We start from the raw sequence: 89,981 nt of genomic DNA, 5'->3' as shown, positions 1-89,981 counted from the left end.
CGGCCCGCCTAAACCGACACTGCCAGCCATCCGACGCGCCGTCATAGCAGCACTCTCAAACCACCATCCGCCACAACGATGTCCATACTGCCGTATCCGGTTCCGAATGACCCCAAAATCAATTCTGCCAAAGTAGTGCTAGGGCGTCAGCACTCCAGCGGCCCTGGAGAGCAGCCCCATAGAGCGATGCACTGAGACGTTCTCCAACGTAGGGATCGTTGACGCCATCGAAAAGCTCTAACAACTCGTCTGCCATGGTGGGGAACCTGGTCAAGAGGTTCACGAGACCCATTGTCGCCGTATCTCGCGCGCGCCGGCTTGAGGTCGAAAGAAACCAAGTAAGCGCTATCGCCGCGCGCTGCACAATGCTCGGATCAGCTTCTCCAGCTTGCCTGTCTCTTGCCCATGCAATGAGATCCGCAGCAGCCGAGTTGTCGGGGTTTGAGCTGTCATCGCCGTAGTTTGCGACAAAGATCGACCAATCGGCATCGCGTTCGGGAATTTTCATGACCTTCAGAAGTTCGTGTAGCCAGTACGCATCGAACGCACTTTCAGAATCGATGGTTAGCCGCACGAGTGCATCCCAACGGGCATCTACGCCGTGAGAGTCCTCAAGTAGTTCCAGAGTACGTTCGGTGATGCTCGAAGGTGCCCGCAATCGCACCGTTTCCGGTGTTATGAGGCTCCTGGTCATTACGCCGGGAATGTTTGCCAACGCGTCGGGGAGCTCCACGCCAGTGCGCTCAGGAAGCTGAACTGCCAGCGCTTCGCGCACCCCCCAAGGAAGACCACCTCGCACACAAGCGCGCGCTAGCGGGCTGTCTGGCGATAGCGGAGACGGTAGCTGTGCTTCGACCAGAGTTTCGTCGAGTATTGAACGTGCGACAGTGTGATCGGCGAAACGCTCGAACGTGAACCTGACGTGGTCATGGAGATCGGAATCTGAAGTCTCATCAGCGGGGACGGGTTCGATCGAGATTACGCCCTCTGTTTCTAATTGATGCAAAAGGTCGCTGTCTTGGTCGCCCTTCCCCTCGTGGATCTCGTCAATAATCTCGAACGCTCGGTCGACGGGAATATACGGATCTTGGGTGGATTCAATCTCGTGGGCCAAGGCGTCTATGGCGCGCTCGGTTATCCGTCGCCGACTATTCAGATTCATTCGTCGCTGAATGGCGTCAGATACAGCCTCTCGGTACATTGAGAAGACGGCCGTGACGCCGCGAAGACCTTTCGGGAAGCGAGTCTTGCCTTCCCGCTCTAGCGCGTCGCAGCACGTCTTGAGGAACAGTGGATTTCGGAGTTCGACATCGAGAAATGGATGCTCAGTCAACATGATGCCTCGCAAAGCCAAAAAAGCGCGCGCATCGAAAGTTGAGAAGCCTGTGTGCTCAAGCTCCAAGGGGGATAGCGCACCAAGGTCTGATGGCAAGGTTTGTGAGACGTAGGTTGACCGACAGGAGAAAACGACCGCGACGTGTGCGTACTTGGCAGCGTCGAAGAGAAAGCCGCCGAGACGATCCGGCCATATTTGTCGTCCATGCCGCTCGTTTATGGCATCGATCATAAGCAGGCTTCGGCAACCAGCAGCTTCACCGGCGGCGTCGAGTGCCCCAAGGAATGTATCGCGCGTGTAGTGAGATGGCAGGCCCAATTGTTGGATGAGCTGGGACCAGACGTCCGTGTCGACAAGACTGCTCCCTAAGAACAACAGTGCGGGGCGGGATTTCTGCAGCTGGTAGGCACAGGCGTCTGCGAGTAGGTGTGACTTGCCTGCACCCGCCTCGCCAGTCACCAGGACAGCCGCACCAACGGCCACCAGCCAAGGCTGATCCTCTAGCGTGTCAACAAGAGCGTTGAAAGCCTCTAGGGCTTGCCGGAATGTCGAGTAGTGCGATCGTTCGGGTCGCCCTGAATCTGCAGCCGTCCGGTGTTGGCGTTCTAACTCCGCGTGGTAGAGCGAACGAGCAACCTCAAGGGCCGTATGCGCCTTCCCTTGCCAAGTACTTATTGGCCACTGGTGAGCGCTGAGATCCTCGATGGCATCCAGCGAGCGAGCCCCGGCCTCAATAGTTTCCGCCTGCTCGGCCGTCATGATGCCGGTGCGCTTGAGCCCATCTGTTGCCTCCAGCAACTTACTACGATGGTCTGCAAGTTCCTGCAGAAGCTCAGCATTGCGTGCCAAACCAACCAGAGCGCGCCGAACAGGCAAGGCGACATTGGTTTCCGCGGTATACCGGCGCCCCAGGTTAGACCTTACGCGCCCGAATTGCTCGGCGAACCAGTCGGCCGTCAGATGCTGCGTTCCAAACCAATATAAACGGCGACCAGAGAGCCTCGGATCATCGGAGGTGAGTCGCTCTCCAACGGCATGTGCGTCCCATAGCTTGATTTCCAAGGACCTGCCGTTCGTGGCGGCCTCTGCGAGTCGATTGGCTCGCCAGGTTTCATATGCCGCCCGTTGGGTCACAGCCTTGCCACGGGCATCAGAAAGGTCGAAGGGCAGGCATACCGTTAAGACAGTTAGCTTCGGATGCTTCGCCAGAGCAGCGGCGAGGGACTTGTCGAGGCTGCCAATCAGATTTGCGTCAAAGGACCACGAATACTTGACTTGCCAGCCGATTTCGCTGCCATCGGCGAGCCGGACGAAGCACTCGAGCCCGCCGTCGCGGCCTTTGCCTTTGCGAATAAATTCGCTGCCGGCTGCTCGCTCCTCAATGCCGGCGAGTTGGCAAACCAGTTCCTCGAACCCCTCCGAGCGGCGCCCATTGAGGGCTCGTACTTCGTGGAAATCGATCGATGGGGAGTCGTGCGGCATCAAGTACTCTTGGAATCGGTTGGTTTAGATTTCCGGCGGTTACACTACATGCCTAGCGATCTGCAATTGACGGTTTATTCCCTCATGTTTAATTCAGGCGTTGATATCGCCAGAAGCGGCCGTGATCCACCGCCTGACTACGCCCAACCTCATCCGATTTCGATCCAACCGGCGTTTTGAAGCTACGCTACAAAGCCGTCTTCCTGCGAAACTGGTGGCTACATCAAAGCCGCTCTAGCGGAGAGCCCTCTAGCGGTGCGCAGTCGAGCGAGCACCGGCTGCCCCTTGGCAGCGCAACGCAGAAGCGTCTGATAGAATTCTTTTGTGGGCTGGACGTCGCGATGGATGAGACGGGGGTGTGCGTAGTCGATTTTCTTGGCACGGTACATCTTGAGACAACAGTTGTGACTGGCCCTGACGCGCTGTTTGCCGCGTTGAAGTCGTTTCTGCCGCGCCTGCGGCGTCTGGGCCACGAGGCCGTCGCGTTGTCGCCCCAGCTGCATCCCAAACTTAAGAAACTCGGCCTGCCGGCCGTCCGCCTGGAGACGCAGCACGTGTGCGCCGCGATGTCGGCGTAGCGCAACAAAACCGATAAGGCATCGCTCTGCATCGCGCATATCATGCGCACCGGCTGGTTTCGACAGGCTCATTATCAAGTCGCAAAGCTGCTACCGCGGCGCTGTGGAAGCGGTACTGCCGGCTGCACGATGTCGTCGTGAGGATCGTCGCGCGCAACGAGACTTCGGCGCTTCATGGTCATCCCCGGCGTCGGCCCGGTGACGACGCTTTCGTTCATGATCGCGATCGACGATCCGTCGCGCTTCCGCCGCTCGCGTGACGTCGCCGCCTACTTCGGGCTGATGTCGCGACGCTGGCAATCCGGCTCCACGATCGACGTCCAGGGACGCATCTCGAAGGCCGCCGAGCCGACGTGCGGCGAGCGCTCTATGAGGCGGCTTCCGGTTGATGACGCGCTTCAAAGGCAAGGACAAGGTCAAGAGCTGGGGCCAGCCGATCGCCAAGCGCTCTTGCCATCGCAAGGCCTGTGTCGCGGTGGCGCGCAGGCTGGCGGTGACCATGCATGCGATCTGGAGCGACGGCACGTTCTATGTCGGCGATCCGGCGGCAAGCCAAGCGACGCCGGCCGGCGCGAGCGTGACAAGGCCCGCAAGCTTTTGGGAGCGCATCGATGAGCAGAAGATCATCAGTTGAAACGCATGGCGTCCGCAGTGTCACGGACGCCATCTGAGACGAGGAGATCCGCCCCCGGCGGATGAGGACCGATGCACACCAGGAACGACGGAACGCACGTTATCTTGCCTGCGGCCGCGCCGATCGACAGACGGCCGGACCGCGTCCGATTGCCTGTGACGATGCTCCGTCCGACCGATGGAAAAGTGCGCCACGACGGTTCGAGTGCTGCTTTCGTGCAGCCGAAACACGCCGTCGCAGAGCGCGGAAGATTGCACGGCGCATCGGAACTCGACGGCCAAAGGCGGAATCGCAGTGCAGAGAATAGGAGGAGGAACGACGATGGAGACAAAGTCTCGCAAAGCACAACTGATTAAGATGGCGGGATAAAAGGGGGCACATTGCGCTGCGGTCGGGGCTTTTGTTTTTCAATGGGTTAGACGGCGATTTCGCAATGTGTGCACGTTTACTGCACATTGCAAGAATCGCGAATTCTCAGCTGTTTTTGTGGCTTAGTGCAATGTGCGATGCTCGGCCAGCGCTTGAGGAGGGTGGGGGCGGGAAGGGGGCCGTGGTCAGAGACGACCCGCTGAGATAGCTTCTCGTCGGGAGATAACGAACTGGTGGATGGTCGACGCAGCACCTCGTCGACCTGCCTTGCGGTGACGCGCGTGGGCGGTCGGCACGGCTGCCGCAGCGATCTTTCGCCGCTGCGCCGAGTGCCGACGTCGCCAGCGTCGGCCGTAGGATGGCGGCCGAGCGCAGGCTTGTCGGCTGGCGCCATCCTCCGCACTGCTGATGCATAGGCTTCACGGTCCCGATGGAAAGCGCGCCGGTAGCGACACGTCCGCCAACAAATCCAAGCTTCCACCGGAGGGCTGGTCGGGCCCGGCATCCGCCGGCGCTGCGCACCGCCCAGCCGTGCTACCTGCCGCCGCCAGGGGGCGCTCCATGCTGACACGAATGCGCAAAGTGTCGTGTTACGGTCTGATGGTTTTAGGCCACTGGCCTGATCGCCATCAAAGCAAATGGGAGAGTTCGCCACGTCTAGGATCAACCGCCGCGCCTTGCTCCTCCACTCTGGCAGCGCAGTCGTCGCCTCGACAGTTGCGGCAACGGCGCTCGGTGCTGGGCCGGCAGGTGGAGACCAAGGACCGTCCGATACTTTGCGAGCGCTGATTGAGGCGCACAAGGTAGGTTATGCTGCGTTCGGTGAAGCCCTGCATGACATGGGCGGTGGCAGCAGCGAATCCGACAGAGCCAGCCGGGAGGAGGAGAGGGCGCTGCTCGCCATCTGCGACTACCCTGCGGTGGGGAAGCGGACCGCCTAGCCAAGGCTCGGTATCTATTAGAGACCGAGGCGCGCGGTGAGCTCGACCTGGCAGAGCATATGCAGGCCGTTCCCCACTCTACAATGTGGAGGGGATGAGGCGACCGAGGCGCGGTTTCGGTCAGCTACTGAATGCCTGGTATGCGCCTTATTCCAGACACTCAAATGCGGATCGACATGGCCGCGATCGGCAGTTTTGAACCGATGCCGGAGGTCCTCCCTAACTATCTGGCGCCTACAGTTCGCAATGACGTCAGAATACCGCGTCGTGGGAAGAAACGAGGAGGTTGCAGCGCCCCCGGAGAGATGATGCCCTCAGAGCCGTCGCGCACGGCTTAAAGAATATGATAATGCGGACACCATGCAGTGGCGGGTCGCACTTACCTGATCTGGTCTAGTTGACCTTCGGCACCTAGTGAATGCAACCGATCCAAACCGTTCCGAGTCGCTTTTCAGCTGCCGCTTTTACGGCGTCGGAGCAGCGGTCAGACACGACTAGGCCGAACGGATTCATCAGCGGTTCCGGCAATCCATACTCGTCGATTTCTCCGACAGGCTTTCTGCCCGAGAGCGCGTAGCGGATGCTCGCCCAAAGTGTCCATGCCAGTTCAATCTCGCCCTCCTGGCCGTCGTAAACGCTGCTCGCGGGCACTGTCTTTGAAATGATGCCCAGCTCATCAAGAAGCATCGTCGAAACTAAATGCGCGGCACAATCCGCTAGCTGGATTCCTGCGACCAACTTTGAATCGCAGCCATAGGTAACTGTAGCGCTACGAGGCATCTTGGCGTTTGTTCGCTTCATTCCCTCGTCCAGATAGATCGCCGCGATAGGAGTTTCGGGGGTAACATCGACGCTGGATAGCAGCGTGGAAATATGCGTAGCGAGTATCGCTCGCTCCGAGATCGGGCAAACGGCCAATCCTATCTTGCAGTCGCGTAGGATGGACTGGAGGCGGTGTCGCAATTCCTGTGCCGCCGGGTTACCACGCATCGCCATGCTGCTCTTGAACTCGTCACGAGCGGGATCGAAACCGCAGTCCAACAGGCCTTCAACGACTTGTTCCTGAACGTCAGCTTCACAGTACACGGCAGCCACAACTATGAAGTCCCCACGATCATGGATGCTTTCATCCACGAAGACACTTAAGCCGGAAGGGATTTTGCGTGCCGGGCTCAAAATACGCGGTAGCCGGTGCGGCCACCGCAGCGATAGCCGTCCGGGGACTTGTGTTCATTCAGGGTGAGAGTCTGGGTTTTTCGCGTAAAAACCTTCTGACAGTAGGGGCATTGCACTTTGTAGCTTGATTCAAAACCGCCGAAGCCGCGAAACACCTTCCCTCTTTGAGTTGAGGTGCGCGCCGACGTTGTCACGATGCGAAAACTTTGTCCGGCTATCTCGAATTTCTCGCTGTGCCCGCCTCGCTGGAAGTTCTCGTCGAACACTCTGTTGAGGGACAGTTTGATGCCGCCGTCATGAATCTCGATCTCGGGACATTCCGGCTGCATCAACACGAGAATGAAATGCTGGCCAGTCGTTGCGCCAGTATCTCGATGTCGGCCGGGCATTCCTCGCGATAAGGCGAAAGGAAGCCCCTGAGTTTGACCGTAGTTCCTGATGTCCCGCTATCGATCTGGGTCGCGCTGGCCGCGTCGGGGTCGTAGTCGAGGCCGAACTCGAAATCCCGCAGCCATTGACTTGGCTCGTCATCGCCGTCCTGAGCTTGGAAAGTCGTCCTAACGCGAACCGTCTGGAAGGCCTTGAGCCACATGAACCGGCCGAGGCCTTTCCCGCCTCGTTCGTACTTATGTTCCGAATACGCAGTGTTGAAGGAGTCGAAGTTCTCGTCGGTAAAGCCGATGCCAGTATGGCGGATCTCGAAGCCGACGATAGCGGCGATGTCCTCGCCAAGCAGATCTTCGTCGCGCTCCACGACGATCGTGACACGATGCCGCCTTGCGGACTTCGCGTCCTGAATTGCTTGAAAAGAGTTCATTACCGCCTCGAACAGCGGAAGGAGCGCCTTCCATTTCGGAAGCTGTGTCTGCCGGATCTGCCCCCTGAGGTTGGTTCGAAGCATTCCTGGCTGCAGGGCTGTGATTTGATTCATTGCATCCGGCCTATCTGCAACTTGGTCCGCTAGCGCTCCGCCTGCCTCGAAAGGCGCAATGCTATCACAACTTCAATACAGTTCTAGCTTAGGAAGACGTCTCTTTAACCGGAAAAACCCTGCCATGGATCCGTGATAAAACCAAGGCCGCCAACGCTGATTTGCACGATGTGGTTGAAGCCGTCAGTCCGCTGCCGGCCCCAAATGCTGCCGCCCCGCTATCCGCCGCAAGCACGAACCCGCTTCGCGGGAGGGGCACCTCGGCCTGAGATGGCGCGACTGCCATTTTGACTTGAGCGGGTAGAGGCGTCGATCTGACCATGGAGTTCCCTTCAGCGAGAGGAACTCGCCATGGCTACCCTGTCGACCGATGCACCAATCTCTCCGCTTCGCCAGCGCATGCAGCACGACATGTTCATGCGTGGCCTGGGCTCCCATACCCAGCAGGACTACGTTCGTCACGTCCGGCGCTTCGCTGTGTTCCTTGGCCGCTCGCCCGACACTGCGACGGGCTGAGGACATCCGTCGATTCCAGCTGCATCAGCATGAGAGCGGCGTCGGCCCTGCGACGATCAATGGCGCGGTCTCGGCACTGCGGTTCCTGTTCCTCGTGACGCTGAAGCGTCGGGATCTGGCGCGTGCGCTGGTGATCATGAGGTATCAGCGCAAGCTGCCCGACGTGCTGAGCGTGGAGGAAGCGGCGCGGCTGCTCGAAGCCGCACCCGGCATCAAGTACAAGGCCGCACCTGGCGTCGCCTATGGCGCGGGCCTGCGCGTGTCCGAAGTCGCGCACCTCAAGGTCGACGACATCGACCCTGTTCGACGCGGATCAGCATGCGTGTCGACTGGCTGTTCCCGGGGCGCAGCTTCACCGCGCCGATCTCATCGAGGCAATTGCACCGCGCGGTCCAGGAGGCAGCCGAAGTCGCCGGCATCCGCAAACGCGTCAGCCCGCACACGCTGCGTCACAGCTTCGCCACCCACCTGCTCGAACAGGATGTCGACATCCGCGTTATCCAGGTGCTGCTTGGCCACAGCAAGCTCGATACGACCGTGCTCTACACCCAGGTCTCGACCCGGACGATCCACGCGGTCGCAGGGCCGCTCGACCGGCTGATGGCGCTAATGGAAGGCAAGACGCCGCCCGGCTGAGCCGTGCACACCTCTGTTGAGGTCGCCGACATCTTCCGTGCTGCCGGCCCCGCCTATCGGGCCGCCCATGCAGGTCACCTGAGCCTCATCCAGCTCAAGGTGATGTCGGCGATCGAGCATTGCCGCACCGCGGCGCTCGGCGGTCACGTCGAGGCCTGCGAAGACTGCGGCCAATGGCCGATCGCCTATAATTCCTGCCGCAACCGGCACTGCCCGAAGTGCCAGGGCGCGGTGGCACGGACTTGGCTGGCCGAGCGCGAGGCCGACCTGCTGCCGGTCGGCTACTTCCACGTCGTGTTCACGCTGCCCGCCGAGGTCGCCGACATAGCCTTCCAGAACAAGGCGCTCGTCTACGACCTGCTGTTCAAGGCGGCATCGGAGACGATGCTGACGATCGCGGCGGATCCGAAGCATCTCGGCGCGCGCATCGGCATCACCGCAGTGCTCCATACCTGGGGCTCGGCGATGACGCACCATCCGCACGTGCACATGATCGTGCCGGGCGGCGGCATCGCGCCGGACGGGTCACGCTGGATATCGTCGCGGCCGGCCTTCCTTCTCCCAGTCAGAGTATTGGGCAAGCTGTTCCGCCGTCTGTTCCTGACCCGGCTGGTCGCGCTGCACGACGCCGGTCGGCTCGCCTTCTTCGGATCGACCGCGCACCTGGCCGACCGTCGGGCCTTCCTGCGTCATCTGAAGCCTGTTCGCAGCAAGCGCTGGGTGGTCTATGCCAAGCCGCCCTTCGCCGGACCTCAAGTGGTGCTCGCCTACCTGTCGCGCTACACTCACCGGGTCGCCATCTCGAACCGCCGCCTGATCGCCTTCGACGAGGCTGGAGTCACCTTCCGCTACAAGGATTATCGCCGCGATGGTGCCGAGCGCCAGCGCGCCATGACGCTTGCCGCCGACGAGTTCATCCGCCGCTTCCTGCTCCATCTCCTGCCGCGTGGGTTCCACCGCATCCGTTACTATGGGCTGCTCGCCAGCTCTGCCCGCAAAGCCAGCCTCGCACTCGCGCGCGAACTGCTGAACGTCGCTCCGCCGCCGGGAGATGACACTCCGGAAGAACCGGCTGACGTCCGCCCGCCGTGCCCTTGCTGCGGCGGGCGCATGGTCTTCATCGAGAGGTTCGAACGGTGGTGCCAGCCTCGTGCACCGCCTGCCTCAAGAGCGCCGAACCGGGAGAACGCCCCAAGACCCGGCATGGCCAAGTTGCTCGTACGACCGCGCCACGCCAGCGCCGGTCAACGGGATGTCATGTGCACGTTGCCGTGGCGCCGATCGTCAAGCACATCAATCCCGTCGGAATCAACGCTACAAGCTCTTCGGCCTGGCCCGGAAGCCGCTTCCACGACATCCCCACCGCATCCTATGCGGAAGTTCGCGACAAGCGCTGGCACATCACAAGGCACAAATCCCCATAGGCTATCGTCTGCGGCCCGCGGGTTCCTGCATGAGAGACTTTCGTACGCCTGCCGGCACCCGAAACCCTTATATGGGGATGGTCAACTACAAACGGCATCACGTCGACATTGTCATGTACCTCCGGGCAATCCGCAGATCCATTCGATGTGTCCGTTTGCGTGACGCGGTTCGCGAACGAACCCAGTCCACCTTATATTCGGTCAGGGCGCATGCACCTGTTCCATGATCCCGCTTGCGGCGGATTCGGACCCAAGAGACGAAACCATTCTTCAGCGGCGGCTGTTGAGGCCATGAGTTTCGTCGGTTCGTCTACCGAGGATCTGCCAGGCCTGATCGGCCTGGAGATTGTTATGATCGATTGGCGTCTACGCTGATGGTTTCGTCAGGAGAGCTCCTTCTATAACGACTCCGGCGTTCACGTATTTCCACAGTGCAACAAGCAGTTTCCGAGCGAGGGCGATGATCGCCGTCTTCTTGTACCGGCCACCATTCTGGATGACTCGCGCCCTGAACCACTGGCTGAGTGCGGAATTGGGTTGATGGCGCACCCAGAGCCACGCAACCTGGACAAGCGTCGACCGGAGCCTGGGGTTGCCGGACTTCGAGACTCCCTGCTCGCAATTAATCTGCCCACTTTGCCAGGGCGTTGGCACCAAACCAGCGTAGGCGGCAACCTGTCGTCGATTGTCAAACTTGCGCGATAATCCCTCAGACCACAGGACGGCCGCGAACTCCGGACCTATTCCCTTGAGGCTGAGCAGCAGGGCCGGTGTTGGCTCATCTGCCGCGACGAGCAAGGCGTCGCGTGCCTCTTCAACATCCTTGATCTGCTGGATCAGCAACTCGATGCGATCAAGCTCGCGGCTGATCTGCGCCATGAGCGCTGGCGGCAGTGGACGCCCATCTCCGGTAATGAGCGCATCGAGGCATTTGCGTCGATCGCCTTTTAGTGGTTCGTATCCGGACACGCCTTGGCTGAACAAAAGGCCCTTTATCCTGTTGACGTGCCTGATCCGCTCGTTCGTCAGAGCCTTCCGCTCCCGCACCAACCGGCGACGGTCTTCCTCCTCCGGCGTTGGTCACTCGCAACATCGCGCAAACCCTAGGCTCGCCGGGTTGTGGGCCAACAACGCTCGAACCAGTGCTTCCCCATCAATCCTGTCGGTCTTGGCCCGCCGGCGGCGACGTGATGTGGCAATGGATGCCGGGTCCACGACATAACTCTCGATGCCTTCGCGTTCGAGGACCCGATGTATCCAGAATCCATCCAGACCAGCTTCCTGGATTGATATGACCCGGAAACGCTGCCCTGTCCGCACTTCCGCCTTTCGTTGCAGGTGATGTTTAGCGACTTCACTCTGGCGGAGCGCTGGTCGCCTTCCATCCCCATAGGATCTTCAGCATCCCGGTCGCTCGCGACCATGTGCCAAAATCCTGCAAACCGGACATTCCCGGGTCGTCTCCTACCGGCAGCCATGCCGGCCATATGAACAGCCGCGCAGCGCAAGACGCCGGCCTAACAACTGCTCGAACTCCTTCTTGTAAAGGTGCTTGTAGCGCATTGGCGACATGGGTGCTTACCACAGCGCAACCCCTGTCCTTCCCTGAAGGACAGTCGCAGCCACGAGAAAATGCGTCACCTGTCCGATCGGACAGTTGACCAGGACATTGATGCCACGCGAGAAATTCTGGCAGGTCCTCTGTATTGACTGTGTTGCTGGGTACCGCGGCGAGTTCGCTCTCATTCCGAGATATCAACGCCTTCTCGAGAGCATTCTACCTGCTGACAGATGATCGGGGAACCAGAACTGCGCTCTGGCAAGGAAGCAAACGATGACCAAGAAGCCACGCTCAGCTACCAAGTCGGGTAAGGAAGGCCCGAAGCCAATCAAGGGGGTGACCTCGCCGAAGATCAAAGTGCTGCCTTTGGCCGGAACGCTGCAGCCAAGCTTTGAGGATATTCAGAACCTGCTGGACACTCTCGTGCCTCCCACTGATGCAAACATCAATGGCGCGCCGCACATGCGATTTTGGCGGAAGCCTCCGACCGACACGCGCGATGGCTTTGTCAATTTTGACACATCGAATTGGGGGCAGGATGGCCGGCTTGTCACTCCGGGGCATCCCGAAACCTCGAATTTGTACCTGGCTCTAGCTGGGCAGCCGCCGTTTGACGGTTCATCCCTGAGCCAAATGCCCGATGTTGATTCCGATCCGCTGGCAACGCTGGCGAATAAACAACAACTCACGACCGTAGCGACGTGGATAACGAACGGAGCGCCCGCCTAATTCAAAGTCGAGGCACTCATTCCAAACAGCCGGAATTCGATGGGTCACTGGCGTGGACTCGTCAGAATATTTGAACGCGGGCGGCCGACATAAGCCCGGCATGGTGCACCTGACTGGAGGAGTTTTCTCATGCGACATACCTTACATTTCGTGCCGGCTATCCTTTGCCTGTGTGTTGGGGCGCTCTCGCCGTTGGCTGAAGTCCGGGGGCAGACCCTGCCGACGGATGCGAAGCCCACATGCGTGGTCGATCCACCGATGTTCAAATCATGGTTCGACTCAGGCTCTGTAAGCCTCAACGGTACAATTGGGCCCGCGGACAGCATCAACTTCCCGGACACACCAAACTGCAGCTTTTACCAATGGTCGGAGCGAATGTTTTTGTGGCTCGCCTCGCCGGCCACGTCCCGCTTCGGCGGCAGCGGAAAGGTCTTCGAGTCCCCCGCGTTCTTCGACGTTACCCCCCTCGATGAGAGCAACCACCGAAAGTTCATTCCGCATTCCTCGACGCCATTGAGCATTGCGAGCATCAGAACTCCGCAAAATGGCCCGAACGATCTGCCGGTGGTTATGTCCAACACCGGTCAACTGTTTGAGGTCGTCACACCACCCGCTGGACCAAAAGGTGGACCTTTGGTCCAAGATTTGAGCGGTAAAGTGAGCGAGTTGGCGCGTATGGAAGTCGGTAGCGGACAGACCAAGCCCAACCTGTTCGGCACAGACGGCACGAAAATCGAGGCGTTTCCCGATCTCCCCGCCGCCGCTGCAGGAAGTGCTGTGGGCGGAGCGCAGATCAGCATTGCGCGAAAACTGAGCGTCGGCGGAAAAGACCTGTTGGTTGACGGTGCAGGCGATGTGATCCAGACGGAAGTGGGCCAGGCCAACAGCGACGGGGTCCTAATCTCGCAAAACAATTCGCTGGTCTACTATGTCACCACAGTCAACGACGTCTTCACCTACATGGTGACGGGGGCCGCCAACGGCGGAATCAGTCCCGCACCGACGCAATTTCCTGTGACGCCGAGTGATCTGGACAAGATCGCGGCATTCGCCACAGCAAATCAGAAAATCATTGCCGCTCCGGAGACGTTGGCCATCGAACTTAAGACGTCATGGGTCGACGCGAGTTCAGTCGCTGACGCAAGCAAATACATTACCATGGATGCGACAGTGCCAACTTTTGACATGTCCGATCCCAAGAAGTGGAAACCGAATGGTCAAAAAACCGTGTCGCTTGCCATGGTCGGAATGCACGTTGTCGGCAGCGCAAAGGGCCATCCCGAGATGATCTGGGCGACTTTTCAGCATGTCGACGATGTGCCAACCGGTGCCTACACGTATCTCGACACAGCCGGCAATACAAAGACCGTCGCTCAGCCGAGCTCAGGAACATGGCTGTTCAGTGCCGACAATCCAGCCGGCGTTTTCAACGCCCTGAAGGCGCGATTTGATTCCGGAGATATCATTCCAGGAGATGACCCGTCAGGCATTGCGCCGAGCAACACCATCCGCTGGAAGACTTGGGGGGCGGTGTCTGGCGTGTCTCCGAACCCGATCGACGGGTCCGACACCGCCTCAAACACCGAGATCATCGCCATCAACAATAGCGTGCGGAGCCAATTGGCTGCTGGCGATGTGCGCGCCAACTACGTCTTCGTTGGCGCGACCTGGACGATCGGCGGCGCTTCTCCGACCGCCTCGAACCAGGTGGGTACGAGCATGTTGGCCAACAGCACGATGGAAACCTACCAACAGGGAACGCAAGCTGGAGATAAGGGATCGAACTGCTTCTTGTGCCACAGGAGCAACCAGACCGGCGTAAGCCACGTGTACAAGGTGTTGAATCCCTTATTCTGACACAAGACCGAGCCGCCGCTCGACCCCTTGAACGTTTAAATGTGGGCGCGCACGCTTGCCAGGTGGCCACCGCCGGATATGCCAACTGTCTGCCCGAATGCTGTGCAGTTCGCCGCTGTCGCTACCTCGTGCAAAGAAGGCTGCGCATGTGGCACAGCGTTAGCTTGTCGCCAGCGGAACGTGCGCTCCAGCCGCAATCCAATCTGACAACAGCTGGACGTCCGCCTGCCCGATCACGCCCTGCATGGGCCCGGTTCCAATGATGGCGACCAAAAACATGCTTCTATCCGGCTCGCCCGGAATGATCCAGCCGCCACGGACAAGTGCCGCCATCAGATCCAACGGGGAGTCAAACAGCGTCTTCAGCTTCACGGGTTCGCCGCTTTCGTTGGGAAGCACAAGGTCCTCATGCGCGCGTTTGGCGCGAGACGCGAGACGCCTAATTAGATCCTGAACCTGATTACCCAGGTCGTCGGGGGTTGCACGTGCCGGTCGCACCGCCATGCCGGTCGTGGCTTGGCCATCGATGAAAATGCGGTATATAAAATGACCTGTTCCGGCATCCACACCGTCGTCTGTCTTGAAATTCCAAGCGATCGTTCGTGAGCCTGGCTTTGGTGACTGCTCGTTGGCCACAACCTTCACCAATATCTGGCGCGGATCGAAGACAGTAACAGTGAGCTGCTTCGCACCTTCAGGGATTTGGGCAGCAATATCGAGGCTGTCCCAGGCCAGTGCTATGGGCGGTTCCACGACCACCGGCGCGGCAGCCAAGGCCGCGGCATCCATGTCTAACATATAGATCGTCCCTCCGGACGCGTATGCGACGATCGGTTCAGTCTTGGTGAAACGAAAGCGGTTGATAAACCGACCCACGCCGTCGGCATCGAACCACGTGGCGCCGCCATCGGTCGTTCCGCTAGTCGTCCCGTCAGGACTACCCGACATGAACCCGTGCCCCCAGCCGCCGACCCACCCCACCTGGTCGTTAAGAAAGCCAATACCCTCCAGTTCAACATTCCGCTGCGGATCGTTGATCGGGATGCGCTTCCAAGTCTGTCCACCGTCCGTGGTCTTCAAAATGGCCGCGGCGGTGTCGTTTTCGAGGGACACGAATCCGACTTGCGTATTGAGGAATTGGATCTTCCAACCCCATTCGCCCGTCGGGAAGTCGATCCCAGAATTCAGGAGTTTGTTTTCCCACTTCTTGCCACCGTCGGAGGTGAACATGACCACTGGCTTCAATTGGTCGTAAGTCGTCCCCCCGTTTCCACCGACCACCCAGCCATGCAGATCGTCGACAAAATAGGTATCGATCAGCAGGTTGGCGTGCGCCGCCATCGAGATCGAGTTCCACGTCTGGCCGCCATCGGTCGTATGCATGACCGCTGCCTCACGATTTGGATATTGCGTACCGGAGGCAAAGACCACGCCCTTAGCCGGCGAGGATATCCCACATATCGCGCTAGGCAGCGGCGGCAGCGGATCGGTCATATCGTTCCAGGTCTTGCCATCCTCGGTCTTCCACAGGCGCTGCCGGCGCGTGATTGAGCCCACCCAACCATCGGTCGCGCTGGTGAAGCTCATGCAACGAAGCCACGTGTCGGCGTCGACGGTATGTTGAACCGTCCAAGTCGCACCTGCATCTTCGGTATGCACGATTTGACCCGCACTGTTCACCGCCCAGCCGGTCTCGGGCCCTAGAAACCAAATATCATCGTAGCGTGTCTGGAGCGGAGCGTTCGTTGGACGCCAATTAAAGGCCATCGATCATCCTCCGGGTTGAAAAATCGCAAAATGGCGGATGCAGAAACTGAAAGTTTGCTGCGCACGGCTTGCCAGCTCTGCGCCGCAGGAGAGGAGCCCGGTGAGCATTTACTGTAGCGTCACCGTGGCAGTGTCGGTCCGCGAAGCTTCCACCGCCGAAGCTGGGAGGACGTTGTTTGTTTTGCTCGTTGTCGTGTAAAATGCAGCGTCCTCGATTTCGACCGCATTTTTGACTGCAGCCTTTCCCCTACGAAGGAAATGGCTAGGATAGCGGCATACCGTCGTTCAGCGATGCAATGCTCGACGCCACCCCGGGACCATCGGCGATCGACGCGAAGCCAAGCAGTGGCGCCTTGTGCAGGTCGGTAGAGGTTTGGCATTTTATCCTCTGCCGGATGCAACGTGTTTCCGCCGGATGGACATCGCGTCGTCCTACTGGGTGTTTCCACACCACCTTGCTCTGGTCAGGCTTCCATTCCGCCGCTTTGAGCAGAGTTCCCTGTTGGCACGTATCTGCATCGCCACTCACGCTACCGGTTACGGTGCCATAGGTCCCCACTGCCGGTTTTGGGGCCGGCCCCTGCGCAGCCAGAGGCAGTTACCTGCTGGGCCTCGGCGCTAAACGCAAGGCCAACCAACACTGTCGTGCTCAGAACGAATAGAATGGTTTTCATTTTGTCCTCCCAATTCAAAGGTTACGAGGCCGACATCCGCTGAAGGGTCTTGTCCCTGATCGCGAACGGCAATTGTGGACCCCGCCGGACAAGCAGGGATCTGTCGATACGGAGGATGTTCCGCACATTTCTCAAAGCAGTTTCGTTAACTTCAATGTACGCGACGATGTAGAATTCGCCGTTTTGCTCCCTGGCCATTCCCATCGGGGTTACACGCCATTTGAGTGCCCCGTGATGCGGCATGAAATACGTTTCTTGGACGCCGCCCACAGCAGCGAGCCCTTCGTCGAGCGCATATTCCATAACGGCGCAGCAAAGCTGTGTGAGCGTGCCTCGTAGCCCACCGGTGCGCTTGTCTGGAACCACAAAGGTCCGTGTCCATTCGGCCCAATCCGTGCGCCTGGGAACGCCTCCTATTTCGCACATATCGGAAAAAACCTCCGATACCATGTGCGGCTCGCTTGTTGGGATCAGCCGAGCCGAGGTCACCACGCGGTCATCCTCGATCCCCAGCAAATATGTCGCTGCATCCGTATCGAATTGATCTAGCTCGCGACCATCTGGGCTCGGAGGGCGCCAATGTTTCTGGTGCACAAAAAAATCATGGCGCCGGCGCAAAAACTCGTCGAATTCGTTTTCGTAAAGATGTCTGTTCTGCGCGTTGACGACATGAGCGGCAATCATGCGCAATCCCCCGATCGTTGTCTGGGGATAGTTGCAGCGCGCCTAAAATACGTCACCTGTCCGATCGGACAGTTGACTCAATCGGTACGCGCTAAAGCCCGGTGCCGGGCGATGTCATTGCCTCTCAACCAGGTCACCACAAGCACAAGAATTGGGGTAGGTAGGCTTCTTGGATCCCGTGACGCTAGAGCTGCCACCCAGAATGCAAACAGCTCGATATTTTCATGCAATCACGGCGCAGTGGGTTTCAGGTCAGAACGTCAACGGAAAGGATTTCTATTGCCGAATTGATTGGGGCGGATCTGTCACCTAACAAGACCATCGCGACGATAGCAGCGTTCGGCGGATTGGCAAATCTCCAAGCTGGCAAGGAGAGAAACACTTCCCGCGTTTCACCCACGATCAGTGGTTTATAGAAGGCCGACCCAGATGCATTCGGGGAGACCGCATCCGTTGTAATACGAACATCGGAAACCGGCTTGTCTGTCAGTTGCACCTGGAGCAGCAACTGCTCTTCCGGATCGACCCTAAGTGGCCGGAAGCTGACCTTTATCGTGATTACCCCCGACGTCAGGACTTTTGCCTCAACCCCCTTCAAAGGGAATACAACTGCACGCCGATCGGTTGCGATGTTCGGTCCCAAGAAATCAACGCCATCCACAGTTGACTCGGAGACCTGCTGGCAAGCGGCCAAGTTTGTCGGAGCCCCCACAAGGACGGCTGCAGACGATATCAACGCCATCATTCCAATGGCTCGACCATTGATCCAAGAACTCAAGAGGCATCTTGGCATTTCGACCGCAGCTCCATAGCCCTTTACGCCCCATAATTTGGGCTGAAATCAGGCCGATAGGATCGTAACACCCTTGAAGGGGATACGGGCGTCTGCGGGAACACCCTCAGCAATAGGAACAGCCATCAATTGGACTTTGAAGCCATCCTCGGCCAGACGGCCTTGCGAGGCGACACCCCGCAAGGCGTCGGTCAAGTCGATGTAGACATTTCTTCCGCCGCCGTGATGCGCATGCGCTCCGCCGGGCCCGAAAAAGCTGAACACACCTGCGCAAAGCTTGTCGTCAGTTGGCGTTTCAGGTGAGAGATAGGGACAATTCACGAACACCCCTACGGTCATATCGGTGTTTTGAGGAACTTCAACGCCTTCTATGCGTGCAATGATGCGGCTCGGCTCGATTGCTTTAAGGGACGTTTCGGGTGCGTAGAAGACTCGCACATCTGATAGAACTTTGACCAAATCGTTTACCTTCACATCGACTGCTCTTTCGATGTTTGGCAGCGCGGGACCTGAAGAGGCAGCTGACCCTATGGACATGGGAATGGTCACATTAAGCTTCGAGAGCAACGAGTCTCCACCCACGTCGAACTTCTGTAGATCGAGTTTCGCGGAAATTTGTTCGATCACCGCCGGCTCTATCGTATCATAAATGTAGTCAAACGATCCCAGCGACAGCGCGCCCTTCGACGTGGTATTACTGACTGCCTTGCCATCCGCATCATAAAAGCTGTCGGGATACGTGTTGTTCGGGTCCCCAGAAGTATTTCCGACAGCCTGCCATTCGGCCCAAATGCGATCGATATTGCAATGGTGGAGCCAGAATATGGGGTCAAGAGAAGACATTCCGCTGCCCATGTGGCCCTTTGCACCGTGGAGAGATCCCACAGCCACATGAGTGTTGTTGTGCGGTTGCCCCTCGAGCAGGCCGGTGAATATCTCGAAGTCGGGCTGACTGCGAATACCGTCCAAAGTGGATTTCAGGAACGAATTGGCGAACTGCGGGATCGACGTCATAGTCTGCCCCCTGGCAATCCCGCGTGCACCGACAGTGGTTACTTCACCTGGTCCCCAATTGTCGGATTGCTCGTTTGATTGATCGCTCCAGTGGACCACATTGAGTTGCGAAATGTCGAAGAAGGTATCTGGAACTTTGCTATTGCTCTCCTCCCAATCCCAATACGCCAGCGCAAAATCCGGCTTGCCAATCAGCTTTGCACAAATCTGCTCAAAGAATGAAAGATACCATCGATGCCAGTGCGTAAAATCAGTAACGCCGTGGGTGCAGTGGCGTATGTGGATCAGTGCCTGATTTCGCCAGTTGCGTTGGTCGCTCACGGGTAACTCGTGCATGGCCTGGATGGCTTGCGCATAATCAGAAAAGAAGGGATCGGTAGGCGCCATGGTAGAGGCATTGCGGCGAACGCGAGACGCTGCTGACCAAGCTGGTCGATAGCGGAGAATTGCCGGCGCCGCTACACCAACTGCCGTGGCCGCCAGGAAACTGCGACGAGTGAGCATTTGTGACCCCTTCCCTTGATTGCTGCGGGTGTAATGAATTCATGTCGATTGGTCGTCACTGTTGGACTGCTATGAACGAGGCTACATAGCCCGCAGGCGCACCATTGTGCGGCTTGGCTCTTATGACGCTCCCGACCAGAGCGGGAACCTGTCCCACCCCTTGTGGCCAGGTATGCGCCAAGTATCCGAAGTAATCATATTCCCAATCTTGGGTGGCTGTGCCGGCCCGTCCCATTCCGACGATTTGAACCGTCAGGGGCGCGCCGGATGCAGCTGGTTGGACGCTTCCATGGAGATCCAGGCCACCGCCGCTCCAGTCGATTGTTCCCGTGAGTGTGTTGTCAGCGGCAACGTCAAACGTAAAAGTAGCCTCCGCGAAAAAGAGGCCAAGAGCCGTCTGGTCATTGTCGGTTACGAGATTCTTGTTGTTGTGGAAGCTGCGGTATGTCCATTTTCCTGTAATGTCCTGAGGCGAATTCGGCGCTGCGGCCAGTCCGCCAATTCCGATGCCCACGCTCATCAAAAGCGCCAACACGAAGCGCCAAAATCGAACGCGCTCTGAGGTGGCGCGCCGCGCACAAGAAAGCCAGCGTTTGCGACGCACGCGATAGTCGCCTCGTCGTTGCACGATGTTTTTGGAGAGATGGTCTTCACGACTGTTGACGACGTGAGCGGCAATCATAGCGCGTCCCCCGGCTGGTCTTTACCAATCATTCGCAGCCGGCCTCAAGTCCGTCACCTGTCCGATCGGACAGTTGACTCAAATTAGGGATGAATCATGCGCCTGCGCACCGCCTCAACGATTGCTTGCGTAGTCGTGGCGACACCGAAAGCCTCGCGAGCTCTTGTGGCGTGCCATTTGACAGTTCGCTCTGCCAGACCAAGAATTTGGGATGTTTCGGATGAGGTTTTGCCGGCGGCGGCCCATAATAGCACCTCCTTCTCGCGCTCGGTCAGGAGCCCTTCATCGACCTCGTCAACATTCGATATTGCTTGGATTGTCATACCGGCGTAGACCGCCATGGTGACCAGCTGTACCTCCTCCCGCGGCGAGAGAGAGCAGACCTTCGCTGAAGAGGCAAACGACAGCACTGATTGCCAATGGTGGACACTCAGCATCGGCACGGCAAAACCACTCGAAATGCCAAACTCAGTGGCCTCACCCGCAACATGCCGCGACGCCGTTGACTCGGACCACTTCGCTGGGACGTCGGCCCAAAGAAATGGCTTCAAGGTCTTTGCGGAATAGATGCAAACTCCATCAACTGCCGCGTATTCAGCTTCTACGTACCGCTCAAACCAGCCCTTGGGCCACCCATTGAGCTCAACCATGGGGGCAAGTTTCTGCCCACCAAGCGGAACGCCGCTCAGGATGAGGTGCTCGAATCCGAGATTTCGCACTGTTTGGAGCAAGTCAGTCAGAAGGGGGCCAGGCGCGGTGTGCGTTCTGCAACGCTCAACGAATTCGAACACATCCGAGTCGATCATCGACGCCACCCGCCTGCTCTGCGACGCAGCCAAACTAATTTAGCTGACGCAAACATACTATTAGTGACGGGCGTTTCTCTAGCAACTATTTAATCGTTTAACAGTAGCGACTGTGTTATTTCCAAGTGGTTCGCCAGCTGGTAGCGGGTACCTTTGTCAATCCCGCCGTTTGGCAGCGCGTGCACCGATGTCACGGGCGAGATCGTGACGAGCCTTTTCGAATTCGCATCTGCAATCCCCTCAGGAAGGCGACAACCATTGCAGATCGCCGCGCGCGTGCGCACGCACGCCCCGCCCGTGTGAATCACACAGTCGGCCGGAAACTAGTGGCAGTGATACTCGCCAGTCTTGTGGTTTGTATGGCACCCGTTGGCATCAGTGCCACCGCCGTGTGCAAGGCCGTTGGTTGCAAAAGTCAATGTAAAAGCTCCGAACGCAGCCCAAATCGCTATTTTCATTATGCTTTCCCAAGTAATTTTGACAAAAAACCACTATTGCCGCGCCGGCACAACTGTATGTTTTGGAAATGGAACGCAAGCAGATCAGGGGGTCCGAATTGTTTTCCGTGTCTGTGAGCAAAAACTGGCCAGCATCCGGGGAAGATTGCGTGCAAGCCCGTTCGCCGGCAAATTCGACAACAAAATTCAAAGGGTGCATGATCTGGTTAGGTGCCGGGGGATATCTTCATGCGTTGGCGTTTGTATTTTGCCGTTTTTAGCCAATGCGTTCAGTCGATCGTACGCGATTGCGGACTGATACCGCCACTCAGTCAACTATGTAGCCTTCGCCGCTTGGATAGCGCGAAGCATTTCCGGCTTCAGGTGCGTATAGCGCCGCAACATCTTCCAATCCTTGTGCCCTGTGACCAGCGCTACCTGTTCAATTGTGAACCCAGCTTCGAAAAGGCGGCTCGTTCCTTCGTGCCGCAAATCGTGAAAATGAAGGTCGCGTATGTCCAGGTCAGCGCACCCTCGACGGAATGCGGTGCCGACTGACCTATGATTGAATGGGAAAATTCGATCATCGTCATTGCTTCGCTTGGCCAGCTGATCCTCGACGATGGCCCATGCGTCGTATCCAGTTGCCGCGAATAGGGGTATGCGCTGATTGTTCCCGTTTTTGTTTCGCGGGTCTTTCCGGTCACGGATTAGAAGCATCCGCGTGCGAGTGACCATGTCGGACTACCGCGCCTTACAGATCTCCTCTTGACTCATCGCAGTTGCGACTGCGAAACGTATGATCTGGCTAACCGGTGCGATCTGACGAGGGTTTGCATCGAAGTAAGCGATAAGCCTGTCGAGTTCATCTTGGGTTGGCCGCCTGTCGCGCTGATGACCTTTCCCAACGAGACCAAGCCTCTTTAGGGCAATACGCGCGAGATCAACCGGTTCCACCTTGACTGGCAGACCGTGCACCGCAGCGGCATGAGCCAGAATGAGCTTTACAAAGCCGATGTCGATACCGAGAGTCATCGGTCCGGCACCTTGGGCGGCTCGATCACGACCAAAGCGAATGAGCCGTTCTCGATCGAGGGCCGCGATGCTGCACTTCCCAAGATGCCTTCGCAGCATATCGAGGCTGCAGCCTTGGAGCGGAGAGGGGACTTGCCTACATCGCACATGTCGTCGATATGAAGGTCGATGAGTTGGCAGAAAGTTTTTAGTCGCGCTACACGGGACTTGCTCGGTGCCTCACCACGATCGATTTGGCGCTCGGCATCGGTTGCCCACCGCCGTGCATCGTCCCGACGCAGGAAGGTCTCGCTGACGTATCGACCCTTGCGACGGATTTGGACACGCCAGGAGCCGGACGAGAGTTTCGTATAGGTGGCCAATTTCGTGTGCGCTCCGTGTGCACTGAGGGATCGAAAGGTGGCGAAAAGGGTCGTATTCTGTCGTAAATTCGTGTGCCCTCGGCAGGGTCTAACGATTTGATGTTAAGAAAAAATGCTGAAAAATCAAGATCATAGACTAGCCGTGGCACCCATGATGTCCTGACCAGACCATGGCGTGGCGATCGAGCAGTCGACCGTGAACCCGCCTTGCCGCCTTTGTTGAGCCTGGTTGATCCACATCAGGGTTATCTCTTCATTGGCATGGTTTCATCGACCAATCTTTCAAGGGCAAACGCATGTCTAACGGACAGGTCGCGTGAGACGCTGGGGGAGATGGCCGCAAACCGTGGATCGATTGCGATGCGTTCCAGAGCCCTTCGTATCGCAGATAGCCGAGGCAATGGCGGCACGCTGATGGCCGGCTCTGTCGATACATTCGACATCATTGTCGTCGGAGCCGGGCCGGTCGGACTTTCCTTCGCCGCATCGCTTGCCCAGAGCCGACTCAAGGTGGCAGTGGTTGAACGGCAGTCGCTCGAAAGCCTGGCGAATCCGGCTTTCGACGGTCGCGAGATCGCGCTGACCCACGCTTCGGTTGGAATCCTTCGCGAGCTCGGCGCCTGGGATATCATCCCCGCTTCGGACAAATCACCACTTCAAGGCGCGCGTGTGCTCAACGGATCGAGCCCTTTCGCCCTGTGCTTCGATTCTCCCAGCGGATCTGCGGAACCACTCGGAATTCTGGTCCCAAATTGTCGGATCCGCGACGCCCTGTTCAAGATTGTCCACTTCCAGGATCATGCCCAGCTGCTGTGCGGCCGCTCGGTCGTCAATGCAACAACCAGCCACAAAGAAGCAGTCATAACGCTCTGTGATGGCAGGCAATTGGCCGCTCGGCTGCTCGTTGCAGCGGATTCGCGTTTGTCCGCGACGCGTGACCTGCTCGGCATTGGCGCCGACATCAATCGGCTTGGCAACTCCATGCTGATTTGCCGAGTGAGGCACGAGCGCGCCCATCACCAGATCGCGGTCGAATGGTTCGATCACCATCAGACGATAGCGATGTTGCCGCTCATGGAAGGCGTCTCGTCGCTGCTTCTCACGTTGCGCTCAAGCGAGGCCGACAGACTGCTTGCTCTCGACGACGATTTGTTCCTCATGGAATCGACGAGCCGGTGTCGAGGACGCTTCGGAGAGATGACCTTGGCAAGCACCCGCCATACCTATCCGCTGGTCACGACCTGGGCGCACAAGTTCTGGGCTCCGAGTGCGGCACTGATCGGCGATGCTGCCCTCGGCATGCACCCGGTGACCGCGCATGGCTTCAACATCGGCCTCAGTGGCCAGAAGCAACTCGCCGATAGAATCCTGGCGGCATGTCGCGAGCGCCGCGACATTGCTGATCCCGACATACTCGGCAGATACGAAAGCCGGCTGCGTCTGTCGGCGGCACCGCTTTATCATGCTACGAATGCACTTGTCGCTCTCTACTCAGGCGAGCACCCGGCGGCACGGCTTGCAAGACATGCAGGGCTTCGCTTTGCCCAATATCTTCCCTTTATCCGCCATGGCATTTCGGCCATGCTCAGGCGGTGAATCGCAGGCAGCGCTGCCGCTCTGGAACGCTATCTCGGCCCGGCTTTTTGTCTCGCCGGGCGCGTTGATGCCGTTGGCAGGGCTGCTTCCATGGTGACGTTGCCGATTCTGGGATGATTCGGATCAAGGCACGCGTGCGGGCAAGAGCTTGATGGTCAGACGGCAAGGCCAAGAGCAGACGTGCGCCCCGAAGACATGGTGAGCGCACTGGTTAGCCCCGCTGGATAGTTAACCCGTCCTTCAGTGGGCCTGCGTAAGCTTGTCCTCGCGAACAACGATGGGAGCAAGCCGGTCCGTCCATGGCCCCGAAGAAAGTAGACACGCTGGAGGCCAAAATCCGTCAGGATCAGCTTGCTGACCTGAGGACCGGCCTCTTCGTGTCGATGCCGATAAGCGCTATCCTGTCAGGCCTGATTTTGACGGTGCACGCCCTTTCTGGCAGCGGCTTTGCCGCTGCAATCTGGTTCCTGGCCGTCAATGCGATAAATGCCGCCCGCCTTGCACTCGCGCGTTATCAGCTAAAGGAAACGGGGCGCCATGACGGTTTAGTGGGGGTTTTGCCGCGGCTTCGCTGGTTTGGCATCCTTGCCCTTCTGGCAGGGTTTGCCTGGTCCTTCCTGGCCGTCCTGACTGTTGGATACACGACACCTCAAGCACCGCTGCATCTGGTCATTCTGGCGGGCATTTCAGCTGGTGCGGTTACATACGGCAGTTCGTATGCCGCGGCGGCGACCAACTTCATCACACCTCCGCTCCTCATCACGGTGGGTTGCCTTTTGGCGAAAGGCAATTTTGAAGACTACATTCTGGCTTTTACCGTTCTGCTCTTCATGGGCGGCTTGGTTCGAGCTTCGTTTGTCGGGCAAGCACGGTTCCGCGAAGCGAGCCGCCTGAGGCATGAGGCCGAGCGGCTTGCGGCGGAGATGAAGGCCAGTTCCAGGCAGGACCACCTGACGGCCCTTCTCAACAGGCGTGGCCTCGAACACGCTATCGGACGGTTCGAGACCGCGGATAGCCCCTTCGTGGCAATGCTGATTGATCTGGACGGGTTCAAATCCGTCAACGATACCTACGGTCACAGGACCGGTGATGAACTGCTTGTCAGGATCGCCCGCCGCATAGAGGAGGAAGCACCGGAAGGCTCAACGCTCGCTCGTATCGGCGGCGATGAATTCGTGCTGTTTTTTCCCTCAACGAGGGTTTCGCTTTCTGCCAGTGATCTCGCCTCCAATATCATAGCCAAAATTGCCCGCCCCTATATCGAGGTCGCGTCCGTCCGGGTCGGGGCATCAATAGGAATATACCTGGCGGAAAGCCCGGGCCTGACCGAAATGTTGTTGCGGGCGGATATCGCCCTTTATACGGCCAAGCGTCGTGGCAGGAACGAATTTTGCCTGTTCGATGCCGAACTCGACAGGGAACTGCAACGCCGCCAGTCCGTCGAACGGGACCTTCATTCGGCGATAAAGACGAGAAGCTTGCAACCTTGGTTCCAGCCGATCGTGAAACTCGACACCGAGGCTGTGGTCGGCTTTGAAGCCTTGCTGAGGTGGTCCCATCCGACTCATGGTGCCATCTCTCCACCCGAAATCATCACAGCTGCACGCGAAACCGGAATGCTTCAGCTGCTGACGCAAACCGTATTCGCCGACTGTTGTGCTTTTATCGACGGCCTGGTGAAAGCTGACTGTCGTGATCTCCGTGTGGCGATGAATGTTTCACCGCGCGAACTGGAAGCCGGCGATATCGACGACATGGTTCTGGATGGTCTGGCGGCAAGAGGTCTCCCTGCAACGATGTTCGAGATCGAGATTACCGAAGAATCCCCGGTTGACCCGGACAGAGTGGATGAAAAGCTCGGACGGCTTTCACATGCGGGCATTTCCATCGCGCTCGATGACTTCGGCACCGGCTTTTCTACGTTGGCATCGCTCAAGGACAGTCGGATACGCAAGGTGAAAATAGACCAGGGCTTCATTCGCGGCTTGGCCAAGTCCCGAGAGGACCGACTGCTTGTCAAATCGGTCATCGATCTCGGTAACATGCTCGGGATCGAGGTCATGGCCGAGGGCGTCGAAACAGAGGCGGATCGGCAAACCCTGCACAAGCTTGGCTGCCGAACCGCTCAAGGCTTCCTGTTCTCCAAGGCTGTGCCTCTGAGCCAAGCACTGGAAATGGCAGTCAAACAGCACGCGAACCAGTTGTGACCGCTCCCGCCGCGCCGTCTCTCGCGGCCGTGCGCTCATGAATGGCGGGTATCTGAACTTCCTTGTTTGAAGAGCATGACAGTCCGTGCTGTGCGTCAGCCCGCGAACAGTTCCTTGTAGCCGGTCGTCACCATCCAGTTCGCACGGTCGATATGGCTGCGAAGAGCCTTGCGGGCGCGGACCGGTTCAAGGGCCGGGTCGATGCCGAGAATGAGATCGGCCATCTCCTCTTCGCTGGCATTGTCGGCGCAGGCATCCAGGATCCGCAGGTAGATCGTGAAATGCTCCCTGTCGTAGGCCGTCAGGCTCTCCGACCAGGGGACTTCGTCGCACAGAGTTGAGCTTCGACTTTCATCTGTTCCCATTGATCGATTCATGCCTGTTGCGAGCCTCGGCTGTTGAGCGCTGGATGCAACGCAGCATATCCCAAAATGGGATAATCCGAAACCGGGATTAGTCGCTGATCCGGTCTTTACCCGACCGGTTCGCCTACATGCCCAAATCTCTTCGATCGCCCCGCCACCAGCGGTTTCTGGCCCAGTTGGTTTCCCTGCGCAAGGCCAAAGGCCTGACTCAGGCGCAGGTGGCCGAGAAGCTTGATCGTCCCCAATCCTTCGTGGCCAAGTACGAAGGTGGAGAGCGGCGTCTCGACGTCATCGAGTTTCTCGACTTAACTGCGGCGCTTGACGCTGATCCGTGCGAGATTCTGTCCAGCCTGCGGCCTAACGGGCGCCTGCGCGTCTAACGGCTCGCGCCGGTACCGTGAACCGAGCGTGCTTTTCTTCGGCAAGTTGCCATTCCGCTGCGGGTGGGTCTTTACCAAGCCATGCCGATATAGGATCATAATCCTAGGTGGGGCGATTCCTCAACGGAGATCGCAATGGCTAGGACCAAACTTTCCAAGCAGCTTTCACAGGCTGAAATCGAGCGCTTTCTCGCGGAGGCGGAACGGCTGCACCAGAGCATCGTCCAGCCGCTTCTATCACCTACCAGCAACCATTACCGGGCTCTCCAACGCACCCATGAAGCGCTGTTGAAGACGGTGAAGGATATCACCGGTAAGGATGCGCCGTTCATTCGATGGTTCGGAACAGGACCGGTGAATTAGACCAGACTTATAGACTCCAGTCTGCAAACGTCGCATTCTCTCTTCGGGGAGAAGGGGCGTGGGCAACCATCGCTATCAAGACAATCGGTACAACCGTCGCAGGTACGGCGAGCGCCATCGTTCGAAGGACGTTCCGTTGTGGGCAAAGATCGTTGCTGGTGGAACAATCCTGGCTGGCTTTCTTGCCTTCGAAATCGGCCCTGCCGCTCTCGGCTGCAACATCAAAGCCAATATCAGCTACAACACGGGCGAGCGCATCTATCATGTTCCCGGACAGGAATATTACTGGGAGACGCGCATCAACCTGTTGAAAGGCGAGCGCTGGTTTTGTTCGGAGGAAGCCGCGCGCAAGGCTGGGTGGCGGAAGTCTCGGGTCTGAGCGTCCGTGGTAAATGCTTGCGAAAATGCTGCATCGCACATGTTTTCGGTGCAGCATTCATTTGAAGTATTTATCGCGATCCGTTCGAAAAATCTGTCCAGCCTGCCGTCCTGGCGGGCGCCCGCGCGCCTGACGACGCGCACCAGGTGCTCGTGAACCGAGCCCGCTTTTCTTCGGCAAGCTCAGGCGGTCTCGGCCATTCGGCTTCGCCCCTTGGCGTGGGCAGCCCTTCGGGCTGCGACGGCCGCCGCCCTTGCGGGCGGCGCGGTTTGTCTGTTGGCCTTTCCCGGTGGCGCGGGGTGGGCGGCACTCCCTTCTAGGCCCGCCGCGGCAGCCCGCAACCCTTCGCGTGCCGCTCAGGGTCCTCCTCTTCGTTCCGGTCCTTCGGATGCGGTCCGCCTACCACGGCGGGCCTTTCCGGTCGCGACTCGCCGCCCATCCCGCTTCCGGGGAAAGGCGCGGCGATTGGCGAGCGGAGGATGAGACGATGCATGCAAACAGCAAGCGTTGTGCCAGCACAGAGGCTGGCGCAGGCAAGGGCGGGCGCCCCAGCGCCAGCCTTTATCAGGAGATCACGGACCGCATCATTGCCGAGCTGGAGCGCGGCACCGTGCCATGGGTCAAGCCATGGGGCAGCGCAAAGGCAGGCCTTGGCCTGCCCAGGAATGCATCCTCTGGGCGCACCTATTCCGGCATCAATATCCTCATCCTGTGGGGCGCGGTCATCGAGCGCAGCTATCCCAGCCAGAACTGGCTCACCTTCCGGCAGGCGCTCGTCCTTGGCGGCAACGTCAGGAAGGGCGAGCGCGGCACGACCATCGTGCATGCCGACCGCTTTGTCCCCAAGGACGAGAAGGAGCGCGCACGCCACGAGGGCGATGAACCACAGGCCGTGCCTTTTTTGAAGCGCTTCACCGTCTTCAATGTCGCGCAGTGCGATAATCTTCCGGAAGACCTCTATGCCGCCGCCGAGCCGCTGCCTCAGTGCGAGATCGTGCCGCAGGCCGAGACGCTCATTCGCGCCAGCGGTGCGGATTTCAGGGTCGGCGGCGATCGCGCTTTCTACATGCTGGGCAGCGACCACATTCAGGTGCCGCCGCAGCCGGCGTTCCATCACCAGATCGACTATTACCGGACCTGCTTTCACGAGCTTGGCCACTGGACCGGCCACCCAACGCGGCTTGCTCGCGACCTCTCCGGCTCGTTCAGCTCCAAGGCTTACGCGCGTGAAGAATTGGTCGCCGAAATCACTGCCGCCTTCGTCTGCAGCAACCTCGGTATCGAGCCGACCGTGCGTCATGCCGATTACATCAGCTCATGGCTGAAGGTGCTGCGCGAGGACAACCGCGCGATCTTCCGTGCCGCCAGTCTTGCCTCCAAGGCCGCCGATTTCCTGTTTGGCTTTAAGGACGATGCCAAAAGCGAGGCGCAGGAAGGCATTGCGGCATGACGATGCGCGATCCTCAACTGACCGCGACCGAGCCGACGCCGCAAGGCGAGCAGATGCTCATTCCCGGTGGCCGGCGGATCACCACGCGCGATCGGCTCACCCTCCTGATGGACGCGCCGATGTCTCCGCGCGCGGCGCAAAAGCCGCTCGATATCGGCCTCTTCGATGAAGCCAGCAGAAATCAACTCGACCTGTTCTGACAAGGAGTCTTTCCATGATCCTGATCACCGATCCACTGCGCGCACGACTGCTCGCCAATGGCGCCGCCGACGCCGACATCGACCATTTTCCCGTTGTGAAACTGTTTAATCCCACAGGTGCCGCGACGTGGCTTCTGAGCGAACTCGACGCCGATGGCGACACGCTGTTCGGTCTTTGCGATCTCGGCTTCGGCTTCCCCGAACTCGGCAGCGTCAGTCTGGCCGAGCTTGCATCCGTAAAAGGTCCGCTTGGCCTCGGCATAGAGCGCGACCTGCATTTCCAGGCGCGCTTTCCGCTTTCCGTCTATGCCGAAGCCGCCCGTATTTGCGGCCACATCACCGAGGCCGAGCGACTTCTGCGGCAGGCAGCAGACGCCCTTTCAAAGCCCCATTCCGAGCTTCCGCCCGACACGGCGGAACAGCAGCGCCGATAGGCGCAAAAACCGTCCCGCCCCGCCGGCCTTCGGCCTCTGCGGCGGGACAACCTCAACCAAAGCGAAAGAGAGTAACCATGCAGCTTGCCCACATACCCTTGGATTGGCTCAATATTTCCGCGCTCAACATGCGCCATGGAAAACGCGCGCCCGACATATCCGACATCCTGCCGTCAGTGCGTGCGCGCGGCGTGCTGGTGCCTCTCCTTGTGCGGCCCAATGGCCAGCCGGAAACCTTCGAGATCGTTGCCGGCAGGCGGCGCTATTTCGCCGCGAAATCGCTTGCCGACGAGCGCGGCGAAGGCGATCCCTTGCCCTGCGCCATCATGGAGGACGGTGATGACGCCGATGCGCTGGAAGCTTCGCTGATCGAAAACCTCGCCCGCCTCGATCCTGACGAAGTATCGCAATGGGAGACGTTTTCGCGGCTCGTCAGGCAAGGCCGCACCGTTCCCGACATCGCTGCGACCTTCGGCATCACTGACCTGAAGGTCAAACGCATTCTGGCGCTTGGCGACCTCTTGCCCAAAATCCGCGAAGCCTATCGCCGCGAGGAGATCGACGCCGAGACGGTGCGCCATCTCACCATGGCGTCCAAGGCGCAGCAGAAGGACTGGCTGGCACTCTGTGCCGATCCCGATCAATACGCGCCGCGTGGCTTTCAATTGAAGCAATGGCTGTTCGGCGGCCAGTCGATTTCCACCAAGGTGGCGCTGTTTGCCATCGAGGAGTATCCCGGCCTGATCACCTCGGATCTGTTCGGCGAGGACAGCTATTTCGCCGATGCCGACCTGTTCTGGCAAAAGCAGAACGAAGCGATTGCCACCAGACGCGACACATATCTCAACGACGGCTGGAGCGAGGTGGTGCTGCTGGAACCGGGCCAATATTTCCACCGATGGGACCACGAGAAGACCCCGAAGAAGAAGGGCGGCAAGGTCTTCATCGCGGTCACGTATCGCGGCGAGGTCGAGTGTCACGAGGGCTGGCTGTCACACAAGCAAGCCCGCCGCGCCCGCGAGGGCGGCGAGCAAGACGAAACAGCCGCCAAGCCGCCGCGCCCCGAACTCACCGGCCCGATGCAGAACTATATCGATCTGCATCGCCATGCCGCCGTGCGCGCCGCCATGCTCGACCATCCCGCCGTGGCGCTGCGCCTCGTGGTGGCTCACGCCATCACCGGGTCCGGCTTGTGGCAGGTGCGCCGTGAGCCACAGCGCGCAGTCAACGAGACGGTGACTGCCAGCCTTGCCGGCTGCAAGGCTGAAGCTGCATTCGGCAAAAAGCGGCGCGAAGTGTTGGCCCTGCTCGGATCACCGGATGCGGATGGCGTGGTCGCCGGCGGCAATGGCGACGCCTTTGCTATCGCCGGCGTGTTCGCGCGCCTCTTGGCGCTGTGCGACGACGATGTCATGCGCGTTCTCACCCTTGTCATGGCCGAGACGCTTGCAGCCGGCAGCGCCGTCATCGAGGCGCTCGGCAACCATCTGAACGTCGATATGGGCGCATGGTGGCAACCGGACGATGCCTTCTTCGACCTCTTGCACGACAAGGAAATCGCCAATTCGATGCTGGCCGAGGTCGGCGGCAAGCTGGTCGCGGACGGCAATGTCGCCGAGAAGGTCAAGACGCAAAAGAAGATCATCCGTGACTTCCTGGCGGGCGAGAATGGCCGCCTCAGGGTCGAGACCTGGCTGCCGCGCTGGATGAAATTCCCCGCCGAAAGCTACACCAGTCGCGGCGGTTTCCGCACCGCCGATCAGTGGGCACAAGTGCAGCCGCTGTTCGCGCGCGAATAGTCGATCAGGGCCCGAGCGGCGGTTCTCTCGAGTACCGCTGCTCAGGTCGCGCGCGCCGCTCCGGGCCGCGCCGGCTGCCGATTGGTCGTCTTGTCGAGCCAGTGCCGCGCGCGAGAAATCCCGACGCCAACTCGCCCCCATTTCGGCAGCCCTGCACCGCGCCGGGTTGCTTGCCGAGGCGCTCCGCGCATGGGCCAATTACTGATCCGGTTGCCGACAGAGCCCCCGCAGCCAGCGCCCTGTAATGCCGCCTGCTCGTTTGTGCCGCCGATCGCGCCACCTGTCTCCATGGTGTCTCAGGACCATTCCCCTGCGGCTGGCTTGACGACCTATGGGCGGATCCGGCCCGCCCGAAACCCTCGCCAGCAGCTTTTTTCCCCGCCGCCTGCGGCGGCTTCCTCGCGCCGCTTCGCTTCAAAAAAGCTGTCCGCTCGGGTCCTCCGCTATCGCTGCGGCCGTCCCGGTTCCGCGGTCCGGACGCGCCCATCACGGTCTCGCCATCGCAGGGGAATGGTCCCCGGCGAGCACCAAAAAGGAGACTGAAAATGACCGCGATCGGATACGTCACCAAACAGGAAAACGGCGGCTACAAGGGCCAGCTCAAGACGCTCAGCGTCCGCGCCGACATCGACATCGTGCCCAATCAGGCAAAGAGCGCCGACACCCATCCCGACTTCCGGGTGCTGACGCAAGGGGTCGAAGTAGGGGCCGGCTGGATCCGCACCGGCGAGACCTCCGGCAAGGACTATGTGAGCCTGTCGATTGCCGCCCCGGAGTTCGGCCCGCGCAAGCTCTACGCCAATCTCGGCCGCGCCGCCGGCCAGGATGATGACGACACATACGCCATCATCTGGAACCCGGTCGACTGAACCGCCTGCCTCGAGCCTCGCGCCGCAACCGGCGCGGGGCTCTTCTCAAGAAGGGGCGGCGAAAACTCGCCCCCCACTCTTCGCCCGTCCCCAAAACGATCTCGCTCGCCGATCCTCGCCTTCGCTTGTCCGTAACGAAACGAGGACCATCATGGACGACGAAAACGAACGCGCGGCCCGCGCGAAGAAGGGCAGTCCGTTTCTCAACACCGCGCAGGCCGCCTTCTATATCGGGCTGTCCCAGCGCACGCTGGAGAAGATGCGGCTCAAAGGCGGTGGCCCGCAATTCCGCAAACACGGCCGCTATGTCCGCTATCACATCGACGAGCTCGACGACTGGTCGAAGGGACGCGCGCAGGAGACCCGGTCCCAGGATGGCGAGCACGATTCCGGATCGGCCGGTGAGGGAGGCCGCTCATGAGCCGGCGTCCCACCATCCGTCTGATCGGCAGCCATCTGCGGCGCATTCGGGCGCGCAAGACGATCGCCGTGGCCACAATAGGCCTCGGCCTGATCGGCTTCGCCGCTTTCGACAACCCATCGCCCTGGCTGGTCTGGAACGCCTCGGCCAGTGCGCCGGTCGGCCTCTATCGCCTCGCGTCCGGATCACCGGCTCGTGGCGATCTCGTGCTCGTCCGCCCGCCAAAACCGGTCGCCGATCTCGCCGCCGAACGCTTCTATCTGCCCAGCAATGTGCCGCTGGTCAAGCGCCTTGCCGCGCTGCCTGGCGAGCATGTCTGCGCCTTCGGCGACGCCATCATCATCGGCGGCGAGATTGTCGCGCGCCGGCTGGCAACCGACACGCAGCACCGTCCGCTGCCTTGGTGGAATGCCTGCCGCAAGCTCGCCGCCGACGAGTTTTTCCTGCTCGGCAACGATAGAAACCGCTCCTTCGACAGCCGTTATTTCGGGCCGGTGCCGGCCGAAAATATTGCCGGGAGGCTCGTGCCGCTATGGACCGAGTAACCCTCCTGATGCTGGGCATGGTCGCGATAGCGCCATGCGCCTGTTCCGCCGCGACCGACGCTCAGCCGGCCGCCATCTCCCGTGGTCCGCAGCTGGCAAGATGGCAGCACTACGTAGCTGAGGCAAGCCGGCGTTTCAGCATTCCACAGCCCTGGATTTATGCCGTCATGGATGCCGAAAGCCGGGGGCAGACAAAGCTGAATGGACGGCCGATCGCCTCCCACGCCGGCGCCGTCGGCCTCATGGAGGTGATGCCCGGCACCTACGAGGAGATGCGCGCAGAGCTTGGCCTGGGGGCCGATCCGCACGACCCTCGCGACAACATTCTGGCAGGCACTGCCTATCTGCGCGCCATGTATGACCGCTTCGGCTTCCCCGGCCTGTTTGCCGCCTATAACGCTGGGCCGGACCGTTACGAACAGCATTTGCAGCGTGGGCGACCGCTGCCCAGCGAGACGGTTTCGTATCTGGAAGAGCTCAAGGCGGCGGGGATCTCGGCCGCCGACATGGACGCGTTCACCGGCAAATCCCGTTCCGGAAAAGCGCCGGAAATCCCGTCCGGGCAGTCGCTGTTCTTCCTGCGAAACGGTGTTTCCGCGACCAATCCGAATGGCCAAATCGTGGTGCCGCTCGGATCGGAGCGAGCAAGGTCAGGCCGGCCGGATCGCAGGTGAGGGCACGGGTGCCGTGGGTCGGGTGGGGCAGGGAGGCAGGTCCGGGAAGGCAAGATAAAGGCATCGCCTCCCGGAGGCGGCGAAGTCTTTGTCTGCACATCGTTTTTCACGGAGGCTGCCTTCAGCGTCAGGAGAGCTGCTGCCGACAAACATCTGATTTTGCTTATGATTACTAGGAGGCTCAATGCAGGATGAAGAGTTCAAGCCGAGCCTGGGCAAAATCGGATCGCGCGGCTCGAAGGCAGGCAAGCGTTTCGCCGGCCAGATCCGCGCCGCGATCAACCGAGCCGGCGGCGGCAGCGGTCGCCCTGGCCGCTTCATCGGAAGCCGGGCGGGGCGCGGCGGGGCTGCTGCCGCCGTTCTCAGAGCGCGCGATCCCCACGCGGCGTTTCGGCAGCGGCGCGCCGTCGTCAAGGCGCGTATCGTCAAGCTGGCCGGCAAGGGTGTTGACGGGGCACGTGCACACCTTCGCTACCTCCAGCGCGACGGCGTCACCCGCGAAGGCGAGCCTGGCGAGCTCTATAGCGCCGACAGCGACCGCGTTGATGGCAAGGCCTTCATCGATCGTGCCGATGGCGACCGGCATCAGTTCCGCTTCATCGTCGCCCCTGAAGACGGCATCGAGTATGATGACTTGAAGCCGCTCACGCGGCGCCTCATGGCGCAGATGGAAGAAGACCTCGGCACTAGGCTCGACTGGGTGGCCGTCGATCATTTCAACACTGGTCATCCGCATACCCATATTATCGTCCGCGGCAAGGACGACCGCGACGAAAACCTCGTCATCGCGCGGGACTACATCTCGTCTGGAATCCGTGAACGGGCGGCGGAGCTGGTCAGCCTCGACCTTGGCCCGAGAACGGACCGCGAGATCGAGCAACGCCTGCGCCAGGAAATGGAGCGGGAACGCTTCACCAACATCGATCGGCAGCTGCTCCGCATGCGCGACCATGAGGGGCATGTCTCACCGGCCAGCCGAGACACGTTTCGCCAGACGCTGCACCAGGGCCGCCTGCGCAAGCTCGAGCGGATGGGTCTGGCTGAGGAAGTCGGCTCGGGCCGCTGGCGCCTTGATGGCGAGCTTGAAGCGACGCTGCGCCGCATCGGCGAGCGGGGCGACATCATCAAGACCATGCACCGCGAACTGACCGGCAAGGGGCTCGCCCGCAGTGCCGCCGACTATGTTGTCCATGATCGATCTGCAGAGCAGATGCAGCCTGTCGTCGGCCGCATCATTGCGCGCGGCCTGGCCGACGAAATCACTGACCGCCATTACCTCGTCGTCGACGGCGTGGACGGCAAAAGCCACTATGTTGATATCGGCAAAGGCGAGGCCACCCAACCGACGCCAGAGGGCTGCATAGTGCGGGTCACGCCGAGGGACACCGGGCCAAGGCAAGTCGACCGCACAATTGCCGAGATCGCCACGGCCCATGACGGGCGCTACAGCATCGATATCCATCTCAAGCATGACCCGTCGGCCACCGAACGCTTTGCCGAAACGCACGCGCGGCGACTGGAGGCGATCCGCCGGGCGACCGGTCGTGTCGAGCGCGAGCCGGACGGCACCTGGATCGTCGCACCGGATCATCTCGACCGTGTGTCTGACTACGAGCGTCAGCGGGCCGGGGCCGAGCCTGTCACGGTTGACAAGCTCTCATCGACGCCGCTGGAACAACAAGTCAGCTTCGACGGCGCCACCTGGCTCGATCGAGAGCTGGTTTCCGACATACCGGAGGCCTTGCACAGCTCTGGTTTCGGCCGCGATGTCCGAGAGGCGCAAGGCCGCCGACGGCAGTGGCTGATTGCGCAAGGTCTTGCTCGGGAAGAGCAGGACCGGATCGTCTATCGCGCCAACATGCTTTCGATGCTGCGCCAACGCGAGTTGAACCGCGTGGCCGGCCAGTTGTCGAACGAACTCGGTCTGCCCTATTCTGAAGCCCAGAGTGGAGATCGAATAGAAGGCACGCTCCGCCGCTCCGTCGAGCTCGCCGGCGGAAAATACGCTGTCATCGAGAAATCGCGCGAGTTCACGCTGGTGCCATGGCGGCCGGTGCTTGAGCATCATATCGGCAAGGAGGTTTCCGGCGTCGTGCGTGCAGAGGGGATTTCATGGACCATCGGCCGGCAGAGAAGCGGACCAAGCATTTCGTGACATGGCTACACAACTTCTTTTGCCCGCGTTGAAACAGGTACTCAGTCCGGACGGAGTTCGCCTGCTAATTGCCCGCGGCATTGATCTCGCGAGGGATAAATGGCTGGTCGTGCAAGACTTATCGTTCGCTCTACAAAATGCGCCGCGATGATTCATCGTGTTCCATGATTCTGAGCCAAAACCCTCCTGCGCCACCACGGCACTCTTCCCGGTGCCTGATGGTCAAGCGCGGCAGGGGTAACTGCATTGTCCCGGCCGACAGGTTTCCGTTGCGGGTCATCCGCTGAAGATCGCACGCCGCGAACTATGTATTCTAGAGCATCTGCTTATCCGTGCAGGCCGCATCGTGCCTCGTGCGCAGTTGGAAGATCACCTCTATTCGTTCAACGACGAGGTAACTGCCAACGCGCTTGAAGTCGGAATCTATCGCTTACGTGGACACCTGAGTAGGTCAGGTGCAACGCCACGGATCAAGACCGTGCGCGGCATTGGTTACATTCTTGAATCGACTGAGGCGGCATCCGCATAGTTGGTCGAAATTGAAAGAACAGACTGCCTTGAAAATCGTTCCAACTCGCCATCGTGGCGCCAAACAGCAGCCGATCCTCATCGGCGGTCCGAGACCTACGGTTTCCCCTTACTTGGGCCATCTGCTCTGCGCGCTCGTTCTATTATCTCCACTTTCTGCCGCGGCCCAAAACAACGGGGATGAAGGGGCGCCGCGTGCCGCTTCCAATAGCATCAACGCGACGCTGAACCTTTCCTCTTCGCTCGGCAAGACAGTTCATTTGTCCGCGCCAGCCGCGACCATCTTTGTTGCCGACCCGACGATCGCAGATTATCAGGCACCCTCGAACAAAACCATCTTCGTCTTTGGGAAGAAATCCGGGCAGACCAGTCTGTTCGCCCTAAACGACAACGGGGAGGCTCTCGCCCAGTTGCGTATTGTCGTCACACAACCGATCGGGGACCTGCGCGCCATGTTGAGGGACCAGGTCGGCGACTATCCGATCCACGTCAGTTACACGCCGCGCGGCGCAATCCTTAGCGGTACAGCGCCCGATGCCGAGGTCGTCGACATCGCGAAAAGAGTCACTGAGCAATTTCTCGGTGACGGTGCGCAGGTCGTCAATAACATCAAGGTCGCTGGGTCCTTGCAGGTTAATCTGAATGTGCGCGTTGCGGAGGTATCCCGTAGCGCCATGAAGGAACTCGGTATTAACCTGTCTGCCTTCGGTCAAATCGGCAATTTCAAAGTGGGTTTGTTAAGCGGCAGCAGAGGTGCCCGCTGGTGCGGCCAATGGTGGCGGTACAGCAGAAGTTGGATTCAACAATGATAATATCAGCGTCGGCGCGGTTCTCGACGCGCTCGCCAAGGAGCACATCGCTTCCGTTTTGGCTGAGCCGAATCTCACTGCCATGTCCGGTGAAACCGCCAGCTTCCTCGCCGGCGGCGAATTCCCCATTCCTGTCCCACAGGAAAATGGGCGGGTCTCGATTGAATTCCGTCACTTCGGCGTCGCCCTGGAGTTCGTACCCACCGTTCTCAACAACAACCAAATCAATATTCGCGTAAAGCCGGAAGTCAGTGAACTCACGTCGCAAGGTGCCGTTCAAATCAACGGTATCTCCGTGCCGGCAATTTCCACGCGCCGTGCCGACACAGTCGTCGAACTCGCCAGCGGGCAGAGCTTTGCAATCGGTGGGCTCATCAGGCGTAACGTCAGCAACAATATCAGTGCTTTTCCTGGGCTCGGCGAGGTGCCGATCCTTGGCGCCCTGTTCCGTTCGTCCTCATTTCAAAAGGAGGAGTCGGAATTGGTTATTCTGGTTACGCCTTACATCGTAAGACCAGGATCGACCCCCAACCAGATGAGCGCCCCCACGGCCCGGATGGGGCAGCCTTTGGACGGGGGGGCCACCCCGACGAATTCGTTGGGAAGTCCGCCGCGATACCACGCCAATCCCCGCACCGGCGCGCCAGCCGCCAAGGGCGGTCTCGGCTTTATCATTGAATAGGGGGGCCGAATGACGTTGCGGATCATAGGTCTCCTGATCGCTCTGACGGCAAGTGTAAGTGGCTGCACAAGCACCGCACCGAGTGTCGAGCCATTGACACCGATCCTTGTCCGGCAGGAGACCACCGTCCTAACGTTAGAGAGCCTTCGCGCTTCCGAACGGCAACGTTTGCGTGTGTTCCTTGAGAGAGCCAGTCGCGGTCGGCGGGATGCGCTCCATCTCCTTATCAGCGGGTCGCCCCGTCTCAGCGCAGAGACGGTCCATCAGGCTAAGGAGATGGGCATCGACGCTTACAAGATCCACTTATTCGACCAACAGGACGGCCGCGCAGCGCGAATAGAGGCGATTGTCTTCCATGCCCATCCTCCTGTCTGTCCGTCGCTTTCCAGTCCTTTACTCAACGAAAAGTCCTTCGACCAAACGCTTGGCTGTTCGACACGCCATAACTTGGCGGTGATGGTCAACGATCCGCACGATTTGCTCGACAATAGGGCTGTCAAGCCAAGCAATGGTGATCGTGCGGCCATACCAGCTGCCACATACAGGACATTCGCGACGGGCAAAGATGGCTGATGTCAGGTCCTTTCGTTTTCGTGGATCACGGCACCTACTCCAGCACGCAACATTGCGGATCCATCGGATTTGGCGCACGATCGTCGCCTTGTCGAGGTCATTCACCTTCGGCGACCCAGATGGGTAACAGGCTGCCCTCACCACACTACGGCGCTTTTGAGTGGGCGCTGCGCTCGCGACTTTCTTGGTGGGGCAGCGGTCACTCTCACGCTGACGGTGTGAACGGAGTTGGCCGGGGATGTCCCGGTCATTGTTGAAAATCTGAAGGGAGCGGCGTTTGCCCGCTTCGAGCCTGTAGGCTCGGGGTTCGATTCCACTGAGGAGGGCAACACCATGAACATAAATAACACATTTAAGCACTTGGGCGGGACCGATCAGCCGGGCGGCACGACTTCGATGTTCAGTCGGTCGAGCGGGCTTGTCGTGCGCCGGATGAGGCCGTTCGAGACCTTGGTATAGCGCGCCGTCGAGGACAAATTGTTGTGGCCGAGCAGCACCTGAATAATGCGAATGTCGGTGCCGTTCTCCAGCAAATGCGTTGCGAAGCTGTGCCTGAGCGTGTGGACCGTCACACGCTTATCTATGCCGGCGGCCGCACGCGCCGAGCGGCAGGCCGAGTACAGCACCTGCACGTCAATGGGGCGAATTGCATCCCGGCCCGGAAACAGCCAGCCCTGCGGCTTCGCCAGCCGCCAGTAGACCCGCAGGATGCGCAGAAGCTGCGCCGACAGCATCACCGTGCGGTCCTTGCTGCCCTTGCCGTGCTCGACCCGGATCACGCCGCGTCCGCTGTCGATGTCGCCGACCTTCAGTCCGACAGTCTCCGAAGCGCGAAGGCCCGCGGCATAGGCCGTCGTCAGGGCGGTGCGCGTCTTCAGGCTCGGCGAGAAAGCGGACAACGTCGTAGCGCTGAGAACCACCGGCAGCGTGCGTGGCGCGCGGGCATAGGCGATCCGTTCAGGGATCTCGGCATGACGCAACGTCACGCCGTAAAAGAACCGCAGCGCGCACACCGTCTGGTTCAGCGCTGGCCACGAGATTCCGGTAGAGACCAGATGCACCTGGAAGGCGCGAACGTCCTCCAGGCCGAGCCGGTCCAGCGAGCGGTCGAATATCGCGAAAACTTGGCCACCGCGTGCACGTAGGATCGCTGGGTGGCCGGCGACAGATTGCGGATCGTCATGTCCTCGATCATGCGTCGGCGAAGAGGGCTCAACTCGGCCATCTCAAACTCCTGTTCTCAAGATTGCGCTTCAACAGCCGCAATCCTTCAAAACAGAAGCGTCATCCGCAAACCCACGCACCAAATGACGCGTCAGCGGCTTCGTTCAATCCCTTTATGGGTCCGGATCCTAGCAGGTTGTGACCATTGCTGTGGCAATGCAGCAGTCCTGGATGGCTGCATCAAATAAGTTCCAAGATGCCCCGGGCGCGCTTCCACCGGACCACCTGGACGCTGCAGTTAAATGCACAAATCCACGCGCGTGCTGAAGCATCGTGAAAAATTCATGGATTATGACCCGATCCAATTTCGGTCGATCAATCAGCGCCCTTCGCCGGGGCTGTCGGTCCGCATCGCGCCTGACAGCGGCGCTATGCTGGCGCTCGCATGGCCGCCCTGTTGAACCGCTTTCTCCAGCACCGAACTGAATTGGTCCCGCTGGCGGACATTTCGATGCTTCCGCCTTGTAGGCCTTCTTTGTTGCGGCCGCCTCTGCGGCACGGCTGCGCCGACGTGAACGTGCTTGGCGGCACGTTTTGTCAGGGAGGGGAAAGAGGCGCGCGGCCCTCTCCCAGCAAGCCGCCGCTGGCGGATTCCTCCGTCTGCCCGCTGCGCTCCCTGCAGACCGGGGAGACCCTTCCGCCCCCCTTGCTCCCGCTGCTCGCCGCGATGCAGGGGGACAGGCGACCTGAACCCGTGCCCAAGCCGATCTGATGGCCGCAGAGGCGGTGGGGCTGGACATGGGCCCGTGGTGGACATACGTGCCACACAAATCCTCATGCTCGCCTAACCGGCTGCAACGTATGGCAATCCGGCAGACCCGACGAAAGAAGGAGTAGGTCTCGGCCATTCCCGTGTCCGAACCCAGAAAAGTTACTGGTTTCCTTACGGGCGCGATACAAAGGGCACAGGCTGGACTTGGCTGCCGGGGGCGGGGCTTGTCGACCGCTCAATCGAAAGTGAGAGACGAGGAGGAGAATCACCGACCTGCAGAGCGGCAAGGCGCTCGCCTACTTCCCTGTCAGTCACCGTTAGCCGATGGTTTAGACGAAGATAGTCCGTCCATGTCGGCGTGCGGAATGTCTCGGTCCAAAGAGTCGAGTTCTGAAGATCGCGCTGGAGGGTCCAGTCCCGCGCACCGGCACGGCTCTGAACGCGCCGCCTTTCGCGCATGCAGCTCAGAAATTCCTCGATATTCTCCTCGGGTATCGAGTACTCCACCTTGATCACGATCGGGCCGCTCCTGGGTTTCAAATCGAGGGCCAGTTCTGGTGGCCTGAAGTCGAAGGCCCCTTGATCCGATTCCTCCCATAGGCGGACCGGCAATAGCTTTCCCACAGCTGCAACCAGCAACAGCGCCGCTGCAGCACCTTCCAAAGCCCACGTCAGGGAATAGTTCTGCGCGACAGCACCCCAGATCCAGCTGCCCGCTGCCATGCCGCCGTAGGTCAGGGCGTAATAGATCGACAGGGTGCGACCAACGACCCACCTTGGGCTTGCCAACTGCACACACACGTCGGTTCCGGTCCAGGTGACAACCCAACCTGCGCCAGCGATTGCAAGCGCGATCGCTGCTACAGCCACCGATGATGTGAGAGCCAGTAAAAGGCAACACGTTGCGCAAGCAACGGACGCGAACGTGATCAATCGATTTTGGGACGTGATGCGTCGCAAGTAGCTATTGCCAATGCCCGCGATGAAGGCGCCTGTGCCGAAGCCGGCCAACAGGACGCCGTAAACAATTGGCCCCCCCGCCAGTTGGTCGCGAACCAGGAGGGGGAGCAGAGCAAGGATCGAGATGCTTGACAGCCCGAACAGGGTTGCACGCACGATCGCCACTCTGATCTCCGAGGAGATTGCCGTGAAGCGCATGCCATCATGAATGGCCGTCGTCATCCGCTCGCGCGGAAGAGGCGAAGAGCGAACTTGCCACTTGGAGCGCAGTACAGCGCTCAACGGGACCAGGTCGGTCAGCGCAGCGAAGGCGAAAGCCGTAAGGGGGCCCAGCAAAGCCAAAATTACACCGCCAAGCGCCGGTCCTATGCTTCGAACCACGTTGTAGCCCACCGACATCAGCGTCACTGCAGCGGGTATGTCGCGCTTTTCCAGGATGTCGCCGACCGAGGCGTGCCAGGCTGGATCATTCAAGGCAAAGCCGCATCCCGCCAAGAAACTCAGTCCCAAGATCAGCCATGGACTGACAAAGCCCAGTCCAACAGAGAGAGCCAGCGCCGTGGATGCCAGTGCGATCAGGCAATGTCCGGCAAGCATCACGCCGCGGCGGCTGAAGCTGTCTGCAATCGCTCCAGCAAGGATCGACAAGAAGAAGGCGGGCAGTGTCGATGCAGCCTGCACGAGCGCAACCATCAGATCGGAGGCTGAAATCGTTGCCATAAGCCAGCTTATAGCCACGCTCTGCACCAGCCAGCCAAGGCTGGATATCTGCGTGGCTGTCCAGATCGAACGAAAGACCGGATTCTGAAGAGGGATCAGTGTGTTTGCCGCAAAGGGCGGGGAATCTTGACGCTGCATGACTTCTCACCTCCACCACGTAGTTCTTTCGCTCACTCACTTGCTGACAGCGGTGCGCTTACGCACAGCTGCGTCACAACCAAGTTCCGATATCGCGCTCGCAACAAAGTAGATGTCGCATCCACGGTGCTGATGCGCGATGAGTGTGCCAGTTGGGCGTCAGCTGGTCTGGGTCGCGCAGCCCGATGGGGTGCGGTCTGCCCTGCGACTCTTGGCCTTGGACGGTGCTACCGCCCCGATGGCCGGGTTGTCAAACTGCCACGGTGCTAGCAGCGCCCATCCCATCCTGACAGGCATGAGCGTACGACGCAGCGCATCGCTGGTATCGGAGGCGGGTGCAAGATCAAGGGTGGCATCGTCTTGACAAGTACGAGCTGGTGGACGCCTTCGCCCGACCTATCACATCGGCGATTTATGGGGCCGCCGTTCAACTCGTTGGTCTATGCACAAAAAACATAATACGCTTCAAAAGACGTTTCGTGTCGGCGCAGGCGCCGAGGAGGGCGCGGAAGCCTTCACCATCGTCATCCCGCCACCGAACGTCACTGGCTCGCTGCACATGGGCCATGCGCTCAACAACACGCTGCAGGACATTCTGGTGCGCTTCGAGCGCATGCGCGGCAAGAACGTGCTGTGGCAGCCCGGCATGGATCACGCCGGCATCGCCACGCAGATGGTGGTCGAGCGCCAGCTTATGGAGAAGCAGATCCACCGCCGTGACCTGACGCGCGACGAGTTCATTGAGAAAGTCTGGGAGTGGAAAGCCGAATCCGGCGGCGCGATCTTCAACCAGTTGAAGCGGCTGGGGCCTCGGCCGACTGGAGCCGAGAACGTTTCACCATGGACGAGGGCCTGTCCAGGGCGGTGCTCGAAGTGTTCGTCACGCTCTACAAGGAAAGGCCTGATCTACAAGGACAAGCGCTTGTCAACTGGGACCCGAAGCTCTTGACCGCGAGTCCGACCTTGAGGTCGAACAGCAGGAGGTCAACGGCAATCTCTGGCATTTCCGCTACCCCGTCGAGGGCGAGGTTTTGGATCCGGAAAATCCTGAAACCTTCATCACCGTGGCGACGACCCGCCCGGAGACGATGCTGGGCGATATGGCGGTCGGCGGTGCATCCCGACGACGAGCGTTTCCGGCATCTTGTCGGCAAGAACCTCATCCTCTGCCGATCGTCGGCCGCAGGATCGCGGTGGTGGCGGACGAGTATTCTGATCCGGAGAAAGGCAGCCGCGCGGTCAAGATCACGCCGGCGCACGACTTCAACGAATTTGAGGTCGGCAGGCGCCATAAGTTGCCGGCGATCAATATTCTCACCATAGAGGGGCGGTCACCCTCACGGACAATGACGACTGTCTCGCCGGGCTGGAGGTGGCGCCGTAGCGCCATGCGGTCCGGGACGAGCTCGACGGTCTGACGCTTACATCTCGCCGAACTGGTCCAAGCAAGCATGAATTCCATAACCAGGCGCCGACGTGGAACTATCTCGTCGTCCACGCCCACGGACGCATCACTGTCCGGGATGATGAGCGCTATGTGCGCCGTAACGTGGCGAAGCTCACTCACATGCATGAAGCCTCGCAGCCTGCCCCGTGGAAGATGGGCGACGCGCCGAAGGACTTCATTGACACGATGGTGAAGGCGATCGTCGCCCTGGAAATCGAGATCACCAGCCTGGTTGGTAAATCAAAACTCAGCCAGAACAAAGAGGTGCGCGACATTCAGAACGCTGGTGAAATGCTGAATGCCCGAGGCGTCAATGGGATGGGAGAAGCGATGCTCGCGGTTGCGGCGGCCAAATCCCAATAGCAACTATCTTGTCCCGACAAGCCGCTGGTGCTGGATTTCCAACGGGTGACCTTGAGAGACAAATGCTTCGGCTCGCCGGAAACGCGACCAGCATCTGACCACCCGCTATGCGGCAGATGGACAAGAACTCAGGCCGCCATCGCCAGCCACATCCGCAATGCCGCCGGATCGATGGAAGCTGCTTACCCCGCCAGTCTCTCCGGTCATGCCGCCTGCGTCGTTAATACCTTGAACAGCAGCCTGGCGGTTAAACCGCCTTGCGTGTTCGGTATGGCGGCACAGCGGTTTGGAGATCGGCGAACGCCACGCCCCACGGTAGCGATGCCTCGCATGACCAAGCAGCGGCATGTGCGGCAGGCTTGCACCCGCTTCAGATGCGAGACGGGTCAAGACAATCATCCTGCACAACGCCACGCGGCGGTGAGCCGGTTTCGAAAAGGGCCGGCCCCGGCCGTTCATACAAGTGGAGTTGGGGGCGCGGGGCCGGATCAAGTCTATCGCGTTGGACCCGCCGGGACCGCGCGTACATCATCCCGGCAACGCCAGGCGCTCGCCTCGCGTCATGCGGGCTTCGGCTTGGCGCGCCGAATGTCTGGACCGGCATCGCGGAGCAATGGCGCACCAGTCTACGACATGGTGCGTAGTCGCCATGCCGCCCCTGGCCAGATCGTAGATGACCTCGGCTTGTTCGCCATGGCGAGCCGAAGCACGTTGACGGCCGTGCCGGGTGATGCGCCGTCCCAGACTATCATCCCAAAATCGGCGCGCGCCATCTCCCGGTCTTTGGCGGCGTAGATCCAGTATCCTCTAGCACCTTCAGGAGACGGGACCCGGTAGGCAGCCCAGTCGCCCAGACCATTGCGGGGTTCCTTGGCCGCATGGAAGACCCCGACATGTTTGTAGCCGTAGCCCGCGAGCAGGCCCTGCGCCTCGGCATCGGCTCCAGACGCGTCGCCAATCAGCACGCCGTGCACGGCAACAACGATTGGGCGGATCCGAGCGATGGCAGGTTCCGTCAGCTCAAATATCTCGCGTGAACCCCCTATGAATATCATCGACATCATGACTTTCCCTTCTCTCCAGGGCTCCCTCGCTCTGACCGCCGTCTCCCTCTGGCCCTGCGTGAGGGGTCACCCGAACGCCGAGACGGCGAAGCCGGCTCGGGGAGCGGCGGGACGCCGCAACTAGAGCCCGTCGGCGGCAGGCCGGCGCGCAGACCTGCCGCTTCCGGAGGCGCTACGCGCGCGGAGCTAGTGGCCTTTGTCGGCCAGCCAGAGGCTCACGTCCTGGATCGAGCGCATGAGCACCGACGGATTGTCCCGCGCGGGAATGAAGCCCCAGCTCTGCCAGTAGCGCTCTGCCTCGGCGTCGATCGCCCGCACCACCACCGCGCGGCCGCCGACGATGTCGGCGCCGGCGACGCAGCGATACAGCGCGTCCTTGACCAAGCCGCTACCGACGCCTTGTCCGGCATAGCGGTGGTCGACGGCGAGTTGTCCGATCAGCAGGCAGGGGATCGGATCGGGCGGGCGTCCGGTGCGGATGGCGCGCGGTGCGCTATTTGGCTGGATCACGCCCGGCGCGAGGCCGTAATACCCGACGACTGTTCCCTCGTCGTGAACGACCAGGACGCGGGTAAACCCGCGGGCCTGGTTCGTTCGCGCGAAGCCGGCCAGCCAAGCATTGAGCGCCGGCTTGCCGCAATCGAAGCTGTCGAGGCGGTGTGCGTGGTCGAGGAGTTCGATGCCTGAAAGCGCCACCTAGCGGTCCCAGGGCGGGGACCGACGCAGCCGCTCGGCCGCCTTCGCCGGGGGCGCAGCGGCCGGGGCTGAGATCGCCTGCATGAAGGCGTCATAGGCTTCCGGGGACACGCGGATGACGGTTTCGTTGAGGATGGCCGCCTGCGCCTCGTGCAGCGCGGCGCGCCGCATGAACTCCGTGCGCGACAGGCCGAGCAGCTCCGCGCCGCGGTCGATGATGGTGAGATCATCGTCGCGAAACCGCATCGAGACGGGTGCTTCCTTCCTGGTGGGTGTGGTGGCCATGGCGCGCTCCTGTGCTGCGGACGTATATACGTTAGTGTAACGCGGAACGCAATACTACGTTCCCTGGCGACGTCTCGTGGCGGATGGTCTCAGGATTTCTCGCCGCATCGGTTCTTCTCGGCTTCTCGCCCCAGTCGCCATTGCCGCAACCCAGAGCAAGGTGGCTTTGGTCAGCTCCGGCGGATCAATTACGGCTTAGAAAGCGCATTTGTTTTTGGCGGCCGGATGAGCGGGTCCAGAAGCGAAGTCGCTGCCATGACTGTCGCCGGACGAGCCCGGCTATCCCGAAGCTGATGAACATCTGACGCGATGGCGACTTTCGGGCCGTCACGCCACAAAGGAGGAACGGCTATGAAGGCTGGGCGGCGGCACTTTCATTCTCAGGCGCCGCTCTATGCCACCTGTCGGCCAATGTGACATCGCCACTGCGGTCCTTCGAACAAGTCGATTCGATTCTGAATTTCGGCCTTTAGGTGATTGTAGCGATTGAATCAGCGACAAGGGCTGGGCAATCGCGGTTGTGGTGACCGCGAGCCACTAAGCTTGTGCCGTACCCTTACAATGATTCATCAAGGCGTTTACCTCGGCAATCACGAGATCCGGCGTGATGTCGAACTTGCATCGGACTTTGACCGGACAATGCCGCACTTGGTCCAGACCACATCCGCGACATTCAATAACACTCATAAGCATGCTGACCAAGGGACCTCGAAACCCCCAAATCTCCGGTAGATGTGACGCCGTGAAAATGCCGATAGTAGGGCGGCCAAGCTGGGCAGCGACATGGCCGGTGCCTGAATTGTTCGAAACGACGAGGGCGGCCGAATTCACGAGACAATTGAATTCCAATTCTGACAAGTCGACAGCCGTCCGAATGTTCGCGGCCCCACGTTCCCTAGCTATCTTCGCAACCTCCTCAAGCGCTTCCAGGCATTCGCCACGGCCAACGAGGACCACCTCACCACGGGTCGAAAGAGCAGCGACAACTTTGCCAAAACTTTCAATCGGCCAATCTCGCAGGCTGGAATTGGAGAACGGAGCCACGACAATCGGGGCATTGCCTGTAGTCGAATTCTGTGGGTGACCCGCTCCGCTTTCGAAATAGGCAGCTGCCTTTGCGACCAGAAAGAGGAGGATTTCTGACACATGCTGGAGACGCACCTGCTTACGGTCAATGAACCAATCAAGCCATCTACGGGGGATTTTGTTAGCAAGCCCTATTTTTTGGACCAGCTTGTAGAAAATGGTTCTGCGCAGTTTCAGATTGAATGGCGCTATCGCAATATCGATCTGATGCATGCTGTACGGATCAACTATCGCCGCACGGTGCCTGGCGGGAACTTCAAGCAAGATCGGCCTTGTTTCTTCCGGAACACGCATATCAATGGCAAGATCAAACTCGCCGGTCAGCAGCGGCCTTATGTCCGCGGCTTCTTTGCGCGTTTTGACTTTTGGGTTGCGAGGAAAAAAGTCAAAAGCAACGTGATCGTCGGCGAGGTCGAACTGTTTTGCAGTAGCGATGTTCCAGCTTCCCACCACCAGCGTAATGTGGGCATGCGCAAAACGCTGACGAAGGTCCTTTAGAGGCCCTAGAGACATCCAAAAGTCGCCGACATGATCAAGCTTGAGGACCAAAATTCTCATCCTTGCGCTTGACTGTTCCGGCTCTTCCCAGCTGCGGTATATAATTTGATTGCCGTCGTGCTTTGTAAAATATGCCATTGCCATTCCGAAGATTATACGGTCAACACTGATAGCCCGGTGACGCGTGTGTAGGTTGGAGTGCTCCCCACTTTGTCCGCGTCTCCGCAAGAATTCTGCCATCAGATCCAAGCCGCGCTCCAGCAGGAGCTGTTGGGCGAAGTCTGCATCTCTAGCGATGGTAGCGCGCCAAGAAAGCCAGCTATGTCCCGACCCGCAATGTGAGGGGCTTCGTCACGGTCTCGCATGCAGTGAGTTCGGCAACGCCGAGTAGACGGTGATCGCCAAGCCGCCGTCCCCAGATCTCGGAGCATAACGGCAGTGGCCTCGCTCTTTGGTCGATGCTGATCCTGAATGCGACCGTCGCCGCCGGCGACGACACCGCCGGCCGCATTGACCGTCTCGGGCACGCCCTGTCGCTGTGGTCCCGCATCACGGTCGCTAGCAAGGACCCGCCGCAGCCGCTTTTTTCTGCGCGTCCGGTCGTCCAAGGTGAAGTGGACGAATCAACCCTGTGATGAAGTCGACTGCCTGCCAGCGGTGAGGTGGCAGGCGGCATCGATGAACACCATTATTCGCCGAGCTTGGATAGCGGCACCTCTATCACGCTGAGAGCCTGTTATGCTGGTCCAGCGTTTGATCGCAGTCTTGATCCATGCGAGCAGCTTGTGAGGGATGCAATCGAACGAGGCGCTGCTCCCACAGCCGTCGCAGGCCCTCCATCAGAGCTTCACGCTTAGCCTGATCCGGCGCAATTGTATTGAGGAGATCTCCCAACACGGCTTCGCCCTCAATCCGCATCAGCAGATTAAACAAGTCGTGTGAAATTCGTACACTGTCACTGCTGAAGTGGGTCGTGCTGATCTCGCAGTGAGTCTCCCGACGATCTGGCGCTTTGTAAGCGCGGGTTTGATGGAGGGACACATAGGGCGGCAACGAAACCGCAAGCGCAGTCCAATCCTGCAGCGTTGTAGCCCGCTTTTTTACCAGGAAGGGCCCGACCACAAGTCCATCCAGCTCTGTCGTCAGAAAGGTGGCAATCGCGTCTGCAACCGAATCCACGATCGGTTCGGCATTGTTGTTAAAGGACGTATTGAGCAGAATTGGAGTGCCTGTGCGCTTCTTGAACGCATTGATGACCTCCCAGTACGCGGGATTGGCGTTGCGCGATACTGTTTGCAGGCGAGCGGTACCGTCGACGTGCGTGATGGCACCGAGCAAGGCGCGCTTTGAGTCACGCACGCGAACGACGAAATTCATGAATGGAAATTCGTGCCTACCATCCGGGAGGTCGAAAAATTCGCTCGCATCCTCCTCCAGCACAGATGGCGCGAAGGGCCGATAGCCTTCGCGCTTCTTGACCATCGCATTGATCCGGTCCTTGTTTGCGGCGGGCCGAGGGTCGGCAAGAATGCTGCGGTTGCCCAGCGCACGTGGCCCAAACTCCGAACGACCCTGCACCCAGCCGATCACGGCGCCGTTGGCGATCCAGTCGGCTGCACTGCTTGCCACGTCATCAGAGCGTTCAATCTCGAGATGTCCGGCCCATGCATTCAGTTCCTGTTGCACGGCGCGCTCGCTCCCGAGATCAGGACCCCAATAGACCCCCTGCAGTCGCTCACACGGCGCGGGGCGGCCCATCTCGTTAGAGACTATCAGCGCAGCTCCCAATGCGCAGCCAGCGTCGTGAGACGCGGGTTGCACGAAAATGTCTTCGAAAAGCCCTGAATACAGCAGCTTACCGTTCATCGTGCAGTTGTGGGCCACCCCCCCCGCCAGGCACAACCGCTTCATGCCGGTGGCCTCACGGTGATGCCGGAGAATGTGGAACACGATCCGCTCAAGCGCTTCCTGCAGTGACGCACTCACATCTCGATGCTGCTGGGTGAAGGGCATTCCCTTTCGCCTGACCTCGATATTGCGGAGCAACGCCGGACCGATGCGGTCGAGGTGAACACGGTAGCCACCGCCGTTGGCGGAGAGCTCGTAGAACTGCTCGAAGAGCTCGCGATAGGGAGCGGGGTCGCCGTAGGGCGCGAGTCCCATTACCTTATACTCGTCGAACAAGCCGTAGCCGAGATAGCGGATCGTCTCGAGATAAAACAGCCCAAGAGAATTGTTCTCGGGGAAAGCCTCGAGTTGCGTAATTTCTGTGCCAGACCCTACCGCCAAGAGGCCCGATAGGAAATCACCAGAGCCATCAATCGCTAGAATGAGACTTTGTTCGAAGCCCGACATTGCAAAGGCGCTCACGGCGTGCGCCTGATGATGACTTACGAATGAAATACGCGAACTGTCCAACTTAGTGCCGAACTCACGCGTTAACAGATCCTGCACCAACGTTTTAGCATCCAACGGAATGGAGAGAATGTCCGGGTGGGATGCGGACATACCTTCAAGCATGGCGTTGGCATAGGGCTCGCTGGCGTAGAGCGCGACACGATCAATGTCGTTGAGCTGAACCCCCGCCGCTGACAGACAGTATTGAATCGAACGAATTGGGAGCTTGTTGGAGTGTTTCATCCGATTGAGGCGTTCCTCTTCGACGGCTGCTATCACCCGTCCGTCTCGGACGAGCACCGCGGCGCCATCGTGCATAAAGGCGTTCCGAAGCTCGAATCGGTTTTCATGGACTTGGTCAAGTCCGCCGCTAATTCCTAGACACAGCATTTCTTTCTCCACATAGTGACGGGCAAGCCAAATTGGCCTGCCTCAGACCGTTTCCAACTAAATAGGCCGCGTTGTCGCTTGCAGCTGCAACCGCCTGTCAGGCATCACCGGCATCAAAGAACGCCTCATAAGGGTCCGCCTGAATCAACATGAGATGCTTCGATCGTGGCGCCTGCCATTCCATGACGCCGAGAGCTTGGCTGGATCATCGAATCTTGAGCGGCTGCTGACTTGCATGCCGGCGATGCCGTTTTCATCTGCAGCACGAACTTGTGACGCGGGCTGCCTATATCCTTGCGAAGGGGCGGCTGTTGACGAATAATGCCGCGCCGTGAACTGGCCCGATTTCATTCCCCGAAAGACCGTCGCACAGGCGACTGACATGTGCTGCACTGTCCGCCTGCTTCCCGGTCGCACATCCGATAACGCCTTCGCTTGTGCAGGAGGCCGCATCGCGTCATTCGTCGGCCAAACATGGCACCGACTGGAAGCCCGGCAATACCGCGTAGATGTAAAGTGCGCTGATGTTGTATGGTAGCGCTGCCGGCCGGGTCTCCAATCCTCTGCCCAAACGAGCGGACTGCCTGCGGCAAAAAGCCCGCCACAAGCAGAATCGCGCTGGGCAGCTGGCTCGCCTGCAAGACTTCGCAGCTCAGGAACATTGGGGACGACTAGCGTCGAACCGCCGACATGATCGGCCAGTTGCAACTCACTTCTCGGCACGACCTCCACTGCACGTCAGGGCGCATGGAAGATTTTCTCCTTTGGATGGGTGACCGGTGCGGACGTGCTTTTGTCCATGCAAGATTTCCGAAGAGTTATGAAATCGTTTGTTTCGATCAAAGTCATCCACGCTATGAATAGCTGCCGGACATGCGCTTCAAAGGGGCTTCAGGCTTCCCGGATGGCTACTCCGATTCGAAGCGCGTGGCATTCCATGCGCTCTATGACAACATTTTTCAGCAAAGGGTATGAGAGCAAACCCACACTTCTTTTTCAGAAGTCGCTTCGAAGCAGCCGAGGCCTTGATGGGCTTCTTCACCAAGTTCGGCGATGGTGCCGCAGACATTCTTCCTCTTTCCGGGCTGAACAAGCGCAGAGTTCGCGCCTTGGCAGTGTATCTGGGCGCTCCGTCTGATCTTGTTGAAAAGATCCCGACCGCCGACCTGGAGAACCTCGTCCCGGTCTCACATACGATGAGATTGACGACTTCCTCGAAGGCCAAGAGATCAACGAAGCGGCGCACAGGCGTATACTTCATGCGCATTCCAGCACAGCCCATAAGCGAGCGCTTCCCGTCACAACGATTGCCATGACGGGTTCGATATTTAGGCATCGGCAATAGCGTCTCAACATACACGATCGATGGGCTTGCCGCAGTTAGGCAAGCGGCCTGAATTACCGCTGGAGCGAAGCGCTGCTCTTTCAGCCCGCATGCGGTCATGAGGTTGACAGTGTCGGCACGTATCGCCGAGGCCGGCACGCGAACTCATTCTCCCTGAATGCCTGCTCTATCGATCTTCCGCAGCGTAACCACTTGACCGGTCGCTTCGACATTCCAGGCACCTGGATTCTAGCCGATCCTTGCCGCTCTCCTTCGGCCGGTCGCAATGCTGGACGTGCGGCCGTTACGCGATGCAGAGCTGGTTGTCAGATGCGTGATGCGAAACGTGAGATGCAGCTCCAGTTTTGGCGATGGCGGGCTCGCCGCATTGTTGATATCATCCGCACAGAACAGGCGCGCAAATGACATCGGATTCAGAGAAGGCTGAGGCGGTCGAGCAGTTACTTGATACACCTGACCTTGCAACCGCACTGGAAAGCGAACAGTTCAAGAAATTCCTCGACCAGGTGCCGATCGCCATAGCCGTTTCGGACCTTGCCGGTGAAGAGCGCGTGGTCTACGCCAATCCGGAATTCGAGAAACTCTCAGGCCTGATGGCCGCCAGGCTCACCCAAGAAAACTGGGCGGCCCTTTTAGGCACGGGCCTCCATCAGCAAAAGGACAGGCCGCTAGCCGAGGCGGTGGTCGAGGGAACCGATTTGGTCGGCACCTTCAGGCTGGAGCGCGGCGAGGACAAACCCGCGATCGTCGACGTTTATTCCAACGTGATCGAAGACGATAACGGCAAGGTTTGCTTCCGGCTGGTGGCGCTGGTCGACGTATCGGCTCACGGCGAGGCGGGAGATCAGCGCTCGGTGGAGGAGCGTGTCAGCGAGAAAGACACGCTGCTGCGCGAACTGCAGCACCGGGTGAAGAACAACCTGCAGATGATCACCGCGCTGATCCGGCTGGAAAGCCGCAACGCGACCGAGGCCGACCGGAGAAGGTTTGAGCGGCTTGCCGGTCGCGTCGACGCTCTGGCGATCCTCTACCAGACGCTAACGGCCGACGAGCCGAAGGAGGAGGTCGATCTTGGCGTCTATCTCAGCCAGATCGCGTCCGCGGTGATGAGCTCGCATGCAGTCGAGGGGATCCGGCTGGATATGAAGGTGGATACATATCCCGTGTCAATAAACGTCGCCATGCCGGCCGGGCTGGTCGTAAACGAATTGCTGACCAATTCACTAAAGCATGCGTTCCGGGGCCGCGATGGCGGCACGATAACACTGCACAGCGTCGTCGATGGCGACGGCTGCCGGGTTATAGTGGCGGACGACGGAATCGGCCTGCCGGAAGGCGAGGTGTGGCCCAAACCAGGCAAGCTCGGAGCGCTGATCGCGCGATCGCTGACCGAGAACGCCAAGGCGCAGCTAGCCGTCGAGTCCAGCGCCAACAAAGGGACGAAGGTGACCATCGTTTTCAAGCGGTCGGCGGCAGCAAGCTGAACGGTTGCTGTCGAACTAGCAGGCTGGCGGCTGGCTTCATGTCGCGGCTTTGAGCAGGTGGCTGCAAATAGGCTAGGTCGCCCTTCACGGCCTGCTTCACATGGTCGAGGTCTTCCATTATGCTCCAGGCTTGCTGCTTCCGACTTCGGCGGCCAGTCCATCCCCACCTAGCGGAAGGCACTCCCGCCTGATTACGTTGCGGCTTGAGTCTTGACGGCGGGGGCACCTGACGCCTTCGCGCTCATCACGCGCGGGCCGGCAATTCAGCAGCGAGTCATCGCTTGGCCAATCTTGCCGAGGACGAAGGTCTAACCTACAAATAAAATTGGTCCGACTGTTCGTGGCCGGAGGTAACCGCGAATTTGCGCTATCGGGACAGGAGAGCAGTGCTGTAGGCAAACCGCGATGCGTGCATTCGTTCGATTGGTTCTACGATTATCCTGACGCCTGGGGTGACCAGTTGCACCAGTATTTCCTACTACGCGCAATCTTTGTAGGGTCATGTGCAGATCATCGCGGCCCGCCAAGACATCGGAAAACTGATCGACGATCCTTCAACCCCTGAGATATTGCGCGCCCGAATGGCATCGGCGGCCGCCACATAATAGTTTGCGGCAAAGACGGCCGCGATCGAACGGCTGAGGACGCGCTCGCCAACAGATTGCGCGACAGACGATGGGGTGGATACCGCGGATACGACGCCTGGTTCGATGCTCCGATCAACAACGCGAAGCTCGCCGCGACTTCCGTCTACAGCGATTCGGTTCAAAGGCTTGGCGCGTTGGACAAAGCTCGCCGCGCCGAAGCGCGATGCATAGAAGCCGGGATAGTCGCCCGAACACAAGTCGAACAAGCGGAGTGGTCGACCGTTTCGTCCTCCCCGGGGACGAGCCGGTTGCTCTGGCCTGGGGCGACCTGATGGGTCTTGCGGAGCACCGTCTCCAGCATGGCGATCAGGTCTTCGGGAAGTATGGCCTCATTCTGCACAGACGGTTTTGCATGGCTGTTACGGATGCCGGCGGGCACGGTGGCGATATGGCGGTCCTTTCGATCGAGCGGCTCGCCACGCTGCGTATAATTCCACGCCAGGGAGGAGAGACGGCGCTCGATCGTCGCCACAGAGTTTGGTTTCTTGTCTCCTGTAACCTTTCTGGATGCACAGGCCGTGATGTAGAGGCCGACGGTCTGCGGATCAGGCGGCAACACCTCCGAGGTGCTGCCGGCGCGCCCAGGCGCAAAAAATCCGCTCTCGACCGAGCGGCGTCAGACCGGTATTCTTATGGATGTTCATCCGGTCCCCCTGGAGTCACTGAAGCTTCGACAATCTCAGCTTTCCCGGTTCGGACCGGATGGACAAGCTACTGAAAGCTCACAACTAGCTACCAATGCGATCAGCTTTCGGGCTATCGGGCGCATCCAGGGAGGATGGGTATGTTCTTGGCTAACGGGCTCAAGCTGCGGGACCGCGGGTGCACGCTGGCACTGATGTTGGCGATCATATGTGTATGTGCGCCTGCACTGGCGGCAAACGCGTCGGATCAGGCGTGCCGGTCCATCGCCAAGCTCAAAATTCCAAGCGTGATCTTTACCGAGGCTAGCCTTCAAAAGCCGCAGGAGATCCCCGCAGATCCCTTCACTGCATTCACCGGCGCCTCGCCTCAGGCGGTAAAAGTGGGCGGGCACTGCCTTGTCCGAGGTGTTATCGGGAAACGCCAGGGGGTCGATGGTCAATCATATGGCACCCGGTTTGAGGTGCGTCTTCCGACGACCTGGAATGACATGTTCCTTTTCCAGGGCGGCGGCGCAGTTGATGGCTTCCTGGCGCCGGCCGTCGGGACCATTCCTTGCCGGAACTCGACCGCGGCTCCCGGGCTCTTGCGCGGCTACGCTGTTGTAAGCATGGATGGCGGGCACCCAAGCCCCGATCCGGCTTTCGGGGTCGATCAAGCCGCACGCATTGATTTTGCGTACGCCTCCATTGGCAAAGTCACTTCGGTCTCGAAGCAGGTGATTGCAAAGTTCTATGGGGCGGCTCCGAAAAAGTCGGTGTTCATGGGATGCTCGAATGGCGGTCGTGAGGCGTTGATAGCGGCTCAGCGATATCCGCTCGAGTTCGACGGCATTGTTGCAGGTAGCCCGGGTTTTCGTCTCAGTGCCGCCAACATTGCCGAAGCCTGGGATACTCGCCAGTACATGAGCATCGCTCCCAAGGATGAGGCCGGCCATCCCATTCTATCCCGCGCCTTCTCCCAGCAGGATCTGAACATCGTCGCCAAGGCGGTTCTCGCTGCCTGTGATGCTCGCGATGGCATTGAGGATGGCGTCATCAACGCCTGGCAGCAGTGCCGGTTCGACCCAAAGGTCCTGTCCTGCCAAGGCGATAAGACGGACAGCTGCCTCACGGCTGGTCAAGTGCAGGCCATGAGCCGCGCGTTCGCGGGTCCGGAAAGCTCCGATGGCGAAAAGCTTTACAGCGATTGGCCATATGATACGGGCGTTGCGGGCGCGGACTGGAGAATGTGGAAGCTGGGCAATTCCCCCACTTCCCAGTCGGATGCAAATAACATCGTTCTGGGAGCCCGCTCGCTTCAATACTACTTCATGACCCCCCCGGCGCCGAATTTTGACCCCCTGAAGTTCGACTTCGACAAGGATCCGGCACGCGTTGCGGATACGGCCAAGCTCAATGATGCGACCGGCACGTATCTCGCCAGCTTCGCTGCCCACGGTGGAAAGCTGCTCTTGTTTCAGGGACTTTCCGATCCGGTCTTCTCAGCCAACGATCTGGTGCGCTGGTACAAGCAAGTCGTCGAGGTCACAAGCGGCGGCGATTTGGAAGCGACTCGCCGTTTCGTGCGCATGTTCATAATCCCGGGGATGACCCACTGCGGCGATGGCCAAGCCTTCGACGACTTTGATCCTTTGGCCGCCATCGAGGGCTGGATAAACCAAGACAAGGCTCCGGATTCTCTCGCGGCTGGCAGCAAGGCATTCCCCGGCAAGCACCAGCCGATCTGCGCTTATCCCACTCAAGCTGCCTATGGCGGTAAGGGAAATCCCGATGAGATCGCGAGCTATTCGTGTCGGGGATAAGAGACCTCGTCATTTGTTCGCTTCAATCTGCGCGCATTCCCGGAACAGGTCTCCCGGACCAAGGATCGGTTGGAAAAGCTAAACCCGGAATTTGTGGGCCGTGCCATAACGCAGTTGATGATCATGCCTGACTACGAAGCGTCGGCCGCCGATAGTCTGGACACAGCGCTCGCTGTGCTCGATGAGGTAATTGTTATCGCCTGAGATCTGACCGCCTCATCCCAGCGGACAAAACGGGGGCATCAGAGCCCGGACGCCTTGGTGAGATTTACGCGGAAACGATCGCGCCGGCGCTGATAATTTCGCGTCATCTCCGCGGAGGCATGGCCGAGCTGTTTTTGCACATAGCGTTCGTCGACCTCGGCCGACGAGGCGAGGCCGGCGCGCAGTGAGTGGCCGGCGAATTTCTTGGCCCGTTCGCCCTCCGACAGATCGCCGCGCACGCCGGCGGCGAGCGCCGTGCGCTTGACCAGGCGTGCGACCTCCTGGTCGTTCAAGCGATCGGCACCGACGGCTCTGCCTTGACCAGCAACGCGCCGAAACAGCGGTCCGTGCGCAATGCGCGCCAGTCTTAGCCAGGTCTGCAGAGCGACCACAGGGCAGGTGGCGTCGGAGGAGCCGCGGCCGATTTCGACCTCGCGCCAGCCGGTTTTGCGGCGCAATGTGACAAGCAGACCCTTATCGGCAAAAATCTCGACCCAGCCGCGCCCGTCCTCGGTCTGATCCCTGCCGACGTCGAGGCCGACGATTTCGGATCGGCGAAGGCCGCCGGCGAAACCCAAAAGCAGCATGGCGCGGTCGCGCAGACCACGCAGCGTGCCGCGGTCGAGGGTCTCGAAGATGCGATCAGATCCTCGGGCAGGACCGCTTCCTTCTGCCGGGGAGGGGAGGCGTGGGTGTTTCGAACGCCAGCCATCACCGTGGCGATATGCCGGTCCTTGCGGTCCAGCGGCTGGCCGCGCTGGGCAAAATTCCAGGAGAGCGACGAAAGCCGGCGCTCGATGGTTGAAACGGTGTTGGGCTTTTTGTCGCCAGTGGCCGTACCTGACGCGCAGGCGGCGATATAGAGCCCGACGACCTCAGGATCGGGCGGGAACATCTCGATGCCTTGGCGCCGGCACCAGCTCGAAAAATGCTTCCAGTCGGCTGCGTAGGCGCGGCGCGTGTTGGCCGAACTCGCCGCCTCGATATAATCGCGCGCGCGGCCGGCGAGCGCCTCAAGCTGCGCAGGCAGGCTGGGATTGGCAATGGCTGGAAGGGGAGGGGACCAGGCTAGGTCGGCATCGCCCATCTGCATGACGATATCGATGATGTCGGGCAAAGCCGCGGCGCTTTGTGTGTGAAGCTTGTCCGAAATTCGTAGCATATTTCGGACATCTTGACCGTCACTTCGTCCGAAATCGGACCACAGATTTCGGACAAAGCCCCGGCATCAACCCGCCAATATCTCGATCTGCCGTCGCCGCTGCAAACGTCGCCTGTGAGAGGCGAGCCGCCTCTAAACTGGTCGTATAAATAATAAGAATGTAGTCAACTTCCATATTTTAGAGGGCACGCATGCTGCCACTCAACCGGCCTGATCACCACACAAAGTGAGGAAGAACCTGGTTAGGTGCAAAGCGACAATTGCCTCGACAGCGGGTCCCGGAAGGTTTATGCTGCCCAATCTTACCGCAATCCGAAATGGCGATTGAGTACCTTCACGAGTGAAGGGATTCCCGCGGTCTTAGAGATGAGTTGTCGAATGGCGCGAAGTCGCACAGAATCGCGAAGTCGCACAGAATCGTGTGTTTGATACCGATCAGGATCGCGAGCTATTTCAGGCGCAGAGAGGTCTTGCGCCCGATGCACGAGTTGCTCCCGGTCCAACGGAAGTGAATGGGGTGGAACTGCTTTGTCGACCAAATTGTTGACGGAACGTCCGGCGCCCATTGTTGCTACATGTCTGGATTCTTGGGGCGTTTTGGATGATGCAATCCACCATCTCACTCCAAAGGGCAGTGGAATCTGGAACAATGTCGCTTTTGTACGCAGGACATCCTTCGCGCCCGATTGGCATATTGTCTTTAACTCTGCTTCTATTTTTGGGCTCCCTGTTGATATCGAGGCGAGTCCAAACAGGACAATTTTTGCAATCGGCGAACCGCCGACGAAAGCTCATCGCGCATTTCATGAAGGGCAAGGGAAAAATACCATCGTCCTGACGTCTGACGCAGAGCTGGCTGCTCGGCAGAATGCAGAGCGCCGATTCGTTTTGTCTCCACCTATCACTCGGTCTTGGTCTGTAACAAAGACATATGACCAACTTCTGGTCAGCGAAGTCGTGGACAAGCCGCTTCGGCTCTCATGGATTACCAGTAACATCGCCCTGCTTAAAGGGCATCGATATCGGCTGGCGTTTCTGGAACGGCTGAGAGAGGAGCTCGATTTTGACCTGTTCGGCCGAGGTTTTCGGCTGATTGGAGATAAATGGGACGCACTCGCACCGTACCGTTACAGTATAGCTTTCGAGAATACTCGTGCTGATTACTATTTTACAGAGAAGCTTATGGACTGCTTCGTTGCTGAAACAATGCCGATCTATTACGGCAGCCCGGCAATCACGAGGTTCTTCCCTTCCGACTCAATGGTTCTGATTGACCCAGAGGACAAGAACGTAATCCAAAAAATTCAAGAAATCATCGACTCGGACCTCTGGAAGGAGCGTCGCGGCGCAATACAAGAGGCGAAGCGGTTGGTTCTTGAGAAATACAATACGTTTGCTTATCTCGCGGGCTTCATCGAAAGCGTTCACGATAAACCCTTACCGCCGGAAGTTATACACATCGGTTCGCCTGCGGTCGATTTTGGGACAGACGAATGAAGTACTCCAACGCTCGCTTCGCGTGCCCGGCGGTTGGTGGTCTGGCGAGATCGGTACGGAGCGCTCGGCGGAGAATGCCTACCTGCGCAGACGGGCCGGCACGGGCGCACGAGGTCATGCGCCCCCGGCTGCCGCTGATCAGACGAACTGGGGAAGGCCAGGAACGGAATTGAGGACCTCGTCCACGAGTTCGTCGCCGGCATGTTCCTTGGCGAAGGCGATCGTCTCGTTGGCGATGGCGGCGATCTTTAGAATGCTGAGACCCTCACTCATCAATTGCTGGCCGAGCCCCATGAGGCCGCCTCCGCCCTCTGGGTCGTTGCCATGATACTTCGCCACTAATTCCGAAGCTCCGGGAATGGCCGCGATCATGCGCGCAACGGGACCGTCGGCCGCGTGGCGTTGCAGGAAACCCAGCATTAACCCAACGGCCTTCTCTGCGAGAGCCGGGCCGATGCCGGCACCAGTGGCGATGCGCGATAAGAATTCTTCCATGGCAGGGTTCGTCTCTCTTTAATGAGGTTTACACGGGGCCGGTCCGGCGCCCAAAGCGCCCTTGGCCGAACCACAATTGAACTCCACAAAAATAGGCCGGCGGAAGTGCTATTGCAACTGCGCGTAAAACCGCCTCTGTCAACGCAAGCTGCGTCGGACGTGCGTATTTCGCAAAAACGGGACAGTCGTTCCGCTAAATCGCGGACAGCAGTTTCACTAATTCGCGGACAGCAGGATGGGGTCGGCGCTCGGTTGCCTGGTTGAAGTCATTTGCGATTGATTTCGCCGTTTTCGGCGCCGGTCAAGGGCGGCGGTGTTTTTTGCTTTCTCATGCTGTCGCCTTCGAGGGTGATGCGATGGGCGTTGTGGATGATCCGGTCGAGAATGGCGTCGGCTATTGTCGGCTCCGCGAATGCTTCATGATGCACCTTTCCTTGATCGCCTGGTCCGTTGCAGTCGGCGTTGAAGTTGATCGATCTGGTCGCTGGAAAGGTTTCCGCTTGGCCGCGGGCGTCACCATTTCTTTCCCACAAGATCCTTCAACGCGGCATTGTCGAGCATGGCGTCGGCCAGAAGCCGCTTCAGCCGCGTGTTCTCGTCCTCCAGAGCCTTCAGTCGCCGAGCCTCGCAGACATCCATCCCGCCGAAGCGGGCCTTCCAGTTGTAAATCGAGGCGTCGCTGACCCCGTGCTTGCGGCACAGATCGGCAACCGATACCCCGGCCTCATTCCTTCAAAATTCCGATGATCTGCTCTTCAGAGAAGCGGCTACGTTTCATGTCCTGGTCCTCTCGATGGGCCAGAACGAACTTCAAACCGGATTAGATAAGAGGGGCAAGGTCAAGGTCGATGACTCAACTGTTGTGTGGGGAGAGCTCTTACTTCTCATTCGCTCCAAATGCGGACGCGGCGCACGAGCTCGGAAGTTGAGATCCCGTAGCGATCGTGAAGCGTCGGCAGCGCGCCAGCGTCGAGGAACTCGTCGGGCAGGGCGATCTGGCGAAAGACTGGGGTCACTCTCTCGCGCATCAGCAGCGCGGCAACGCCTTCGCCAAGGCCACCAATGATGGTGTGGTTCTCCGCCGCCACCACCAGCCGTCCCGAACGGCGCGCGGCAGCGAGTATCGCCTCCGTATCCAGAGGTTTGATCGTCGGAACGTGCAGAACGGCGCAGCCGATCCTGTCGGCTTCAAGCGCCTTCGCGGCCTCCAGCGCGCGCATGGTCATCAGGCCGCTGGAAATGAACAATACGTCCGCGCCCTCGCGCAGCATTCGCGCCTTGCCGATTTCAAATGTATAGTCGTCTTCGTCGAGCACGACAGGAACCTTACCGCGCGAAAGCCGCATGTAGACCGGCCCGTTGTAGTCCGCGATCGCCTCCGTGGCCTGTTCGATGTCGAGCGCGTCGCAAGGGTCGATGATCGTCAGGTTCGGCATCCCGCGGAAAATCGCGATGTCCTCCGTCGCCTGGTGGCTGGGGCCGTAGCCGGTCGTCAGCCCCGGTAAGGCGCAGACGATCTTCACATTGAGTTTCTCCTCGGCGATCGCCATGCAGATGAAATCGTAGGCACGTCGCGATGCGAAGACGGCGTAGGTGGTGGCGAAGGGCGTAAAACCCTCCCGCGCCAAGCCGGCGGCGGCGCTCATCAGCACCTGCTCCGCCATGCCCATCTGATAGAAGCGGTCCGGATGCTCCTGTGCGAAGACATGGAGATCGGTGTATTTCGCGAGGTCCGCCGTCAGGCCAACTATCCCGGGCCGCTGGTGCGCCAGTCTGGCCAGTGTGTGCCCGAACGGCGCATTGCGTGTCGGTACGCCATCGGGCGCGATCGACGCGATCATCGCCGATGTGGTCTTGCGCTCACCGGCATTGGCGGCGTGGCGCGGCGCGAACTTTGACAACCTCAACGCGGACGTCCCTTTTCCAAAGCTTCGAGCGCTAACGTCCATTCGTGCGGTTCGACGCGGATGAAATGCGTGATGTCGCGGGTTTCCAGGAATGGCACACCCTTGGCCATGCGCGTATCGCAAACGATCACACGCGGATGAGGTTCCTTCAGGCCGCGCGCCATGTCGAAGGCCTTGCGGACCGCCTCGATGTCGTTGCCGTCGACGCGCTGCGCATGCCAGCCGAACGCCTCGAACTTGTCGGTCACCGGTTCGGAGGAGAGCATGGCCGTCGACGGACCATCGGCCTGCTGATTGTTGAAGTCGACAATGGCAATGAGATTGTCGAGCTTGTGGTGGGCGGCCGACATCGCGGCTTCCCAGGTCGAGCCCTCACCGAGCTCGCCGTCGGACAAAAGATTGTAGACGAAACTGTCGCTTCGCTTGCGCGTCAGCCCCATGCACATGCCAACGGCAATGCCAAGGCCGTGACCGAGCGAGCCGCCGGTGATCTCCATGCCGGGCGTGTATGGCGCCATGCCGGACATCGGCATACGGCTTTCATCGCTGCCATAGGTTTCGAGCTCTTCCTCCGGCAGCACGCCCGCTTCGATCAGAGCCGCGTAGAGCGCGATCGCATAGTGTCCGATCGACAGCAGGAAGCGGTCGCGTCCCTCCCACAACGTGTCCTCCGGCCGGTAACGAAGCGCATGGAAATAGGCGACGGCAAGCACGTCGGCGACACCCAGCGCCTGTCCAACATAACCTTGGCCCTGGACTTGACCCATCCGCACGGCGTGTCGGCGGATACGATAGGCTCGTTCGGCCAGGCTGACATTGCTGCCAGCGCGAGGCATCTCAAGCTCCGTTGTCCACTCAGCCATGGATTAGCATCCCACCGTTGACATCGATCACGGCGCCGGTGATGTAGCTGGCCAGATCGGAAGCCAGGAAGAGATAGGCGCCGGCTACGTCGCGCGCCTCGCCCAGCCGGCTGAGCGGGATTCCCTTGATGATGTCGGCGCGCATGGCGTTGGTCAGTTTGCCGCCGGTGATGTCGGTCTGGATCAGGCCCGGTGTGATGCAGTTGACGCGGATGCCTTCGGGACCGAATTCGCGCGCCATGGCCTTGGCAAGCCCCAGAACACCCGCCTTGGCAGCCGAATAGTGCGGGCCACCGAAGATGCCGCCGCCGCGCTGGGCCGAAACTGACGACATGCAGATGATCGAGCCGCCGCCATTTTCGCGCATGTTCGGGATGAATGCCTGGCTGAGATGGAGCACGCCGCGTAGGTTGACATCGAGGATGCGGTCCCAGTCAGCCGCGCTGATCTCCAGCGTCGTGACCGGCTGCGTGACGCCCGCATTGTTGCAGAGCACATCGATCCTGCCCAAGGTTTCTGTCACTTGCGCCGCCGCCCTCTTGCAGGCGTCGAGGTCCGCGACGTTGCACGCAAGGCCGATATGGTCGGGTCCAAGCGACGCAGCGGCGTCACGCGCTTGCCCGTCATCGAGGTCGAGTATTGCAACGCGAGCCCCGTGCTGTACCATCAGCGCTGCCGTGGAGCGGCCAATTCCCCGGGGGCCCGCGGCCCCCGAAATCACCACGGCCTTGCCCTTCAGCAACAAGTCGAACTCTCCTGCTATTTCTGTTTGCCGGCGATCTAAAGTCGGTAGAACCGGGCGGCGTTGTCATGGAACAGCGCGAGCCGCTCCTCGTGCGGGTGGGCGATCGTAATTTCCTTGAAGGCGTTCAAAATGGCGTCGAAGCTCGAGAACAGCTTGTCGACGGGGAAGTTCGTCGCGAACATCGAGCGGCCGACGCCGAAGGCTGCGATCGCCTCCTCGATGCTCGGCGCCGTCGACCTGCATGCCGGTGTGATTGAGAATGATCTGCACGTCGGGAAAGTCGCGCGCCAGTTCGAGGAACTCGCTCATCTGCGGATAGTAGAGCTGCGGGTCGAAGCTCAGCCCGCGCTTCGCCAGCTCCCGGAAGCCGCGCCGCCATTCGGGCGTACGACTGACCTCCGGCCGCGCCAGATAGGTCTTGGCGGGGTCGGGATGATAATTCATCGGCTGCCGCATGCCGCGGAAGTTCGGATATTCCATGTGGCGGTCGAGGAGGTCGCCGACGTCGGGTTGGGACAGGTCGGCATAGCCGACGATGCCATGCGGAAAGCCTCGCTTGTTGGCGATCTCCTGCAGCCAGCGCGTTTCCCCAACCGGATCGCCGGGATCGAGAAGCAGCACTTCGGCTCCGGTGGAAAGGGCACGAGCGATCCGGACGATCTGGCCTTCGTGGAGGGACAATTTGCGTGCCGGCATTATCGATGATCGCTTCGCCGATCGCTGGGTCGATCAGCTGGAGCGCTCCGAGCGCAGTTTCGCGCGTGCGGCGACGGCTGATCTGCGACCAGCCCGACCTCGCATGCACAATGCCGATGTTTTCCGCGACCGGACAGCTCGGGCAACAGCGCCAGCTCCTGATGCACCACCGCGATGATCGGGCTGTTGTGGTCGGCCTTCGACGAGGCGAAGCCAATCTCGCCGGCTTCGCGTGAGGTCAGCCCTGTGACGATGCGGATGAGAGTGCTTTTGCCGGCGCCGTTGCCGCCCAGGAGCGCGTGGATTTCGTCGACCCGGACCTGAAAACTCACACCCCGCAGGACACGGGTTGCGTCATAACTCTTCTCGATATTCGCAGCTTCGATCAGGGGCTTCCTGGTCAATACCTGTCCAACTCCCGGCACGTTGCCGGCGCTACCCAAGCTTTGGGTTGAACTCGGCTCCATCCTGTATCTCCTTCCGGGACCACTGTGCGACCGATTGACATTCGGCTCAATTTTCGTTTCTTAACATTCTGTGTAGCTGAGCTTAACTGACGAGGACGAGGTCAGACATCAAGTTCAATTCGATGACGCATTTCGAGGCAGTCGCGCGGCTCGGCGGCGTGGCAAAGGCCGCTCAGGAATTGCAGGTGACACCTTCGGCGGTTAGCCAGCAGCTGCGGCTGCTCGAACACCAACTCGGGGTGCGGCTTTTTCAGCGCGAAAAGCGCCATCTCTCGCTCACGATCGACGGTGAGCGGCTCTTCCAGACCACGACCCAGGCTTTCGAATCCATACGCGAGGTGCGTAATGCCATTGTGCGGCAGCGCGAAAGCTTCCAGCTTAGCCTGCGCGTCAGTCCTTCCTTCGGCGAGAAATGGCTGGCGCCGCGGTTGGCCGAGTTCAGCAAGGGCTATCCGAGCTGGAATTTGCGCGTCGACGCCACGCCCAATTTCTCGGATTTCGAAACGGAGGTCATCGATCTTGATCTTCGTTATGGCGACGGCGGCTGGGCCGGCCTTTATTCGGATTGCGTCGTCAACGATCTGATCCTGCCGATGTGCTCGCCTTCCTATCTTGCCGAACTGCGCGCGATCTCACCGGATCCGCGCGAGCAGCTTCGCCATGCGCGGTTGATCGACAGTGTGAAGGCCTATTTCCGGTGGGATTATTGGCTGCCGTGCAACGGTATCCAGGGCGCCCGCATGACGTATCCCTATCGTTTCGACCGTTCGTCAATGTCGGTTCAACTGGCGAAGGACGGTGCAGGTGTGGTCCTGGAAAGCACATCCATCGCATTCGAGGACCTGGTGTCGGGTTCTCTGGTTCCGGTCTCGATAGAGTTCGAGGTCATCGAGTTTCCGGGATACTGGCTGGTCTGTCCTTCGCGGCATATGAACCGGCGCGCGGTTCGCCTGTTTTCGGACTGGGTGTCACGCGTGGGTAAGCGCGACACCGATCTGGCTCGCCGGTTTCTGGCGGATAAGCAACTGCGCATATCGTTCGAACGACGGCCTCATTTCGGGGCACGGGATGACAAAGCGGCGCCAATGGCGTGAACAGTTCGGCGTTCAAGACATGGCAAGACGAAGATTGACAGCACGTTGCGGTTGAGGAGCTGGCAAAACGCAGGCTGTGTGCAAGCGAATGGGTTGGCCCCGCTTTTCATTTTCCGCGTAGCCTGTGCCTGTGGCTGCCCGCGCCACAAGGCGTTGGTGCACAAATGTGGCATTAGGCACAATCAGCTCTTTGATGCCGCATGCTATGTCGGCCTTGCCGGGCAGCGAACGGACTCCGGGCGTGCGCACGGCGCAGCCGATGGCGACCTCGGTCTGCTGAGCCGAAAAGGAGCGGGCTCGCAGGCGACGTCCGATCAGCCCCTTGTGGCGATTTCGGTGATTAATGAGCTGGTCAACCCGTCCTGATCTCACGCCCGCACAGCAATTCTTGTTCCTGCGAGCGAACCCGATTTGTGCGGGCGACGGTGCGTTGAATACAAAAGGCTTGACCTGGGAATGTCATGTTCGTCCCACGCCGTTGAGTCGGGAATATCGCGTCCGTCTGAGCTATGAGCGAGGCGGATCAGCGAAAGCTGTCGTGCTGGAACCGGACATTCAGCTTCTTGGTGGCGAGAGAAAATTACCGCACGTCTACCGTGATCCACTCCGACTCTGCCTGTACCTGCCCAAAGCGCATGAGTGGGTGGGGTCGATGCGCCTGGACCAGACCTTTATTCCATGGATTGCGACATGGCTATTCTACTTTGAAGAATGGCTGGTTTCTGATGAATGGAAAGGCGGTGGCGAGCACCCCGATCCAGATTCGAGCGAGGTCATCCGCCGGGCCGTTCGCCGGGCCACGCGGTAGCAAGGGGAGAAGGCAAACAAGGCCTCACTTTTCGGTATCGGTGCGCGGTGGCAGGGTACCTGCGCGTGCGTGGCGATGAAGCGCAGCAGCCGGTTGACGGGCTCTCAACCTCATCGGGTCAGGGACGATAGTGGCACAAGGTGTCATCTGACCTTTAGCCATGTTCTGGGCGCCCTTCTCGTACAAGAGTGTTGTCAGATACCTCAAATGCGTTGAACGTGACGGTGTGATCTATGCGGACGGAGAGCCAGATGGGGCTGATAAACCTAAGTCACCGCGAGAAGCAGGCCATCGGCGCGATTAACAGCAGCGAGCTTCATGACTTGGTTAATCAGGCCATCAGTTCAGAGCACCTCGGAAAACTCAGCAGCCTACCACTCTACGACTGCGGAGAGTACGTGGCCACCAAGCTTCGGTACTTCGATCGAGCGCTTGCGGCGTATAGGATCGCGAAGTCGGCCAAGAAGCGCGAAGAGACGCTATATTCCGCTCACAAGGCCGGCAGTGATCTGACTTTTGCGTTCGCCCAGATAAAGCAACGCATGGAGGTCGAGGAACGCGAGAGCCAGCTATTTTTTGTCTACGATCCGACGATGCCTCCATTTGGTCTGACCCAGAACATGCAGGTTCGCGTCAGCTACCGGTGGCGCCGGGCGACCGGGGATGAATGGACTTCCGGGTCCATTGTCTTCAAGCACAAGGTCCGGCCCCGTTTGGACTGTCTTGCACTCGCTCAGCCGAAGCCTAAGCGAAAGCCGAGCGCCAGGAAGCTTGCGGAGAACCGTGAGAGTGACCTGCATTACGAACGGGAGCACTTTGAGCGGTTGGCTCATTGGTCAGTGCGCGACTATTTCCGGGCGGGCCGTGACGGAGCGGGCATTCCAGGTCAGTTTGAGGTTAGGCTCGGTGACGATGACCGGCTGAACAATTTCAGCGCTGATTTCTGGGGGCGCAACGTGAGCTCCTGAGGACTAGTCGCCCGCTATCGCGTTCTGCTGAAAATTGACGGGGACGATCCGGTTGTTTGCAAGAAAGAACTCACCGAGTCCATCGCGGTCGCCATGGGTTGGAATGCGATGAACCGCCCGCGATCGCGACCTTATGTGCAGCGGTGTTTGGCGCTTTTGGCGGTGCGGAGCTCGCGGGTTTCGGAAGTTTCTGGTCGTCGGGCCGGGTCGCGTGCCACTCCTCGAGCAGGCTCTTCTTGTGGTCCTTCACGGCACGAAGGGCAGCAGCCTCGCCGCGAAGGCTGCGCTTGCCCGCCACGACGCGAGGTTCTTCCTCGATTGAGATATTGATGTCGCCATCCTGTAGTTGGACCTTCACGTGGGGAAAGCCGGCGTGCTGCGACTCGTTCGGGTAGAGCACCATCTTAAAGCCGGTGTTCGCCTTGACCGTCACTTCGTCGAGACGGACCGGCCCTTCGGGCAGCGTGATCAGCCCGTCCTCAAAGCTCTCCATGAGCGCGGCGTGAAGCGGCTTTGAAATCTCTAAAGTTTCTTGCTCGGGCAGGACCCCTTGAGAGGCGAGCTGACGAGCCAGAGCCGCCTCGACTTCCTGCGCATCTTCACCAGCGTCGATGAGTTGCCTCGCTGCTATCGGGTAGGCGCCCGTCAGGGCCTCTTCGAGCGCCATGCCTTGGTTAATCATGGGCGCGGCGATTTTTCCCACACGCTCGCCGAGCGCAAGCTCCACGCGGGAAAACTTCGGCAATTCGTCGGTCATCAGATCAACACTCCATATCTGAACTGTGCCTGCAATTGACTCTTCCGTCACGGGAACAAAGATAGAACATATCGAAAAACGGAGCCGAGCGCGACGGGCATGGCCATGTCCTCGAACAGTCGTGAATTGCGCGAACTTCGGGGGCGCATCGCACGCCTGGAAAGCGGCTCTGCACGCCGGCGCGAGATCCTACTCTTCGGCGTCCCCGAAATCGCTCGCGTGCTGCTGGGAGGAGGGCTTGCGCTGGGGGCGCTGCATGAGGTCGCCAGCGGCGCTAACGGGGCCATCGACGGAGCGGCCGCCACCTTGTGGGCGGCCGGTGTCGCCGCCCGAAAGCGCGGCCGGATCCTCTGATGCATCACCTGTCGCAGCACCCCGGTGGATTCGTCCTGACCCACGACCACGTCGATGAGCTGGTGCCGATCGAGCCGGTGCTCATGGCCGATCGGCAGGTCATCGAATGGGAGAAGGACGATATCGACATTCTCAAATTCATGAAGGTGGATGTTTTGGCGCTAGGCATGCTCACCTGCATGATGCGCAGCTTCGATCTCCTGGCCGAGGGGGCCTCACGCTCCACCTCGCCACCCGGCCGAGGATCCCGCGACCTACGCCATGATCCGCAAGGCGGACACGATTGGGGTCTTTCAGATCGAGAGCCGCGCGCAGATCTCGATGCTGCCGAGGATCAAGCCACGCGATATCGTAGATCCCAGGCTGAAGGTGGAGCCAATCAAAGTCAAAACCCGCGACTTCAGGTAGCATTTTGGCTGACTAAAACGTATAATCGACAAATTTCGGTTGAAAATACGAATACGGCACCCCATATTGCGCGAATGCTGTACCGCCTCGAAATCGAGAACTTCTATTCCATCCGCGATCCACAGGTCCTCGACCTGAGGATCGGCAAGAACGTGCCGGATCTGCCGGAAAGATTTGGTTCGATCTTCCCGCGCTCGGAAGAGCGTGTCGCCAAGGCGGTTGCGCTGTTCGGGCCCAATGGCTCGGGCAAGTCGACCGTGCTGCGTGCCTTGGCCTTCGTGAGCTGGTTCATCGGCGAGAGCTTCCAGCACAAGGGTCCCGGTCTTCCCTTCGAGCGCTTCAACGACGCGGAATCCGCCAATCGTCCGATCCGGCTCGCGATCGAGCTGGGCGGTCTGCTCGACCTGAGTGGCGCCGAACGCAGCGCGGAGGAGATCGCCGTCGCCGACGATGTCGGAACCTTCCGCTACGAATTGCACTTGCAACCCACAGATGGCGTGATCAAGACCGTCACCCACGAAGCTTTGCGCATGAAGAACAACGGCCAGGGCAAGTGGCAGCGCGTCTTCGAGCGGGATGCCGACCGTAAGGTCCAGGGATCGAGGATCTTTCCGCTCAGCGGCTTCTCGCAGGTGGTCGACAAGGTAAGGGAGGATGCCAGCGTCATCGCGACCTTGGCACTCTTCGAACACCAGGCCTCCAAGGTCATCCTCGAGGCCGCCGCCGCCGTCTATCGCAACATCCTGATCGACCGCACCGATCTTGGCGACCAGGCCGTGATCACCTACCTCGCGCAGAACCCGCCGGTCGTGGCGGCGCTCAACCGGGAGCTGCAGCGCATCGACCTCGGTGTCGAGGAGATGCAGATCGTGCAGGCAGCAACCGGACCGGTCGCACTGTTTCGGCATCAGGGTCTGCATGTGGATATGCCCTGGGGCCTCGAGAGCCACGGGACGCGTTCCTTCATCCGCATCTTCCCCCTGATCCTGCTCGCCCTGCAGCAGGGAGGGGTGGCGCTTGTCGACGAACTGGATCAGTCGATCCACCCGCTGATCCTGCCGGAGATCGTCCGCTGGTTTTATGACCCGGAACGCAACCCCTATGACGCGCAGCTATGGATGACGTGCCACTCGGCGTCCCTGCTCGACGATCTCGCCAAGGAAGAGGTGGTCTTTTGCGAGAAGGACAGCCGGGGCCGGTCACAGGTGTATAGCCTGATGGACGTTGGCGCCGTTCGCCGCACCGACAATCTCTACAAGAAGTATCTCGGCGGCGTGTACGGCGCAGTCCCCCAGGTTGGATGAGGATGCGCCGTCCGACCATAAGACCGAAAACGCCGATCTTTCTGGGCTGCGAGGGGGAATCCGAACAGGCCTATGGGCAGTTGCTCAACGATCTGCTGCAGGCCGCCGGCCGTCCGGTTCACCTCGAAGTCGTGAACCTCAGCCCGGGCGCGGGTGACCCCACCTCCCGCTTGCGCCGCGCCGCACAAGAGATCGAGCGGAGACGCCGGCGCCGCTCGGAATTCGCGCGTCGGGCAGTGCTCCTCGACATCGATCAGGTGCAGAACGATAACCAACGTCGGCAACAGGCCGAGCAGCTCGCCAACCAGCTGGACATCCGTCTCATCTGGCAGGACCCCTGCCACGAGGCGCTGCTGCTGCGTCACCTCAACGGCTTCGCCCAGCATCGGCCGCCGACCACGCAAGCATCGGGAGTCGCCCTGCGTGGTGCCTGGCCTCAGTACGACAAACCCATGACCAAGATCCTGCTGGCGCGCCGCATCGGCCTTACCGATGTGCGCCGGGCCGCTGCAGTCGAGCCCGTGCTCGCCGCCTTCCTCCACGATGTCGGGCTTCTGCCCTGACGCCTCACCTTGAAAGCACGCCGATGTACAACCTCTTCGTATCCGGATGGGAAGATCAGTAGAAAGGCGATCCCTGCGTGCTCGACGCCAGCCGCTGCGTTCGCCACCATGAATACACCGACGAGCAGATAGCCCAGCAGTTCGGCGCCCTGGACGAGGAAGCGCTGAAGGAACTGACTCGTCTGCCTTCCATCTTCGCTTACGAAGCCGGCTGCAAGCTCGACCCCAAATTCGGCATCATCCGCGAGGTCACCGTACGCCGCGGCCAAGTGCGGATCACGCGGCACACTTTCGATGTCGGCCTCTCTTTCCCTGGTGAGGCGCGCGGACTGGTCGAGCAGGTCGCCCGCGAGCTTGAAGCACGCGTCGGCCCCAATGCCTATTTCTACGACAACAACTACGTGTCCCAGCTTGCGCGACCCTCGTTGGACACCCTCCTGCAGGACATCTACCGAAATCGGTCCAAGCTGATCGTTGTCTTCCTCGGCGAGGACTATCAGCGCAAGGATTGGTGTGACGTCGAATTCCGTGCCATCCGCGAAATCATCATGGGGCGCGAAGATCAGCGCGTCATGTTCGTGCGCGTGGACGATGGCGCCGTCGATGGAGTGTTCCGCACCGATGGCTATGTCGATGCGCGCCGTTTCGTACCGGCTCAGATTGCCCAATTCATCGCTGAGCGCGCCGCGCTCATTGCCTAGCCGTCAGCGAGCGCATTCGGCGGCAGTGCCACGCAGCGGCGGTCGACCATGACGTGGCGGCGCTTGGGCGCGCCGGGATCGGTCAGACGTGGCGTCACCGAGACAATGGCCACCTTCCAATCAGGCAGCCCCGGTTGCGGCGCTTCCATGACGCCCGACAATACAGTGAGGCCGCGGCGCTCGAGTTCGGCCACGCATTTCAGAATGTCGTTGTAGAGACCGCGCCGCCCACGCTCGGACGGCGTGGGGTCTTCCACAATGTCGGAGAGGATGAACGACGCCAGATCGAGCCACTCGCCGAGATTGTATCATCACATCAGGTCGGTAGATGAGATAGGCTTGGCACTTGGCAGCCTCGCGGATCCGTCCGTTCTTGAGCTGCCATTCGAGAATGGCGACACCGATTCAATCCGATCTTGTCTAACCCAAACGAAGGCGGAGACCATTTACGACTTACATCGACCCGCTCACGCCGCATCCTCGGGACGACGTTCGTGAACATCGGTCCGAAGGCTCGATATCAACCTTGAACGTCCCAGACTGTGGACCCTCCCGTCAGCCCATTTGCTATGCGGGAGTTTCACAGTTTGGTCCTGCGGTGCAGGAACGTCGGGCTTGGAAATGCGGACAAAAACGTCGGCGCGAAGTAGACTGATGCTTCCGCCCGCTTCAACTGCCAGGTCCCTTCTTCCGCCTCGCCTTTGCCGCACCGATGGCTAGGCTGCTTCTGAGAGCGAATCATCGCTCGATCATGGAATGGGCCTGAGGAAGCCAACACAATGAACGACGCGGCGTCTCAGATCGCGGCCTCGCTTGCCATCGACCTTGACGCGGGAACGCCGGGCCGGCGCGCGATCGCCGGCTTTCTCGTGCAGATCTTGCGGAGCGTTCACCTCGGCCTCGAGATGAGCATCGCGCTTTCGCCTGTGGACGGCAGCGCCCAGATGATTTTGCATCTCGAACCCTCCGACGGCGGGGACCACAGGCTTCTTCGCGGACCACGCGACATCGTCGAACAGGTGAAGATGCGCACCGGCCGGGGTAGATGGTCCAGCAGTGAGGTCGCCTCAAAGGTGTTTCCCGACTTGCTGCGTGCGGTTCATATCGCTGCCGACCAGACATTTCGCTTCGTCACCAACAACGGGGCCGGCCTTGCTACGCTTCAGGGCTACATCGCGTCGCGCGGGCGGGCTACTGGCAAACCACATCGATGGGGCTCTGAACGCCTGACGACGGCAGAGTTTGAGCGACGCCTCGCGAAATTTGCTGGCCTAGACCAGGTTACCGCCGAGTTGCGCCATCTGCTCGATCGGCTTGAAATCCACGTATTCAATCCAGCGGCGGCCCAAGACGAGATCGACAAGGTGCTTACCCCGCTCATCGAGCCCGGCGAACACGTGAGTGACAAGCGCCATCAGTTGATTGGCCAATTGATGATGCTCGCAACGAATGGGGCAAAGCTGTCGTCCGCAGACCTGCTCGCCCTGGTTAGTCCGCGAGCGCACCGCCTGCTTGCACATATCCAGTCCTTGCCGACGCTGCTCGGCAATCATCTGCAAGAGGACGCCCGCCTCATCGGCTACGCCGTTGAACTACAGGTGCGTCGAGCTCTGCCCGATGTCGTGGCCGATCTCGCCGTCCTCTCGGGCGAGTCCGGACAGGGTAAGACTTGGTCACTCGCACAACTCGCCTTCGAGCAGATCGATCGCGGCGAGCTCGCTATCCTCATGCGCGCGCCCGCGACAATCGAGGAGGTTCTCGACTTCATCGCGGAGCGGATCTGGCAACCGGCGCATCCGGATCTCGCGCCGATCGCGGTCATGGCCAAAAGCCTGCGCGAGGCGCTCCGTCGCGCCGACGGGACGTGGCTCACCCTCTATGTCGATGACGTGCAGGATCGGACCTTCGCGGAGCGGCTCGCGCGAGCCAGGTGGCACGAACATGGTGTGCGCATCGTCATCTCGGCCCAGCCGCGCATTACCGAGGCGATCCGCTCGGTTCGCCAAGATTTGCAGATCATTGAGATCGGCAATTTCCGGAGTGCCGAACTGCGCCGCTTCCTAACCGTACATGGGCATGCCACGGCGCTGGAGACCACGCCCGACGATGTTTTCGAACTGCTTCTGAAGCCGGTGCACGCTAGCATTATTGTTCAGTTACCCAAACGCGATGCTTGGGCGGGCGTATCAGAGTATCAGCTGTTCAACGCCTATTGGGACTACGCGAGCCTGGATGCCCGCGAGCAATTCGACCATCCCAGCGACCGACACTGCCTGAGGTCGCTGGCCGGCCAACTCCTGACAGGGCAAAGCCACTATCCTTGGCGTATCGGCGAGATGCGGGCCGCGGGGCTCGACGATCCCGCAATCCTGCGCCTTGAGCAGGTCGGGCTTTTACGGCGCGTGGTAGCCGACCGCATCGCTTTCGCCGCGGACCGAATGCTCAACTGGGCGGTCGCGGAATCTTTGGTCGAAGCAATACTGGAGGATGGATTGTCTCCGACGGAAGCCGAGGCCCGTTTTGCCTCGATCGACGTTCTGCGAACCAAGAGTGGCGAAGCGATCGGCACGCGTCTTGGCTATGTCTACTTCGACGCATTGTGGCTGCTCGCTGGCCAGAGCGAGCCCGAGTTCGTTGCCATGCTCATCCGTAAGCATATCGCGCGGATGCACCCGGAAGACCATGCCGAGGATCAGTGGACAAACGGCTTCGGCAGCCTGGGCCCGCGCATCCTTCCCGCCCTGGAATATCTCGCCGCCCACGAGCTCGGTGAAGAGGGTGATACGGAAATCCTGAGGAATCTTCCATTCGCCCTCGCCAGCATCGCAGTCGCGGATGCCCAGCCCGTCGAGGACCTGATCGAGCGCCAGATCACGTCGGGCGTCGAGCGCATCGTCGACATTGGAGTGCGGGCGGCCCGCATGGTGCCGGCTCCGAGAGCGCTTGACTCGATCTGGGGCGAGCACCTTGCGCGCACGGCCGCCTACGACGAGGCCGCAACCACATCGGATGTCGAGGTACGGTCGCTCGCGATTATCCGGCGGGAGTTGAGTTCCGATGCGCTGCGCATCGCCGTTGCCGCAGCCCCGGAGTGGCTCGACAAGAAGCTGGCCGCCGAAACGGACGTGACGGCGATCGACCAGCTGTTGTGGCGGCTCAAGGATGAGAAATCGGTTGACGGAGATACGGCGTCAGCGATTTGGAACAGGCATCGCGAGCGGTTGGTGGCCCTAATGACGTCCTCGAGCGCAGCGCTCGTAGAGGCAATAGGCCATTTCCGCGAAACGTCCTTGAGTACGGTACTTGACGCAGCCGGGACCGGTGCGCAGGAGTGGATGCCAGAGCGCATCTTGCGAAGCCGCGCACGGCTAGCGCCAAGCGATGCCATGCGGCAGCTGGCGGAGGGCAGCGACCTCTACGGCTGGAAAGCCTCCAATTGGTGGTTCGACTTACTGGCAGCGGCCGATCCAAAGGGCCTCGCTGACGCGATCCGCATGCGTGCGAGCAGGAGCGACGATCCACCGACCGAGCTCATCTTCTATTACCGCAACAGACCCGAGGCGATGAATGCCGAAACGCTCGACGAAGTTCTCGACGCTTTCACCGAAAGGCTCCGTGTCTTCAACGGGACCGGAAATCCCAACCGAGAGGAGGGGCGACTGCATCACCCCTTGGACTTCCTTCCTCGCCTCTGTGAACCTTGGCAATTCGACAGACTGAGAAGTCGTGCCGGCACGGCGCTCGAGGCCGAATTGCTGACGTTCGCTGCACGGCGTCGCGGCCGCATCGATATGACGCGCGATGTGACCGGCGGCCATTGCGAACGCATTCTGGCGATGATCGCTGGGCCGGGGTTCGATGACTTGGTGGTGGCCGAGCTCGCAAGACCCAATACCTTTGGTCGCCAGGATGGCTTTATCGCCGCCCGCTGGTCTGAGGCACACGCCGTCACGAGGTCGCTGTCGGCAGCCCTGGTGGACCCCGACGCCCAGTCCGTTGGCCAGGTCCTGTACATGGAAGCGCTCGCCGTACACGGTTGCGACGCGCACATCGAAAGCATGGTTCGAACCGGCTCCCCCATCTATTTGAATGCTGCGGAGATGCGCTCGTCGAACGGCCGGGACACCTCGGCGCTCCGCCTCCGCATCACGAACCTTCTCGCAGCTGGCGACGCACAATCTCTCGACACTGCCGCAGCTCTGACTGGCTTCCTACGAGCCGCGGAGGATGCGTCCCGCCTAGTCGCAACCTTCCTGGAACCAGGGACCTCCCGCCAAATCAGAATCAGGATACTGGCGTCGTTTCGGGCGCTGGGCTTCTACACGCCCAGAGTGCTTCCGCTGGCGCGCGAGATGATTGCCGGGCAGATCCACCAGGAGGCACACCTCGTCGCTACCTACCTCGGCGAACACGGAGACGAAGATGCCCGGCGCGCCGTTATTGACTGGCTCTCGGAGCAGGACATAGGGAGTTCATCATGGTCGGGCCAAGGTTACCTGCGCCCGCTCATCGACCACCCCGAGGGCAGGGCTGCGGTCGTCAGCTTCTTGCGGCGCTCGCGGACCAACGGGCACCTGATCGTTGACGGAGGGCTTATGCGACTGCTGGCCGAGGCGGGCGACAGCCGGGCTCGAGACGAGCTGCTGCGCGCGGCTTACCGCCACTCGGGGTTTGACCGCGGGAACGCGATCGCGGCCATTCGCTATTTGCGGAATGAGGATCCGGACGAAGCCTATTTCGCCGCGCAGCGCTTGCTCACTCGCCACGAGGTACCAGCTTCGGCCGACCTGATGCTTGAGATCGACCCAGATCGCGCCGGCTCGGAACTCCTACTCCGCTACCGAGACGCAAAGCCTTCCCTTCGATTGGAACTCGAGCGGCGTCTTCGGCTGCATCTGGGGGGCGATAGGCTGGCAGCGCTACTCGCCCCGCTGGCGAACTCGCAGCGCTCAAAGGACCGAGTCTTGGCGGCTCAGGTAGCCACCGTCATCCCTTCGGCTGTGATGGTACCTTGGCTTGATCAACTCGCAGCCGAAACTCTGCCGGCCGTAAGCGATGCCGCCCGCGTGGCGCTCCGTCAACGTCACCTTGAAACGGCCGCGTTATTGCATCGCGATCGGCTGCTCGATTCGCCGAAACCTATCCAATGGGCTCGCTTGGTAAAAATCATGGAAATCGTCGATCCTTATTATCTCTGGGCGCGCAACGATCCGGTCAGCCTCAAGGGCGTCTTTGAGACGCTCCCCTATGAGTTTGTCGTCGAGGCCCGCCAGCTCCGTACGCGACTTCTCAAGGACCGAGAGAACGCGGCCAGATCGGACAAGGATCGTTGACGCGCCGCGAGCACAGTTGTGTGCAGCTCGGCTAAGATGGGTTCGATGTCTGGACCCAGATGGAATAAATAGAGCGCACTTGGTCAGGTCTGGTTTGTGCTGGTTCAAGCCTTCGCTGCCCGTCACGGGTCATGTAAGATAAGGCTCGTGGCGACCTCAGAGTCCGCTATTTCCAATTCGGAACCAGAAAGAAGTCCACTTCCGGGCAGCAAGGCAGCCGGCTGCAAAGCGCCTCGGCCATTCTCACCTGTTTTCAGCGAAGTCAGAACCTGCCGACCGTTCAGGTGAACTAGAACAAAGTGTTGTGCCCACTTGATCGGGAGGACGACTCCCTGCAAATCATCTCAATGGTGGAACAGGAGTCCAGCTCCGAAATCGCGCGCGGTTCGAGCCCAGCATCGCGGGGGCCAGCCGGTGCCTATATCGAAGGTGAGCTCGGCGCGCTATATCTGCTTGCGCTGCTGACGGGCAATCGGGCACCGGGCTTGCCTGACGCCCGGGTCGTCAGCATTCGGTTCCAGGGCACGGAGCAGGGATTCAAGCTCGATGACCTGATAGTTTCGGGCGTGGGATCGGCGGGCGACTTCATCCTCGAAATCCAGTCGAAGCGGGATATTACCTTCTCGCCTGGCGATAGCGTCTATCAGGACGTCGCGTCGCAAATTGCGCTGAGCACGGTGGGTTCTGTCCCGGAGGACCGGCATCTTCTCGGCATCGCGACCCAACGGACCAGCCGCAAGATTTCGGGCGCCTATCAGGATGTGCTCAAATGGGCGCGAACTGCGGATAGCGCAACAGCGTTCTTCAACCGCATCGACGCCAAGGGCGTCGCGAGCAAGGACATGCGCGACTTCGTCGCGACGACGCGAAAGCATTTGATCGCCGGCGGTATCGCTGACAATGACCAGGCGATCTGGTTGCTTTTGCGGCGAATGCTCATCCTCGAGTTCGATTTCGAAGCGATGGCGCCGATTGCCCGGGCCCATGGTCTGGCGCTCGCGCGGGTGGCGCTGGCAGACGAGGATGTCGCCCGTGCCGAGGCGCTATGGAGCCGGCTGACCGACCTGTCGATCAAGACCGGAACCACTGGCGGTAAAATTGATCGAGATAGCCTCAGGGCCGATCTCGCCGAGGCAGGGTTCCGGCTTGCCGGCGACCGCGATTATGGGCTGGCACGCGCCAAGCTAGCCGAACTCGCGCGGAATACGCTTTCCCATATCGGGACGAGCGTGGCGGGTGTGACCTTGCCACGATTGGAAGCTGTCGCTGCGGTGGATGACGCGTCCGAAGCGCATCGGTTCATCGAAATCCGTGGCGATTCCGGTGTCGGTAAGTCCTGGGTGCTTCGGCACGTCGCCGAGCGCGTGGCGCGCCAAGCGCCGATCATCGTGCTTGACTGCGACTCGACGCCGGCAGGCGGCTGGCTACCGTTCTCTAACGCGCTCGGTATTCCGGGTTCGGCGGGCGAATTCCTGACCGATCTGGCCGCTAGCGGCGCCGCGATGCTGTTCGTCGACGGCATTGATATGTTCGACGATCGAGGCCGCCAACGCACCATCATCGAGCTCATGCGCGCGGCGAGCACGATTCCGGGTTTTACAGTAATCGCTACCACGCGCACTGCCGGCCATGTCGATATCGAACCTTGGCTCGACGAAGAGATCGTTGCCGCCCTGGGCGGCGTGCAGCCGGTACCCGTCGGCCCCTTGTCGGACGATGAAGTCGCGATTCTAGTTAATCAGGCGCCGGATCTTCGGCTGTTGCTTGCCCCCCAACATCCCGCCGCCGGTCTTGCTCGTAATCTCTATCGGCTATCCCGGTTGCTGAAGGTGCCGAGCGCGACCGAGGTTCGGACCGAAGCAGCAATGGCCGATTCGTGGTGGAAGAGAGCGGACGGCGCGTCGGCTGCGGAGGTGCGCGCCGCGCAGCGGCTGCTGGCAGCGCTCGCGGCGAGTGCCATAAAGGGAGAAGACGGGGTCGAGCTGACCGAGGATTCTTCTGCTCGGACGCATCTGCTTGAGGCACTGACGCTCAAGGAAGTGCGCCGCGACCGGCTAAACTTCTATCACGACGTGCTGCGCGACTGGGCGATCGGGAACTACATCGCAGAGAATCCGAGCCGTCTGGCCGCACTCGATCTGACTGTGCCGGTATCGCCGCGTGTGGCGCGCGGTATCGAGTTCGCCGCACGTCTCGCGCTCGAGACGGGGGCAGATTGCAGCGCCTGGACCGATCTGATCGCTCATCTGTCTCCGCGAGGGGCGCACGGATCATGGCGGCGCCAAGCCATCCTCGCCTTGCCGCGGTCGGAGGCCGGCTTCGAATTGCTCGAAAAGTGCAGCGCTGGTCTATTGGCAGACGACGCAGCTCGCCTTATCGAATTGTGCACGGCGATCGCGGCGGCCGAGACCGTGGCGACGGCAGACTTGATGACGATGCCGGACGGCTCCAAGGTCAATCTGCCGCGCTCGTATCGTACAAATAATACCGGGTCGGCAGTTCTGGTCCTGCGCTGGGTGGTGGCGCATGCTGCTGAGATTCCAATGTCGGCGATCGGCGCGGTGGTCGAGCTGGTCCAAATACAGGTCTATTTCCTCAAGCACCTTCGACCGTTCGCCGAGCAGACGGCCATCATGCTGTTTGGCTGGCTGCGTCAGCTTGATGTTCGCGACGCCGAGGTGACGATCCCCGGAGAGCGAAGCCTCGGCCGGGCGGCGAGCGACGCGTCGCGTAGCACGATAGAGCAGTTGCGCCTGATTGCGGTCTTGCTTGGCGAATTCGCGCCCGATCAACTGAAGACTTATTTAAGGGAGCTCGGCGCCGAGGGGGACAGCTACAAGGTCAAGGCGATCCGGCCGTTTTCCAAGGTGATCGCGCCGGTTGCGCCGGCCGAGCTTACGGACCTCATACTGTCGAGCCTCATTGACAAGCGGGAGCGGCGCGGCCGCCATGACCGCTCGATGGAGCGAGCCTTCACCTTCGCCGACAGCGACTATCTGCCGGCCTCGCCGGCGCAGCCGCCATTCCTCGATCTGTTGGAGTCCGGCGCTGCTGAAGGGTTGAGGCTGATTCGGACGCTGGTTGCGGAAGCGATAGCGTTCAACACCGACGGGTTTGCCCCGGAAGACGACGGCTACACCGTCGATCTCGGCCATGGCCCGCGCTTCTTTCCCTGGACTTCGAGCTACTTGTGGTCTCGCGACCAGAGCCACGAATATTCCGCGGCCTCCGGACTGAAGGCCCTCGAGGCGTGGAGCCAGCAGCGCCTCGACGACGGTGTACCCGTCGATGAAGTGCTCACCGACATCCTTGGACCCGAAGGCAGCTGTGCGGCCTATCTGCTGGTCGCAATCGACGTACTGCTGTCGCATTTCAGTGTCGGTCGTGACGTTCTCGCGCCGTTTATCGCAGCCCCTGTGCTGCTGTCTGCCGACCGCGCGCGGCAGACCCATGATCAAATCGGGTCGGGAATTGATTTCCCTATTGGGAAAGAGCCGGATGGAAAGGTCAAACTCGCCGACTTGAAAGCCCGCCCGTCACGGGGTGCGTCCTTGCTTGACATCGTCCCCAATTATATGGGCGACGACACCATTGCGAACCGTCTGCGTGAGCAACTGGGCGCCGCGATCGAGAACTTGGAGCCCTATGAGCCTTATTCGAACTGGGGCGATACGCGGTTCATCGCCCGCTGTGCCAACAACATGCTTCAACGGTCGAACTGGACAGACATCGGGGAGGGGAAGCTGGCCTATCAGCCGCCGGCGGATGAGGCCGCCCATCTTGCGGCGATGGAGAAAACGCGGGGCGAGTTCCTTCGATCTAGCGAAATCGAGGCGCGCGTCAGTCTGGCTATGGGCGGAGAAGGCGAACACGCCAACGCCTCAACGGCACGCGATGCGGTCGAGTATGCGGAGGGCGATCTTCCCGACGACAGTGATACCGATGCTCTCAAATCGCGCTCGACGAGGCTGGTCACGACTGCCCTGCTGGTAGCACGCGATGGGGATGACGATCTGCTCGTGACGCACGAGAAATGGGTTCGTCAGGTCATCTCGATCGCGTTGGAAGAGCAGTCCGATCGCGGGGGTGGTTCGCAGCTTGCGCTGCGCTTCAACCGCCCGGCGATCGCGACGCTTGCGCTGATCCATCTCTGGGGGCGCAAGGGGAGCAAAGCGGACCGAGATGCGCTGATCCGGCTCGCGACCCGCAAGGACCGCAGCGCCGCGCCGGCATTTTCCGCCGGCCTTGCGCGGATCCTCGAGATCGAGCCCAGGCTCTTCAAAGCGGCGATGCGCGTAGCCTTCGCAAGCACGACCTGGCGCTGGAAGAGCTATCAGGAGGAGGACGACGCCGAGCATGCGCGTTTCGAAGCAGAGCGGGCCGCGGCAATCGATGCAGCGGTCGCAGCCGAGGTCGCCTGGCTGGATGGCGGCGCCGAATCTGCGTGGCCGACATGGCCCAAGGAGCGTCCACATCTGCGTCGCGGCTCGCGTATTCGCGTTCCTAGACCAGTCCCACCGGCACAGTTCGACGAAGACGAGGCGATTGAGATCGTCCACGTCGACAGCGCGGCTGCGGCGCAGTGGCTGGCGATGATGCAGGCCGCGCCTAAGGGATCGATCGGCTGGCGGCAGGAGGTGGTCGCGGCCTATGCTGACTGGACCGCGCGGATGAACGGGTTGGGGCTGTCGGTTGATACCGAGATCGACCGCGATCCCCACGACTGGAACCTGCACTATTATGCGCTGTTCGCCGAGCGGCTACTCGACGGAACGCCTATGTCGTTCGATTCCGATCTGAAGCTCGTGACCGATTTGCCAGACGAGCCCTTCTGCGAGGTCGCGCAGACGGTCATGCATGCGGCCGACGCGCTCTATTTCAATGATCTCCAACGTACCGCTTCTCGGCCTGCCGATCTGCGCGCCAAGCTGGTGGAGCGGGTGATCGCGCTCAGGCGGTGGGAATATGCCGGCGATCCGGCCAGCTCGCGGATCGACATAGAAAGTGGCGGCATCATCGCGAAGATGCTCCTCAATACCCACGATCCATTTAACGGGACGCATAGCTATCTCCCGCCATTTCTCTTCGACCGCATCGACCCGCTGCTAGCCACAATGCGCCCCCTGCTGAGGGGCGGGCCGACGGTGTTCGTGGCGCTTTGCACTATGAAGCTGCTCCTCGTTGCGCCCCGGGCGCGACACCTCGACTTTGTCCTCGATGCAGTGGAGGCCTGGTTCGATCGCACCCGCGCGGCGGGCCTGTGGATCACCGCTGGCATCGGTGGTCGCGTCGTGCGCTGGTTCGATGCCGTGTTCGCCGAACAACCGAGCCTGCTGATCCAGGCGCATCCCGCGCGGGGCCGGATCGACCGCGCGCTGGGCAATCTGATCGGGGTTGGCGTCGCCGAGGCGCATGAGCTCGAGTTGCGGGTGGAAGCGGCTGCGGGCGACCCACAGGCATCGGTCGCGCGTCTGGATGGGAGAAGCTGAGTAGGTCCTCCTACGCGATCGGCGCGCAAGGCGAAATCGCGGGACATCAAGCATCGGCTCAAACAGCTCGGCCAGCGGAGGGTGAGTCGGATTGCAGATTAGCGTTCGCGCCGGCCAATGTGAAAATGGAAGCGAAATATCTTGCGCTGGGGTAGATATTGCTCCGCCCGCATAATTGCTGGCTATCTTTCGCTGTGCCAAGGCTGAGCTCGTGGATATTCTCGACTCACAGATCAATGCGCCGAGCAAGTGGCAAACCTTCGAGGACCTGTCTTGCGCCTTGTTCGCGGAAGTATGGAGGGATCCAACCGCGCAGAAGAACGGCCGGATCGGCCAACCGCAGCACGGCGTCGACGTATACGGCTCGCCCGAATGGAAGCCGGGTACATACTTCGGTGTTCAGTGCAAAGGCAAGGACCAAGGCTTTGGCGGAAAGCCAACTAAGGCCGAGTTCGATATCGAGCTCGGCAAAGCAGAGGCGTTCGCACCACCACTCGGGAAATGGTATTTTGCGACGACTGCCGAGGTCGATGCGGATCTCCAGGAGCACGCCCGCACTGTCTCCGCGGATCGGGTTGCCGTCGGCAAGTTCGAGGTAGATATTCTTGGCTGGGGCGCTCTCAAAGCCTTGCTGGCAAAGCATCCATCGGTCATCCGCCAATTTTACCCTGAGCTTGCGGCAGGCGCGGCTGATCTCGAGCGTGTGGCTGAGGCCGCCGAGGCCGCCTTGGGGTCAATCGAGGACCGCTTGCGCCGCGGCAGTGAAAGTCTCCAACTGCCCCGGTCGCATCTCGTTGCGCGCGCGTCGGTCTATCTTGCTGAGCATAATATCGTCCGCGTCACAGGTGAGGGCGGAGGTGGCAAATCGGCTATCCTGAAGCGCCTGGCACTTGAGCATTTGGGTCCGCTTTTTGTTCTGAAAGACAATAGGGTTCGGGCAGGCTCGCTCGCCGAATACCTGGTGCAACTCGGGATCGGCGAGACACCTACAAAGCTGTTCGAGCGCCTCGGACGCGGTGGCAATTTGCTGGTCCTGATCGACGGGGCCGACCGACTCCTGCTCTCGGAGCGGCGCGGGGTCGTGACCGACCTGCTGGCGCTCGCGGCACGTTATCTGGATGCCGGCAATTGGCGGATGATTACTTCCGCTCGCGCATATCAAGACCGGGACTTGGTGCTCGCCGCTCTCGATGACGCGGGGATCAGCAAGTCGGCGAGCCTTCCGGTCGATGCGATAGAAGAGGAGGATTGTGAAGCAGTTGCGGAAGCGTTCCCGGCCTTTGCATCTTTACTCAGACGGAATGATCTTGCCCAGCAGAACCGGCGGCTCTTTCTTCTTCGCGAGCTTTTAAAACTCGACGTACCGCCCGAGGGGCGCATTACCGAAATGGATTTAGCAGGAAAATGGGCTAATGCAGATCAGAATGATGCCCGCTTAACCGTTTGCCGGACCAAGGCTCTGTCGCAGATGGGGCGGTGGCTTGTCGAAAATCCGACGCGCGCGCCTGGGAGCTCCGTTTTCGATCCGGAAGGAGCGCTCTGCCTCATAAGCGAAGGCACGCTGCTTTCAGACCCTCGTGCCGACGCAATCACGCTTGCTTTTGACGTACACGAGGATTGGCTCATCGCCCGTGGTCTGCTGCCCGACTGCGACCGGCTTGGCGAACGTTTGCGCGACAGCGGTGAGCCGTTGTGGTGGCTTCGAGCGGTTAGGCTCCTCGGACAATTGTGTCTCGAGCAAGGCCACTATGTCCGTTGGCGCGAAGTGTATGCGGCGCTCGAAGCCGACACCTCAATAGATCCTGCCTGGGCTCGGGCCTGGCTCGTCGCGCCGCTCTATACCGAAGCCTCTAGCGCAATCCTTGACGATCTCGGTTCCGCCCTCGAAGCCGATGACTTCCGGCTGATCCGCCGTCTTCTTGACTCGCTCCTCGTATCCGAGACAAGGCTAGACGAAACGCTCCTACACTCTCCTCACCTTGCCCATTTTAGCGAAAGCCAACGCTACGCGATCGCAACCTATGGCAAGCAGCCGGTGTGGCGAAGCTGGGTTCCATTTCTACGTTGGTCGCTGCCGAAATGGTCCAATTGGCCGAAGAGTCTTGTTCCTCAGCTTGCCGAACCTGCGCGCGTTTTCTGCCGAGCAACGCTCAACTTCCCGAACGCCCATAGCCAGGCCATAGGACAGATCGTACGCCCTTGGCTGGATGAGATCGAGGAATGCCGTCACCTGCTCGGTTGGAGCGATAGACGCGAGCCTTTCGGGATCGATTTGCCGGACCGCGACGCTTGGAAGCTAATCGAAGAGAAACTTCGGCAGGCTCTGATATTCTGCGCTGAGTCGGACGCGCGCGGTGTCGAAGCCTATCTCGCGCGTCTGGCTAATGATCGGCGCCTCGGCAGCCCGCGACGCAAGTTGCTGAAATCCCCTGGTTTCCTGGCAGGTAAGTTTCCAGCCACGTGGGCCAAGCTTTGCGCCTGCCATTATCTGCCGCCGCGACGCCGCTCGCGTAACGATCAGTCGATCCTCGGGCGTGAGCTATTTAGTTTTTCCGACGCTCATAGCTCGGGGCTCCCTGACGGTCAGAGTTGCTACCCGCCTGGCCCATCACGCGCGGGTTTCCTTGAGTTGTTCGAGGCCGACGAAGTGTTGGCGCTGGATCTTTTCCATCGAATCGAACGGCGAGCCTCGGTCTTCTGGCGCTGGTACGCCCGCTGCCGCGACGGGGAACAACCGCTTGCGCTGACGCTCAAAATCGATGGGCATACCATCGCTCTCTGGGGTGACGAGACCGTTTACCGCTGGTCCCGAGCCGTACTCGGATCAAATATCCTGGGTTCGATGCATCTCGCGCTCGATGAATGGATGCATCGGCAAGCATCCAACGGACGGGATGTCGGCGACCTTATTAGGCTCGCTCTACAGCCCAACGGTCTGGTGGCGACGGCGGGTCTGTGTATTTCTCTCCTCAAGGCGCATGTAAACACGCCGGGTGCGATTGATCACGCTGCGCCATTTCTCGGGACGCCGCGGTTCTGGAACTACGACATTCGCAAGCATATCGACGACCAACAACCGGCGCATCGCATAAGCTACAGTTTCTCAGAGCGTGATCACCACTTCGATCAGGTCGAGGCGATCTTCGAGCGACATAAGGCGCAGTCGCCGATGTCGCACACGTTGATGCTTCCATTCCGCCTGAAGGCGGGCGAGACAGTCCAAGCCGAGTTCGACGCCTTGCGTGGCACGTGGAGTTTGGAGGATCTCGCCGAAGATAAGCGACAGCCGGCCGATTCATCATGGGTCGCGGCGAACGGGGAGCGGTTCGCACGCATCCTCTCCGACAGCGACCAGAATCAGGTCGAGATCAGCTACAATGAGGCCAAGCAGCGTATCGAAGCCCATATCAATCCTCCGGCCGAGCAGCTCAAGGTCATCGAGGCTGCAGAAGAAAACCGCCGCAGAATGGGACAGGTAAATCGGTTGGCGATGTGGGCAGTCCACTCGCGCGAGAAAGGTGGTATCGAGGAAGGCTTGACCCTCGAAGAGGCTATCGAACTAGCTGATCAAGTGATGGCCGAACCGCCCGAGGATGCCGATGATGGCGGATTCGGACTGGCCCGAAAGATGACCTCCTTCGCCATTGTTGGAGCAGCAGCAATTGTCGTCGCAAGGGCCGACATGGCGTTTCTCGATGCAAGGCTCGAATGGGCTCGCGAACGGCTTGAGGCGGGTTGTCAGAATCGGCGCTCGCCAGCGGAAGAACACTTTACTGTTGATGAGGCGCTACTCAGCTTCGACCCTCAGGATATAGGAGCATGGGGGCTCGCCGCGTATGCCTGCCGCCAGCGCAACGACGCCATCGAGCGGCGTGTCCTCGAACTTGCCGTCGATCGGCTGCATGGCCTTCAAAAGGCAGTGCTCGATGGACTTCTCTGGGACGCAAACCCGGACTTTGCTCGCCGGGTGACCTTTGCCACGCTGGATGTATGCGTGATCGACATCGGCCATTTCTGGTTTCAGGGCAGCGAAGAAAGGGCTGCGAGACGCATGGCGAGGAGGCGATTGAAGATTATCAAACGCGCTGCAACGCCATGTCCGGCAAACCGAGTTCCAGACCTTCCGCCGGCACCCTATCGGTCTCAGTGGGTACGCGGTCGCAAATGGTATCATCCGCCGCGCCGCGTTCGGCTGATCTCGCCTGTCGTGCTCGACTGGGGACGCGTGGCGGAAATTCTAGCCCGCCTCGACTGGCGTCGCCTTACGAGCGAGGCAACGGGGCGCGACGCTTTCGCGACCTATTTGAAGGGCCTCGTCGAATGGACACGGGACTATTCGGAAGACGAGGAGCCGCGGCAGCACGACCGCCGCTATCCCTTCGAATGGGCCCACAAGATGGCGAGCGAGGTCGGGCGCTTTGCGGCCTTCCACGGCGATGGGGCGATCTGGAAAAGTCTGACCCGGTTTGAAGAACGAGATCACGGCCGGGAACTCGTCGGCAACTATATGGAGGCGATCGCCCACGAACTAATGGTCAGCGAGCGGAGGCCCGACGCACGCTTCTGGTTCGCGTGGAAGCCCGCGGCGGAATGGGTCATGGCGACGGCCGTCCCATCTCGGCAAACCAATTATGATTCACTCGACAATTGCGTGGAGGCTGCAGGGTTCGTGGGCCCTTGGTCGACTCCAATTCCGCCCGGTTGGCTACATCTCGCAGATCTTCTGGAATGGATCGACACCTGGCAGCAATCGACACTTCATCTCCGCCGAGCGGCGTGGTTATCATTGCGTGTGGTCGAACGCATGTCGTTGGACGAGCGAGCTTCCATCTATACGCGATGGCTCGCCCGCCTTGTCGAGGCGCATGGCCGCGATCCGAAATTCTGGCAATATGATGATCTTGGCGACCGCGCCGCCGCGCTCGCGAAGCCGTTGGCCGATCACGCGGGCTGCGACAGGCCCGAGATCCGGCGCATATTGGCCATTATGGCCGACGCTGGTTCGAACGCTGCGCTTGCGATTGTCCCATTGTTTGCGCAGCGGAAGGGCCGTTAGCCAGGTCGCTCGACATCTCCGCGCTTCCCTAGCCCGGTAGATGTCGCCTGCTAACCTATCCGAAACCGAGCCATGCTAAACTTAGGCCTGACAAGGATGCTCTAACGGGTATAGTTCAGTCCGGACTGACCGTCGTTCGGCATCGGCCTGAGCAAGGTTGGACGCGGGGCTTTCGAGCAAGCGGAACAGCAGCTAATCGCGCAAAGCGCGCGGCTCTCGATTCCTGAAATCGATGCTCTCGCCGACGGGTTTGCACATGGCACCATCCAGCTGAACGACCTCCTGCATGGGCTGCTGAAATAATGGGACAGGCCAAACAAAAGAAGAGCCGCTACCAGCAACTGCTGGAGGACAACCCGCTGTGCTGCCTTTGTGGAGGCGTGACCAAGTCGTCCACGGTCGACCACATCCCGCCTCAGGCGTGCTTCCCGCGTGGGTTCTTCCCGGAGGGTTTTGAGTTCCCCGCGTGTGAGGCCTGCAACGGCTCGACCAAGAGGGAGGACCAGATATTCGGCTACTACATGCAGATGGGAAACCCCGACCTGTTCACCAACGACTTGTGGTCGATGTGGCGGCTGCAGGATGGCATCAAGAACAACTATCCGGCCGCGCTCCTGAACACCAAGCTCAGCAATCAGGCCAAGGCGGCGGCACTGGCTGAAATGGGGATTCATGTGCCAGCGGACGCCGATTTGTCGAACATGCCGTTGGCTGGTGTGCCTGCAGAGTTTCCTGCGGCGGCCACGAGGATCGGGCGGAAGATGGCGTGTGCGATCTACTACAAGGAAACGGGCGGCAAGTTCCTTACGAAGAAGCACTACATCTGGACCGCAACGGTTCACAGCAGCCATCCGCGCGCGTCGCAGCTAACCGACTACGTGAATAGGATGTTGCCTGAAAAAGAGGTTGGTGGCCGGGGCAACATCAAGGATTACGGCAGGCGGTTCGGTTACCGTTACGGGTACAAGGAGAAGGGGGACTTCATGATCTCCACCTCGCAGTTTGGAGTCGGGTTCATCACGATCTGTACCAGTGGCATCCTTGATAAGGGCAAAGAGCGGATACCACCCGAGGAGCTTCAGACCATTTTCCCGACGCCCAAAGAGCGGGCAGCTGTCGCTGATGCAAAGGAAGCGGAGAAGCCCGCAGCTGCCCCAAAGGCTTGATTGAGCCTAGTCCGCTACGCTGACGCTCACTTTGCCCGGTCCGTCATCGATATGTCGGCGTATGACCTGCCCGATGTCCGACCTGCCCTGCATCTCAAATGACAACGCGAGCTGTAGCAACTGGTAAGCGTTGCCGTTATCTTTCATGAACTGCACGAAAGCCTCGACCACAATTTGGTCGAACGAGCTGCCAGACGGGGCGTGCGCAATCACTCTTCTGGTGAAGTCTTCGATTTGGACCTGTGGAACGGCAGCAGTTAGCCGCCGCACCGTCTCCGGGCCGGTAAGCAACTGTTGCCGCGCCTTCTCCCGCCTCTTCGCTTCCAGCGCCTCCGCGGGCGTCACCCTGAAGGCAATTTTCTGGGTGCCCGTCTTGGCATCCGCCTCATAGCTGAAATCGAACTCGATACCGTTCTTGATAGCCGTGTCGGCGAGACGGAGGCCTGCCTTCGCAACCTTCGACATATGCGGCAGCTCAATCAGCGGACTTTGAGGCACCGCATGCGTGCCTTTGAAGAATCCCTTCAGTCCTGATGGCGATCCGGAGGTCCGGAGATGGCGCAGTGCCCGTTCCGGCGGCCAGCTCAAACGGCAAGATCTGACCGATAGTGTTGAAGAAGTCGGCGATGAAGCCGTGGATCCACTCGCACCGAAGCGTCTTGATTAAGGTCGACGCGACCTCCTC

General features: G+C 60.2%; 67 protein-coding genes and 14 pseudogenes. 44 read left to right on the top strand and 37 right to left on the bottom strand.

Annotation, left to right across the window (positions count from 1 at the left end; genetic code table 11):
- Positions 1 to 118 precede the first annotated feature (118 nt).
- Entirely contained in the window at positions 119 to 2,818 is a 2,700-nt protein-coding gene (locus tag NKI39_RS20530; protein ID WP_352833974.1) for a P-loop NTPase family protein, read from the bottom strand.
- 311 nt (positions 2,819 to 3,129) lie between these two features.
- On the opposite strand from NKI39_RS20530, the pseudogene NKI39_RS20525 reads away from it, so the two are divergent.
- Positions 3,130 to 4,030 (top strand): annotated as a pseudogene (locus tag NKI39_RS20525) (transposase).
- A gap of 1,721 nt (positions 4,031 to 5,751) precedes the next feature.
- Here NKI39_RS20525 and NKI39_RS20520 read toward each other — a convergent pair.
- Genes NKI39_RS20520 through NKI39_RS20510 form a run of 3 tightly spaced genes read right to left on the bottom strand, consistent with a single transcriptional unit; the run spans position 5,752 to position 7,417 of the window.
- Complete coding sequence (locus tag NKI39_RS20520; RefSeq protein WP_352833971.1) at positions 5,752 to 6,474, bottom strand: hypothetical protein; 723 nt, start codon at positions 6,472 to 6,474, stop codon at positions 5,752 to 5,754.
- A 38-nt stretch (positions 6,475 to 6,512) separates the two neighbouring features.
- Positions 6,513 to 6,851, bottom strand: a complete 339-nt coding sequence (locus tag NKI39_RS20515; protein ID WP_352833968.1) for a hypothetical protein — start codon at positions 6,849 to 6,851, stop codon at positions 6,513 to 6,515.
- Positions 6,845 to 7,417, bottom strand: a complete 573-nt coding sequence (locus NKI39_RS20510; protein WP_352833965.1) for an ATP-binding protein — start codon at positions 7,415 to 7,417, stop codon at positions 6,845 to 6,847. The genes NKI39_RS20515 and NKI39_RS20510 overlap by 7 nt, the downstream gene beginning before the upstream one ends.
- 381 nt (positions 7,418 to 7,798) lie before the next feature.
- On the opposite strand from NKI39_RS20510, the gene NKI39_RS20505 reads away from it, so the two are divergent.
- From NKI39_RS20505 to NKI39_RS20495, 3 genes and pseudogenes are all read left to right on the top strand, one after another.
- On the top strand, positions 7,799 to 7,963 hold the full coding sequence (locus NKI39_RS20505) for a phage integrase N-terminal SAM-like domain-containing protein (protein ID WP_352833963.1): 165 nt from the start codon (positions 7,799 to 7,801) through the stop codon (positions 7,961 to 7,963).
- A 318-nt stretch (positions 7,964 to 8,281) separates the two neighbouring features.
- A complete protein-coding gene (locus NKI39_RS20500) occupies positions 8,282 to 8,599 on the top strand; it encodes a tyrosine-type recombinase/integrase (protein WP_352833960.1) in 318 nt (105 codons plus the stop codon).
- Between the two features lie 3 nt (positions 8,600 to 8,602).
- A pseudogene (locus NKI39_RS20495) lies at positions 8,603 to 9,766 on the top strand (IS91 family transposase); the annotation flags it as partial.
- Positions 9,767 to 10,389: 623 nt separating this feature from the next.
- Here the strand turns inward: NKI39_RS20495 and NKI39_RS20490 are convergent.
- Positions 10,390 to 11,361 (bottom strand): annotated as a pseudogene (locus NKI39_RS20490) (IS110 family RNA-guided transposase); the annotation flags it as partial.
- 496 nt (positions 11,362 to 11,857) lie between these two features.
- On the opposite strand from NKI39_RS20490, the gene NKI39_RS20485 reads away from it, so the two are divergent.
- Entirely contained in the window at positions 11,858 to 12,313 is a 456-nt protein-coding gene (locus tag NKI39_RS20485) for a hypothetical protein (protein WP_352692566.1), read from the top strand.
- 129 nt (positions 12,314 to 12,442) lie between these two features.
- Positions 12,443 to 14,170 (top strand): hypothetical protein, encoded by a 1,728-nt coding sequence (locus NKI39_RS20480; RefSeq protein ID WP_352833957.1) that lies wholly within the window; start codon positions 12,443 to 12,445, stop codon positions 14,168 to 14,170.
- A gap of 159 nt (positions 14,171 to 14,329) precedes the next feature.
- On the opposite strand, the gene NKI39_RS20475 is transcribed toward NKI39_RS20480, so the two are convergent.
- The 10 genes from NKI39_RS20475 to NKI39_RS20430 form a co-directional block, all read right to left on the bottom strand.
- Positions 14,330 to 15,937, bottom strand: coding sequence for a WD40/YVTN/BNR-like repeat-containing protein (locus tag NKI39_RS20475; RefSeq protein WP_352833954.1), 1,608 nt, complete (start codon positions 15,935 to 15,937; stop codon positions 14,330 to 14,332).
- Between the two features lie 695 nt (positions 15,938 to 16,632).
- Entirely contained in the window at positions 16,633 to 17,295 is a 663-nt protein-coding gene (locus NKI39_RS20470; RefSeq protein ID WP_352692569.1) for an acyl-homoserine-lactone synthase, read from the bottom strand.
- A gap of 247 nt (positions 17,296 to 17,542) precedes the next feature.
- Entirely contained in the window at positions 17,543 to 17,956 is a 414-nt protein-coding gene (locus tag NKI39_RS20465) for a hypothetical protein (protein WP_352833951.1), read from the bottom strand.
- 180 nt (positions 17,957 to 18,136) lie between these two features.
- Positions 18,137 to 19,606 carry a tyrosinase family protein gene (locus NKI39_RS20460; protein ID WP_352833949.1) on the bottom strand — a complete coding sequence of 490 codons (1,470 nt, stop codon included), beginning with the start codon at positions 19,604 to 19,606 and terminating at the stop codon, positions 18,137 to 18,139.
- A 55-nt stretch (positions 19,607 to 19,661) separates the two neighbouring features.
- Positions 19,662 to 20,288 (bottom strand): hypothetical protein, encoded by a 627-nt coding sequence (locus NKI39_RS20455; protein WP_352833946.1) that lies wholly within the window; start codon positions 20,286 to 20,288, stop codon positions 19,662 to 19,664.
- An 83-nt stretch (positions 20,289 to 20,371) separates the two neighbouring features.
- Positions 20,372 to 21,094 (bottom strand): helix-turn-helix transcriptional regulator, encoded by a 723-nt coding sequence (locus NKI39_RS20450; RefSeq protein WP_352833944.1) that lies wholly within the window; start codon positions 21,092 to 21,094, stop codon positions 20,372 to 20,374.
- A gap of 323 nt (positions 21,095 to 21,417) precedes the next feature.
- Positions 21,418 to 21,552: a YHYH domain-containing protein gene (locus NKI39_RS20445; RefSeq protein WP_352692574.1), complete on the bottom strand. Its 135-nt coding sequence runs from the start codon at positions 21,550 to 21,552 to the stop codon at positions 21,418 to 21,420.
- Positions 21,553 to 21,867: 315 nt separating this feature from the next.
- Entirely contained in the window at positions 21,868 to 22,251 is a 384-nt protein-coding gene (locus NKI39_RS20440; RefSeq protein WP_352833984.1) for a tyrosine-type recombinase/integrase, read from the bottom strand.
- 24 nt (positions 22,252 to 22,275) lie between these two features.
- The gene (locus tag NKI39_RS20435) at positions 22,276 to 22,566 is read right to left on the bottom strand and encodes a site-specific integrase (RefSeq protein ID WP_352833942.1); all 291 of its coding nucleotides are present in this window, start codon (positions 22,564 to 22,566) and stop codon (positions 22,276 to 22,278) included.
- Positions 22,563 to 22,928 carry a hypothetical protein gene (locus tag NKI39_RS20430; RefSeq protein WP_352833939.1) on the bottom strand — a complete coding sequence of 122 codons (366 nt, stop codon included), beginning with the start codon at positions 22,926 to 22,928 and terminating at the stop codon, positions 22,563 to 22,565. Before NKI39_RS20430 ends, NKI39_RS20435 begins: the two co-directional genes overlap by 4 nt.
- A gap of 414 nt (positions 22,929 to 23,342) precedes the next feature.
- Between NKI39_RS20430 and ubiM the strand changes: the two genes are divergently transcribed.
- Together ubiM and NKI39_RS20420 are read left to right on the top strand one after the other, a co-directional pair.
- Positions 23,343 to 24,524, top strand: coding sequence for a 5-demethoxyubiquinol-8 5-hydroxylase UbiM (ubiM, locus tag NKI39_RS20425; RefSeq protein WP_352833981.1), 1,182 nt, complete (start codon positions 23,343 to 23,345; stop codon positions 24,522 to 24,524).
- Between the two features lie 299 nt (positions 24,525 to 24,823).
- The gene (locus NKI39_RS20420; RefSeq protein ID WP_352833937.1) at positions 24,824 to 26,731 is read left to right on the top strand and encodes a putative bifunctional diguanylate cyclase/phosphodiesterase; all 1,908 of its coding nucleotides are present in this window, start codon (positions 24,824 to 24,826) and stop codon (positions 26,729 to 26,731) included.
- A 95-nt stretch (positions 26,732 to 26,826) separates the two neighbouring features.
- Here NKI39_RS20420 and NKI39_RS20415 read toward each other — a convergent pair whose 3' ends face one another.
- On the bottom strand, positions 26,827 to 27,096 hold the full coding sequence (locus tag NKI39_RS20415) for a DNA -binding domain-containing protein (RefSeq protein ID WP_352833934.1): 270 nt from the start codon (positions 27,094 to 27,096) through the stop codon (positions 26,827 to 26,829).
- A 128-nt stretch (positions 27,097 to 27,224) separates the two neighbouring features.
- Here NKI39_RS20415 and NKI39_RS20410 point away from each other — a divergent pair, with 128 nt between their 5' ends.
- The 15 genes and pseudogenes from NKI39_RS20410 to NKI39_RS20340 all read left to right on the top strand — a co-directional run bounded on the left by NKI39_RS20410 (position 27,225) and on the right by NKI39_RS20340 (position 39,357).
- Positions 27,225 to 27,476 (top strand): helix-turn-helix domain-containing protein, encoded by a 252-nt coding sequence (locus NKI39_RS20410; protein ID WP_352833931.1) that lies wholly within the window; start codon positions 27,225 to 27,227, stop codon positions 27,474 to 27,476.
- A 135-nt stretch (positions 27,477 to 27,611) separates the two neighbouring features.
- Entirely contained in the window at positions 27,612 to 27,839 is a 228-nt protein-coding gene (locus tag NKI39_RS20405) for a hypothetical protein (RefSeq protein WP_352833928.1), read from the top strand.
- 58 nt (positions 27,840 to 27,897) lie between these two features.
- Positions 27,898 to 28,218 carry a sunset domain-containing protein gene (locus NKI39_RS20400; RefSeq protein ID WP_352468497.1) on the top strand — a complete coding sequence of 107 codons (321 nt, stop codon included), beginning with the start codon at positions 27,898 to 27,900 and terminating at the stop codon, positions 28,216 to 28,218.
- A 487-nt stretch (positions 28,219 to 28,705) separates the two neighbouring features.
- Complete coding sequence (locus NKI39_RS20395; protein WP_352833925.1) at positions 28,706 to 29,668, top strand: ArdC family protein; 963 nt, start codon at positions 28,706 to 28,708, stop codon at positions 29,666 to 29,668.
- Positions 29,665 to 29,868, top strand: coding sequence for a hypothetical protein (locus NKI39_RS20390; protein ID WP_352683952.1), 204 nt, complete (start codon positions 29,665 to 29,667; stop codon positions 29,866 to 29,868). The genes NKI39_RS20395 and NKI39_RS20390 overlap by 4 nt, the downstream gene beginning before the upstream one ends.
- A gap of 14 nt (positions 29,869 to 29,882) precedes the next feature.
- Positions 29,883 to 30,302: a DUF2958 domain-containing protein gene (locus tag NKI39_RS20385; RefSeq protein WP_352593336.1), complete on the top strand. Its 420-nt coding sequence runs from the start codon at positions 29,883 to 29,885 to the stop codon at positions 30,300 to 30,302.
- A gap of 77 nt (positions 30,303 to 30,379) precedes the next feature.
- Positions 30,380 to 32,101: a ParB/RepB/Spo0J family partition protein gene (locus tag NKI39_RS20380; protein ID WP_352833922.1), complete on the top strand. Its 1,722-nt coding sequence runs from the start codon at positions 30,380 to 30,382 to the stop codon at positions 32,099 to 32,101.
- A 545-nt stretch (positions 32,102 to 32,646) separates the two neighbouring features.
- Positions 32,647 to 32,970 carry a DUF736 domain-containing protein gene (locus tag NKI39_RS20375; protein WP_023672372.1) on the top strand — a complete coding sequence of 108 codons (324 nt, stop codon included), beginning with the start codon at positions 32,647 to 32,649 and terminating at the stop codon, positions 32,968 to 32,970.
- Positions 32,971 to 33,121: 151 nt separating this feature from the next.
- Complete coding sequence (locus tag NKI39_RS20370; protein ID WP_352690181.1) at positions 33,122 to 33,391, top strand: helix-turn-helix transcriptional regulator; 270 nt, start codon at positions 33,122 to 33,124, stop codon at positions 33,389 to 33,391.
- Positions 33,388 to 33,936, top strand: coding sequence for a signal peptidase I (gene lepB / locus NKI39_RS20365; protein ID WP_352833919.1), 549 nt, complete (start codon positions 33,388 to 33,390; stop codon positions 33,934 to 33,936). The genes NKI39_RS20370 and lepB overlap by 4 nt, the downstream gene beginning before the upstream one ends.
- Positions 33,924 to 34,610, top strand: a complete 687-nt coding sequence (locus tag NKI39_RS20360) for a lytic transglycosylase domain-containing protein (protein WP_352833917.1) — start codon at positions 33,924 to 33,926, stop codon at positions 34,608 to 34,610. Before lepB ends, NKI39_RS20360 begins: the two co-directional genes overlap by 13 nt.
- Before the next feature lie 184 nt (positions 34,611 to 34,794).
- Positions 34,795 to 36,765 carry a relaxase/mobilization nuclease RlxS gene (rlxS, locus tag NKI39_RS20355; protein ID WP_352833914.1) on the top strand — a complete coding sequence of 657 codons (1,971 nt, stop codon included), beginning with the start codon at positions 34,795 to 34,797 and terminating at the stop codon, positions 36,763 to 36,765.
- Positions 36,766 to 37,018: 253 nt separating this feature from the next.
- Positions 37,019 to 37,294: pseudogene (locus NKI39_RS20350) on the top strand (winged helix-turn-helix domain-containing protein); the annotation flags it as partial.
- Between the two features lie 28 nt (positions 37,295 to 37,322).
- Positions 37,323 to 38,784, top strand: a pseudogene (locus tag NKI39_RS20345) (type II and III secretion system protein family protein).
- Positions 38,785 to 38,793: 9 nt separating this feature from the next.
- Positions 38,794 to 39,357, top strand: coding sequence for a CpaD family pilus assembly lipoprotein (locus NKI39_RS20340; RefSeq protein WP_352683961.1), 564 nt, complete (start codon positions 38,794 to 38,796; stop codon positions 39,355 to 39,357).
- A gap of 374 nt (positions 39,358 to 39,731) precedes the next feature.
- Here NKI39_RS20340 and NKI39_RS20335 read toward each other — a convergent pair.
- Positions 39,732 to 40,582: pseudogene (locus NKI39_RS20335) on the bottom strand (tyrosine-type recombinase/integrase).
- An 882-nt stretch (positions 40,583 to 41,464) separates the two neighbouring features.
- The gene (locus tag NKI39_RS20330; RefSeq protein WP_352453590.1) at positions 41,465 to 43,111 is read right to left on the bottom strand and encodes an MFS transporter; all 1,647 of its coding nucleotides are present in this window, start codon (positions 43,109 to 43,111) and stop codon (positions 41,465 to 41,467) included.
- Positions 43,112 to 43,553: 442 nt separating this feature from the next.
- Between NKI39_RS20330 and NKI39_RS34330 the strand changes: the two are divergent.
- From NKI39_RS34330 to NKI39_RS20320, 3 genes and pseudogenes are all read left to right on the top strand, one after another.
- Positions 43,554 to 44,029, top strand: a pseudogene (locus NKI39_RS34330) (class I tRNA ligase family protein); the annotation flags it as partial.
- 113 nt (positions 44,030 to 44,142) lie between these two features.
- Entirely contained in the window at positions 44,143 to 44,529 is a 387-nt protein-coding gene (locus NKI39_RS34325) for a hypothetical protein (RefSeq protein WP_502898585.1), read from the top strand.
- Positions 44,526 to 44,921, top strand: coding sequence for an FMN-binding negative transcriptional regulator (locus NKI39_RS20320; protein WP_352453596.1), 396 nt, complete (start codon positions 44,526 to 44,528; stop codon positions 44,919 to 44,921). The genes NKI39_RS34325 and NKI39_RS20320 overlap by 4 nt, the downstream gene beginning before the upstream one ends.
- A 626-nt stretch (positions 44,922 to 45,547) precedes the next feature.
- Here the strand turns inward: NKI39_RS20320 and NKI39_RS20315 are convergent.
- The 4 genes from NKI39_RS20315 to NKI39_RS20300 form a co-directional block, all read right to left on the bottom strand.
- Positions 45,548 to 45,982, bottom strand: a complete 435-nt coding sequence (locus NKI39_RS20315) for a hypothetical protein (protein ID WP_352683963.1) — start codon at positions 45,980 to 45,982, stop codon at positions 45,548 to 45,550.
- A 189-nt stretch (positions 45,983 to 46,171) separates the two neighbouring features.
- Entirely contained in the window at positions 46,172 to 46,681 is a 510-nt protein-coding gene (locus tag NKI39_RS20310; protein WP_352453588.1) for a GNAT family N-acetyltransferase, read from the bottom strand.
- Positions 46,682 to 46,966 (bottom strand): type II toxin-antitoxin system TacA family antitoxin, encoded by a 285-nt coding sequence (locus NKI39_RS20305; protein WP_352453587.1) that lies wholly within the window; start codon positions 46,964 to 46,966, stop codon positions 46,682 to 46,684.
- A 537-nt stretch (positions 46,967 to 47,503) separates the two neighbouring features.
- Positions 47,504 to 48,688 carry a glycosyltransferase family 9 protein gene (locus NKI39_RS20300; protein ID WP_352453586.1) on the bottom strand — a complete coding sequence of 395 codons (1,185 nt, stop codon included), beginning with the start codon at positions 48,686 to 48,688 and terminating at the stop codon, positions 47,504 to 47,506.
- Between the two features lie 320 nt (positions 48,689 to 49,008).
- Here NKI39_RS20300 and NKI39_RS20295 point away from each other — a divergent pair, with 320 nt between their 5' ends.
- Entirely contained in the window at positions 49,009 to 49,185 is a 177-nt protein-coding gene (locus NKI39_RS20295; protein WP_352457364.1) for a hypothetical protein, read from the top strand.
- A gap of 85 nt (positions 49,186 to 49,270) precedes the next feature.
- Here the strand turns inward: NKI39_RS20295 and NKI39_RS20290 are convergent, their stop codons facing one another.
- Positions 49,271 to 51,337: a carbamoyltransferase family protein gene (locus NKI39_RS20290; protein WP_352833911.1), complete on the bottom strand. Its 2,067-nt coding sequence runs from the start codon at positions 51,335 to 51,337 to the stop codon at positions 49,271 to 49,273.
- A gap of 1,013 nt (positions 51,338 to 52,350) precedes the next feature.
- On the opposite strand from NKI39_RS20290, the pseudogene nadE reads away from it, so the two are divergent.
- The 3 genes and pseudogenes from nadE to NKI39_RS20275 all read left to right on the top strand — a co-directional run.
- A pseudogene (nadE, locus tag NKI39_RS20285) lies at positions 52,351 to 52,682 on the top strand (NAD(+) synthase); the annotation flags it as partial.
- A 401-nt stretch (positions 52,683 to 53,083) separates the two neighbouring features.
- Positions 53,084 to 54,166, top strand: a complete 1,083-nt coding sequence (locus tag NKI39_RS20280) for a sensor histidine kinase (protein ID WP_352474131.1) — start codon at positions 53,084 to 53,086, stop codon at positions 54,164 to 54,166.
- Between the two features lie 661 nt (positions 54,167 to 54,827).
- Positions 54,828 to 55,085, top strand: a complete 258-nt coding sequence (locus NKI39_RS20275) for an aminopeptidase (protein WP_352453904.1) — start codon at positions 54,828 to 54,830, stop codon at positions 55,083 to 55,085.
- 2 nt (positions 55,086 to 55,087) lie between these two features.
- On the opposite strand, the pseudogene NKI39_RS20270 reads toward NKI39_RS20275, so the two are convergent.
- Positions 55,088 to 55,406: pseudogene (locus tag NKI39_RS20270) on the bottom strand (integrase); the annotation flags it as partial.
- A gap of 191 nt (positions 55,407 to 55,597) precedes the next feature.
- Between NKI39_RS20270 and NKI39_RS20265 the strand changes: the two are divergent.
- A complete protein-coding gene (locus NKI39_RS20265; protein ID WP_352493621.1) occupies positions 55,598 to 57,259 on the top strand; it encodes a tannase/feruloyl esterase family alpha/beta hydrolase in 1,662 nt (553 codons plus the stop codon).
- 242 nt (positions 57,260 to 57,501) lie between these two features.
- Here the strand turns inward: NKI39_RS20265 and NKI39_RS20260 are convergent.
- A pseudogene (locus NKI39_RS20260) lies at positions 57,502 to 58,625 on the bottom strand (site-specific integrase).
- Positions 58,626 to 59,153: 528 nt separating this feature from the next.
- Here NKI39_RS20260 and NKI39_RS20255 point away from each other — a divergent pair.
- The gene (locus NKI39_RS20255; protein ID WP_352453731.1) at positions 59,154 to 60,122 is read left to right on the top strand and encodes a glycosyltransferase family 10 domain-containing protein; all 969 of its coding nucleotides are present in this window, start codon (positions 59,154 to 59,156) and stop codon (positions 60,120 to 60,122) included.
- Between the two features lie 138 nt (positions 60,123 to 60,260).
- On the opposite strand, the gene NKI39_RS20250 is transcribed toward NKI39_RS20255, so the two are convergent.
- The 8 genes and pseudogenes from NKI39_RS20250 to NKI39_RS20215 all read right to left on the bottom strand — a co-directional run bounded on the left by NKI39_RS20250 (position 60,261) and on the right by NKI39_RS20215 (position 65,295).
- Entirely contained in the window at positions 60,261 to 60,617 is a 357-nt protein-coding gene (locus NKI39_RS20250) for a hypothetical protein (protein ID WP_352453730.1), read from the bottom strand.
- 266 nt (positions 60,618 to 60,883) lie between these two features.
- A pseudogene (locus NKI39_RS20245) lies at positions 60,884 to 61,039 on the bottom strand (ATP-binding protein); the annotation flags it as partial.
- Positions 61,040 to 61,110: 71 nt separating this feature from the next.
- Positions 61,111 to 61,395: pseudogene (locus NKI39_RS20240) on the bottom strand (transposase); the annotation flags it as partial.
- A gap of 106 nt (positions 61,396 to 61,501) precedes the next feature.
- Positions 61,502 to 62,524, bottom strand: a complete 1,023-nt coding sequence (locus tag NKI39_RS20235; RefSeq protein WP_502895560.1) for a transketolase family protein — start codon at positions 62,522 to 62,524, stop codon at positions 61,502 to 61,504.
- Complete coding sequence (locus NKI39_RS20230; RefSeq protein ID WP_352833977.1) at positions 62,521 to 63,360, bottom strand: transketolase; 840 nt, start codon at positions 63,358 to 63,360, stop codon at positions 62,521 to 62,523. The genes NKI39_RS20235 and NKI39_RS20230 overlap by 4 nt, the downstream gene beginning before the upstream one ends.
- A 19-nt stretch (positions 63,361 to 63,379) precedes the next feature.
- A complete protein-coding gene (locus NKI39_RS20225) occupies positions 63,380 to 64,132 on the bottom strand; it encodes an SDR family NAD(P)-dependent oxidoreductase (protein ID WP_352833908.1) in 753 nt (250 codons plus the stop codon).
- 35 nt (positions 64,133 to 64,167) lie between these two features.
- Positions 64,168 to 64,828 (bottom strand): annotated as a pseudogene (locus NKI39_RS20220) (amidohydrolase family protein).
- Positions 64,828 to 65,295, bottom strand: coding sequence for an ATP-binding cassette domain-containing protein (locus tag NKI39_RS20215; RefSeq protein ID WP_352833905.1), 468 nt, complete (start codon positions 65,293 to 65,295; stop codon positions 64,828 to 64,830). Before NKI39_RS20215 ends, NKI39_RS20220 begins: the two are co-directional and overlap by 1 nt.
- Before the next feature lie 122 nt (positions 65,296 to 65,417).
- On the opposite strand from NKI39_RS20215, the gene NKI39_RS20210 reads away from it, so the two are divergent.
- The 3 genes from NKI39_RS20210 (at position 65,418) to NKI39_RS20200 (ending at position 68,165) form a co-directional block, all read left to right on the top strand.
- A complete protein-coding gene (locus NKI39_RS20210; protein ID WP_352457357.1) occupies positions 65,418 to 66,389 on the top strand; it encodes a LysR substrate-binding domain-containing protein in 972 nt (323 codons plus the stop codon).
- 343 nt (positions 66,390 to 66,732) lie between these two features.
- Positions 66,733 to 67,197, top strand: coding sequence for a type II CBASS E2 protein (locus NKI39_RS20205; protein WP_352682110.1), 465 nt, complete (start codon positions 66,733 to 66,735; stop codon positions 67,195 to 67,197).
- A gap of 251 nt (positions 67,198 to 67,448) precedes the next feature.
- Positions 67,449 to 68,165: a hypothetical protein gene (locus NKI39_RS20200; RefSeq protein ID WP_352682112.1), complete on the top strand. Its 717-nt coding sequence runs from the start codon at positions 67,449 to 67,451 to the stop codon at positions 68,163 to 68,165.
- 70 nt (positions 68,166 to 68,235) lie between these two features.
- Here NKI39_RS20200 and NKI39_RS20195 read toward each other — a convergent pair whose 3' ends face one another.
- Positions 68,236 to 68,922, bottom strand: a complete 687-nt coding sequence (locus NKI39_RS20195) for a DUF4160 domain-containing protein (RefSeq protein WP_352682114.1) — start codon at positions 68,920 to 68,922, stop codon at positions 68,236 to 68,238.
- A 99-nt stretch (positions 68,923 to 69,021) separates the two neighbouring features.
- On the opposite strand from NKI39_RS20195, the gene NKI39_RS20190 reads away from it, so the two are divergent.
- The 5 genes and pseudogenes from NKI39_RS20190 to NKI39_RS20170 all read left to right on the top strand — a co-directional run bounded on the left by NKI39_RS20190 (position 69,022) and on the right by NKI39_RS20170 (position 72,252).
- Positions 69,022 to 69,276, top strand: a complete 255-nt coding sequence (locus tag NKI39_RS20190; protein WP_352682116.1) for a hypothetical protein — start codon at positions 69,022 to 69,024, stop codon at positions 69,274 to 69,276.
- Positions 69,277 to 69,281: 5 nt separating this feature from the next.
- Positions 69,282 to 69,660, top strand: a pseudogene (dnaE2, locus tag NKI39_RS20185) (error-prone DNA polymerase); the annotation flags it as partial.
- A 98-nt stretch (positions 69,661 to 69,758) separates the two neighbouring features.
- Positions 69,759 to 70,988: an AAA family ATPase gene (locus tag NKI39_RS20180; protein WP_352818549.1), complete on the top strand. Its 1,230-nt coding sequence runs from the start codon at positions 69,759 to 69,761 to the stop codon at positions 70,986 to 70,988.
- Positions 70,989 to 70,990: 2 nt separating this feature from the next.
- Positions 70,991 to 71,551, top strand: a complete 561-nt coding sequence (locus tag NKI39_RS20175) for an RloB domain-containing protein (protein ID WP_352682119.1) — start codon at positions 70,991 to 70,993, stop codon at positions 71,549 to 71,551.
- A gap of 77 nt (positions 71,552 to 71,628) precedes the next feature.
- Positions 71,629 to 72,252, top strand: a complete 624-nt coding sequence (locus tag NKI39_RS20170; RefSeq protein WP_352833901.1) for a toll/interleukin-1 receptor domain-containing protein — start codon at positions 71,629 to 71,631, stop codon at positions 72,250 to 72,252.
- On the opposite strand, the gene NKI39_RS20165 is transcribed toward NKI39_RS20170, so the two are convergent.
- Positions 72,249 to 72,509: a hypothetical protein gene (locus tag NKI39_RS20165; RefSeq protein WP_352682123.1), complete on the bottom strand. Its 261-nt coding sequence runs from the start codon at positions 72,507 to 72,509 to the stop codon at positions 72,249 to 72,251. The genes NKI39_RS20170 and NKI39_RS20165 overlap by 4 nt on opposite strands.
- A gap of 522 nt (positions 72,510 to 73,031) precedes the next feature.
- Here NKI39_RS20165 and NKI39_RS20160 point away from each other — a divergent pair.
- From NKI39_RS20160 to NKI39_RS20145, 4 genes are all read left to right on the top strand, one after another.
- Positions 73,032 to 77,585, top strand: a complete 4,554-nt coding sequence (locus NKI39_RS20160; protein WP_352833898.1) for an ATP-binding protein — start codon at positions 73,032 to 73,034, stop codon at positions 77,583 to 77,585.
- A 347-nt stretch (positions 77,586 to 77,932) separates the two neighbouring features.
- Positions 77,933 to 83,074: an NACHT domain-containing protein gene (locus NKI39_RS20155; protein ID WP_352682127.1), complete on the top strand. Its 5,142-nt coding sequence runs from the start codon at positions 77,933 to 77,935 to the stop codon at positions 83,072 to 83,074.
- 211 nt (positions 83,075 to 83,285) lie between these two features.
- Positions 83,286 to 88,130, top strand: a complete 4,845-nt coding sequence (locus NKI39_RS20150) for an NACHT domain-containing protein (RefSeq protein ID WP_352682129.1) — start codon at positions 83,286 to 83,288, stop codon at positions 88,128 to 88,130.
- A gap of 302 nt (positions 88,131 to 88,432) precedes the next feature.
- On the top strand, positions 88,433 to 89,296 hold the full coding sequence (locus NKI39_RS20145; RefSeq protein WP_352682131.1) for a hypothetical protein: 864 nt from the start codon (positions 88,433 to 88,435) through the stop codon (positions 89,294 to 89,296).
- A 6-nt stretch (positions 89,297 to 89,302) separates the two neighbouring features.
- Here the strand turns inward: NKI39_RS20145 and NKI39_RS20140 are convergent, their stop codons facing one another.
- The gene (locus NKI39_RS20140; RefSeq protein ID WP_352833895.1) at positions 89,303 to 89,761 is read right to left on the bottom strand and encodes a hypothetical protein; all 459 of its coding nucleotides are present in this window, start codon (positions 89,759 to 89,761) and stop codon (positions 89,303 to 89,305) included.
- Positions 89,762 to 89,771: 10 nt separating this feature from the next.
- Positions 89,772 to 89,981, bottom strand: a 210-nt coding sequence (locus NKI39_RS20135) for a hypothetical protein (protein WP_352833892.1), incomplete at its 5' end; no start/stop codon positions are given.

Source organism: Mesorhizobium sp. M0664 (genome assembly GCF_040320565.1).
Taxonomy (GTDB): domain Bacteria; phylum Pseudomonadota; class Alphaproteobacteria; order Rhizobiales; family Rhizobiaceae; genus Mesorhizobium.
The sequence above is the reverse complement of the archived record's forward strand: the minus strand, read 5'-3'. Positions and strand labels throughout refer to the sequence as shown.

Excerpts from the sequence above, each read along its gene's own strand:
- rlxS (WP_352833914.1), top strand. The coding sequence starts at position 34,795 with ATGCAGGATGAAGAGTTCAAGCCGAGCCTGGGCAAAATCGGATCGCGC.
- NKI39_RS20510 (WP_352833965.1), bottom strand. The coding sequence starts at position 7,417 with ATGCTTCGAACCAACCTCAGGGGGCAGATCCGGCAGACACAGCTTCCG.
- NKI39_RS20485 (WP_352692566.1), top strand. The coding sequence starts at position 11,858 with ATGACCAAGAAGCCACGCTCAGCTACCAAGTCGGGTAAGGAAGGCCCG.
- NKI39_RS20450 (WP_352833944.1), bottom strand. The coding sequence starts at position 21,094 with ATGATCGACTCGGATGTGTTCGAATTCGTTGAGCGTTGCAGAACGCAC.
- NKI39_RS20180 (WP_352818549.1), top strand. The coding sequence starts at position 69,759 with ATGCTGTACCGCCTCGAAATCGAGAACTTCTATTCCATCCGCGATCCA.
- NKI39_RS20435 (WP_352833942.1), bottom strand. The coding sequence starts at position 22,566 with ATGACTCTCGGTATCGACATCGGCTTTGTAAAGCTCATTCTGGCTCAT.
- NKI39_RS20300 (WP_352453586.1), bottom strand. The coding sequence starts at position 48,688 with ATGGCATATTTTACAAAGCACGACGGCAATCAAATTATATACCGCAGC.
- NKI39_RS20265 (WP_352493621.1), top strand. The coding sequence starts at position 55,598 with ATGTTCTTGGCTAACGGGCTCAAGCTGCGGGACCGCGGGTGCACGCTG.
- NKI39_RS20440 (WP_352833984.1), bottom strand. The coding sequence starts at position 22,251 with ATGCTTCTAATCCGTGACCGGAAAGACCCGCGAAACAAAAACGGGAAC.
- NKI39_RS20210 (WP_352457357.1), top strand. The coding sequence starts at position 65,418 with ATGACGCATTTCGAGGCAGTCGCGCGGCTCGGCGGCGTGGCAAAGGCC.
- NKI39_RS20140 (WP_352833895.1), bottom strand. The coding sequence starts at position 89,761 with ATGTCGAAGGTTGCGAAGGCAGGCCTCCGTCTCGCCGACACGGCTATC.
- NKI39_RS20470 (WP_352692569.1), bottom strand. The coding sequence starts at position 17,295 with ATGATTGCCGCTCATGTCGTCAACGCGCAGAACAGACATCTTTACGAA.
- NKI39_RS20505 (WP_352833963.1), top strand. The coding sequence starts at position 7,799 with ATGGCTACCCTGTCGACCGATGCACCAATCTCTCCGCTTCGCCAGCGC.
- NKI39_RS20215 (WP_352833905.1), bottom strand. The coding sequence starts at position 65,295 with ATGGAGCCGAGTTCAACCCAAAGCTTGGGTAGCGCCGGCAACGTGCCG.
- NKI39_RS20190 (WP_352682116.1), top strand. The coding sequence starts at position 69,022 with ATGGCCATGTCCTCGAACAGTCGTGAATTGCGCGAACTTCGGGGGCGC.
- NKI39_RS20175 (WP_352682119.1), top strand. The coding sequence starts at position 70,991 with ATGCGCCGTCCGACCATAAGACCGAAAACGCCGATCTTTCTGGGCTGC.
- NKI39_RS20460 (WP_352833949.1), bottom strand. The coding sequence starts at position 19,606 with ATGCTCACTCGTCGCAGTTTCCTGGCGGCCACGGCAGTTGGTGTAGCG.
- NKI39_RS20375 (WP_023672372.1), top strand. The coding sequence starts at position 32,647 with ATGACCGCGATCGGATACGTCACCAAACAGGAAAACGGCGGCTACAAG.
- NKI39_RS20530 (WP_352833974.1), bottom strand. The coding sequence starts at position 2,818 with ATGCCGCACGACTCCCCATCGATCGATTTCCACGAAGTACGAGCCCTC.
- NKI39_RS20305 (WP_352453587.1), bottom strand. The coding sequence starts at position 46,966 with ATGGCCACCACACCCACCAGGAAGGAAGCACCCGTCTCGATGCGGTTT.
- NKI39_RS20160 (WP_352833898.1), top strand. The coding sequence starts at position 73,032 with ATGAACGACGCGGCGTCTCAGATCGCGGCCTCGCTTGCCATCGACCTT.
- NKI39_RS20385 (WP_352593336.1), top strand. The coding sequence starts at position 29,883 with ATGATCCTGATCACCGATCCACTGCGCGCACGACTGCTCGCCAATGGC.
- NKI39_RS20480 (WP_352833957.1), top strand. The coding sequence starts at position 12,443 with ATGCGACATACCTTACATTTCGTGCCGGCTATCCTTTGCCTGTGTGTT.
- ubiM (WP_352833981.1), top strand. The coding sequence starts at position 23,343 with ATGGCCGGCTCTGTCGATACATTCGACATCATTGTCGTCGGAGCCGGG.
- NKI39_RS20410 (WP_352833931.1), top strand. The coding sequence starts at position 27,225 with ATGCCCAAATCTCTTCGATCGCCCCGCCACCAGCGGTTTCTGGCCCAG.
- NKI39_RS20145 (WP_352682131.1), top strand. The coding sequence starts at position 88,433 with ATGGGACAGGCCAAACAAAAGAAGAGCCGCTACCAGCAACTGCTGGAG.
- NKI39_RS20390 (WP_352683952.1), top strand. The coding sequence starts at position 29,665 with ATGACGATGCGCGATCCTCAACTGACCGCGACCGAGCCGACGCCGCAA.
- NKI39_RS20445 (WP_352692574.1), bottom strand. The coding sequence starts at position 21,552 with ATGAAAATAGCGATTTGGGCTGCGTTCGGAGCTTTTACATTGACTTTT.
- NKI39_RS20475 (WP_352833954.1), bottom strand. The coding sequence starts at position 15,937 with ATGGCCTTTAATTGGCGTCCAACGAACGCTCCGCTCCAGACACGCTAC.
- NKI39_RS20415 (WP_352833934.1), bottom strand. The coding sequence starts at position 27,096 with ATGGGAACAGATGAAAGTCGAAGCTCAACTCTGTGCGACGAAGTCCCC.
- NKI39_RS20340 (WP_352683961.1), top strand. The coding sequence starts at position 38,794 with ATGACGTTGCGGATCATAGGTCTCCTGATCGCTCTGACGGCAAGTGTA.
- NKI39_RS20420 (WP_352833937.1), top strand. The coding sequence starts at position 24,824 with ATGGCCCCGAAGAAAGTAGACACGCTGGAGGCCAAAATCCGTCAGGAT.
- NKI39_RS20195 (WP_352682114.1), bottom strand. The coding sequence starts at position 68,922 with ATGACCGACGAATTGCCGAAGTTTTCCCGCGTGGAGCTTGCGCTCGGC.
- NKI39_RS20250 (WP_352453730.1), bottom strand. The coding sequence starts at position 60,617 with ATGGAAGAATTCTTATCGCGCATCGCCACTGGTGCCGGCATCGGCCCG.
- NKI39_RS20280 (WP_352474131.1), top strand. The coding sequence starts at position 53,084 with ATGACATCGGATTCAGAGAAGGCTGAGGCGGTCGAGCAGTTACTTGAT.
- NKI39_RS20405 (WP_352833928.1), top strand. The coding sequence starts at position 27,612 with ATGGCTAGGACCAAACTTTCCAAGCAGCTTTCACAGGCTGAAATCGAG.
- NKI39_RS20230 (WP_352833977.1), bottom strand. The coding sequence starts at position 63,360 with ATGCCTCGCGCTGGCAGCAATGTCAGCCTGGCCGAACGAGCCTATCGT.
- NKI39_RS20380 (WP_352833922.1), top strand. The coding sequence starts at position 30,380 with ATGCAGCTTGCCCACATACCCTTGGATTGGCTCAATATTTCCGCGCTC.
- NKI39_RS20330 (WP_352453590.1), bottom strand. The coding sequence starts at position 43,111 with ATGCAGCGTCAAGATTCCCCGCCCTTTGCGGCAAACACACTGATCCCT.
- NKI39_RS20500 (WP_352833960.1), top strand. The coding sequence starts at position 8,282 with ATGCGTGTCGACTGGCTGTTCCCGGGGCGCAGCTTCACCGCGCCGATC.
- NKI39_RS20360 (WP_352833917.1), top strand. The coding sequence starts at position 33,924 with ATGGACCGAGTAACCCTCCTGATGCTGGGCATGGTCGCGATAGCGCCA.
- NKI39_RS20370 (WP_352690181.1), top strand. The coding sequence starts at position 33,122 with ATGGACGACGAAAACGAACGCGCGGCCCGCGCGAAGAAGGGCAGTCCG.
- NKI39_RS20295 (WP_352457364.1), top strand. The coding sequence starts at position 49,009 with ATGCTGATCCTGAATGCGACCGTCGCCGCCGGCGACGACACCGCCGGC.
- lepB (WP_352833919.1), top strand. The coding sequence starts at position 33,388 with ATGAGCCGGCGTCCCACCATCCGTCTGATCGGCAGCCATCTGCGGCGC.
- NKI39_RS20155 (WP_352682127.1), top strand. The coding sequence starts at position 77,933 with ATGGTGGAACAGGAGTCCAGCTCCGAAATCGCGCGCGGTTCGAGCCCA.
- NKI39_RS20395 (WP_352833925.1), top strand. The coding sequence starts at position 28,706 with ATGCATGCAAACAGCAAGCGTTGTGCCAGCACAGAGGCTGGCGCAGGC.
- NKI39_RS20200 (WP_352682112.1), top strand. The coding sequence starts at position 67,449 with ATGGGGCTGATAAACCTAAGTCACCGCGAGAAGCAGGCCATCGGCGCG.
- NKI39_RS20205 (WP_352682110.1), top strand. The coding sequence starts at position 66,733 with ATGAGCTGGTCAACCCGTCCTGATCTCACGCCCGCACAGCAATTCTTG.
- NKI39_RS20455 (WP_352833946.1), bottom strand. The coding sequence starts at position 20,288 with ATGATTGCCGCTCACGTCGTCAACAGTCGTGAAGACCATCTCTCCAAA.
- NKI39_RS20290 (WP_352833911.1), bottom strand. The coding sequence starts at position 51,337 with ATGCTGTGTCTAGGAATTAGCGGCGGACTTGACCAAGTCCATGAAAAC.
- NKI39_RS20315 (WP_352683963.1), bottom strand. The coding sequence starts at position 45,982 with ATGTCGATGATATTCATAGGGGGTTCACGCGAGATATTTGAGCTGACG.